The organism is Mycolicibacterium thermoresistibile (genome assembly GCF_900187065.1).
In the GTDB taxonomy this organism is placed as follows: Bacteria; Actinomycetota; Actinomycetes; order Mycobacteriales; family Mycobacteriaceae; genus Mycobacterium; species Mycobacterium thermoresistibile.
Genome location: NZ_LT906483.1, coordinates 403,309 through 518,651 on the forward strand (window position 1 = coordinate 403,309; position 115,343 = coordinate 518,651).

Annotated in this window: 106 protein-coding genes and 2 pseudogenes (2 of these 108 only partly in view); 80 read left to right on the forward strand and 28 right to left on the reverse strand. The window is 68.0% G+C overall.

The window, feature by feature from the left end; all coding sequences use genetic code 11:
* A protein-coding gene (locus CKW28_RS01765; RefSeq protein WP_040548352.1) for a hypothetical protein crosses the window boundary here: on the reverse strand, positions 1–102 show its beginning. The gene continues 147 nt to the left of window position 1, outside the view; 102 of the gene's 249 nt are visible here — the first part of the coding sequence; its start codon is at positions 100–102; its stop codon lies off the left edge, out of view.
* A gap of 176 nt (positions 103–278) precedes the next feature.
* Here CKW28_RS01765 and dnaK point away from each other — a divergent pair, with 176 nt between their 5' ends.
* The 4 genes from dnaK to CKW28_RS01785 all read left to right on the forward strand — a co-directional run bounded on the left by dnaK (position 279) and on the right by CKW28_RS01785 (position 4,421).
* Positions 279–2,138, forward strand: coding sequence for a molecular chaperone DnaK (gene dnaK / locus CKW28_RS01770; RefSeq protein WP_003927645.1), 1,860 nt, complete (start codon positions 279–281; stop codon positions 2,136–2,138).
* Positions 2,135–2,803, forward strand: coding sequence for a nucleotide exchange factor GrpE (grpE, locus tag CKW28_RS01775; protein ID WP_003927644.1), 669 nt, complete (start codon positions 2,135–2,137; stop codon positions 2,801–2,803). The genes dnaK and grpE overlap by 4 nt, the downstream gene beginning before the upstream one ends.
* Before the next feature lie 27 nt (positions 2,804–2,830).
* Positions 2,831–4,000 carry a molecular chaperone DnaJ gene (gene dnaJ, locus CKW28_RS01780; RefSeq protein WP_003927643.1) on the forward strand — a complete coding sequence of 390 codons (1,170 nt, stop codon included), beginning with the start codon at positions 2,831–2,833 and terminating at the stop codon, positions 3,998–4,000.
* Positions 4,001–4,064: 64 nt separating this feature from the next.
* Positions 4,065–4,421 carry a heat shock protein transcriptional repressor HspR gene (locus tag CKW28_RS01785; protein WP_050812095.1) on the forward strand — a complete coding sequence of 119 codons (357 nt, stop codon included), beginning with the start codon at positions 4,065–4,067 and terminating at the stop codon, positions 4,419–4,421.
* 49 nt (positions 4,422–4,470) lie between these two features.
* Here CKW28_RS01785 and CKW28_RS01790 read toward each other — a convergent pair whose 3' ends face one another.
* Positions 4,471–5,637, reverse strand: coding sequence for an FAD-binding oxidoreductase (locus CKW28_RS01790; protein ID WP_003927641.1), 1,167 nt, complete (start codon positions 5,635–5,637; stop codon positions 4,471–4,473).
* Between the two features lie 27 nt (positions 5,638–5,664).
* Positions 5,665–6,693 carry an ABC transporter permease gene (locus CKW28_RS01795; protein WP_003927640.1) on the reverse strand — a complete coding sequence of 343 codons (1,029 nt, stop codon included), beginning with the start codon at positions 6,691–6,693 and terminating at the stop codon, positions 5,665–5,667.
* A 98-nt stretch (positions 6,694–6,791) separates the two neighbouring features.
* Here CKW28_RS01795 and CKW28_RS01800 point away from each other — a divergent pair, with 98 nt between their 5' ends.
* A complete protein-coding gene (locus CKW28_RS01800; RefSeq protein WP_040548349.1) occupies positions 6,792–7,448 on the forward strand; it encodes a TetR/AcrR family transcriptional regulator in 657 nt (218 codons plus the stop codon).
* 6 nt (positions 7,449–7,454) lie between these two features.
* On the opposite strand, the gene CKW28_RS01805 is transcribed toward CKW28_RS01800, so the two are convergent.
* A complete protein-coding gene (locus tag CKW28_RS01805) occupies positions 7,455–8,123 on the reverse strand; it encodes a GAP family protein (protein WP_003927638.1) in 669 nt (222 codons plus the stop codon).
* Between the two features lie 841 nt (positions 8,124–8,964).
* Positions 8,965–9,606 carry a CYTH domain-containing protein gene (locus CKW28_RS01815; RefSeq protein ID WP_003927636.1) on the reverse strand — a complete coding sequence of 214 codons (642 nt, stop codon included), beginning with the start codon at positions 9,604–9,606 and terminating at the stop codon, positions 8,965–8,967.
* Positions 9,607–10,211: 605 nt separating this feature from the next.
* Here CKW28_RS01815 and clpB point away from each other — a divergent pair.
* Positions 10,212–12,758, forward strand: a complete 2,547-nt coding sequence (clpB, locus tag CKW28_RS01825) for an ATP-dependent chaperone ClpB (protein ID WP_003927634.1) — start codon at positions 10,212–10,214, stop codon at positions 12,756–12,758.
* A gap of 80 nt (positions 12,759–12,838) precedes the next feature.
* On the opposite strand, the gene CKW28_RS01830 is transcribed toward clpB, so the two are convergent.
* A complete protein-coding gene (locus CKW28_RS01830; protein WP_003927633.1) occupies positions 12,839–13,918 on the reverse strand; it encodes an NAD(P)H-dependent amine dehydrogenase family protein in 1,080 nt (359 codons plus the stop codon).
* On the reverse strand, positions 13,915–14,949 hold the full coding sequence (locus tag CKW28_RS01835) for a Rieske 2Fe-2S domain-containing protein (RefSeq protein WP_003927632.1): 1,035 nt from the start codon (positions 14,947–14,949) through the stop codon (positions 13,915–13,917). The genes CKW28_RS01830 and CKW28_RS01835 overlap by 4 nt, the downstream gene beginning before the upstream one ends.
* 105 nt (positions 14,950–15,054) lie before the next feature.
* Here CKW28_RS01835 and CKW28_RS01840 point away from each other — a divergent pair, with 105 nt between their 5' ends.
* The 5 genes from CKW28_RS01840 to CKW28_RS01860 all read left to right on the forward strand — a co-directional run bounded on the left by CKW28_RS01840 (position 15,055) and on the right by CKW28_RS01860 (position 19,091).
* Positions 15,055–15,741 carry a TetR/AcrR family transcriptional regulator gene (locus tag CKW28_RS01840; protein ID WP_003927631.1) on the forward strand — a complete coding sequence of 229 codons (687 nt, stop codon included), beginning with the start codon at positions 15,055–15,057 and terminating at the stop codon, positions 15,739–15,741.
* 59 nt (positions 15,742–15,800) lie between these two features.
* A complete protein-coding gene (gene ttfA / locus CKW28_RS01845; RefSeq protein WP_061252294.1) occupies positions 15,801–16,655 on the forward strand; it encodes a trehalose monomycolate transport factor TtfA in 855 nt (284 codons plus the stop codon).
* Positions 16,656–16,722: 67 nt separating this feature from the next.
* Complete coding sequence (locus CKW28_RS01850; RefSeq protein ID WP_003923944.1) at positions 16,723–17,499, forward strand: SDR family NAD(P)-dependent oxidoreductase; 777 nt, start codon at positions 16,723–16,725, stop codon at positions 17,497–17,499.
* 19 nt (positions 17,500–17,518) lie between these two features.
* Positions 17,519–18,409, forward strand: coding sequence for a hypothetical protein (locus CKW28_RS01855; RefSeq protein WP_003923943.1), 891 nt, complete (start codon positions 17,519–17,521; stop codon positions 18,407–18,409).
* Positions 18,402–19,091, forward strand: a complete 690-nt coding sequence (locus tag CKW28_RS01860) for a TrmH family RNA methyltransferase (protein WP_050811877.1) — start codon at positions 18,402–18,404, stop codon at positions 19,089–19,091. Before CKW28_RS01855 ends, CKW28_RS01860 begins: the two co-directional genes overlap by 8 nt.
* Before the next feature lie 10 nt (positions 19,092–19,101).
* Here CKW28_RS01860 and CKW28_RS01865 read toward each other — a convergent pair whose 3' ends face one another.
* Complete coding sequence (locus CKW28_RS01865; protein WP_003923941.1) at positions 19,102–20,283, reverse strand: LuxR C-terminal-related transcriptional regulator; 1,182 nt, start codon at positions 20,281–20,283, stop codon at positions 19,102–19,104.
* Positions 20,284–20,408: 125 nt separating this feature from the next.
* Between CKW28_RS01865 and CKW28_RS01870 the strand changes: the two genes are divergently transcribed.
* The 14 genes from CKW28_RS01870 (at position 20,409) to CKW28_RS01935 (ending at position 35,694) form a co-directional block, all read left to right on the forward strand.
* Entirely contained in the window at positions 20,409–21,644 is a 1,236-nt protein-coding gene (locus tag CKW28_RS01870) for a cytochrome P450 (RefSeq protein ID WP_040546060.1), read from the forward strand.
* Positions 21,641–22,096, forward strand: a complete 456-nt coding sequence (locus CKW28_RS01875; protein WP_003923939.1) for a nuclear transport factor 2 family protein — start codon at positions 21,641–21,643, stop codon at positions 22,094–22,096. The genes CKW28_RS01870 and CKW28_RS01875 overlap by 4 nt, the downstream gene beginning before the upstream one ends.
* Positions 22,093–22,281 (forward strand): ferredoxin, encoded by a 189-nt coding sequence (locus tag CKW28_RS01880; RefSeq protein ID WP_003923938.1) that lies wholly within the window; start codon positions 22,093–22,095, stop codon positions 22,279–22,281. The genes CKW28_RS01875 and CKW28_RS01880 overlap by 4 nt, the downstream gene beginning before the upstream one ends.
* Positions 22,282–22,393: 112 nt before the next feature.
* Positions 22,394–23,164 carry an MlaE family ABC transporter permease gene (locus CKW28_RS01885; protein WP_003923937.1) on the forward strand — a complete coding sequence of 257 codons (771 nt, stop codon included), beginning with the start codon at positions 22,394–22,396 and terminating at the stop codon, positions 23,162–23,164.
* Positions 23,164–24,030, forward strand: coding sequence for an ABC transporter permease (locus CKW28_RS01890; protein WP_003923936.1), 867 nt, complete (start codon positions 23,164–23,166; stop codon positions 24,028–24,030). Before CKW28_RS01885 ends, CKW28_RS01890 begins: the two co-directional genes overlap by 1 nt.
* Positions 24,031–24,046: 16 nt before the next feature.
* Entirely contained in the window at positions 24,047–25,426 is a 1,380-nt protein-coding gene (locus CKW28_RS01895; protein WP_110844373.1) for an MCE family protein, read from the forward strand.
* Positions 25,427–25,455: 29 nt separating this feature from the next.
* On the forward strand, positions 25,456–26,481 hold the full coding sequence (locus tag CKW28_RS01900) for an MCE family protein (RefSeq protein ID WP_050811878.1): 1,026 nt from the start codon (positions 25,456–25,458) through the stop codon (positions 26,479–26,481).
* The gene (locus tag CKW28_RS01905; RefSeq protein WP_003923933.1) at positions 26,478–27,728 is read left to right on the forward strand and encodes an MCE family protein; all 1,251 of its coding nucleotides are present in this window, start codon (positions 26,478–26,480) and stop codon (positions 27,726–27,728) included. Before CKW28_RS01900 ends, CKW28_RS01905 begins: the two co-directional genes overlap by 4 nt.
* 5 nt (positions 27,729–27,733) lie before the next feature.
* Positions 27,734–29,023: an MCE family protein gene (locus CKW28_RS01910; RefSeq protein WP_435405818.1), complete on the forward strand. Its 1,290-nt coding sequence runs from the start codon at positions 27,734–27,736 to the stop codon at positions 29,021–29,023.
* Positions 29,020–30,168, forward strand: coding sequence for a virulence factor Mce family protein (locus CKW28_RS01915; protein WP_003923931.1), 1,149 nt, complete (start codon positions 29,020–29,022; stop codon positions 30,166–30,168). The genes CKW28_RS01910 and CKW28_RS01915 overlap by 4 nt, the downstream gene beginning before the upstream one ends.
* Positions 30,169–31,530, forward strand: a complete 1,362-nt coding sequence (locus CKW28_RS01920; protein ID WP_003923930.1) for an MCE family protein — start codon at positions 30,169–30,171, stop codon at positions 31,528–31,530.
* Positions 31,531–31,660: 130 nt separating this feature from the next.
* Positions 31,661–32,836: a glycoside hydrolase family 76 protein gene (locus CKW28_RS01925; protein WP_003923929.1), complete on the forward strand. Its 1,176-nt coding sequence runs from the start codon at positions 31,661–31,663 to the stop codon at positions 32,834–32,836.
* Positions 32,833–34,788: an acetoacetate--CoA ligase gene (locus CKW28_RS01930; RefSeq protein WP_003923928.1), complete on the forward strand. Its 1,956-nt coding sequence runs from the start codon at positions 32,833–32,835 to the stop codon at positions 34,786–34,788. Before CKW28_RS01925 ends, CKW28_RS01930 begins: the two co-directional genes overlap by 4 nt.
* Positions 34,789–35,196: 408 nt before the next feature.
* Complete coding sequence (locus tag CKW28_RS01935; RefSeq protein ID WP_003923927.1) at positions 35,197–35,694, forward strand: CAP domain-containing protein; 498 nt, start codon at positions 35,197–35,199, stop codon at positions 35,692–35,694.
* A 32-nt stretch (positions 35,695–35,726) separates the two neighbouring features.
* On the opposite strand, the gene CKW28_RS01940 is transcribed toward CKW28_RS01935, so the two are convergent.
* Positions 35,727–36,524 (reverse strand): SDR family NAD(P)-dependent oxidoreductase, encoded by a 798-nt coding sequence (locus CKW28_RS01940; RefSeq protein ID WP_040546054.1) that lies wholly within the window; start codon positions 36,522–36,524, stop codon positions 35,727–35,729.
* Positions 36,525–36,706: 182 nt separating this feature from the next.
* Between CKW28_RS01940 and fabG the strand changes: the two genes are divergently transcribed.
* The 13 genes from fabG to CKW28_RS02005 all read left to right on the forward strand — a co-directional run bounded on the left by fabG (position 36,707) and on the right by CKW28_RS02005 (position 49,853).
* Positions 36,707–37,441 (forward strand): 3-oxoacyl-ACP reductase FabG, encoded by a 735-nt coding sequence (gene fabG, locus CKW28_RS01945; protein ID WP_003923925.1) that lies wholly within the window; start codon positions 36,707–36,709, stop codon positions 37,439–37,441.
* Positions 37,438–38,214: an enoyl-CoA hydratase/isomerase family protein gene (locus tag CKW28_RS01950; protein ID WP_003923924.1), complete on the forward strand. Its 777-nt coding sequence runs from the start codon at positions 37,438–37,440 to the stop codon at positions 38,212–38,214. Before fabG ends, CKW28_RS01950 begins: the two co-directional genes overlap by 4 nt.
* On the forward strand, positions 38,211–39,014 hold the full coding sequence (locus CKW28_RS01955; protein ID WP_003923923.1) for an enoyl-CoA hydratase/isomerase family protein: 804 nt from the start codon (positions 38,211–38,213) through the stop codon (positions 39,012–39,014). Before CKW28_RS01950 ends, CKW28_RS01955 begins: the two co-directional genes overlap by 4 nt.
* Positions 39,011–39,814, forward strand: a complete 804-nt coding sequence (locus CKW28_RS01960; protein ID WP_003923922.1) for an enoyl-CoA hydratase/isomerase family protein — start codon at positions 39,011–39,013, stop codon at positions 39,812–39,814. Before CKW28_RS01955 ends, CKW28_RS01960 begins: the two co-directional genes overlap by 4 nt.
* Entirely contained in the window at positions 39,811–41,061 is a 1,251-nt protein-coding gene (locus CKW28_RS01965; RefSeq protein WP_040546052.1) for an aromatic ring-hydroxylating oxygenase subunit alpha, read from the forward strand. The genes CKW28_RS01960 and CKW28_RS01965 overlap by 4 nt, the downstream gene beginning before the upstream one ends.
* A complete protein-coding gene (locus tag CKW28_RS01970) occupies positions 41,058–41,594 on the forward strand; it encodes an aromatic-ring-hydroxylating dioxygenase subunit beta (RefSeq protein WP_040546051.1) in 537 nt (178 codons plus the stop codon). Before CKW28_RS01965 ends, CKW28_RS01970 begins: the two co-directional genes overlap by 4 nt.
* A gap of 24 nt (positions 41,595–41,618) precedes the next feature.
* Complete coding sequence (locus tag CKW28_RS01975) at positions 41,619–41,873, forward strand: hypothetical protein (protein WP_040546050.1); 255 nt, start codon at positions 41,619–41,621, stop codon at positions 41,871–41,873.
* A complete protein-coding gene (locus tag CKW28_RS01980) occupies positions 41,870–43,078 on the forward strand; it encodes an acetyl-CoA C-acetyltransferase (protein WP_003923918.1) in 1,209 nt (402 codons plus the stop codon). Before CKW28_RS01975 ends, CKW28_RS01980 begins: the two co-directional genes overlap by 4 nt.
* Positions 43,075–44,403 carry an OB-fold domain-containing protein gene (locus CKW28_RS01985; RefSeq protein WP_003923917.1) on the forward strand — a complete coding sequence of 443 codons (1,329 nt, stop codon included), beginning with the start codon at positions 43,075–43,077 and terminating at the stop codon, positions 44,401–44,403. The genes CKW28_RS01980 and CKW28_RS01985 overlap by 4 nt, the downstream gene beginning before the upstream one ends.
* Positions 44,393–45,580, forward strand: coding sequence for an acetyl-CoA acetyltransferase (locus tag CKW28_RS01990; protein WP_003923916.1), 1,188 nt, complete (start codon positions 44,393–44,395; stop codon positions 45,578–45,580). Before CKW28_RS01985 ends, CKW28_RS01990 begins: the two co-directional genes overlap by 11 nt.
* A gap of 66 nt (positions 45,581–45,646) precedes the next feature.
* Positions 45,647–46,507: an SDR family oxidoreductase gene (locus tag CKW28_RS01995; RefSeq protein ID WP_040546049.1), complete on the forward strand. Its 861-nt coding sequence runs from the start codon at positions 45,647–45,649 to the stop codon at positions 46,505–46,507.
* A 20-nt stretch (positions 46,508–46,527) separates the two neighbouring features.
* On the forward strand, positions 46,528–48,135 hold the full coding sequence (locus tag CKW28_RS02000; RefSeq protein WP_003923914.1) for a class I adenylate-forming enzyme family protein: 1,608 nt from the start codon (positions 46,528–46,530) through the stop codon (positions 48,133–48,135).
* On the forward strand, positions 48,132–49,853 hold the full coding sequence (locus tag CKW28_RS02005) for a class I adenylate-forming enzyme family protein (RefSeq protein ID WP_003923913.1): 1,722 nt from the start codon (positions 48,132–48,134) through the stop codon (positions 49,851–49,853). The genes CKW28_RS02000 and CKW28_RS02005 overlap by 4 nt, the downstream gene beginning before the upstream one ends.
* A 33-nt stretch (positions 49,854–49,886) precedes the next feature.
* Here CKW28_RS02005 and CKW28_RS02010 read toward each other — a convergent pair whose 3' ends face one another.
* Positions 49,887–50,924, reverse strand: coding sequence for an MBL fold metallo-hydrolase (locus tag CKW28_RS02010; RefSeq protein WP_040546063.1), 1,038 nt, complete (start codon positions 50,922–50,924; stop codon positions 49,887–49,889).
* A 137-nt stretch (positions 50,925–51,061) separates the two neighbouring features.
* On the opposite strand from CKW28_RS02010, the gene CKW28_RS02015 reads away from it, so the two are divergent.
* Genes CKW28_RS02015 through CKW28_RS02035 form a run of 5 tightly spaced genes read left to right on the forward strand, consistent with a single transcriptional unit; the run spans position 51,062 to position 56,229 of the window.
* The gene (locus CKW28_RS02015) at positions 51,062–52,051 is read left to right on the forward strand and encodes a DUF7064 domain-containing protein (RefSeq protein WP_003923911.1); all 990 of its coding nucleotides are present in this window, start codon (positions 51,062–51,064) and stop codon (positions 52,049–52,051) included.
* A gap of 16 nt (positions 52,052–52,067) precedes the next feature.
* Positions 52,068–52,523 (forward strand): MaoC family dehydratase, encoded by a 456-nt coding sequence (locus CKW28_RS02020; RefSeq protein WP_040546048.1) that lies wholly within the window; start codon positions 52,068–52,070, stop codon positions 52,521–52,523.
* Positions 52,513–53,724: an enoyl-CoA hydratase-related protein gene (locus tag CKW28_RS02025; protein ID WP_003923909.1), complete on the forward strand. Its 1,212-nt coding sequence runs from the start codon at positions 52,513–52,515 to the stop codon at positions 53,722–53,724. The genes CKW28_RS02020 and CKW28_RS02025 overlap by 11 nt, the downstream gene beginning before the upstream one ends.
* Positions 53,725–53,728: 4 nt before the next feature.
* On the forward strand, positions 53,729–54,889 hold the full coding sequence (locus tag CKW28_RS02030; RefSeq protein WP_003923908.1) for an acyl-CoA dehydrogenase family protein: 1,161 nt from the start codon (positions 53,729–53,731) through the stop codon (positions 54,887–54,889).
* 23 nt (positions 54,890–54,912) lie between these two features.
* On the forward strand, positions 54,913–56,229 hold the full coding sequence (locus CKW28_RS02035; RefSeq protein ID WP_003923907.1) for a phytoene desaturase family protein: 1,317 nt from the start codon (positions 54,913–54,915) through the stop codon (positions 56,227–56,229).
* A 91-nt stretch (positions 56,230–56,320) separates the two neighbouring features.
* Here the strand turns inward: CKW28_RS02035 and CKW28_RS02040 are convergent, their stop codons facing one another.
* The 4 genes and pseudogenes from CKW28_RS02040 to CKW28_RS02055 form a co-directional block, all read right to left on the reverse strand.
* A complete protein-coding gene (locus tag CKW28_RS02040) occupies positions 56,321–57,400 on the reverse strand; it encodes a phosphotransferase (protein ID WP_003923906.1) in 1,080 nt (359 codons plus the stop codon).
* A pseudogene (locus CKW28_RS02045) lies at positions 57,400–58,474 on the reverse strand (TIGR03857 family LLM class F420-dependent oxidoreductase). Before CKW28_RS02045 ends, CKW28_RS02040 begins: the two are co-directional and overlap by 1 nt.
* Positions 58,471–59,391, reverse strand: coding sequence for an alpha/beta hydrolase (locus CKW28_RS02050; protein ID WP_003923904.1), 921 nt, complete (start codon positions 59,389–59,391; stop codon positions 58,471–58,473). Before CKW28_RS02050 ends, CKW28_RS02045 begins: the two are co-directional and overlap by 4 nt.
* Positions 59,392–59,453: 62 nt before the next feature.
* A complete protein-coding gene (locus CKW28_RS02055) occupies positions 59,454–60,827 on the reverse strand; it encodes a flavin-containing monooxygenase (RefSeq protein ID WP_003923903.1) in 1,374 nt (457 codons plus the stop codon).
* Between the two features lie 236 nt (positions 60,828–61,063).
* Between CKW28_RS02055 and CKW28_RS02060 the strand changes: the two genes are divergently transcribed.
* The 7 genes from CKW28_RS02060 to CKW28_RS02090 all read left to right on the forward strand — a co-directional run bounded on the left by CKW28_RS02060 (position 61,064) and on the right by CKW28_RS02090 (position 69,474).
* Positions 61,064–62,185 (forward strand): NDMA-dependent alcohol dehydrogenase, encoded by a 1,122-nt coding sequence (locus tag CKW28_RS02060; RefSeq protein ID WP_003923902.1) that lies wholly within the window; start codon positions 61,064–61,066, stop codon positions 62,183–62,185.
* Positions 62,186–62,650: 465 nt separating this feature from the next.
* Entirely contained in the window at positions 62,651–64,195 is a 1,545-nt protein-coding gene (locus CKW28_RS02065; RefSeq protein ID WP_050811876.1) for an acyl-CoA synthetase, read from the forward strand.
* Positions 64,192–65,460: a cytochrome P450 gene (locus CKW28_RS02070; protein ID WP_003923900.1), complete on the forward strand. Its 1,269-nt coding sequence runs from the start codon at positions 64,192–64,194 to the stop codon at positions 65,458–65,460. Before CKW28_RS02065 ends, CKW28_RS02070 begins: the two co-directional genes overlap by 4 nt.
* A gap of 10 nt (positions 65,461–65,470) precedes the next feature.
* The gene (locus CKW28_RS02075; RefSeq protein WP_003923899.1) at positions 65,471–66,262 is read left to right on the forward strand and encodes a coniferyl-alcohol dehydrogenase; all 792 of its coding nucleotides are present in this window, start codon (positions 65,471–65,473) and stop codon (positions 66,260–66,262) included.
* A gap of 9 nt (positions 66,263–66,271) precedes the next feature.
* Entirely contained in the window at positions 66,272–67,660 is a 1,389-nt protein-coding gene (locus CKW28_RS02080) for an aldehyde dehydrogenase family protein (RefSeq protein WP_040546047.1), read from the forward strand.
* On the forward strand, positions 67,660–67,854 hold the full coding sequence (locus CKW28_RS02085) for a ferredoxin (RefSeq protein WP_040546046.1): 195 nt from the start codon (positions 67,660–67,662) through the stop codon (positions 67,852–67,854). The genes CKW28_RS02080 and CKW28_RS02085 overlap by 1 nt, the downstream gene beginning before the upstream one ends.
* A 15-nt stretch (positions 67,855–67,869) precedes the next feature.
* Entirely contained in the window at positions 67,870–69,474 is a 1,605-nt protein-coding gene (locus tag CKW28_RS02090) for an FAD-dependent oxidoreductase (protein ID WP_003923896.1), read from the forward strand.
* Positions 69,475–69,565: 91 nt separating this feature from the next.
* Here the strand turns inward: CKW28_RS02090 and CKW28_RS02095 are convergent, their stop codons facing one another.
* Positions 69,566–70,015 carry a nuclear transport factor 2 family protein gene (locus tag CKW28_RS02095; RefSeq protein ID WP_003923895.1) on the reverse strand — a complete coding sequence of 150 codons (450 nt, stop codon included), beginning with the start codon at positions 70,013–70,015 and terminating at the stop codon, positions 69,566–69,568.
* Between the two features lie 120 nt (positions 70,016–70,135).
* Here CKW28_RS02095 and CKW28_RS02100 point away from each other — a divergent pair, with 120 nt between their 5' ends.
* The 5 genes from CKW28_RS02100 (at position 70,136) to CKW28_RS02120 (ending at position 75,526) form a co-directional block, all read left to right on the forward strand.
* Entirely contained in the window at positions 70,136–71,302 is a 1,167-nt protein-coding gene (locus CKW28_RS02100) for a phosphotransferase family protein (RefSeq protein ID WP_157997565.1), read from the forward strand.
* Complete coding sequence (locus CKW28_RS02105; RefSeq protein WP_003923893.1) at positions 71,299–72,447, forward strand: Rv3169 family protein; 1,149 nt, start codon at positions 71,299–71,301, stop codon at positions 72,445–72,447. The genes CKW28_RS02100 and CKW28_RS02105 overlap by 4 nt, the downstream gene beginning before the upstream one ends.
* An 84-nt stretch (positions 72,448–72,531) precedes the next feature.
* Positions 72,532–73,605, forward strand: coding sequence for a phosphotransferase family protein (locus CKW28_RS02110; protein ID WP_003923892.1), 1,074 nt, complete (start codon positions 72,532–72,534; stop codon positions 73,603–73,605).
* A gap of 41 nt (positions 73,606–73,646) precedes the next feature.
* The gene (locus CKW28_RS02115; protein ID WP_095176486.1) at positions 73,647–74,654 is read left to right on the forward strand and encodes an NAD(P)H-dependent flavin oxidoreductase; all 1,008 of its coding nucleotides are present in this window, start codon (positions 73,647–73,649) and stop codon (positions 74,652–74,654) included.
* The gene (locus CKW28_RS02120) at positions 74,651–75,526 is read left to right on the forward strand and encodes a PaaI family thioesterase (RefSeq protein ID WP_003924771.1); all 876 of its coding nucleotides are present in this window, start codon (positions 74,651–74,653) and stop codon (positions 75,524–75,526) included. Before CKW28_RS02115 ends, CKW28_RS02120 begins: the two co-directional genes overlap by 4 nt.
* Positions 75,527–75,600: 74 nt before the next feature.
* On the opposite strand, the gene CKW28_RS02125 is transcribed toward CKW28_RS02120, so the two are convergent.
* From CKW28_RS02125 to CKW28_RS02145, 5 genes are all read right to left on the reverse strand, one after another.
* Entirely contained in the window at positions 75,601–76,740 is a 1,140-nt protein-coding gene (locus CKW28_RS02125) for an acyl-CoA dehydrogenase family protein (RefSeq protein WP_003924770.1), read from the reverse strand.
* 2 nt (positions 76,741–76,742) lie between these two features.
* On the reverse strand, positions 76,743–77,894 hold the full coding sequence (locus CKW28_RS02130) for an acetyl-CoA C-acetyltransferase (RefSeq protein ID WP_003924768.1): 1,152 nt from the start codon (positions 77,892–77,894) through the stop codon (positions 76,743–76,745).
* A 63-nt stretch (positions 77,895–77,957) separates the two neighbouring features.
* Positions 77,958–78,659, reverse strand: coding sequence for a TetR/AcrR family transcriptional regulator (locus CKW28_RS02135; protein WP_264015254.1), 702 nt, complete (start codon positions 78,657–78,659; stop codon positions 77,958–77,960).
* A 62-nt stretch (positions 78,660–78,721) separates the two neighbouring features.
* Positions 78,722–80,140 (reverse strand): phosphotransferase, encoded by a 1,419-nt coding sequence (locus CKW28_RS02140; RefSeq protein WP_003924765.1) that lies wholly within the window; start codon positions 80,138–80,140, stop codon positions 78,722–78,724.
* A 17-nt stretch (positions 80,141–80,157) separates the two neighbouring features.
* Positions 80,158–81,318 carry an acyl-CoA dehydrogenase family protein gene (locus CKW28_RS02145; protein ID WP_095176412.1) on the reverse strand — a complete coding sequence of 387 codons (1,161 nt, stop codon included), beginning with the start codon at positions 81,316–81,318 and terminating at the stop codon, positions 80,158–80,160.
* A gap of 353 nt (positions 81,319–81,671) precedes the next feature.
* Here CKW28_RS02145 and CKW28_RS02150 point away from each other — a divergent pair, with 353 nt between their 5' ends.
* The 8 genes from CKW28_RS02150 (at position 81,672) to CKW28_RS02185 (ending at position 90,911) form a co-directional block, all read left to right on the forward strand.
* Positions 81,672–82,382, forward strand: a complete 711-nt coding sequence (locus CKW28_RS02150) for an MlaE family ABC transporter permease (protein ID WP_040547770.1) — start codon at positions 81,672–81,674, stop codon at positions 82,380–82,382.
* A 26-nt stretch (positions 82,383–82,408) separates the two neighbouring features.
* Complete coding sequence (locus tag CKW28_RS02155) at positions 82,409–83,236, forward strand: ABC transporter permease (RefSeq protein WP_003926708.1); 828 nt, start codon at positions 82,409–82,411, stop codon at positions 83,234–83,236.
* A 4-nt stretch (positions 83,237–83,240) separates the two neighbouring features.
* On the forward strand, positions 83,241–84,563 hold the full coding sequence (locus CKW28_RS02160; RefSeq protein ID WP_040547768.1) for an MCE family protein: 1,323 nt from the start codon (positions 83,241–83,243) through the stop codon (positions 84,561–84,563).
* A 90-nt stretch (positions 84,564–84,653) separates the two neighbouring features.
* Positions 84,654–85,682, forward strand: coding sequence for an MCE family protein (locus CKW28_RS02165; protein ID WP_003926706.1), 1,029 nt, complete (start codon positions 84,654–84,656; stop codon positions 85,680–85,682).
* Positions 85,679–87,007, forward strand: a complete 1,329-nt coding sequence (locus CKW28_RS02170) for an MCE family protein (RefSeq protein WP_040547283.1) — start codon at positions 85,679–85,681, stop codon at positions 87,005–87,007. Before CKW28_RS02165 ends, CKW28_RS02170 begins: the two co-directional genes overlap by 4 nt.
* Positions 87,004–88,308, forward strand: coding sequence for an MCE family protein (locus tag CKW28_RS02175; RefSeq protein ID WP_003926704.1), 1,305 nt, complete (start codon positions 87,004–87,006; stop codon positions 88,306–88,308). Before CKW28_RS02170 ends, CKW28_RS02175 begins: the two co-directional genes overlap by 4 nt.
* Positions 88,305–89,444, forward strand: coding sequence for an MCE family protein (locus tag CKW28_RS02180; RefSeq protein ID WP_003926703.1), 1,140 nt, complete (start codon positions 88,305–88,307; stop codon positions 89,442–89,444). The genes CKW28_RS02175 and CKW28_RS02180 overlap by 4 nt, the downstream gene beginning before the upstream one ends.
* 3 nt (positions 89,445–89,447) lie before the next feature.
* The gene (locus tag CKW28_RS02185; protein WP_003926702.1) at positions 89,448–90,911 is read left to right on the forward strand and encodes an MCE family protein; all 1,464 of its coding nucleotides are present in this window, start codon (positions 89,448–89,450) and stop codon (positions 90,909–90,911) included.
* A gap of 49 nt (positions 90,912–90,960) precedes the next feature.
* Here CKW28_RS02185 and CKW28_RS02190 read toward each other — a convergent pair whose 3' ends face one another.
* Positions 90,961–91,611 (reverse strand): TetR/AcrR family transcriptional regulator, encoded by a 651-nt coding sequence (locus CKW28_RS02190; RefSeq protein WP_040547281.1) that lies wholly within the window; start codon positions 91,609–91,611, stop codon positions 90,961–90,963.
* A gap of 275 nt (positions 91,612–91,886) precedes the next feature.
* On the opposite strand from CKW28_RS02190, the gene CKW28_RS02195 reads away from it, so the two are divergent.
* Genes CKW28_RS02195 through CKW28_RS02205 form a run of 3 tightly spaced genes read left to right on the forward strand, consistent with a single transcriptional unit; the run spans position 91,887 to position 93,378 of the window.
* Positions 91,887–92,513 (forward strand): Rv1363c family protein, encoded by a 627-nt coding sequence (locus CKW28_RS02195; RefSeq protein WP_131588057.1) that lies wholly within the window; start codon positions 91,887–91,889, stop codon positions 92,511–92,513.
* Positions 92,510–93,037, forward strand: coding sequence for an Rv1363c family protein (locus CKW28_RS02200; protein WP_131588056.1), 528 nt, complete (start codon positions 92,510–92,512; stop codon positions 93,035–93,037). The genes CKW28_RS02195 and CKW28_RS02200 overlap by 4 nt, the downstream gene beginning before the upstream one ends.
* Positions 93,007–93,378, forward strand: a complete 372-nt coding sequence (locus tag CKW28_RS02205) for a DUF732 domain-containing protein (protein ID WP_040547279.1) — start codon at positions 93,007–93,009, stop codon at positions 93,376–93,378. Before CKW28_RS02200 ends, CKW28_RS02205 begins: the two co-directional genes overlap by 31 nt.
* Positions 93,379–93,548: 170 nt before the next feature.
* Here the strand turns inward: CKW28_RS02205 and CKW28_RS02210 are convergent, their stop codons facing one another.
* Positions 93,549–94,499 carry a LysR family transcriptional regulator gene (locus CKW28_RS02210; RefSeq protein WP_003926697.1) on the reverse strand — a complete coding sequence of 317 codons (951 nt, stop codon included), beginning with the start codon at positions 94,497–94,499 and terminating at the stop codon, positions 93,549–93,551.
* Between the two features lie 17 nt (positions 94,500–94,516).
* Here CKW28_RS02210 and CKW28_RS02215 point away from each other — a divergent pair, with 17 nt between their 5' ends.
* The 8 genes and pseudogenes from CKW28_RS02215 to CKW28_RS02250 all read left to right on the forward strand — a co-directional run bounded on the left by CKW28_RS02215 (position 94,517) and on the right by CKW28_RS02250 (position 103,190).
* Positions 94,517–95,701: an XdhC family protein gene (locus CKW28_RS02215; RefSeq protein WP_040547277.1), complete on the forward strand. Its 1,185-nt coding sequence runs from the start codon at positions 94,517–94,519 to the stop codon at positions 95,699–95,701.
* Between the two features lie 58 nt (positions 95,702–95,759).
* Positions 95,760–96,656 (forward strand): FAD binding domain-containing protein, encoded by an 897-nt coding sequence (locus CKW28_RS02220; protein ID WP_040547276.1) that lies wholly within the window; start codon positions 95,760–95,762, stop codon positions 96,654–96,656.
* Positions 96,647–97,114 (forward strand): annotated as a pseudogene (locus tag CKW28_RS02225) ((2Fe-2S)-binding protein); the annotation flags it as partial. The gene CKW28_RS02220 and the pseudogene CKW28_RS02225, both read left to right, overlap by 10 nt.
* Before the next feature lie 80 nt (positions 97,115–97,194).
* On the forward strand, positions 97,195–99,597 hold the full coding sequence (locus CKW28_RS02230; RefSeq protein ID WP_003926693.1) for an aerobic carbon-monoxide dehydrogenase large subunit: 2,403 nt from the start codon (positions 97,195–97,197) through the stop codon (positions 99,595–99,597).
* Positions 99,598–99,628: 31 nt separating this feature from the next.
* Positions 99,629–100,423 carry an XdhC family protein gene (locus tag CKW28_RS02235; protein WP_050812007.1) on the forward strand — a complete coding sequence of 265 codons (795 nt, stop codon included), beginning with the start codon at positions 99,629–99,631 and terminating at the stop codon, positions 100,421–100,423.
* Positions 100,413–101,315 (forward strand): AAA family ATPase, encoded by a 903-nt coding sequence (locus tag CKW28_RS02240; protein WP_003926691.1) that lies wholly within the window; start codon positions 100,413–100,415, stop codon positions 101,313–101,315. Before CKW28_RS02235 ends, CKW28_RS02240 begins: the two co-directional genes overlap by 11 nt.
* Before the next feature lie 16 nt (positions 101,316–101,331).
* Complete coding sequence (locus CKW28_RS02245; protein ID WP_003926690.1) at positions 101,332–101,985, forward strand: SRPBCC family protein; 654 nt, start codon at positions 101,332–101,334, stop codon at positions 101,983–101,985.
* A gap of 2 nt (positions 101,986–101,987) precedes the next feature.
* Positions 101,988–103,190, forward strand: a complete 1,203-nt coding sequence (locus CKW28_RS02250; protein ID WP_003926689.1) for a vWA domain-containing protein — start codon at positions 101,988–101,990, stop codon at positions 103,188–103,190.
* Positions 103,191–103,241: 51 nt separating this feature from the next.
* On the opposite strand, the gene CKW28_RS02255 is transcribed toward CKW28_RS02250, so the two are convergent.
* A complete protein-coding gene (locus tag CKW28_RS02255; RefSeq protein WP_003926688.1) occupies positions 103,242–103,931 on the reverse strand; it encodes a DedA family protein in 690 nt (229 codons plus the stop codon).
* 78 nt (positions 103,932–104,009) lie between these two features.
* Positions 104,010–104,843, reverse strand: a complete 834-nt coding sequence (locus CKW28_RS02260; protein ID WP_040547275.1) for an Rv0361 family membrane protein — start codon at positions 104,841–104,843, stop codon at positions 104,010–104,012.
* 91 nt (positions 104,844–104,934) lie between these two features.
* Between CKW28_RS02260 and CKW28_RS02265 the strand changes: the two genes are divergently transcribed.
* On the forward strand, positions 104,935–105,375 hold the full coding sequence (locus CKW28_RS02265; RefSeq protein ID WP_040547273.1) for a DUF3151 domain-containing protein: 441 nt from the start codon (positions 104,935–104,937) through the stop codon (positions 105,373–105,375).
* A 16-nt stretch (positions 105,376–105,391) separates the two neighbouring features.
* Here CKW28_RS02265 and CKW28_RS02270 read toward each other — a convergent pair whose 3' ends face one another.
* A complete protein-coding gene (locus CKW28_RS02270; RefSeq protein ID WP_040547271.1) occupies positions 105,392–106,303 on the reverse strand; it encodes a cation diffusion facilitator family transporter in 912 nt (303 codons plus the stop codon).
* 79 nt (positions 106,304–106,382) lie between these two features.
* Between CKW28_RS02270 and CKW28_RS02275 the strand changes: the two genes are divergently transcribed.
* On the forward strand, positions 106,383–107,543 hold the full coding sequence (locus tag CKW28_RS02275; protein WP_003926684.1) for a polysaccharide pyruvyl transferase family protein: 1,161 nt from the start codon (positions 106,383–106,385) through the stop codon (positions 107,541–107,543).
* A gap of 34 nt (positions 107,544–107,577) precedes the next feature.
* On the opposite strand, the gene CKW28_RS02280 is transcribed toward CKW28_RS02275, so the two are convergent.
* Positions 107,578–108,357 (reverse strand): site-2 protease family protein, encoded by a 780-nt coding sequence (locus tag CKW28_RS02280; protein WP_003926683.1) that lies wholly within the window; start codon positions 108,355–108,357, stop codon positions 107,578–107,580.
* Positions 108,358–108,475: 118 nt separating this feature from the next.
* Here CKW28_RS02280 and CKW28_RS02285 point away from each other — a divergent pair, with 118 nt between their 5' ends.
* On the forward strand, positions 108,476–109,849 hold the full coding sequence (locus tag CKW28_RS02285) for a cytochrome P450 (protein WP_003926682.1): 1,374 nt from the start codon (positions 108,476–108,478) through the stop codon (positions 109,847–109,849).
* On the opposite strand, the gene CKW28_RS02290 is transcribed toward CKW28_RS02285, so the two are convergent.
* Complete coding sequence (locus tag CKW28_RS02290) at positions 109,797–110,414, reverse strand: hypothetical protein (RefSeq protein ID WP_003926681.1); 618 nt, start codon at positions 110,412–110,414, stop codon at positions 109,797–109,799. The two genes, CKW28_RS02285 and CKW28_RS02290, sit on opposite strands and share 53 nt — an antisense overlap.
* Positions 110,415–110,506: 92 nt before the next feature.
* Between CKW28_RS02290 and CKW28_RS02295 the strand changes: the two genes are divergently transcribed.
* Positions 110,507–111,808, forward strand: coding sequence for an adenylosuccinate synthase (locus tag CKW28_RS02295; RefSeq protein WP_003926680.1), 1,302 nt, complete (start codon positions 110,507–110,509; stop codon positions 111,806–111,808).
* Complete coding sequence (locus CKW28_RS02300) at positions 111,805–112,428, forward strand: PaaI family thioesterase (RefSeq protein ID WP_003926679.1); 624 nt, start codon at positions 111,805–111,807, stop codon at positions 112,426–112,428. Before CKW28_RS02295 ends, CKW28_RS02300 begins: the two co-directional genes overlap by 4 nt.
* A gap of 11 nt (positions 112,429–112,439) precedes the next feature.
* Here the strand turns inward: CKW28_RS02300 and CKW28_RS02305 are convergent, their stop codons facing one another.
* Positions 112,440–114,461: an MMPL family transporter gene (locus CKW28_RS02305; RefSeq protein ID WP_003926678.1), complete on the reverse strand. Its 2,022-nt coding sequence runs from the start codon at positions 114,459–114,461 to the stop codon at positions 112,440–112,442.
* A gap of 142 nt (positions 114,462–114,603) precedes the next feature.
* Here CKW28_RS02305 and purT point away from each other — a divergent pair, with 142 nt between their 5' ends.
* Positions 114,604–115,343: the 5' portion of a formate-dependent phosphoribosylglycinamide formyltransferase gene (purT, locus tag CKW28_RS02310; protein WP_040547269.1), read on the forward strand. It continues 625 nt past the right edge of the window; the window shows 740 of its 1,365 coding nt (coding positions 1–740); the start codon lies at positions 114,604–114,606; its stop codon lies off the right edge, out of view.

The following is a 115,343-nucleotide window of genomic DNA, read 5'->3' on the forward strand; positions in this document are numbered from 1 at the left end:
GTCGACGGTGCGCACGGCATCGCGGCCGGGGTGCTGGGTCAACGCGTTCGGGCGGTGTGGTCCCGCGGCAGCGGGGTCGCGGCAGCCGCGGTACCGGCACATGGCGCCGACGCTGCCGCCGGGCGCGCGAGGGCGGGAACAAACGATCCCGGAGCCCCGTTACAGGTAGCAAGTTGAGTTGATCACACTCAAGTCTGGCTTGACACCTGGACGGCCACGGGAGGAAGCTTGAGTGAGGTGCACTCAGATCTAGCAATGTTCATCGGGAGGTAGCAACTATGGCTCGTGCGGTCGGAATCGACCTCGGGACCACCAACTCCGTGGTCGCGGTACTCGAGGGCGGCGACCCGGTCGTCGTCGCCAACTCGGAGGGGGCGCGCACCACCCCGTCGGTGGTCGCGTTCGCGCGCAACGGCGAGGTGTTGGTCGGTCAGCCCGCCAAGAACCAGGCGGTGACCAACGTCGATCGGACGGTCCGTTCGGTCAAGCGCCACATGGGCAGCGACTGGACCATCGACATCGACGGAAAGAAGTACACCCCGCAGGAGATCAGTGCGCGGGTGTTGATGAAGCTCAAGCGGGACGCCGAGGCCTATCTCGGTGAGGACATCACCGACGCGGTCATCACCGTGCCGGCGTACTTCAACGACGCCCAGCGCCAGGCCACCAAGGAGGCCGGGCAGATCGCGGGCATGAACGTGCTGCGCATCGTCAACGAGCCCACCGCGGCGGCCCTGGCCTACGGGCTGGACAAGGGTGAGAAGGAACAGACCATCCTGGTCTTCGACCTCGGTGGCGGCACCTTCGACGTCTCGCTGCTGGAGATCGGTGACGGCGTCGTCGAGGTCCGTGCCACCAGCGGTGACAACCACCTCGGTGGTGACGACTGGGACGACCGGATCGTCGAATGGCTGGTCGACAAGTTCAAGCAGAGCACCGGCATCGACCTGACCAAGGACAAGATGGCGATGCAGCGGCTGCGTGAGGCGGCCGAGAAGGCCAAGATCGAGCTGAGCGCCAGCCAGCAGACGTCGATCAACCTGCCCTACATCACCGTCGACGCGGACAAGAACCCGCTGTTCCTCGACGAGCAGCTGACCCGGGCCGAGTTCCAGCGCATCACCCAGGATCTGCTGGACCGCACCCGCAAGCCGTTCCAGCAGGTCATCAAGGACGCCGGCATCTCGGTGTCCGATATCGACCACGTGGTGCTGGTCGGCGGTTCGACCCGGATGCCCGCGGTCTCCGACCTGGTCAAGGAGCTGACCGGCGGCAAGGAACCGAACAAGGGCGTCAACCCGGACGAGGTGGTCGCCGTCGGTGCGGCGCTGCAGGCCGGTGTGCTCAAGGGCGAGGTCAAGGACGTCCTGCTGCTCGACGTCACCCCGCTGTCGCTGGGTATCGAGACCAAGGGCGGCGTGATGACCAAGCTGATCGAGCGCAACACCACGATCCCGACCAAGCGGTCGGAGGTCTTCACCACGGCCGAGGACAACCAGCCGTCGGTGCAGATCCAGGTCTACCAGGGTGAGCGTGAGATCGCGGCGCACAACAAGCTGCTCGGCAGCTTCGAGCTGACCGGTATCCCGCCGGCTCCGCGCGGGGTGCCCCAGATCGAGGTGACGTTCGACATCGACGCCAACGGCATCGTGCACGTCACCGCGAAGGACAAGGGCACCGGCAAGGAGAACACCATCCGCATCCAGGAGGGCTCCGGCCTGTCCCAGGAGGAGATCGAGCGGATGATCAAGGATGCCGAGGCGCACGCCGAGGAGGACCGCCGGCGCCGCGAGGAGGCCGAGGTCCGCAACCAGGCCGAGACGCTGGTCTACCAGACGGAGAAGTTCGTCAAGGAGCAGCGTGAGGCCGAGGGCGGCTCGAAGGTCCCCGAGGAGACGCTCAACAAGGTCGAGGCGGCCATCAACGACGCCAAGACCGCGCTGAACGGCACCGACATCGGCGCCATCAAGTCGGCCATGGAGAAGTTGGGCCAGGAGTCGCAGGCTCTCGGCCAGGCCATCTACGAGGCCACCCAGGCCGCCCAGGCGGCCGGTGACGGTGAGGCCGGTCCGGCCGGCGGCGGCGCCGACGACGTGGTGGACGCCGAAGTGGTTGACGAGGAGCGGGAGAACAAGTGACGGGAAACGATTCGCACGAGCCGGTGACTGTCACCGACAAGCGGCGTATCGATCCGGTGACCGGTCAGAAGCGGGATGTCGACTCCGGCGCGGCCCCTAGCGGGCCGGCGCCGGGGTCGGCCCCCGCCGACCCGTCCGCCGCCAAGGCCGAGCAGGCCGAGAAGTCGGGCGAGGCCGAGAGGGCCGCCGAACTCCTCGCCGACCTGCAGCGGGTGCAGGCCGATTTCGCCAATTACCGCAAGCGCACGCTGCGTGACCAGCAGGCCGTGGCCGAACGCACCAAGGCGTCGGTGATCGGCGAGCTGTTGCCGATCCTCGACGACCTCGACCACGCCCGCCGTCATGGCGACCTGGAAGCCGGGCCGCTCAAGGCATTCGCCGACAAGCTGGTGAACACCCTTGAGTCGCTGGGGCTTTCGAGTTTCGGTGCCGAGGGCGAGGATTTCGATCCGGAGTTGCACGAGGCCGTGCAGCATGAGGGCAACGGTGGTCACCCGATCATCGGCACCGTGCTGCGGCGCGGCTACAAGGTCGGCGACATGGTGATCCGGCACGCGATGGTCGCGGTGGTGGACACCGAGCCTGGCGGCGACACACCCGATAACGACGGTGCCGCGGATGGACAGGCAGCAGAATCAGACACAACAGAGTCCAACAACGACTGAGAGTGGAAGGTGAGGAGGTGACGCGACATGGCTCAACGTGAATGGGTCGAGAAGGACTTCTACAAGGAGCTCGGCGTCTCCTCCGATGCCAGCCAGGATGAGATCAAGCGGGCGGCCCGTCGGCTGCTCGCCGAGTTGCACCCTGACCGCAACCCGAACAATCCGCAGGCCGAGGAGCGCTACAAGGCGGTCTCCGAGGCCAAGGAGGTGCTGACCGACCCGGTCAAACGCAAGGAGTACGACGAGACCCGCCGCCTGTTCGCGGGCGGCGGGTTCGGTCGCCGGTTCGCCAACGGGTACGGCGCCGGCCGGTTCGGTGACGGTGTCGAGTTCAACCTGAACGACCTGTTCGACGCGGCCGGCCAGACCGGCGGGGCGAACATCGGCGACCTGTTCGGCGGTCTGTTCGGGCGGGCCGGCTCGCCTCGGGCGAGCCGGCCGCGGCGCGGCAACGACCTGGAAACCGAGATCGAACTCTCGTTCCGGGAAGCCGCCCAGGGTGTGGCGATGCCATTGCGGTTGACCAGTCCGGCGCCGTGCACCAACTGCCACGGCAGTGGCGCCCGCCCGGGCACCAGCCCGAAGGTGTGCCCGAACTGCAACGGCGCCGGGGTGATCAGCCGCAACCAGGGTGCCTTCGGGTTCTCCGAACCATGCACCGCCTGCCGGGGCAGCGGCTCGATCATCGAGCACCCGTGTCAGGAGTGCAAAGGCACCGGCGTGACCACCCGGTCGCGGACCATCAACGTGCGGATCCCGCCGGGGGTGGAGGACGGTCAGCGGATCCGGCTGCCCGGGCAGGGCGAGGCCGGTCTGCGCGGTGCGCCGTCGGGTGACCTGTACGTCACCGTGCACGTGAGGCCGGACAAGGTGTTCGGCCGGGACGGCGACGACCTGACCGTCACCGTGCCGGTCAGCTTTGCCGAACTGGCCCTGGGTGCGACGATCTCGGTGCCGACGCTGGACGGCCGGGTGCGGGTGAAGATCCCCAAGGGCACCGCCGACGGCCGCATCCTGCGGGTGCGTGGCCGGGGTGTGCCCCGGCGCGACGGCACCGCGGGTGATCTCCTGGTGACGGTGAAGGTGGCGGTGCCGCCCAACCTGGAGGGCGAAGCCCTGGAGGCGTTGAAGGCCTACGCCGAGGCCGAGCGGGCCAGTGGCTTCGATCCCCGGGCGGGATGGGCGGGCGCGCAGTGACCATGAAGCGAGGTGAAGGTGGGTGAGCCGGTCCAAACGGTCCAACGACGACACCCGCACCTTCATGATCTCGGTCGCCGCCGAACTCGCCGGGATGCATGCGCAGACCCTGCGCACTTATGACCGGTTGGGACTGGTCCGCCCGAAGCGCAGTCCCGGCGGTGGGCGACGGTACTCGTGGCGCGACGTCGAGCTGCTCCGCGAGGTGCAGCGGCTGTCGCAGGACGAGGGGGTCAACCTGGCCGGGATCAAGCGCATCATCGAGCTGACCAATCAGGTCGAGCAGTTGCAGGCGCGGGTGAAGGAGTTGACGCAGGAACTCGAGCAGATGCGGTCGGTGCCGCGCCGCGAACTCGCGGTGGTGCCGAAGAGCACCGCGGTGGTGCTCTGGAAGCCGCGCAGGTCGGGGGAGAAGACGTGAGTCTTCTCCCCCGCACCGTCTCTGCGGGCCGTCCCGGCCGCCGCCGGCGTCAGTAGCTCAGCGGGTCGTGTTGAATCCGTTCGGGCGGAGCGCCTTTGGCGATGAGCGCGGCCTTGGTCGCCTGCACCATCTCGGGGCTGCCGCAGATCAGGATCTGCCGGTCGCTCCACGCGCCGTAGCGGGTCACCACCTCGGGCAGCAGCCCGGTCTGGCGGACGTGTAATCCGCGGGGCGGCTGCACATCCGGATACTCCGACGCCCAGGGCGGATCCACGGAGTACTCCGACACCGGGGTCACCGACAGCCAGGGGTTGGTCGAGGCGATCTGCCACAGCGTCTTGAGGTCGTACAGATCGCACGGATAGCGGGCGCCGAAGAACAGGTGCACCCGCGGGTTCACGCCGAACCGGGTGAGGTCCATGATCAGGGTGCGCAGCGGCGCCAGTCCGGTGCTGCCGGCCACCATGAGCACGTCCCCGCCGTCGCGGTCGATGTGCAGACTGCCGTGGGGATGGGAGATCCGCCACCGGTCCCCGGGACGCGTCTCGTTCACGATCGCGGTGCTGACCATGCCGCCGATCACCGAACGGATGTGGAATTCGATGGCGCCGCTGCGGTCGGCGGGAATGGCCGGGCTCAGATACCGCCACCGGCGCGGCCACTGCGGCACCTGCACCGTCACATACTGGCCGGGGTGGTAGAACAGCGGCCGGTCCAACTGCAGCCGCACCACCGACACGTCGCGGCCGACCCGCAGATGCTCCACCACGGTGCCGTCGCAGTACGGCGGGCCCTGCTCGGCCTCGGCCGCTCCGCGCATCACCCCGGTGAACAACGTGACCGCGTCGTGGGCCGCCTCGGCCAGCCGGTCGGTCCACCGATCGTTGAGATGGTCGCGCAGGGTGGTGTACAGGGCCTCGTGCATGGTGTCGTAATGCGCTTGGGTGACACCGTATTTGCGGTGATCGCGACCGAGCTGGGCGAGGAAGGCCACCGGCTCGTGGGCGCGCTGGGCGATGAGTTCGCCCAGCAGCCAGGTCAGCACTTCGGCGAACGCCGCGCGTTGAGCCGCCATGTCGGGCGGGAACAGGTCACGTGCGGACAGGTCGGCCGCGAACCATCGGGTGTAGAAGGTGCGGATCAGCTCATCGGATCCGTTCGCGGGGTCGACGGCAGCGCGCAGGGTGCGCAGTGACTCACCATCGTCCAGTCCCACGCCGTTCGAGTGTATGTGAAGTGCGGATCAATGCATTTCCGCTGGGTGCGGCTCCGCGGTGCGGCGCTGCCGCAGTGCGGCGACGGCGATCAGGGCGGTGCCGACCAAGACCCAGCAGACCAGCACCCAGATCGCGGTGGTCGCGCCGGCGCCGTCGAAGTAGGCCGTCGACCTCAGCAGGGTGGCGTTGGCGCCCTGCGGCAGCAGCTGCCCGAGTTGGCCCCAGCCTCGGGGCAGGAGTTCCGGTGCGGCGTTCAGACCGGACAGCGGGTTGCCGAGCAGGATCGCCAGCAGCGCGCCGATGGCCAGCCCCGCCCTGCCGAACACCGAGCCCAGGCCCAGGACGGTCAGCCCGGCGGCGAGGATGCCCAGGGTGAGACCGGCGGTGACGCCCCAGAAGTTGTCCGTGATGGATCCGAACACGAAGCGCAGCAGCAGTGCGATGGTCCATGCCGCCAGCGCGGCGAACACCACTGTCGCGGCGAACCGGGTCCAGACCTCCCGCCGCAGCGCGAGCACCAGCGCGATCGCCGGCAGCAGACCCGCCAGGGTGATGGGCAGCGCCGAGGCGGCCAGTCCCACCCCGCGCGGATCGTCGGGCGGCGGTGCCGCCAGATCCTCGGTGCGCAGCGGCATCCCGGACTGTTCGGCGATGCCACCGGCCATCTGGGTCAGCAGTTGGGCGACCGCGGGGCTGCCGCCGGTGGCGATCAGCAGGGTGGGCGGCCCGGCGCCGATGGACAGCCCGCCGTACACCTCGCGGTCGCGGATCGCCGCACGCAGGGCCGCATCGTCGTCGAAGGCGCGCACGTCGAACGCGTCGGGGGCCTGCTCGGCGAGCCGGGCGGTGATCTGGGCGGTGACCGGGGGCGGTGCGGCCACCCCGATCGGCAGGTCACCGGGCGCGGATCGCGAGGCCGGCCACGCGAACGCGATCGCGATGATCGCGATCGCCACGGTGAGGACGACGACGATCCCGGTGGCGCGGACCGCGGCGGGCTGTTCGTGGCGGCGGATGGTGGATCGGTCGTTCGGCGGGGCGGACTGGGTGGTCATGGCCGGACTCTTTTCATCACGCGTTGAATTCCGATGGTTGCAGCGTAGTCCTGCCGGTCCGGGATTTCAACAGGCATTGAAAAGTGTTACCGTCGGGTATGCCTTCACCTGCGTCTTCGTCCCGGAACGGGGGCCGGAAACGGGGCCGCCGCCAGGGCGAACCCGTCTCCCGGGAGACGGTGCTGGCGGCCGCCAAACGGCGGTTCGCGCAGGACGGCTACGAGAAGACGACCCTGCGCGCGATCGCCCGGGATGCGCACGTCGACGCGTCGATGGTGTTGTACCTGTTCGGCTCCAAGGCCGAGCTGTTCCGGGAGTCGCTGGAGCTGATCCTGGATCCGGAGATGCTGGTCGCCGCGATGACCGGGGACGACGGGGACGTCGGCACCCGGATGGTGCGGGTGTACCTGCAGATCTGGGAGTCACCCGACACCGGCCCGACGATCCGGGCGATGCTGCAGTCCGCGACCTCCAACACGGATGCGCGGGAGGCCTTCCGCTCGTTCCTGCGCGAGTACCTGCTGACCGCGGTGTCCGGGGTGCTCGGCGGTGGGGAGCAGGCGAGGCTGCGTGCCGAGCTGGCGGCCACCGGCCTGGTGGGCACCGCCATGTTGCGCTACATCATGCGGGTGCCGCCGCTGGCGGAGCTGTCCACCGAGGAGGTGGTGCGGATGCTCGCCCCCACGGTGAACCGCTATCTCACCGCCGACGCCGACGAGCTGGGCCTTCCGTCGTCCCTGACGGCGGGCTCGTGATGCCCGCTACAGCGCGTGAATTCCCTTGAACAGCACCATCAGACCGATGACCACCAGGATGGCCGCCACCAGCGCACCGTGCTGGCGCTCCATCCACTCGCGGAGCCGTTCCAACGGCTGCCCGAGCCGGTCCGGCGCCAGCGCATAGGCCAGGATCGGCAGCGCGACGGTGCTGCCGGCGACCAGCACGTAGTAGAGGACGGCCGGCCACGCGCCGACACCTACCCCGGCGGTGCCGATCGCCAGACCCGCTGCGGCGCAGATGAACAGCACCTTGGGATTGGCGACGGTGAGAACCGCCGCGGTGATCGCCGCGCGGGGCGGGCTGGCCGTCGTCAGGGAACGCATCCACCGCGGCATCTCGGTGGACCGGTGCCGCGTCGCCCACCGGTAGCCGCCGAACACGATGAGCAGGGCGCCGATCACCACCCGCAGCCACGACGCCCAACCCGGCGGATGCTCCAGGCCACCGCCGAGCAGGCCGGACAGCGCCACGAACGCCGCGGCCAGCACCGCCAGCCCGATCAGCCAGCCCAGGAGGAACGCCAGCCCGGTCGGCCGGGGCCGCGGGGTGTGCAGGACCAGCACCCCGGGAATGATGGACAGCGGTGACAGCGCGATGACCAGGGCCAGTGGGATGAGTTCGGTGAGTAGCGAAGCCCAGCTTCCGGTCATCGGCCCTTACCCGCCGGGTCGGCCGGCCCGGCGGCATGGGTGGCCGGACAGATCCCGACACCGTCGCAGAGGTTCATGTTCTCCCATCCGCCTTGATTTGCTGACGGTAACACGGTCCGCTGGTGTCGCGTCCGGAACTCTGCTCGGCTCACCCTGCCGCTGACGACCCTGCCGCTGAAGACGGATGCGTCGGCGGGCGAACGCTCGACACGTGCGGGGTGTGCCCCGGCGGACGGCGCGGTTCGCCGGACAGTTCAGCGGGGTGACTCATCGACAGCTCGGGAACCCGTGGCGCCGGGCGGTTCCCGGACCCTTGGCAGACCGGCCACCTCCGGTACGTCGATGGTCGGCAGTGGACTCCTGAACCGAGACCGGCGACCGAACCGGGTGATGCGGTGCCGGAGTCCGGATTTCCGCTCGGCGGACGGGTGTTGCTGCTGCGCCCGGTTCCGTGTCCGAAGGATGTCGATGTGGCGTGCGCGGTGCGGAACCGCGAGGGGCGTGAACTCGCGACCGGTGGTCGCGTCGGTCAGCTGCGCAGACCAATTCGGGGTGGCGGCGTCTGGTGGGGCGCCCATGGCGATGACGCTGTCGGGGGGCGCCGCGAACTCGCCCACACCAACGTCGGCATCTACCCGCGTCGCCGATACGCCGGGATTCACGAACCGGTCCGGGGCGTCACAGGCGCACCCGTGGCGGCGGTGCGTCGCAGCTGGCGCTCCGACGAGAACAGACCGGCTCGTGGTGGGCGGCCCGTTCGCGGGGTACCACCGGTTCGGACGCGGCGGGACGTGGCACGACGTGCATCGCTGTGCCCGGTATGGACACCGCGGGGGCGTGCTCAGTCCTCGAAGCGGTTCTCCCCGAGGTCACCCACGAACACCGGGCCCTGCCGGTCGAGCTCGTCGCGATAGGTGTCGGCCCAGGTGCTGAACGGGTGATGGGCCAGGTATTCGTTGCGGAACCGGTCGTCCTCGGAGACTTCTGACACGCAGAACGCGGGGATCGCGAGGTCGACCACCGGGCCGCCCCGTTCGACCTCCGCGAGCACCAGGGGTGCGTTCCCACCGAGGAAGCGGTCGATGATCCAGCCGTCCTCGCCCAGCCAGACGGAGTACCGCACCTTGGCGACCACATGGTCGGCGCGCCGGACGATCTCCGCGGCCACCAGCGGATCGAGGTCGCGTTCGGCCTCGTACCGGGTGCCGCCGACCGCGGGCCCCTTGACCGTCATGGTGCCGATCGACTCGTCGTGCGACTGCCCCAGCAGGGCGTCCCGTTGGGTGCCGAGATTCTCGAGGCCCCCGGCACCCGGGCCGGGCGCGGGCTGCTGCACCCGGATACGCACCGCGTAGCCGTCGGCCGCGAACAGATACGCCTGCACGATCAGGTTCGGCGCTGGATCCGACGCGGCGACGGCGGGTAGTTCGCGCACGAAGAACTTCCGCTCGAACTCGAAATCACCGATGTCGCATTCCGACATGACTAGACCGTAGCCCGTCGGCACTGCGCAACCGCGGCGGCCGATTCGAGTTTCCCGATGTCAGCGCAGGTGATTCTGAGGTGTCTCGGGGAGATCCCACATGACATCCCACATGACATCCCACATGACATTGTGGTGCTCTCGGACCGTATCCACCTCGGAGAGAGGGGTTTCGAGGGCCTCGGCGAAAGATCGAAGAGTCCCGAGTACCGGCTCCTGCCCATTCGTGCTCTGCTGACCCTGACACTCCCCGGAGGGTGTCATCGGCACCATTTCCTGTTTGCCGCTTCGGGCGGGCGGGCAGCGCACGCGACTATTCTGGACTTGCTCTCGTGCCCGCCTGGGCAGGAAGGGGCCCTCATCATCGGCAACGCAACTTCATCGAACACGCCGGCCGGATGGTTCGCTGACCCGTGGCCGGCGGGGCAGCTCCGCTACCGCGGAGTCCTGGGGCGAGTGTTGGCCGAACCGCAGTGGCTCCCGCGGACGGAACCCTGATCAGGCGCGGAGAAAATCGGCAAAAATTTATAACTTGAGCGGAACAGACTCAACCTTGACGACGTTGAACTCCGCGAGAAGCATGTGATTTGACGATCGGAGGTGTCGTGGACTCTTTCAACCCGACGACCAAAACCCAGGCGGCGCTGACGGCGGCGCTTCAGGCGGCGACGGCTGCCGGACACCCGCAGATTCAGCCCGCCCACCTGTTGATGGCATTGCTGACCCAACACGATGGTATTGCCGCGCCGCTGCTGGAGGCCGTCGGTGTCGAGCCCGCGACCATCCGCGCCGAAGTGCAGCGCGTACTCGATCAGCAGCCCAAGATCAGCGGTGGCGCATCACAACCGCAGCTGTCGCGGGATTCGCTCAACGCGATCACCACCGCTCAGCAGCTCGCCACCGAGATGGCCGATGAGTACGTCTCGACCGAGCATCTGCTGGTCGGGCTCGCCAGCGGCGACTCGGACGTCGCCAAGATCCTCAACGGCCACGGCGCCACGCCGCAGGCGCTGCGCGAGGCGTTCGCCAAGGTGCGCGGCAGCGCGCGCGTCACCACCCCGGATCCGGAGGGCACCTATCAGGCGCTGGAGAAATACTCCACCGACCTGACCGCCCGCGCCCGGGAGGGCAAGCTCGACCCGGTCATCGGACGGGACAACGAGATCCGCCGGGTGATCCAGGTGCTGAGCCGCCGCACCAAGAACAACCCGGTGCTGATCGGTGAACCCGGTGTCGGTAAGACCGCGATCGTGGAGGGGCTGGCCCAGCGTATCGTCGCCGGCGACGTGCCGGAGAGCCTGCGCGACAAGACCGTCATCGCCCTGGACCTGGGTTCGATGGTGGCCGGCTCGAAGTACCGCGGCGAGTTCGAGGAACGGCTCAAGGCCGTGCTCGACGAGATCAAGAACTCGGCCGGGCAGATCATCACGTTCATCGACGAGCTGCACACCATCGTCGGCGCCGGCGCGACCGGCGACGGTTCGATGGACGCCGGCAACATGATCAAGCCGATGCTGGCCCGCGGTGAGCTGCGCCTGGTCGGTGCGACCACGCTCGACGAGTACCGCAAGTACATCGAGAAGGACGCCGCGTTGGAGCGGCGCTTCCAGCAGGTCTATGTGGGCGAGCCGTCGGTGGAGGACACCATCGGCATCCTGCGTGGCCTCAAGGAGCGCTACGAGGTGCACCACGGTGTGCGCATCACCGACTCGGCACTGGTGGCCGCGGCGACGTTGTCGAACCGCTACATCACCGCCCGGTTCCTGCCGGACAAGGCCATCGACCTGGTCGACGAGGCCGCCTCCCGGCTGCGGATGGAGATCGACTCGCGTCCGGTCGAGATCGACGAGGTCGAACGCCTGGTGCGCCGGCTGGAGATCGAGGAGATGGCGCTGTCGAAGGAGGAGGACGAGGCCTCCAAGGAGCGGCTGGAGAAGCTGCGCGCCGAACTGGCCGACCACAAGGAGAAGTTGGCGGAGCTGACCGCCCGCTGGCAGAACGAGAAGAAGGCCATCGAGACCGTCCGCGAGCTCAAGGAACAGCTCGAGGCGTTGAAGATCGAGGCCGAACGGGCTGAGCGGGACGGCAATTACGAACGGGTCGCCGAGCTGCGCTACGGCCGGATCCCGGAGGTGGAGAAGAAGCTCGAGGCCGCCACTCCGCACGCCGAGGCCCGGGAGAACGTCATGCTCAAGGAGGAGGTCGGCCCCGACGACATCGCCGAGGTGGTGTCGGCGTGGACCGGGATCCCCGCCGGGCGGATGCTCGAGGGCGAGCAGGCCAAGCTGCTGCGGATGGAGGACGAGCTGGCCAAACGGGTCGTCGGCCAGAAGCGTGCGGTGCAGGCCGTCTCGGATGCGGTCCGGCGCAGCCGCGCCGGCGTGGCCGACCCGAACCGGCCCACCGGCTCGTTCATGTTCCTCGGCCCGACCGGCGTCGGTAAGACCGAGCTGGCCAAGGCGCTGGCGGAGTTCCTGTTCGACGACGAGCGGGCGATGGTCCGCATCGACATGAGCGAGTACAGCGAGAAGCACTCGGTGGCTCGGCTGGTCGGTGCGCCTCCCGGCTACGTCGGCTACGACCAGGGCGGTCAGCTGACCGAGGCGGTGCGCCGGCGTCCGTACACGGTGATCCTGTTCGACGAGATCGAGAAGGCCCACCAGGACGTCTTCGACATCCTGCTGCAGGTGCTCGACGACGGCCGGCTGACCGACGGGCAGGGCCGCACGGTCGACTTCCGCAACACCATCCTCATCCTGACGTCGAACCTGGGTGCGGGTGGCAGCGAGGAGCAGGTGATGGCCGCGGTGCGGGCGCACTTCAAGCCGGAGTTCATCAACCGGCTCGACGACATCATCATCTTCGACGGGCTCAACCCCGAGGAGCTGGTGTCGATCGTCGACATCCAGCTGGCCCAGCTGGCCAAGCGGCTGGAGCAGCGCCGCCTGACCCTGCAGGTGTCGGAACCGGCCAAGCAGTGGTTGGCCCAGCGCGGCTTCGACCCGCAGTACGGCGCCCGGCCGTTGCGTCGGCTGATCCAGAAGGTGATCGGCGACCAGCTGGCCAAGCTGTTGCTGGCCGGCGAGGTGCACGACGGCGACGTGGTGCCGGTCAACGTGGCTCCGGACGGCAACTCGCTCGTCCTGGGCTGATTTCCCTGGCCGAGCAGACGCGGAATCGCGTGAAACCCGTGAGGGTGGAGCGATTCCGCGTCTGCTCGTTCAGGTGGGGCCTACAGCGTGAACCGGCCGGCGAATCCGCGCAGCGGCACGTCGGCGCTGGTGAGCAGCCCCGGGGGCGCCGCGACGACGGACCGGATGGCGTTCAGCGCAGGCAGCCCGGTGACGGTCATGCCGATCGAGGCGAACGAGTCCGGATCCGACAGGTCCACCCCGGGTTTCGGGAAGATCATGTGCTTGTTGTAGACGCACGGATCGCCCTTGATCTGAGTGATGTAGCAGCCCTTGATGTCCCAGTGCGGATCGGTGTGCGGGGTCATCTGCCATTCCAGGTGGGTCTCGATGCGCGGCACCCCGTCGACCATGCCCTGGTATTTGATGTAGCTGCCGCCCAGCGATCCCTTGGGCAGCTGATACCAGCCGAGGTCGACGTCGCGGGTGCAGGCGCCCAGCTCGGCGCTGAAGGTGACCTCGTCGAGCGTCAACCCGAAGCAGTCGGCCATCATCAGCACGCTGTCGGAGAAGACGCGGGTGTACTTCTCGAGCTTCGCCGGGATCTCCGGATCGTCGACCGGCAGCCCGTAGCCCACCTCCACCCAGGTGTCCTTCGAATGGTGGCAGGACACGTCGACCGACTCGATCGTGGTGACGTTCTCGATCTCGGAGACGTCCGCCGAACACACCACGCCCAGAATCTGATTCAGCCCGGGGTTCATGCCGGTGCCGTAGAACGTCGACCCGCCCTTCTCGCACGCCTCGGCCAGCAGCTCGGTGACCGGTTTACCGGACGGATGCGGATGGTTGGTGTCGCGGTGCCAGCCGGTGATCCAGTCGGCGGTGGTGACGATGTCGATGCCGGCTTCGAGCACCTTGACGTAGAGGTCCTCGTCCGGGAACACACCGTGGAAGGTCAGCACATCCGGTTCGGCGGCGATGATCTCGTCGATCGTGCCGGTGGCCTTCACCCCGATCGGACCGATCCCGGCGATCTCCCCGACGTCGCGACCGACCTTCTCCGGTGTGTAGCAGTGCACGCCGATGAGTTCGAGGTCGGGCCGGTGCTGCAACCGTCTGATCATCTCGGTGCCGACGTTGCCGGTGGCCACCTGGAAGATGCGGATCGGTGCGCTCATACGTGGGTGCCTTTCTGATCGACGGATGCGAGTTCGGCTGCGCTTCCACCTTTTCCGTCCGGGTAGAACTGCAGCGCCCAGTTGCGAATCGCGGTGAAGCCCTCGTATTCGGCGGTCGCCAGCGCCGGCGGGTCGGAGTAGCGCTGATGCGACCAGATGTGGATGTCCTGGGTGAACTGCCGGATGACCTCCCGGCCGAACTCGGCGGCCTTGGCGGCGGCCCGTTCGTCGTCGCGGCCGGGCACCCTGCCGATGTACACCATGAACCGCACATCGCAGGTCGACTCGTCGACCGGGGTGACGGCCGAGATGGTGCGGTTGTCGACCATGCCCCAGCTCTTGGTGACGGCGATGCCCAGCCCGCCGTTGATCGCCTCGACCCCGCTGTCGACGTCGTCGATGGTCTGGTTCTCGTCCCCCTCGAACGTGATGGTGAAGTCCACGTAGGACACCGGTTCGGTGAAATCGTGCCGGGTGAACACCGGCACGATCGGGGTCCTGTGCACGAACTTGAAATGGGCGAAGTCGACGCCGTTCTCCAGCACGTACTGGGGATGCAGTTCCAGGGCTTGGCGATACAGCCGCTGTTGAGGGTGGTAGTCGGTGGCGGTCTTGCCGTCGCCGAAGGAGGCGAACACGTCGGGCGGGTCGAAGAACGGTTCCCGGCCCAGCAGGTCGTGCCAGATGTAGATGGACTCGTTGCGCTCCACCACCGGATAGGTCTTCATCCGGCGGCCGCGGTTGGGCCGATCCTGATAGGGGATGCACACGTTGCGGCCCTCGGCGTTCCACTGCCAGCCGTGGAACGGGCACTGGATCACCTCGCCGAGCACTTCTCCGCCGAACCCGAGGTGCGCGCCGAGGTGCTCACAGTAGGCGTTCATCACGGTCACCCTGCCGCTCTCCGAGCGCCAGGCCACCATCTCCTCGCCGAAGTACTTCATCGCGCGGACCTCGCCGATTCCGACCTCGTCGGACCAGGCGACCTGGAACCATCCCGTGGGTTTCATCGACAACGGGGGTTTGGCCATCGCCGCAGTGCCCTCCCAACCTCTGCGATCTCCTGTGCGAGAATCGTAGAGGTATCTGTGAAACCGTGAGAGGGTTTCTGCGAAGTGCGGCGTCCCGCCGCTACGATGCCGGGGGTGTCCGTGCTGAAGTCGCCTGGCGGGCCGCCCGGGGCCAGACCTGCGGAGGTTCCGCGCCGGGCGAACCGGCGCGGCCAGGCCACCCGGGAGAACATGCTGGAGGCCGCGCTCGCGGCGCTGGCCACCGGGGACCCGGGCGCGGTGTCGGCCAACCGGATCGCCAAACAGATCGGCGTCACCTGGGGCGCGGTGAAATACCAGTTCGGCGACATCGACGGACTGTGGGCGGCGGTGCTGCGCCGCACCGCCGAGCGGCGGGCCGGCGTCATCGGCCGGCACGACGCCGGCGCCCCGTTGCGGGAGCGGGTGGCCGGCATCATCGACATGCTCTACGACGGCCTGACCGCCAGCGACTCCCGCGCCATCGAGAATCTGCGGGCGGCGCTGCCCCGCGACCGCGCCGAGCTGGAACGGCTGTACCCGCGCACCGCGGCGGAACTGTCCTCGTGGGGTGAGGGCTGGCTGCAGACCTGTCAGCAGGCGTTCGCCGATCTCGACGTGGATCCCGAGCGGGTGGCCGAGGTCGCCTCGTTCATCCCCGGGGCGATGCGGGGTATCACCTCCGAGCGGCAACTCGGCACCTACATCGACCTCGAGTTGGCCCGTCGCGGCCTGACCAACGCCATCGTGAGCTACCTTGAAGACCGCGGCCCGGGCGAGAAAAGCAACCAGTAATCGGGTTGTGACCTCCCAGAGTGGAGGCATTCGCGGTACCAGCAAGTAGGCTATGGCCAATGGTCCCGCTTTGGTTCACGCTGTCCGCACTCTGCTTCGTGAGTGCGGCGGTGCTGCTGTACGTGGACATCGACCGGCGACGCGGTCTGAGCCGACGCCGAAAGTCCTGGGCGAAGTCGCACGGATTCGACTACGAGCCGGAATCCACCGAGATCGTCAAACGCTGGAAACGCGGCGTGATGTCCAGCGTCGGCGACGTCGCCGCGAAGAACGTCGTCCTCGGCCAGATCCGGGGCGAGGCGGTGTTCATCTTCGATCTCGACGACGTCGCGACCGTGATCGCCCTGCACCGCAAGATCGGCACCAACGTGGTGATGGACCTGCGGTTGAAGGGCATCAAGGAGCCGCGGGAGAACGACATCTGGCTGCTCGGCGCGATCGGCCCGCGGATGGTGTACTCCACCAACCTCGACGCCGCCCGCCGGGCCTGTGACCGCCGCATGGTGACGTTCGCGCACACCGCCCCCGACTGCGCCGAGATCATGTGGAACGAGCAGAACTGGACGCTGGTGGCGATGCCGGTGACCAGCACCCGCGCCCAATGGGACGAGGGGTTGCGCACCGTGCGCCAGTTCAACGATCTGCTCCGGGTGCTGCCGCCCCTCCCACAGCCGGGTCAGTCCGGGCAGCCCGCCCGGCGCAACGCGGCCCCCGGCCGTCCGCTGCGCCCGGCGCCCGGCCGTCCGGACGGACCGCCGGCGCCCAACCGCCCGGAGATGCCGGTGCCGGCCCGGGGCGACATGCCCCCTCCCGGCCGGCCCGACCCGGGCCGCTACGGTGGCCCGCGTCCGGACCCGGGCCGGCGGCCGCCGCCCGCACGTAACGGTCGTCCCTCCGCGCACTATCAGCGCTAGCAGCGGCCCGCCGCAGATCCGGCGGCGGAGTCCGAACCGCCGGGCGGGCACACGTTAACCTGTCGGCATGCCACGTCCTGTCGCACTCATCACCGGACCCACGTCCGGCCTCGGCGAGGGTTTCGCCCGCCGGTACGCCGCCGACGGACACGATCTGGTGCTGGTGGCGCGCGATGTGCAGCGCCTGGAGCAGCTCGCCGCCGAACTTCGCCAGAGCGCCGGCATCGACGTCGAGGTGCTGCCCGCCGACCTGGCGGTGGCCGCGGACCGGGCCAAGGTCGCCGACCGGTTGGCGGACGGGGTGCAGGTGCTGGTGAACAACGCCGGGTTCGGCACGTCCGGGGAGTTCTGGACCGCGGATCCGACACTGCTGCAGGCGCAACTGGACGTCAACGTCACCGCGGTGATGCACCTGACCCACGCGGCGCTGCCCCCGATGCTCGACGCGCACCGGGGCACCATCATCAACGTCGCCAGTGTGGCCGGTCTGCTGCCCGGCCGGGGGTCGACGTACTCGGCGTCGAAGGCGTGGGTGATCGCGTTCAGCGAGGGCCTCGCCAACGGGCTGACCGGCACCGGGGTCGGCATCCACGTGGTGTGCCCGGGCTTCGTCCGCACCGAGTTCCACCAGCGCGCCGGAATCGACATGAGCGGCACCCCGTCGATCCTCTACCTCGACGTCGACGATGTCGTGCGCACCACGGTGGCCCGGGTGCGGAAGGGCGATGTCGTCATCGTCCCCGGCCTGCAGTACAAGGTGCTCACCACCGTCGGCCGGCTGGTTCCGCGAAAGCTGGTGCGCGCGTTGACGAAAGTTGTCGGCAAGGGCCGTGGCAGGACTTAGCCGACCGGCCCCGTCGCGGATGCTGCCGGCGTTGCTGACGGCTGTCCTGGTGCTGGCCGGCTGCTCCCCGGGCGATCCCGCGGCCGACCACGTCTACGGGGCGCCGATGACGGAACTCGGTGCCTCCCAGGCGGTGCTGGGCTGGAACATGTCGGTGTCGAACCTGCGTTGGGACGGCGATCACGTGCTCGTCGACATCGACGCCGCCCCATCGGAAGAGGATGCGCCTCACGCCAGACCGGAGGACATCCGGCTCGGCCTGTACGGGGCGCTGGCCCATCCGATCGAGGCGAACGCGCTGGGCAGCTGCCGCACCTTCGCCGGCCTGCACGTGAACCCGGCGACGGCGCCGACCCCCGACCGGATCACCGGCACCGTGTGTCTGGGGCCGTTGCGGGATCAGTCCCAGGTCCGCGGGGTGTACGTGTACTCGCCGCAGGACCGGATCCCCGAGACCGCGGTCGCCTACGGGGCGGGATTCCCGGTGGGGGTGCTGCCGACCAACGAGAACGACACCGGCCTGATCCTCAGAACCACCAGCGTCGAGGGGTTCCGGGCGGACGGCACCATCCTCACCCCCGAGGCGTTGGGGGATCCGGACGCGTTCACCGGCAACGGTTACATGCTGCTCGGTCTGCAGCTCGACGGGCTGGCGCAGCGGTACCGCGACGATTCGGCCGAACGCGGTGGCCCGCTGATGGTGCTGGCCGGGCCGACGTTGCCGCCACCCGGGCTCAGTCCGGCATGCGATGTGTACGGATCATCGGTGCTGGTGCTGCCCGATGCCAGCCGGGACGCGGTGCAGGTCAAGGCGTCGCTGTGCACCCAGGGTGAGATCAACGACGCCTTGTTGTACGCCTCGGTGTCGCTGGTCGGCACCCACGCCGCGCTGTGGACCGCCGATGCTTGACCACCCGGAGCCTGACCACCCGGACCCGGCGACGGCGCCCGGCCCCACCGAGTGGGGGCAGTCCCCCGGGGTGGGGCCGTGGGACGAGTCCCGGCTCGGCCCGGTCCCCGACGATCCCCGCTACGACCCGGAACTGTTGCGCGACGGCGATACCCGCAACGTCGTCGACGCCTACCGGTACTGGACCCGGGAGGCGATCATCGCCGACATCGACACGCGCCGGCACCCGCTGCACATCGCGATCGAGAACTTCGGCAACGACGCCAACATCGGCTCGGTGGTGCGCACCGCCAACGCGTTCGCGGTGCACACCGTGCACATCGTCGGCCGCCGGCGCTGGAACCGGCGCGGCGCCATGGTGACCGACCGCTACCAGCGGCTGCGCCACCACGACACCACCGCCGCGTTGCTGAGCTTCGCCGCCGAACACGACCTCACCGTCGTCGCCGTGGACAACATCCCGGGCGCGGTGCGGCTGGAACACACCGAACTGCCCCGGCACTGCCTGATGATCTTCGGGCAGGAGGGACCGGGTATCACCGAGGACGCGAAGGCCGGGGCGGCGATGACGGTGTCGATCGCCCAGTTCGGGTCCACCCGCAGCATCAACGCCGCGGTGGCCGCCGGAATCGCCATGCACACCTGGGTCCGCCAGCACGCCGACCTGGACCGGGCCTGGTGACCCGGGTGGATCAGCCGACCTCGGGCACGCTGGCCAGGCGCACGTAGGCGGACGCGGCTTCGGCCCGGTTGGTCGCGTGGAGTTTGCGCAGCACCCTCTTGACGTGTGACTTGACCGTCCCGGCTGAGATCACCAGTTCATCGGCGATCTGCTGGTTCGTGCGTCCGGCCGCCATCAACCGCAGCACCTCGATCTCGCGGCGGGTGAGCATCGCCATCACCCTGGTGTGCACCTCCGCCAACGACCGCGCGGCGGGGCTGCGCTCCTGCGGTTCGATCTTGCGCAGGTCCAGGTCGGCGTCCTGTAACGCCCGGGCCGCCTCGTCCGCGGAGGCCAGCGCGTTGCGCACCTCCGCCTGGAGTCGGCGCATCCGTTCCAGCAGCACGGTGCGTTCGTAGGCATACCCGAAGCCCTCCGCGAACGCCCACACCGTGTCGCGGTCGATCTCGTCGACGATCCGGCCCGAGTACAGACGGTCGGCGTGCAGGAAGCCGATCACCTTGCCCGTCGGCATCACCGGAGCCGCCACATAGGAGCGGGTCATCGAGAATTCGACGATCGGCCGGTTGACCCGGGGGTCGTTGCGGGCATCGCGCACGATCGCCGGGGCGTGGCGGCGGATCATCTGCGTCTCCAACAGCATGTGGTCCAGCGGCGGCGCCACCGATTGGGCGAAAGCGACCATCTTCTCGGCGCCCGCGCGGTCCTCGCCGAAGTACGCGGACTCCATGAACATCCGGCCCTCATGCACGCGGAACAGCACGGCGCGGTCAAACCCGCACGACTCCACCAACTCTCGTGGCGCCCGGTCGACGATCGTCGCGACGTCGTCGACCGCCCGCAACTTGCTCAGGCCCTCCTGAACCTGCAGGAGCGCGAAGGTGCGTCGTTGCGCGCCGTCCTCGATCAACTCCCGTTCGAGCGAACACAGATCGAGCACCGACTCCAGCGCCGCGATCGCCTCTTCGTCACCGCACGTCTCCAACGCGTTGCGAACCTCGTTGGCTCGGGTGTCGATGGCCTCGGAAACCACGGACATCGGATCGTCGGTGGGGTCGACACCCCAATCCGCGAACGTCTCCCGGTAGCGGCGGGCGGCATCGCTTTCCGCAGCTGGACGTGAAGCCCAGCCGGGGTGGCCCGCCAACGTCTCGTCCGATCCGGAGTCGGGAACGTCGCCGGCGATGGTCATGCTGTCTACTGTCTCCCGACCGCGGCCTCGTTGCGGGCGGAACGCGAAATTGCCCTCGTACGGGGGCAGGAGTGCTCCCCAACGGGGGATCGATTTGCCGCGGTCGCCGGGCCAGGCTGATGTGCATGTCATCCACCACTGTTTCCGCGCTCGAAATGCTCACCACACCACAGGGCATCGCGAACCCGTATCCGCTGTACGACCAGTTGCGCGAATCCTCCCCGGTTGCGGGCTACCGGGACTGGCCGCCGGGAACCGTGCCGGGAGCCGATGAACCCGTGACGGCGTGGGCGATGTTCCGCTACGACCAGGTCTTGGAGGCCGCCCGCGACAGCGCCACCTTCTCGTCGCGTGATCCGCTGCAGGAAGCCTCCTCGGCGCCCAGCCTGATGCTGGTCAACACTGATCCACCCAAACACGAGGTGGAGCGAAAGTTGGTCTCGCAGGCCTTCTCTCCCCGCCGGGTGAGGCAGCTGGAACCCTGGCTCGACGACTTGATCCCGCAGCTGCTCGACGACCTCGGTGAGGGCGAGGTCGACGTGATGGATTTCGCCGCCGAGATTCCCACCAGGGCCATGGTGCGGCTGTTGGGCCTGCCCGAAGGCGACCACGTCCGATTCAAGAAGTGGGCCAACGCATTCATGCTGAGCTCATCGCTGACGCCGCAGGAGCGCATCGCGAGCAACGAGGAGATGGTTGCGACGTTCGCCACCCGGCTCGCCGAGCACAGCTCCCGGATCGCGGAGCAGACACCCACCGATGACATCGAGGACGCCGAAGACCTCATCTCGGCGTTGCTGCGCGCCGAGGTCGACGGCCAGCGGCTGACGCCCGAGGAGATCGTCCGGTTCTGTGTCACGCTGGTGGTCGCAGGTAGTGAGACCACGACGTTTCTGATCGGAAACCTGTTACACGCCCTGGCCCGTGAACCCGAGATCGCCGCCCGGGTCCGTGCGGACCGGTCGCTGCTGACGGTCTTCATCGAGGAGACGATGCGGCTCGACGGACCCCCGCAACGGCTGTTCCGGATCGCCACCCGCGATGTGGAAGTCGGGGGCAAGCTGATCCGGGAGGGAGAGTGGGTGGCGCTGTTCTTCGGCTCGGCCAACCGCGATCCCGCGGTGTTCCCCGACCCGAACCGGCTCGACATCGATCGGCCGAACCTGCGCAAACAGCTCTCCTTCGGCACCGGATTGCACTTCTGTCTGGGTTCCTCGCTGGCCCGCCTGGAGGTCACCGCGATGTTGAACGCGGTGCTGGACCGCTACCAGCACATCGGCCTGTGCGACGACCCCGGCACCAAACAGACCGCCAGTCTGCTCACCCACGCGTATGTCCGCCTACCCCTGGAGCTGTCATGACCGTCATCAAGAACACTGCCGGCCCCGGAGCGCACGACACCGGAGCCCGCAACACCGAAGCCCGCAACATCGAAGCCACGAAAGCCATCTACGCCGCGGTGCCCGCGGGTGACCTCGACACCGCGCTGCAATACATGGATCCCGACGTGCGGATCACCTACTACGGCACCGAGACGATCCCGTACGCCGGGGACTACCACGGCATCACCGAGGCGATCTCCTTCTTCGCCACTGTCGGTCAGCACATCCAGATCGTCGAGATGGAGCCGTGGAGATACATCGCGCAGGGAGACGACCTCGCGGTGTGGGGACGACAGCGATTCCGCAGGCTCGCAACCGGATACGAGTGGCAATCGGAGTTCGCGCACATCATCACGCTGCGTGACGGGCGCTGGCTGTACTTCCGCGACTTCATGAACTCCGCACTGACCCAAGAGGCGTTCAGCCGATGAAGATCTCCGCCGATCGCGACATCTGTATGTCCGCCGGCATGTGCGTGATGACCGCCGAGTGCTTCTTCGACCAGGACGAGCACGGCGTCGTCGTCATCACATCCGAGGAGGTGCCCAGGGAGCAGCAGGACCGCGTCCGGCTCGCCGTCAGGCTGTGTCCTTCGGGTGCGCTGCAGGAGTTGTGAGGATGCCCGTCCAAGCAGGCGTTGCTGTGTACGGCCGCGACGCACCCACCCGGGCTTTCTCCCCGGCAAGTCGGTCGTCTCCTTCCACCGCTGCCGAAAGGCGTGAAGCGCCATGGTGTTAGCCCCGCAGCCGGTGACCGAACCGGTCCGGGCGGTCGGCGGGTTCTTCGCGATGTCGTTGGACACGTTTGTGCAGATGTTCCGGCCGCCGTTCGCCTGGCGGGAGTACGTGCACCAGAGCTGGTTCGTGGCGCGGGTGTCGGTGGTGCCGGCGCTGCTGTTGACGATGCCGTACTCGGTGTTGTTGGTGTTCACGTTCAATGTGCTGCTGGCCGAATTCGGCGCCGCCGACTATTCGGGCACCGGTGCTGCGATCGGGACGGTCAACCAGATCGGCCCCATCGTCACGGTGTTGGTGGTGTCGGGGGCGGGTGCGACCGCGATGTGCGCGGACCTCGGCGCCCGGACCATCCGCGAGGAATTGGACGCATTGCGTGTGATGGGCATCAATCCGATTCAGGCACTGGTGGTTCCGCGCGTACTGGCGGCGACCACCGTCTCCCTGGCGCTGGCGTCAACGGTGATTCTGGTGGGTCTGGTCGGGGCGTTCTTCTTCGTGGTGTACGTACAGCATGTCTCGGCGGGTGCGTTCGTCACCGGGTTGACGCTGATGACCGGGGCGGCCGATGTGATCGTGTCGCTGGTCAAGGCGACGCTGTTCGGCATGGCGGCCGGGCTGATCGCCTGCTACAAGGGGATCTCCGTCGGGGGTGGTCCGGCGGGGGTCGGTAACGCGGTGAATGAGACCGTGGTGTTCTCGTTCATGGTGCTGTTCGCGATCAACATCGTCGTGACAGCCGTCGGCATCCAGTTCACAGTCTGATGGCCGGCGTCGTCACGGTCGGTGGGCCGAGCAGACCCCTCCCACGGCTGCGGAACGTGTGGGGCGGTCTCGTCCGTGCGTGGAACCGGATCGGCAGGCAGACGGAGTTCTACTGGCGGACCGTCGTCGCGGTTCCGGATGCGCTCATGCACTACCGCGCTGAGCTGATCCGCCTGATCGCCGGAATGGGGTTGGGTACCGGTGCGCTGGCGATCGTCGGCGGCACCGTGGCGATCGTCGGGTTCCTGACGATCACCACCGGTGGGTTGGTGGCGGTCCAGGGCTACAACCAGCTGGCGTCGGTGGGTTTCGAGGCGTTGACCGGTTTCGCGTCGGCGTTCTTCAACGTCCGGCTGATCGTGCCGGGAACCACGGCGGTCGCCCTGTCGGCGACCATCGGCGCCGGCGCGACCGCCCAGATCGGTGCGATGCGGATCAACGAGGAGATCGACGCCTTGGAGGTCATCGGTATCCGCAGCGTCACCTACCTGGCCTCCACACGGGTGCTGGCCGGGGTGATCGTGGTGGTTCCGCTGTACTGCGTCGCGATGATCATGGCGTTCCTGTCCGCCCGCACCGGCACGACGGTGATCTACGGACAGGGTTCCGGGGTGTACGACCACTACTTCAACACCTTCCTGAACCCGACCGATCTGATCTGGTCGTTCTTCCAGGTGGTGGCGCTCGCGGTGGTGATCATGCTGGTGCACACCTTCTACGGCTACACCGCGTCCGGGGGGCCGGCGGGGGTGGGTGAGGCGGTCGGCCGGGCGGTGCGGACCTCGATGATCGTTGCGGCCGTGGTGATCATCTTCATCTCCCTGGCCGCGTACGGGCAGACCGGCAACTTCGTTCTGGCGGGATAGAGACCGAGAAGGCGATATGGAACCGAGGCCTGGCGAACGGCGCCTCCACCCGGCGTGGTGGACAGTGATCCTGGTGGCCGCCGTGACGGTGTTCATCGTGGTGACGTCGGCGTTCTTCCGCGGTGCGTTCACCGCGACGGTGCCGGTGACCCTGAGCGCGGAGCGGTCGGGCATCATCCTGGAACCCAACGCGAAGGTGAAGATGCGTGGGGTCGAGGTCGGCAAGGTCGCCCATGTCGAGGCGACCGGCGGCGCCGCGCAGGTGAGGTTGGAACTGTTCCCCGAGCAGCTGGCGCGGATTCCGGCGAACGTCATGGCCGAGATCGACTCCACCACAGCGTTCGGGGCGAAGTTCGTCAATCTCGTCTACCCCGACAACCCGTCGGAGGAGCGCTTGACCGCCGGCGCGGTGCTGCATGCCGACAGGGTGGCCACGGAGGTCAACACGGTCTTCGAGAACGTCGTCGAGCTGATCGGGATGATCGACCCGGCCAAGCTCAACGCGGTGTTGTCGGCCACCGCGGAAGCCGTTCGGGGGCAGGGGGAACGGATCGGGGAGGCCACCACGGCGCTGTCGGAGGTGTTGCAGGCCGTCAACGATCGCAGCGGTCTGATCCGGGAGGACTGGCGTGCGTTCAAGGCGTTCAACGACACCTATGCCGCCGTGGCAGAGGACCTTCTCACCGTCCTGGACGCGGCGAGCGTCACCAGTGAGACCCTCGTCGATCATTCGGCGGCGTTGGACGCTTTGTTGCTCAGCGTCACCGGCTTCGGCCGGGCGGGTTCGGGGTTGCTGGAGGAGAGCAGGGACGACCTGGTCACCGCCGCGCGTGTGTTGGAGCCGACGACTGCGCTGCTGCACCGGTACAGCCCGTCGTACACCTGTCTGTTGCAGGGGGCGCAGCTGTTGTTGGAGAACGGGGCCTACGACGTCTACGGCGGCGCCGATGGGCGGTCTCTGATCTTCGATGTCGGGTTGCTGCCCGGCAACGATCTCTATGAGTATCCGCGTCATCTGCCGGTGGTGGCGGCCAAGGGCGGGCCGGGTGGCCGGCCGGGGTGCGGTTCGTTGCCGGATGTGGCGGAGAACTTCCCGGTTCGCAAGCTGATCACCGACACCGGTTGGGGGACGGGTCTGGACATCCGGCCGAATCCGGGTATCGGTTCGCCGTGTTTCGCCAACTGGTTCCCGGTGACCCGCGCGGTGCCCGAGCCGCCGAGCATCAGGACGTGTCTGCCGGGGCCGGCGATCGGGCCGGTGCCGTATCCGGGCGCCCCGCCGTACGGAGCGCCCATGTATGGACCGGGTGGGGTGCCGCTGTGGCCCGGTGTGCCGCCGGCGGGGCCGGAACCCGGTCCGGCGCAGCCGGACAGCAACGGCCAGACACCACCGTGAAACGTGACGACATACATAGGGGTGAGTTCGTGGGAAGCCTGAGAGCTGCCGTCTGGCGGCTGGCCGTGTTCCTCGTGGTGTGCCTGTTCGGTGCGTTCACGTTGCTGGCGGTGTTCGCCGAGTTGCGGTTCGACCGGGGTGTGAACTATTTCGCCGAGTTCGCCAACGTGTCCGGGCTCAAGGAGGGGGACATGGTCCGGATCGCGGGGGTCGAGGTCGGAAAGGTGCAGAACATCGCCGTCAACCGGGACGGCACCGTCCGGGTGGGGTTCTCCGCGGAGGAGTCGGTGGTGCTCACCGAAGGCTCGCGGGCGCAGATCCGATACGACGATCCGATCGGGAACCGGTTCCTGGCGCTGCTGGAAGGTGCCGGAGGGGTCGCGCGGCTCGCACCCGGGGACACGATCCCGGTGGACCGGACCGATCCGGCGCTCGACCTGGACGCGGTGATCGGCGGTTTCCGGCCGTTGTTTCGGGCGCTGGACGCCGATCAGGTCAACGCGCTCACCGGTCAGCTGATCAAGGCGTTCTCCGGCCAGGGGCCCACCATTGCCTCGTTCCTGGATCAGGCGGCGGCGGTGACCAACACCCTGGCCGACCGTGATGTGTTGATCGGGGAGGTCATCGACAACCTCGCCACGGTGCTGGGCACCCTGGGCGGGCACAGTGAGCGATTCGATCAGGCGGTGGACTCATTGTCGGAGCTGGTGTCGGGACTGTCGGTCCGCCGCTCGGAGTTGTCGCAGGCGATCGCCGGCATCGACAGCGGCGCAGGGTCGTTCGCCGACCTGCTGGCGGACGCCCGCGAACCGTTCCGCAGAGTCGTTCACGAGTTGGATCGGGTGGCGGCGATCGCGGTGGCCGATCACGAGTATCTCGACGAGTTGCTCAACCGGCTGCCCGACAAGTACCGGGCGCTGAATCGCCAGGCGCTGCACGGTGATTTCTTCAACTTCTACCTGTGTGAAGCGGTGCTGAAACTCAACGGCAAGGGCGGTCAGCCGGTCTTCGTCAAGATCGCCGGCCAGCCCACGGGACGGTGCACTCCCAAGTGAAATCGTTCTCTGAGCGGAATCTGTTGGTCGTCGGGCTGGTCGGGATGGCAACCGTGACCGCGCTGGCGCTGGTGGCGCTGAACTTCCAGAAGATCCCGGTGTTCAACCAGGGCCGCAGTCATGTGGCGGAGTTCGCCGACGCCGGCGGACTGTACATCGGTGCGACGGTGGAGGTTTCCGGGTATCCGGCCGGGCGGGTCGCCCGCATCGACCTGGACGGTTCCCGGGTGGTGGTGGCGTTCACCGTCGACCGCGACATCCACCTGGGCGAGAAGTCCGAGGCGCGGATCCGGGCCAAGAGCCTGCTGGGCACCAAGGTGTTGGAGGTGCTCCCGCGCGGCGAGGAGCCGCTGGACGCGCCGATCCCCTTGAGTCGCACGACCTCGCCGTACCAATTACCCGATGCTCTGGGCGATCTCGCGAGCACGATCAGCGATCTGGAGACCGATCAGTTGTCCGAATCGCTGGCCACGTTGTCGGAGACGTTCGCCCACACCCCCGAGCAGCTGAAACGCGCGGTCGCGGGTGTCGGGCGGATCGCGCAGACGCTGGGCGAACGCGACACCAACCTGCGCAACCTGCTCGACAACGCCGCCGCCGCCACCGGGGTGCTCGCCAGGCGCACCGACCAGGTGGTCGCCCTGGTACGCGAGTCCAACAATCTGCTGGCCGAACTGCGCATGCAGAGCGCCGCCCTGGACCAGATCTGGCACAGCCTGTCGGCCGCGGCGCGTCAACTCGAGGGATTCATCGACGAGAACCGCACCGAGTTGCGCCCGGCGCTGGAGAAGCTCAACGGGGTGCTGACGATCATCGACAATCGCAAGGAGCGGGTGCAACTCGCGCTGGAAGGCCTGCACACGTATGCGCTGGCCCTCGGTGAATCGCTGGGGTCGGGTCCGTTCTTCAAGGCCTATCTGAGCAACCTGCTGCCCGGACAGTTCGTGCAACCGTTCGTCGAGGCGGCGTTCTCGGATCTGGGTCTGGACCCGGCGGTGTTGGCGCCCTCGGAGTTGTCGGATCCGCAGACCGGCCGGCCCGGCACTCCGGCACTGCCGGTGCCCTATCCGCGGACCGGTCAGGGCGGCGAACCGCGGACCACCGTGCCGGACGCGATCACCGGCAAACCGGGCGATCCGCACTACCCGTACCGCCAGCCACCGCCGGCGCCGGAACCGGGCGGACCGCCCCCGGGCCCACCCGCACCCGCTGCACCGGCGTCTGAGGAGTCAGGAGGCCGGCAGTGAGGATGGTGTTCAGTTCATGCAGAAACCCGCGTGCTGTTGTGGCGGTCGCACTCATCGTCGTGCTGTTCGCCGGGATCGTCGGCACGGTGCGGCTGGCCCAGCAGGGCTCCCGGATGACGGTGGTGGCGTATTTCGAGAACACCACCGGGGTCTTTCCGGGCGACGACGTGCGGATCCTGGGGGTGCGGGTCGGGCAGATCAGCGCGATAGAGCCGCAACCAGACCGGGTGAAGGTCACGTTCTGGGTCGATGAGCGCTACCCGGTGCCCGCCGAGGTGAATGCGGTGATCCTGTCACCGCAGCTGGTCACCGGGCGGGCGATCCAGTTGACCCCGGCCTACACCTCGGGTCCGATGCTGGCGGACGGGGCGGAGATCCCGCTGGCGCGGACGGCGGTTCCGGTGGAGTGGGACGACGTGCGCGAGCAGCTGGCCCGGGTGACGCAGTTGCTGCAGCCCACCGCACCCGGTGAGCCCAGCACCCTGGGACGGGCGATCGACACCGCCGCGGACAACCTGCGCGGTCAGGGACCCACCATCCGCGACACCATCGTGAGGCTGTCGCGGGCGATGTCGGCGCTGGGCGATCACAGCCAGGACGTGTTCGGTTCGCTGCGCAATCTGTCCACCCTGGTGTCGGCGCTGCACGACAGCACCGGCCTGCTCGAGCAGCTGAACCACAACATGGCCGCGGTGAGCGCGTTGCTGGCCGAGGATCCCGACAAGGTCGGCCGGGTGGTGGCGGACCTGCACGCCCTGGTGGGCGACCTGCAGCAGTTCGTCGCCGACAACCGCGAACCGTTGGAGATCGCCTCGACCAGGCTGGACTCGGTCGGTACGGCGCTGGTGGACAGCATCGACGACATCAAACAGGCGCTGCACGTCGCCCCGACGGTGCTGCAGAACTTCAGCAACATCTACGAGGCGGCCAACGGTTCGTTCACCGGTGCGCTGGCGGCGAACAACTTCGCCAACCCCATCCAGTTCTTGTGCGGCGCCGTCCAGGCGGCCTCCCGGTTGGGCGCCGAACAGGCCGCCAAACTGTGTGTGCAGTACCTGGCGCCGATCGTCAAGAACCGTCAGTACAACTTCCCGCCACTGGGACTGAACCTGTTCGTCGGAGCCCAGGCCCGGCCCAACGAGGTGACCTACAGCGAGCCGTGGATGCGTCCCGACTACGTCCCACCGCTGCCGGCCGAAGCGGCGCCGGCGGCGAGCCCACACGGCACGACGGTAGCGGCCGATCCGGCCGCCGGCCTGCCCGGGCTGCTGCTGCCGCACGGGGGTGACCGATGACCTACCGGTGGCGTATCGCGCTGGTCCTGGTGGTCGCGCTGGCCGGTGTGACGGGGTGTGCGGACTGGCGGGGGGTGAACACGTTGTCGTTGCCGGGCACCGAGGGTGGTGGCCCGGGATCGTTCGTGGTGCGCGCGCAGATGCCCGATGTGAACAATCTGGAGCCCAACGCAAGGGTGCGGGTCGACGACGTGACGGTGGGGGCGGTCACCAGGATCGAGCGGCAGGGTTGGCACGCGCTGGTGACGATGCGGTTGGACGGCAGTGTGCGGTTGCCGGCGAACGCCACCGCCAAGCTCGGTCAGACCAGCATCCTGGGGTCCCAGCACATCGAGTTGGCACCACCCGAGCACACCGCGCCCGAGGGGGTGCTGCGGGACGGGTCGGTGATCGCTCTGGAGAACGCGGGCATGTATCCGACCACCGAGCAGACGCTGGCGTCGCTGTCGGCGGTGCTCAACGGTGGGGGGATCGGCCAGATCTACGACATCACCGAGGCGTTGAGTCTGGCGTTCGCCGGCCGCGAGGATGATCTGCGCAACCTGGTCGATCAACTGGACCTGTTCGCCACCCAACTCAACGACCAGAGCGGTGACATCATCGCCGCGGCGGAGAGTCTCAACGACCTCATCGGCCGGTTCGCCGCGCAGGAACCGGTGCTGGACCGGGCGCTGACGACCATCCCGGACGCGCTGGCGGTGCTGACCGAGCAGCGCGATTCCCTGGTCGATTCGGTGGACCGGCTGGGCCGGTTGGGCACCCTGGTCACCGAGACGGTCACCGAGACCAGACACGACCTGGTGCGCATCCTGGAGCACAGCGGCCCGGTGCTGGCCCGGTTGGCCGATGCCGGGCCGGCCATGACGCGGGGGTTGAGCGGGATCGTGACCTATCCGTTCCCGTTCGAGACGATCGAGCTCTGGCAGCGCGGCGATTACGCCAACCTCACCGCGGTCTTCGACCTCACGCTCAGCCGACTGGACGCGGGCTTTTTCACCGGAACCCGGTGGGAATGCCATCTGACCTGGCTGGAGATGCAATGGGGCCGCACCATCGGGCAGTTCCCCAGCCCGTGTACCGCCGGTGGGCCCGGCACCCCCGGCAATCCGCTGACCATTCCGTACCGCTGGGACCAGGGGCCGTAGATGTTGCACCGGAGAATCAAGATCCAGCTGGTGATCTTCGCGGTGATCGCGATGACCGCCATGGCGTTGATGTCGACGCAGTACATGCGGTTGCCGGCGAAGCTGTTCGGCATCGGCCGCTACAGCGTGATCGTGCAGTTGCCCGAGGCCGCCGGGCTGTATCCCCGCGGCAACGTCACCTACCGCGGGGTCGAGGTCGGCATCGTCGATTCCCTGCACCTGACCGACACCGGGGTCGACGCGGTGTTGTCGCTGAAATCGGGCATCGACATCCCCTCCGACGTCACCGCCGAGGTGCACAGCCAGTCCGCGATCGGCGAGCAGTACGTGATGTTGTTGCCGCGGGACGGGACCTCACCACCGCTGAAGGACGGCGATGTCATCCCACCCGAGCAGACCCGGGTACCCGCCGACATCAACGCCATCCTCGCCGACGCGGTCACCGGGCTGCAGGCCGTGCCCAAAGACGGTCTGCAGACCCTCATCGACGAGTCCTACACCGCGGTAGGCGGTCTCGGACCCGAACTACGCCGCATCGTCAGCGCCTCGATCGACCTGTCGCTCGACGCGCGCGACAACCTCGACCCGCTGGTCGAATTGATCGAGAAGTCCCAACCGGTGCTGGACTCACAGACCGACACCTCCCAGGCGATCCGGGCGTGGGCCTCGCAGGTGGCCACCGTCACCGACTCGCTGCGCAACCACGACGCGCAACTGGCCGGCGTTCTGCACCAGGGCGGACCCGCGTTCGCCGACACCCGCGACCTGATCGACCGACTCCACCCCACGCTGCCGTCCACCGTGGCGCACCTGGCCACCCTCGGCGACGTGGCACACCAATACCACCCGGCCGTCGAACAACTGCTGGTGCTGTTCCCCCAGGCCATCGCCGAGGCCCAGGCCACCCACCTGGCCAACCGCAACACCGAACAGGACTACCGCGGCCAATACCTCAGCTTCAACCTCAACCTCAACCTGCCACCGCCGTGCACCACCGGATTCCTGCCCGCACAACAACAACGCTCGCCCGTCCACGAAGACCATCCACCACGCGAACCCGGCCTGCTGTACTGCCGCACACCGCAGGACTCGATGTGGAACGTGCGGGGCGCCAAGAACTATCCGTGCATCACCAGGCCCGGCAAACGCGCACCCACGGCGCAGATGTGCGAGAGCGACGAACACTACATACCCCTCAACGACGGCAACAACTGGAAGGGCGACCCCAACGCCACCCTGTCCGGACAAGACATCCCCCAACTGCCGCCCGGCACCTCCCAGACGCCGCCCGCCGAGCCGGGCGACCCGACCACCGACCCACGGGAGCAGACATGGCAGTCGATGCTGCTGCCGCCGCGGTAGGGAACCCCGACGATGCACCGGAGCAGGTGTCACGTCTGTACAGACCACACCCGTCTCACCTGCAACACCGGATCAGGCCTGGCAGTGACCGGTGCACAGCCCGCGGCCCGGTAAGGCAGGATCTAAGGCCATGGAGCAGCTCTGGGCCAACCGCGCCGCCAGCGCCGAGGCGGCGATCACCCAGCGGCATCTCCGAAGGTTGTGGGGGCTGCCCGGCACCCAGCTCGGCGTGGTGGCCTGGCCCGCCACCGGGCGGGAGCGCCGGTTCGCGATCTGGCACTACTGGTGGCAGGCGCATCTGCTGGACTGCCTGGTCGACGCCCAGCTCCGCGACCCGCAGCCGGACCGGCTGAAGCGGATCAACCGGCAGATCCGCGGCCACCGGCTGCGCAACATGGGCCGGTGGACCAACGACTACTACGACGACATGGCCTGGCTGGCGCTGGCGTTGGAACGGTCCGGGCGGCTCACCGGGGTCGGCCGGCCCAAGGCCCTGGACACCCTCGCCGGCCAGCTGTTCTCGGCATGGGTGCCCGAAGACGGCGGCGGCATCCCGTGGCGTAGGCAGGACCAGTTCTTCAACGCCCCGGCAAACGGTCCGGCGGCGATCTTCCTGGCCCGATACGACCGGCTGCGGCGGGCCGAGCAGATGGCCGACTGGCTGCACGCGACGCTCATCGACCCCGAAACCCATCTGGTGTTCGACGGCATCAAGGCGGGCTCCCTGGTGCGGGCGCAGTACACCTACTGCCAGGGGGTGGTGCTCGGCCTGGAGGCCGAACTGGCGGTGCGCACCGGCAACCCGGTGCACGCCCGCCGGGTGTACCGGCTGGTCGCGGCGGTGCGTGATCACATGGCCCCCGACGGGGTGATCAAGGGCGCCGGCGGGGGTGACGGCGGGCTGTTCAACGCCATCCTGGCCCGGTATCTGGCGCTGGTGGCGCAGATCCTGCCGGATGGTCCGGGCGCCGACGCCGAAGCATCTCGCACAACCCGTGAGACCGCCCGCACGCTGGTGCTCGACTCCGCCCGTTCGGCGTGGGACCACCGGCAGGTCGTCGACGGGCTGCCGCTGTTCGGGCCGTTCTGGGACCGTGCCGCCGAACTGCCGCGCGCCGGCGGGCGCGAGGCCCAGTTCGTCGAGGGCGCGGTCAACGCCTCCGAGATCCCCGAACGCGATCTGTCCGTGCAGCTGTCGGGCTGGATGCTGATGGAGGCCGCGCACGCGCTCACCGACGAGACTTCCGCTGAGACTTCCACCGACGAGACCGCCGATGAGGCTGATGAGGAGGAAAACCCGGCATGACCGAGTTGGCCGGCAACTGGAACCCTGACCCGGACACCGTCGCGAATGCGAATGCGACCCGGTTTCTGCGTTGGCTGGCCGAGACGGGTCGCGGTGAGTTCGCCGACTACCGGCAGCTGTGGGAGCAGTCGGTGGGCGACATCGAGTGGTTCTGGGATGCGGTCTGGCACTTCTTCGGTGTGCGGGCGGCCGCCGAGCCGACGAAGGTGCTCGAGGGTGCCGAGATGCCCGGGGTGCGGTGGTTTCCGGGTGCGAGGCTGAACTACGTGACCGAGATCTTCCGGCATTCGAGCGATGAGCGGCCGGCGTTGGTGGCGGCGGGGGAGGACGGCGCCACCGAATGGTCGTGGGCGCGGCTGCGGGCCGAGGCGGCGGCGTTCGCGCACTGGTTGCGTCGGCAGGGGGTCAAACCCGGCGACCGGGTGGTCGGTTACATCCCCAACATCGGGGAGGCGGTGGTGGCGTTCCTCGGCGCCGCCGCGGTGGGGGCGACCTGGGCGGTGTGCAATCAGGACCTGGCGGTCGCCGGGGTGGTGGCCCGGCTCGGGCAGCTCGAGCCGACCGTGTTGGTGGCCGCCGACGGTTCGGTGTACGGCGGCAAGCGGCACGACCGCCGCGAGCAGCTGGCCGAGATCCGCTCGCAGCTGCCCACCCTGAAGGCGACCGTGCTGGTGCCCCGGCTGGGGCTGGACGTCGGCACGGATGTGACGCCGTGGAGCGAGATCATCGCCGACGGTGCCGGATTGGGCCCCGAACTAAAGATCACCGACGTCGAGTTCGACCACCCGCTGTGGGTGTTGTTCTCCTCGGGCACCACCGGCACTCCCAAGGGCATCGTGCACGGCCACGGCGGGGTGCTGCTGGAACACCTCAAGTACCTCAGCCTGCAGCTCGACCTCAAACCCACCGACCGGTTCATGTGGCAGTCGTCGACCAGCTGGATGATGTGGAATCTGCTGGTGAGCGGCCTGCTGATGGGCTCGACCGTCGTGCTGTACGACGGCAGCCCCAGCTATCCGGACATCGACGCCATGTGGCGGGTCGTCGCCGAGCAGCGGGTCAGTGTGTTCGGGGCCGGGGCCGGCTACTTCCTGGAGTGCGCCAAGAGGGAACTGCGCCCGGGTGAGGTCCATGCGCTGGAGGGGCTGCGGGCGGTCGGGTCGACCGGATCACCGTTGCCCGCATCTGGTTTCCGGTGGATCCAGCAGGGTCTCGGCCGCGCCGTGCCGGTGTTCTCGATGAGCGGCGGCACCGATGTGGTGACCGCGTTCATCGGCGGCAGCCCGCTGGTGCCGGTCACCGCCGGGGAGCTCAACGTGATCTGCCTCGGCGCGGCGGTCGAGGCGTGGGTGGACCGCGACCAGCCGGTCGTCGGGTCGGCCGGGGAGTTGGTGGTCACCAAGCCGATGCCGAGCATGCCGGTGTTCTTCTGGAACGATCCGGACGGGTCGAAATACCGTGACGCGTACTTCGACAAGTATCCGGGGGTGTGGTGCCACGGCGACTGGATCACCATCACCGAACGGGGATCCGTTGTGGTGCACGGCCGCTCGGATGCGACGCTGAACCGGGGCGGAATCCGGATGGGCAGCGCGGAGATCTACAACGCGGTGGAGAGTCTGCCGCAGATCCGCGACTGCCTGGTGGTGGGCGTCGAACAGCCCGACGGCGGGTACTGGATGCCGTTGTTCGTCGCGCTCGACGAGGGTGTGGTGCTCGACGACGAGCTGCGTGACCGGATCGTCACCGCGATCCGCACCACCGCCTCACCGCGGCACGTGCCCGACGACATCATCGAGGTGCCGGCCATTCCGCGGACCATGACCGGTAAACGCCTGGAGATCCCGATCAAGCGGATCCTGTTGGGCGGCAAACCCAGTGAAGTGGTGTCCACCAGCTCGGTGGACCGGCCGGAGGTGCTGGAGGCGTTCGCCCGGCACGCCCGGACATGACCGCTGCCGTGAGCGTCTTGAGCGTGCGCTGGCCGTTTCGGGTGTGCGCCGGTTGCGTCGAGTGTGCGACACCTGCGGCGACACGCCGACATCCCCCGCAGTGGCGGCACTTTCGAATCAGTGAGCGCACACTGCGCGATCTCACCAGCCGTGCCCAATCCATCGTTCGGTAAAGGTCGCGGAAGGTGACAACTCGGCGGGAAGACTGCATATCGAGTGTCGAATATATGTTAGAAAGATATGGCCATAAGCGATGGATACTGGTGTTCGACCGGTCGAAGGATGGCTGTTCGGCAGCACTGGCGCCGGGAGCGCCCCAGGGTCACGGCATGCGGTCCTCCTGGGTTGAGAACTGCGGAATCGACAGAAACAACGATGGCGCGGACGGCCGTCAGCAGAGGAGGCGAGATGACGACGATCCTGTGGCGGACCACCGCGACGGTGGCCGTGCTTGTTGTTTGTCAAACCCTCATCGGCCCTCCGGCCGCCGCCGACAACAAGCGGTTGAACGATGGTGTGGTGGCCAACGTCTACACGGTGAAGAAACAGAACGGCTGCGACACCGATATTCAGATCAACCCACAGCTGCAGCTCGCCGCGCAGTGGCACGCCAACGACGTCCTGCATAACCGCACTCTGGACGGTGACCTCGGCTCGGACGGATCAACCGTGCAGGACCGGGCCGACCGGGCCGGCTATCGGGGCGTCGCATCGCAGACGGTGGCGATCAACCCGGCACTCGCGATGAGCAATCTGGAGGTCATCCGGCAGTGGTACTTCCGGCCGGATTTCCACGCGATAATGGCCGACTGTGAGAACACCGAGATCGGCGTCTGGTCGGAGCACGCGCTGGATCGCACAGTTGTGGTGGCCGTCTACGGGAAGCCGGGCTGGAGCGATCGATAGCAGTCCGGCCGGGTGGCGACTCGTGACCCGAGTCACGGCATGGTATAGCCGCCGCTGACCGAGATCAGTTGTCCGGTGACCTGTCGGGCGGCCCGGGCCGAGGACAGCCACAGCACTGCCCGACCGATGTCCTCGGCGGTGGTCAGCTGCCGGGTCGGGGTGTCCTTGAGCAGGTACTCGATCTGGTTCGGGTTGAACACGTTGTCCTGACCGACGGCCCACAGGCTGGTCTCGCCTACCGCATCGTTCCCGTCGGGGATGACCAGACCGGGGCAGACGATGTTCGACCGGATTCCGTGCCGACCGTGTTCGCGGGCGGTGGTGCGGGCCAGCGCGACCATCGCTGCCTTCGACGCCCCGTACACACCCTGGCGGATCTGGCCGAATGCGGCGTCGCTGGCGATGAACACGATCGAACCGCCGCCGGCCTCCTTCATCGGGCCGATCGCGGCCTGCGTGGCGGCGATGGCGGTGAACAGGTTGACCTCGATGGTGCGTTGCCACTTGGCTCGGTCGGTATCGCTGGCGATGAAGCCCGGCACGCTCCAGCCGGCGTTGTTCACCAGCACGTCGATCCCGCCCCACCGGTCCACGGCGACGCCGATGGCGGCGTCGGCCGCCCCCGGTTCGGTCAGATCGCCGATCGCGAGTTCCACCGCCGCGGCGCCCCGGTCGAGGGCCTCCTCGCGAACCTTCACCGACTGCGTGCGATCGATGTCGCTGATCACGATGCGGGCACCCTCGGTCGCGAACTCATGAACGATCCCGCGGCCGATGTTGGATGCACCCCCGGTGACCACCACCCGGGCATCCCCCAGTCCTAGATCCATTGTGAGTCCCGCCGATCCACTGTGAACTTCCGCCGATCCATGGTGCCCTTCCGCCGATCCATCGGGATTTCCGTCGTCCGATTCGAGCCGCCGCGGCCCGGCGTTGATCCGGCCCGCACCAGCGGCTTAACCTAGATTAGAAATTTGTGTTAGATTTGTCCACAACCAGCTTGAGGAGATGCATGCCCAGCGCGCTACTCGCCGAGAAGGTCGCGGTCGTGACAGGAGCCGGACGGGGGATCGGCCGTGAGATCGCCCGCGTGCTGCATGCCCACGGCGCCGAGGTGGTGCTGGCCGACCTCGACGCCGACGCCGCCGCGCAGGCCGCCGCGGAAGTCGACGGGACCGGTGTCGGCTGCGATGTCACCGCCGAGGATCAGATGAAGCGGCTGGTGGCCGACACGGTCGCGAAGCACGGTCGGTTGGATCTGTTCGTCAACAACGCGGGCATCACCCGGGACGCTTCGCTGAAACGGATGACCGTCGCCGATTTCGACGCCGTGGTCACCGTGCACCTGCGCGGCACCTGGCTGGGCGTGCGGGAGGCCACCGCGGTGATGCGCGAACAGAAATCGGGCAGCATCGTCAACATCTCCTCGCTGTCGGGCAAGTCGGGCAACCCGGGGCAGACCAACTACAGCGCCGCCAAGGCCGGGATCATCGGTCTCACCAAGGCCGCGGCGAAAGAGGTCGCCCACCACAACGTCCGGGTCAACGCGATTCAGCCCGGCCTGATCCGGACCCCGATGACGGAGACGATGCCGGCCGAGGTGTTCGCCGAACGGGAGGCTGCGGTGCCGATGAAGCGGGCGGGCGAACCGGCCGAGGTGGCCGGCGCCGTGGTATTCCTGGGCTCCGACCTGTCGAGCTACATCACCGGTTCGGTGATCGAGGTCGGCGGTGGGAGGTACATGTGAACGTGCTCCGTGCGGTCGACTCCGGGGTCGGCCGGATCACCCTCAACCGTCCTGACCGGATGAATGCCATCACCGTCGGGCTCGCGACAGAGTTGGAGAACGCGATCACCGAACTCAGCGCTGATCCCGCCGTCAACGTCATCGTCATCCGTGGAGCAGGCGGGAATTTCAGCGCCGGAGGTGATTTCGACGAGGTAGAGAGGCTCCGTGCCGAGGGCGGGTCGGCGCTGGCCGCACTGTTCACCAAATTCCGCGCCGCCTGCGGCGCGATCGCAGCGGTCGACGTCCCCGTGATCGCCGCGGTGCAGGGGGTCGCCGCGGCCGGCGGATTCGAGTTGATGCAGGCATGTGACATCGTGCTGGTCAGTACCGACGCCCGGATCGCCGACAGTCACGTCAAGTTCGGCATGGTGCCCGGCGGCGGCAGCAGCGCGCGGCTACCCCGCCTCGTCGGCCGACAACAGGCCATGGGTCTGCTGTTGTCCGGTGACCGGATCACGGGTGCTGAGGCGGTCGCTCTGGGGTTGGCGTACCGCGCATTCTCCGAATCTGAATTCGACTATGCGGTAACAGATTTTGCCAACCAAATGGCACAGCGGAACCGGCAGTCGGTGACAACGATCAAACGACTCGTCAACACCGGGATGAACCATCCGCTCGATGAGGCGTTGGACGCCGAGATCGAGACCGTCGTGCGCCACATCCTCGGCGATGCGGGCGCCGGAAGCGTCGAACAGTTCGCGACCCGAAAAGATCGTGAGGTGCGTGGATGACCACATCGATCGAGTCCCCGGTGATCCTGTCGACCGGCGAGGACGGAATCGCCAGGCTGCGGCTGAACCGGCCGGAGGCCTCGAACGGTCTCACCGTGGAACTGCTCAAGGCGCTGCACGAGGCCGTCCTCGCCTGCCATGCCGACCCTGCGGTGAAGATCGTGCTGCTCAGCGGTGAAGGTCGAAACTTTTGCGCTGGCGGTGACGTGAAAACCTTTGAGTCCAAAGGTGAGTCACTGCCAGAGTACCTGCGTGAAGCCACCGCGTGGTTGCAGCTGGCGACCGCGGCCCTGATTCAGCTGCGGGTGCCGGTGGTGACCGCGGTGCAGGGCTACGTCGCCGGTGGTGGTGGCCTGGGTCTGGTGTGCGCCTCGGACTTCGTGATCGCTGCCCGGTCGGCGAAGTTCTTCTCCGGTGCGGTGCGGGTTGGGATGGCGCCGGACGGCGGCGCCTCGGTGACGCTGACACAACTGGTCGGTCTGCGTCAGGCGCTGCGCATCCTGCTCGCCAACCCAACCCTGTCCGCTGAGGAGGCCGCCGGCATCGGTCTGATCACCGAGGTGGTCGACGACGTCGAGCTCACCGCCCGCGCGGAGGCGTTGGCAGCCGAGCTGACCGCTCTGCCGCCGCTGGCGCTGTCGGCGACCAAACGGCTGGTTTGGAGCGGGGTCGGGCAGTCCGTCGCCGAACGGCTGGCGGAGGAGGCCCGCACCGTCTCCGAGCTCTCCGGCACCGCCGATTCACTGGAGGGCCTGCGGGCCGTGATCGAGCGGCGACCTCCGAGGTTCACCGGGCGATGACGGGCCACGACGACGCCCCGGTCCTCATCGCCGACGACGGTGCGGTGCGGATCGTCACGCTGAACCGTCCGCAGGTGCGCAACGCGATCGACATTCCACTGCGGATCGCCCTCGCCGAGGCGCTGGAGAACGCCGACTCCGACCCGAAGGTGCGCGCCATCGTGTTGACCGGTGCGGGGACGGCGTTCTGCTCCGGCGGCGACATCTCGACCATGAAGCGCACCCCGGAAGCGGAGGCGACTGAGCGGATCCAGTTGGCGCAGCGGGTGATCCGGGCGATCTGGCAGACATCCAAACCGGTCCTCGCCGCGGTCGAGGGGTCCGCGTTCGGAGCTGGCGTCGCCCTGGCCGCGGCCTGTGACCGCGTCGTGGCCGCCCACGACGCCCGGTTCGCCGCCACCTTCCTCAACGTCGGCCTCATCGGCGACATGGGGGTGTACGCGTCGCTGCCCACCCGGATCGGACTCGCCCGGACCCGCCAGATGTTGATGATGGCCCAGCCGATCTCCGGAACAACGGCGCTGGACTGGGGGCTGGTCGACGCCCTGGCCGACCCGGGCGCGGCACTCGGGGACGCGACCGCCGACGCGCACACGCTGGCCGCGCGGCCGGCCGAGGCGCTGGGGGTGATGAAGATGATGCTCGCGCGAAGCCGTCAACTGCCCGCTTTCGAGGTGCTCGACCTCGAGGCGACGCAGCAGGCCCGACTGTTCGACAGCGACGACTTCGCCGAAGGGGTCGCCGCATTCCGGGAGAAACGTGCTCCGCACTTCGGTCCTAGACAAGGAGTCCAACCATGACGTCAGCGATTGCCGGTCGTCTCGAGGCATTGATCCGCCCCGACCGGGTGCACGGTTCGCTGTACACCGACCCTGCGATCTTCGCCGAGGAACTGCGCAAGATCTGGTACCGCACCTGGGTCTTCGTCGGGCACGAGAGTGAGGTCTCGCAGCCCAACGACTACGTGCGCAAGAAACTCGGGTTGCAGGACGTGATCATGACCCGCGACCGGGACGGCGAGATCCACCTCCTGCTCAACCGCTGCTCGCACCGCGGCAACCAGGTGTGCGCCGACGCCAAGGGCAACTCCAGCACCTTCCGCTGCCCGTATCACGGCTGGACCTTCCGCAACACCGGTGAACTGGTCGGCTTTCCGTTCTTCAAGGGTTACGGCACCCGCAAGCTCGACCTGCCGCTGGGCCGGGTTCCCCGGGTCGACTCGTACGGCGGATTCGTGTTCGGCAGCTTCGCCACCGAAGGCCCCACCCTGCGGGAGCACCTGGGTGCGGCGGCCGGCGAGATCGACCGGTTGCTCCGGCTCTCCCCGGAAGGCAAGGTCGCCCTGGACGCCGGCTGGTTGCGGCACCGGACCAGGGCGAACTGGAAACTACTGGTGGAGAACGAAACCGACGGCTATCACCCGCAGTTCGTCCATGGCGGCATCTTCGGTGTCACCGGGAGCACCATCGGGCCGCTGTACAGTGATTCGTCGACCGCGGTGACCCGCGATCTGGGCGGTGGGCACAGTGAGAACGATCTGCGTCCCGAGTTCCGCAAGTTCGCGGAGCCGCTGCGCTGGTTCGGCACCACCGAGTCCCGCGTCCCGGATTACGTCGCGGCCATGCGCGCCAGGTACGGCGCGGAGGCCGACCAGATCCTCATCGAGGGCTCGCCGCACGTGATGATCTTCCCGAATCTGTTCATCGCCGAGATCCAGGTGTTCAACATCCAGCCGGTGGCGGTGAACGAATGTGTGCAGTACTCCACCGCCGTGCAACTGGTCGGCGCGCCCGAACTGAACCGGCGGATGGTGTCCCAGTGCATCGGTTCGGTGGGCCCGGCCGGGATGCTGCTGGCCGATGACACCGAGATGTACGAACGCAACCAGCAGGGACTGGAAGCACTGACACCGGAGTGGCTCGACATCCGGCGCGGTCTGAACCGGGAACATGTCGACGATCACGGGTTCACTGTCGGCGGCCCCACCGACGAGACCGGTATGCGTGCGTTCTGGTCCGAGTACCGCCGACTGATGGAGGCCGAATGACTGCCGCGGTGAGGAATTCGACGGCTGATGTGGCGCCCGTCCCGGACTGGGTGGACCGCTTCGAGGTGGAACAGTTCCTGTTCCGGGAGGCGCGGTACGCCGACGAGAGCGAGTACGACGCCTGGGAGGCGCTGTGGACCGACGACGCCCTGTACTGGGTTCCCGTCGACGGCGCCGACAGCGATCCGCGACGGCAGATGTCGGTGATCTACGACAACCGTAGCAGGATCTCCACCCGGCTCAACCACGCCCGCACCGGCCGCCGGTACGCGGCCTCCCCGCCCTCCAACCTCCGGCGGCTGATCAGCAACATCGAGTACGTCTGCGGCAGGGCCAACCCGGACGGCGGGCTCGACGTCGAAGTGGAGGCGAACGTCCTCATCTTCGAGTCCCGCATCCGGGAGAACCGGCTGTGGGGCGGACGGGTCACCTATCGCATCCGGAAGACCCCGGACGGGCTGCGGCTGGCCTACAAGAAGGTGGTTCTGGTCGACAACGACAAGCCGCTTCCGACGCTCAGTTTCCTGATCTGAGCCTGCCTGAACCGAAGGTGAGTTGTGGGAATTTCGTTTGGCGATCCCGGTCCGGTGTCGGTACCCGGTGTTGGTCCCGTCATCGGCAGTGAATTCGCGGAGGTGTCGGTGACTTTCGACACCACCGGCAATTCGCCGCGACTGCGGCTGGAGGATCTGCGCACCGGGCGGGTGCGCTTCCTCGACGCACTGGAGCTCGAGACGCTGGTGTGGCTGCCGGAGGACAAGATGACCGAGCTGCTCGACCCCTCCCGCGACCGGTGGCGGGGTGAACGGTGAGACGCGCGGCGATCGTCACACCGTTGCGCACCGCGGTGGGAACCTTCGGTGGCAGTCTGCGACCGCTGCGCGCGGAGGACCTGGCGGCGGACGTCGTCAAGGCCGTCGTCGAGCGCAGTGGAGTGGATCCGGAGCGCATCGAGGACGTGGTGTTCGCGCAGTCCTACGCCAACTCCGAAGCACCCTGCATCGGCCGCTGGGTGGCCCTGCATGCCGGGCTGCCGATCGGCGTTCCCGGGCTGCAGATCGACCGCCGGTGCGGTGGCGGGCTGCAGGCGGTGATCACCGCGGCGATGACGGTGCAGACGGGTGCCGCCGATGTGGTGCTGGCCGGCGGGGCGGAGTCGATGAGCAACATCGAGCACTACACCACCACCGCCCGGTGGGGGGCGCGCTCGGGCAACCAGATGCTTTATGACCGGCTCGACCGTGGTCGCGAGATGTCCCAGCCGGTATGGCGATTCGGCAAGATCAGCGGGATGATCGAGACGGCGGAGAACCTGGCCACCGACTACCGTATCGGCCGGGAGGCCGCCGACGAGTTCGCGGTCCGCAGCCATCGGCGCGCCGCGGCGGCGCAGCAGGCGGGCAAATTCGCCGACGAGATCGTCCCGGTCGAGGTGCCGCAGCGGCGCAGCGAACCGGTGGTCTTCGAGCGCGATGAGGGGGTGCGGCCGGATTCGACCGTGGAGAGTCTGGCCCGGCTGCGGACGATCATGCCCGGCGGCACCGTCACGGCGGGGAACTCCAGCCAGCAGAACGATGCGGCCGCCGCCTGCCTGGTGGTGGCCGAGGACAAGCTGGACGAACTCGGTCTCGAGCCGATCGGATATCTGGAGGGCTGGGCCGCCGTCGGGTGCGAACCCGCTCGGATGGGCATAGGGCCGGTCGGCGCTGTCGAGAAACTCTTCGCCAGAACCGGTTTGACGTTCGACGACCTGGACCTCATTGAGATCAACGAGGCCTTCGCCGTCCAGGTGCTGGCAGTGGTGGCCGGCTGGGGGCTCACCCTCGGCGATGTCGACGACCGGCTCAACGTCAACGGATCCGGCATCTCGCTCGGGCATCCGATCGGGGCGACCGGGGTCCGGATCCTCACCACGATGCTGCACGAGCTGCGCCGGCGTCGCGGCGGGCTCGCGCTGGAGACGATGTGCATCGGCGGCGGACAGGGCATCGCCGCGGTCTTCCGAGGTGCGGCGTGACCGGGCTGCTCGGCTACGCGACGTATGTCCCGGCGTACCGGTTGGGCAAGCGGGTCGTCGCCGCCTACGACGAGGACTCCACCACCATGGCGGTGGCCGCGGCCGCCGAACTGCTCCGCGGACCGGGGGCACCGCCCGAGTCGGTGTATTTCGCCACCAGCAGCCCGGCCTACGCCGACAAGACCAACGCCACCGCGGTCCACGCCGCGCTCGGGCTGGACGCCGGAGTGTTCGCCGCCGACATGTGCGGTACGGGCCGCAGCGCGTTCGCCGCCATCCGATCGGCGGCGCGGTCCGGTGGTCTGGCGGTGTTCGCAGACGTCCGGATCGGCCGGCCCGGGTCGGCCGATGAGCGGCTCGGCGGGGATGCCGCGGCCGCGCTGCTGTTCGGGACCGGCGAGCCGATCGCGGAGGTGCTGGCCACCGCATCGCGCACCGCGGAGTTCCTCGACCGCTGGCGGATCCCGACGCACCCGACCGGCCACCAGTGGGAGGAGCGGTTCGGTTACGAACGCTACGCCCCGCTCATCCGGGCCACCGTCGAACAGGCACTGGACGCCGTCGGACTGGCCGACGTTGATCACGTCGCGCTGGCCTGTCCGAACACCGCGGTCCTGAAACGGGCGGCGGCTCTGGTCAAGGGGCAGAAGTCGGTGGTCACCTCGCCGGTGGGCTTCGGCGGGTCCGCAGATGCCGGCCTGGCATTGTGCGCGGTGCTCGACACGGCGGACCCGGGCGACACCGTGCTGATGGTGTCGGCGGCCGACGGCTGCGACGCGATGGTGTTCCGCACCACCGCCGCGCTCGCCGACCGCCGCCAGCGACGTCCGCTCGCCGAGCAGAGAAGCGGTGGCCGCCAGGTTCCGCAGCTGACATACCTGTCCTGGCGTGGTCTGGTGGAGCCGGAACCGCCGCGCCGTCCGGACCCGGACCGTCCCGCGGCGCCGCCGGCCGCCCGCGCCGCGGGCTGGAAGTTCGGATTCACCGGATCCCGCTGTAGCGCATGTGGCTTCACCCATCTGCCGCCGGCAAGGGTATGTCGGTCCTGCGGCGCCCGGGATGCCGCCGTCGCGGTGCCGGCGGGGGGTCTGACCGGCACGATCGCGACCTACACCGTCGACCATCTGGCGTACTCGCCCTCGCCGCCGATGATCCAAGCGGCGGTCGACGTCGACGGCGGCGGGCGGTGCACGCTCGAGGTGGCCGACGCCGACCCCGATCAACTGGCCGTCGGCGCCCGGGTGGGGTTCGCCTTCCGGCGCCTGTTCACGGCGGGCGACGTGCACGACTACTTCTGGAAGGCGGTGCTCATCGATGGCCAGTAACGGAATCGCCGGTAAGGTCGCCGTCGTCGGGATGGGCTGCACCAGATTCGGCGAGCGCTGGGACGCCTCCGCCGACGATCTGATCCTCGAGGCCTACGCCGAGGCGCTGGATTCGGCCGGGATCAGCCGGGACGACATCGACGCGTACTGGCTGGGCACGCTGAGTTCCGGGCTGGGCGGACTCACGTTGAGCCGGGCCATCGGCAGCGACGACAAGCCGGTCACCCGGGTGGAGAACTTCTGTGCCACCGGGTCGGAGGCCTTCCGCAACGCCTGCTATGCGGTGGCCTCGGGGGCGTACGACATCGCGATGGCCGTCGGCGTGGAGAAGCTGAAGGACTCCGGATACTCGGGTCTGCTGCGCCAGGATCCGCCCGGAGACGGCACGGCGCCCGAGATCTCGATGACCGCCCCGGCTGCGTTCTCCATGCTGGATCCGGCCTACTGCGCGCGGTACGGCGTCCACCCGGACGAGATGCGGGCGGCGATGACCCACGTGGCCTGGAAGAACCACGACAACGGGAGCCGGAATCCGAAGGCACAGTTCCGGTCCGGGGTCAGCAAGGAAACCATCGACAAGGCGGTCAAGGTGGCCGGCCGGCTCGGGGTCTTCGACTGCTCCGGGGTGTCCGACGGGGCGGCCTGCGCCGTGATCGTGCCCGCCGACCGGGCGCACGAGTACACCGACACCCCGATGTACGTCCGGGCGTTGTCGTTGGTCTCCGGTTCGGCCCGCGGTGCGGTGGACGCCGGCTACGACTACACCACCTTCCCCGAAGTGGTGCGCTCGGCCAGGGACGCCTACGCGCAGGCCGGCATCGACGACCCCGCCACCCAACTCTCGTTCGCCGAGGTGCACGACTGCTTCACGCCGACCGAGATCGTCCTGATGGAGGATCTCGGCTTCACCGAACCCGGTCGGGCGTACAAGGACGTGCTCAGCGGGGAGTTCGACGCCGACGGCCGGCTCCCGGTGAACATCGACGGGGGCCTCAAGAGTTTCGGACACCCGGTGGGGGCGAGCGGCCTGCGGATGCTCTACGAGGCGTGGCTGCAGTTCCGCGGGGCTGCGGGCGAGCGTCAGTTGGCCGAACCGCACACCGCGCTGACCCACAACCTCGGTGGTCGGCCCGGCGGCTGCGTGTCCTTCGTGTCGGTGGTCGGCCGCGACCGCTGACACATCCGAAACAGCCGGTCACCGAACAACTTCAGTTACCCAACAACAACTTTGAAAGGAACAACTGTGTCCGGAGTGCAGGACAAGGTCATCGTCGTCACCGGCGCCGGCGGCGGTCTGGGCCGCGCGTACGCCCGCTTCCTGGCGGCCAACGGGGCGCTGGTCGTGGTCAACGACCTCGGCGGGGCCCGGGACGGCTCGGGAGCGGGCACGTCGATGGCCGACACCGTGGTCGAGGAGATCCGTGCCGCGGGTGGCCGCGCGGTGGCGAACTATTCGTCGGTGGCCTCCGCCGAAGGCGCCGCCGAGATCGTGCAGACCGCGCTGGACGAGTTCGGTGCGGTGCACGGGGTGGTGAGCAACGCGGGAATCCTGCGTGACGGCGCATTCCACAAGATGTCCGACGACGACTGGGACGCCGTGCAGAAGGTACACCTCTACGGCGGCTTCTACGTGCTGCGCGCTGCCTGGCCGCACTTCCGCGAGCAGAGCTTCGGCCGGGTCGTCGTCGCGACCTCGACCAGCGGGATCTACGGCAACTTCGGCCAGGCCAACTACGGCGCGGCCAAGGCCGGCCTGATCGGTCTGATCAACACCCTGGCCATCGAGGGGGCGAAGTACAACACCACCGCCAATGCGATCGCGCCGCTGGCCGCCACCCGGATGACCGCCGACATCGCACCGCAGGAGCTGCTGGACAGACTCGACCCGGATCTGGTGGCGCCGGCCGTCGGCTATCTGATGTCCGAGCAGAACCAGGACAGCGGATCGGTCTTCGTGGTCGGCGGCGGCCTGGTCCAGCGGGTGGCGCAGTTCCAGAACGACGGTGTGACGTTCTCGGCCCCGCCCACGCTGGACGAGATCACTGCGCGCTGGGGCGAGATCAGCGACATGTCCCATGCGAAGCCCGGCACCAACCCGGTGTGATCCGGCGCTGAGGTGACTCGATGACACACCTTGAGCAGGCGTACTGGCCGGCCGACCGCAGCGTCCCGCTCCTGGAGACCACCGTGTCGGAGCTGCTGCGGGACCGTGCCGACGAATTCGGCGAGCGGGTCGCGCTCATCGGGACCCGGCATGGTACCGGCGAGACCGAACGGCTGAGCTATGCCGAGGTGTACGCGGAGGCCGCCCGCGTGGCTGCCGGGCTGTCAGCGCTCGCGCGGCCCGGCAGCCTCGTGGCGCTCTGGGCGCCGAATGTCATCGAATGGCCGATCATCCAGTACGGGGCCGCCTTGGCGGGAGTGGTGCTGGTCGCCCTCAATCCGGTGCTGCGCGACGACGAGTTGGAGTACGCCCTGCGTCACTCGCGCGCCGAGGTGCTGTTGCACGCCGATGTCAGCCGCGACTACCCGATGGCCGAGGTGGCCGAGCGGGTGTGCGCCCGCATTCCCGGGCTGCGGCGGGTCTCGCTGAGCGAGACGACGGTCTGGCGCGCGGCGGAACCCGTCGATGCCGCCCCGGTGCCGCACGACCCGGATACGGTCGCGATGTTGCAGTACACGTCGGGCACCACCGGTAAGCCCAAGGGGGTGGTGCTCAACCACCGCGCGATCGTCAACGTCGCCCGCCTGACCATGGAGACACTCCGGGTGCCGCCCGGTGCGGTGTCGTTCAACCCGCTGCCGATGTTCCACACCGCCGGGTGCGTCATCGCCACGCTGGGGCCGTTGTGGGTCGGCGGCACCGCGATTCTGGCTGAGCGGTTCACGCCGCAGTCGGCGCTGGAGGTGATGCGCGCCGAAGGTGTGCAGGTGCTCTTCTACGTGCCGACGGTGCTGGCCGCGTTGCTCGACCAGCAGCGGAGCAGCACCCAACCGGCTCCCCGCCTCGGCATCATCATGGGCGGCGCCTCCAACGTCGACCCCGCGTTGATCACCGGCGCGGCCGACATTTTCGGTGCGCCGGTGTTCAACCTGTACGGGCAGACCGAGCTGGCTCCGGTGCTGACGCTGACCCGGCCCGACGACGGCCCACAGGACCGCCTCAGCACCGTCGGCCGGCCGTTGCCGCAGGTGGAATGCAAGATCATCGACCCCCACACCCAGCAGACCGTGCCGGTCGGTGTGGAGGGCGAGATCTGTGCGCGCGGCTATCAGCAGTTCCTGGAGTATCTGCACGATCCGCACGCCACCGCGCAGGCGCTGGACCGCGAGGGCTTCGTGCGCACCGGCGATCTGGGACGGATGGACGAACGGGGCTATGTGACCGTCACCGGCCGGCTCAAGGAGCTGATCATCCGGGGCGGGGAGAACATCGCCCCGGCCGAGGTCGAGGCGGTGCTGAACGCGCTGGACAGCCGGGTCCAGGCGGTGGTACTCGGCGTGCCCGATGATCGGTACGGCGAGGTGGTGGCGGCGGTTCTGCGGTCGGACGACAAGGTCGACGCGGCGATGAAGTGCCGCCTCGTGCAGCAGGCCCGGGACCGGCTCGCCGGCTACAAGATCCCGGTGAGATGGTTCACCGTCCGGGAGTTTCCGGTCACGCCCACCGGCAAAGTGCAGCGCTTCGCGCTCCGCGATGCCATTCTGCGACAAGAGATCTCCGAACTATGAGAACCCACGACGATATTCACCGGCGGCGCGCGACGCTCGCCGCGCGCTTCCCGGTGTGGCGGCCCACCACGCTGGGAGGCTGGCTCGACGACTGCGCCCGCCGGTACGCCGAGCGGCCCTTCGTGATCACCGACGACATCACGTTGAGTTACCGTGACGTCGCCGAGCGGTCCCGCGGACTCGCGGCAGGACTGTCCGCTCTGGGCGTCCGGCGGGGTGACCGGGTCGGCCTGTTGATGGCCAACTATCCGGAGTTCGTCACGCTGAAGTTCGCGATCGCGCGGCTCGGCGCGATCGCGGTCCCGTTCAACTATTTGTACCGCAGCGACGAACTGCGCTTCGTCCTCGCCGATTCCGGATGTCGGGTACTGATCACCATGACCCGTTTCGGGCAGCAGGACTATCAGCGCATGCTGGACGAGATCGTGCCGGGCTGGGACCGGGACCCGTTCCCGTCGCGGCCGGGGAGCGCCGCCGGCACGGTCGGTGAACTGCGCCACGTGGTGCTGCGGGGGACCGACGGGGAGCCGCCGCGGCCCGGCCGGATGACGGTCACCGAATTGGAGGCGACCGGCGACCCGGCCGCGCTCGCCGCTGCGGCAGGCGACATCGATCCGCAGGCCGCTGCCGATCTGCTCTACACCTCCGGCACCACAGGATTCCCCAAGGGTGTGGTGACGTCCCACGACGCGGTGCTGCGGACGGCCTACGCGTCGGCGCTGACCCGGGCGTTCGAGGACGGCCGCCGGATCCTGTTCTCCCTGCCGTGTTACCACATGTTCGGCTACATCGAGGGGCTGCTCTCGGTGATGTTCGCCGGCGGTGCGATCATCCCGCAACCGACGTTCAGCCCCGAGGGATACTTCGCCGGAATCGCCCGGCACCGGGCCACCGATGTGCTGTGCGTGCCGACGATGGCGGTGGCGATGGCCGAGAGCGCGCACCGGGAAGACCACGACCTGGACTCCCTGCGGGCGATGCTGTGCGGTTCGGCGCCCGCACCGGCGTGGTTGTGGCGGCAGATCGAGCGGGACTTCGGGGTCAGCGAGATCGTGACCGGATACGGCATGACCGAGTGCGGCGGGGCGATGACGCTCACGCTGCCGGAGGATCCGCTGGAGTTGACCTCCGAGACGGTCGGCCGGCCCAAGTTGGCCGGCGCCGCGGGTGTCGACGAGACCGGCGCGCTGACCGTCTACCGCACGGTCGATCCCGGGTCCGGCCGGGAGTTGGACGCCGGCGCCACCGGCGAGCTGGTCTCGCGGGGGCCTACGACCATGCTCGGGTACTGGAACCGGCCGGCGGAGACCGCTGAGGCGCTGCGCGGCGGATGGCTGCATTCCGGCGACCTGGGCCGGATCCGGGACGACGGTTATCTGGAGATCACCGGCCGTAGCAAGGAGCTGTACAAGAGCGGCGGCGAACTGGTCATGCCCAAGGAGATCGAGGATCTGCTGGCCGGATACGACGATATCAGTCAGGTGTTCGCGGTGGGTCTGACCGACGAACGCTGGGGCGAGATCGGTTGCGTCGTCGTCGTGCCCGCGCACGGGGCCCGGATCACCGAGCAGGAGGTCCTGGACCGGTGCCGGGCCAGGCTCGCGCGGTTCAAGGTGCCCAAGCGGGTCGAGTTCCTGCAAGCCGCCGAGCTGCCGACCACCCCGACCGGCAAGGTGCAGAAGTTCCGGCTGGTCGAGCGGTTCACCCGGCGCGGGTGAGCAGCCGGCAGGTGATCAGCGCGACATGGCCGGTCACGCCGGCTGGAAGACCGACGCCGGATGCGATGTGTCCTCGGCCAGCGTGCCCTGATGCACCAGCAGATCGAGGTGCGACATCACCTCGATCACCGCGACCATCCGGTGGATCGGGTCCAGGTCGGTGATCGGACGGTCGTGACGGGTCCACCGCATCCGGGTGGCGATCTCGTACGCCGTGGCCTGTCCCCGGGCCGCGACCAGGTCTGCCACCAGTGCCAACCGGTCTCGGTGGTGCTCGATGAGCTCGGCCGCGCGCACCGTGGTGGTGCGATCGGCGCCACCGTGCGCCGGCAGCATCCGGTGCTCGGGCAGGTCGAGGACCAGACGCAGCGAGGACAGGAACGACCGCAACGGCAGCGGTTCGGGGGAGTCCTCGAAGCCGATCGACGGCGTGATCCGCGGCAGCAGATGATCACCGGTGAACATCAGCCGGTTTGCTTCGTCGGCGAACACGACGTGCCCCCGGGTGTGTCCGGGTGTCGAGCGGACGGTCAGGGTGATGCCGCCGCAGTCGATGCGGTCCCCGTCCTCGAGCCAGCGGTCCGGCGGCGTGAACGCGACATCGCGTTCGTAGGGTTGCCACTTCAGCCGGCGCACCTGGCGGGCCAATTCGGGCGCGCCGGCCCGGGTGAGCATGCCGACCTGGGCCGGATGCAGCCCGCGGTCCGGATCGAACGACGAGATCGAATGTCGTTCCCCGCTGCCGAGCGCCAGTTCGACACCGAGTTCGTGGCGCCATTTGACGGCGAGCGAGTAGTGGTCCCAGTGTGCGTGGGTCGCCAGGATCCGTCGGACGTCCGAGCGGGTGTATCCCAGTGTGTCCAGGGCGGCGAGCAGCTTCTCCTCCGATTCCGCACACGCCCAGCCGGGATCGATCAGCGTGACCCCGTCGTCACCCGCCACGAGGTAGGCGTTGATCACCTTCAGGTCGGGCAGTGGCAGGGGGATCGCGGCGCGCACCACGCGCGGTGCGATGCGTTGCAGATCGGCGGTGTCCGAGCCGGTCGCCGCGCCGAGGTCAGGGGAATCAATGCTCACCGACAGCTCCGTGGTCAAGTGCAAAAACGCAGTTTAACAGACAATAAAAACCTGTGTTAGATTGTAGACACACAGGCGAGGGCGGTCTGTCGGCCATGGGCTTAATCAAGATTAAACAGATTGGATCTGATGTGAGCGCGACGCCACCGGCCATCACCGACCGGGACGACTACACCCATCCGGTCGGGCCCGAGCCGACGTTCAACGAGTCGATGTACTTCCAGTTCAGTGATCCGGATGCGGGCATCGGCGGGTTTCTCCGGATGGCCAACCGGCCCAACGAGGGGCGCGGTGAACGCACCGTCTGCTTGTATCTGCCGGACGATGCGCTGGCGTTCGGGTTCGCCCGGCCCACCGTGACCACCAACGACGAGATGAACGCCGGCGGACTCGGCATCGACATCGTGGTCCCGATGAGGCAGCAGCGGGTGCGCTTCGACGGTGAGGTGTCCCTGCTCGCCGACCCGCGCGACCTGATCGACCCCAAGCGCGCGCTGAGCGGGAGTCCGACCGCCCCGTGCCGGGTCGAACTGGAGTACACCGCGATCGCGCCGCCGTACGCCGGTACGTTCGACGGAGAGGGCGACGGCGCCTCGTTCGCGCCCAATCACTACGAGCAACTGGCCGCCGTCTCCGGGACCGTGCAGATCGGCGACATCCGCACCGCCGTCGCCGGATACGGGCTGCGCGACCACTCCTGGGGCCCACGGTCCTGGCAGGCGCCGTGGTTCTACCGGTGGCTGCACGGTTCGGCTGCCGACCAGGGGTTCATGGTCGCCTACTTCGGTGAGCCGGACGGCAGCTTCCGCAGTGGCGGATTCGTCTGGGACGGCACGACGCTGCACAGCTGTCATGCGGCAACGGTGACCACGGTGCGGGACAGCGAGCACTATCAGCAGGAGGTCCGCGTCGAGGCCGTCGGCGCCGATCACACCTGGCGGTTCGCGGGTCAGGTTCTGGCGTCGGCGCCGTTGCGCCACCGCTCCCGCGACGGAGCCGCCACCACCCGCATCATCGAATCCACCGTGCGCTGGACCGACGCCGACGGCCGCACGCTGAACGGCATGGCCGAGTACCTCGATCAGTTGCGTGACGACGTGCCCGTCGGGCTACACGTCTGAGGAAAGGAGTAGCCAAGTGACAAAGGTGTTCTCGGGGCTGGACGAGTTCGCCGCCGCTGCCGGGAGCGAGCTCGGGCCCACCGACTGGCTGGTCATCGACCAGAACCGGATCGACCAGTTCGCCGAGGCGACCGACGACCATCAGTGGATCCACATCGACCCGCAACGCGCCGCCGACGGCCCGTTCGGCGGGACCATAGCCCACGGGCTGCTGACCCTGTCCCTGCTGCCGCGGTTCATGCATGAGCTCTATCGCGTCGACGGGGTCAAGATGGCGATCAACTACGGGCTGAACAAGGTCCGGTTCATCACACCGGTGCCGGCGGGCGGGAAGGTCCGTGCCCGCTCGGTGATCGACAAGGTCGAACGCCTCGACGGCGCGGTTCAAGCCACCATGGTGACCACCGTCGAGATCGATGGTGCGCAGAAGCCGGCCGCCGTGATCGAGTCGATCGTCCGGTATGTCGGCTGACACCATGTCCGACACCAGAGTCGGCACCGCGCAGCGGCTCTACGAGGCACTGGCACGCGGAGACCGGGACGCACTGGATGAACTGCTGCATCCGGACTTCGTCGGCCGCGCGGCCGAGGGGCTGCCGCTGCAGATGGGCGGCGAGCACGTCGGCGCGGAGGCGATGCGCACCAACCTGTGGTGGCGCATCGGCGAGCACTTCAAGGTCCGCGCACTGGCCGAGGACTTCCAGATCCTGCCGGACGGCCGGCTGATGGTCGGGGGGCGGTACCGGGGTTCGGCCAGGCGCAGCGGAAAACCGTTGGACGCCGCCTTCATCCACCTCATCGCCTTCGGTGACGACGGTCGCGTCGTTGCCCTGGAGCAGTTGACCGACACCGCGGCCTGGCACGAGGCTCTCGACGCGCCGGCGGAGCTGGAGACCATTGACTACCGCGTCGTCAACGGCGTTGCGACGGTGTGCCTGAACCGGCCAGAGATGCGCAACGCCATCGACATGCGCATGGGCCGGGAGACGCTCGAGGTGGCCCGGCGCATCGAGGGCGACCATACCGTGCGGTGCGTGCTCATCTGCGGCAACGGGCCGGCGCTCACCGTGGGCGGCGACATCAGCTACTTCCTGGACGGCCGCTCCGAACGGTTCGGTGATCTGTTCGCCGAGATGACCACCCCGTTCCACCAGGCCTTCGACATCCTCAGCCGGGTTCCGGTCCCGATCGTCACCGCCGCGCACGGTGCGGTGGCCGGCGGCGGGCTCGGCTACGTCTACGCGGCCGACATCGTGGTCGCCGCGGAGGGCACGAGATTCGTCACGGCCTTCGCGGGCATCGGGTTGTCCGGCGACGGCGGCGGCACCTGGCATCTACCCCGGCTGATCGGTCCGCGCCGCGCCGCGGAGGCGTATCTGCGGAACCAGCCGATCGAGGCGGAGCAGGCGCTGGAATGGGGTCTGATCAACGAGATCGTGCCGCCCGACCGGCTGCGGGAACACGCCGAACAGCTGGCCGCCGAACTGGCCGCGGGACCGACCCTGGCCTTCGGCACCATGCGGGTACTGCTGCGCGACTCTTGGCGCAACGATCTTTCGGCGCAACTCGCCGCGGAGACGCGCGGTATCAAACTCACCGGCGACAGCGAAGACGCCGCCGCCGCGATCAACGCGTTCGCCGCCAAGCGGACGCCCATGTTCATCGGAAGGTAGAGACATGTCGGGGTTGTTGCACGAGACTGACGAGCACCGAGCGATCCGGGAGACCGTCGCCGGGATCGCACAGCGTTACGGTGTTCACTACTACCTCGAACGCGGCCGTGCCGGCGGGAACATCGACGAGCTCTGGAAGGATCTCGGCGCGGCCGGGCTACTCGGCGTGCACCTCCCGGAGGAGTACGGCGGTGGCGGCGGTGGCATGGCCGAAGCGGTCATCGTGGTGGAAGAGCTTGCCGCCCACGGGATGCCGCTGCTGATCTGGGTGATCTCACCGGCCATCTGCGGTAGCATCCTGGCCCACCACGGGTCGGACGCCATGCGGAAGGACTGGCTTCCGACCATCGCCGACGGCTCGCGCAGGATGGCCTTCGGTCTGACCGAACCGGACGCCGGATCCAACAGCCACAACGTCAAGACGACCGCCCGGCGTACCGATTCGGGATGGGTGATCTCGGGCTCGAAGTACTACATCTCGGCGGTCGACGAGTCCGACGCGATCCTGCTCGTCACGCGCGACGCCGACCTGTCGACACCGGAGAAGTCGAGACTGTCGCTGTTCGTGGTGCCGACCGATGCGCCGGGGCTGACCTATCAGCAGATTCCGACGTCGATCGTGTCGCCCGACAAGCAGTTCACGGTGTTCCTCGACAACGTCGAGGTCGGTGAGGAGGCCCTGATCGGCGAGGCGGGCAACGGCCTGCGCCAGGTGTTCGACGGCCTGAACCCGGAACGGATCATGGTGGGCGCACTGTGCGGCGGCATCGGTCGATACGCCATCGGGAAGGCCGCCGAGTACGCCAAGGAGCGTACCGTGTGGTCGACGCCGATCGGCGCCCACCAGGGGGTGGCCCACCCGCTGGCCGAATGCCACATCGCGGTGGAGCTGAGCCGGTTGGTGACGGCACGCAGCGCCGAACTGTTCGACGCCGGGGAACCCGCCGGCGAGGCGGCCAACATCGCCAAGTTCGCCGCCTCGGAAGCCGCGCTGAAAGCGCTCGACCAGGCAATCCAGACCCACGGCGGCAACGGACTGTCCTACGAGTACGGCCTGTCGGAACTGTGGTTCGTCACCCGCCTCATGCGCACCGCGCCGGTCAGCCGGGAGATGGTGCTGAACTTCGTGGCGCAGACCTCGCTGGGTCTGCCCCGGTCCTACTGAGAATCGAGCTGAGGAGACAACAGATGACGACCGAGCAGGAGTTCGACGCCATCGTGATCGGCGCGGGGGCAGGCGGGTTGTTCACCGCGGCCCGGCTGGCACACCAGGGATTCCGCACCGTGGTGGTGGAGCGACTCGACAAGGTCGGGGGCCGCGCGTCCACCGACGACATCGACGGGTTCAAGGTCAACAACGGGGCCATCGTCATCGAGACGGGTGGTATCACCCAGCAGACCTGCGAGGAGGTCGGCGCCCCGTTCGACATCCGGGAACCGAAACCGCCGATCCTGTACCGGATCGGCGGCAAGAACGTCGACGTGACCGGCGGTGGCTGGGGTTTCCTGTTGGGCAAGCTGACCCGCCAGGGCGCCAAGCTGGTGAAGGGGATCGGGGCGGCGCGCAACGACTCCGGTCTGCCCGAGGACGAGATCTCCACCGCCGAATGGGTGGCGAAGTACACCAAGAACGAAGGCGTGCACGGCATTTTCCGCAACATGTGCGCCTCGGTGTTCGCGGTCGGATCCGAGGACCTGCCCGCACGGGTCTTCCTGACCTACTTCACCCGCAAGAGCGCGTTCAAGAGGTTCGGATTCCATCCCGAGGGCACCATCGGATTGTGGAGGGGGTTGGCCGGGGCCGTCGAGCGGCACGGCGGACAGGTGTGGCTGTCCACGCCGGCGACGAAGATCCTCACCGACGGGACTGCCGTGCAGGGTGTCGTGGTCGAGCGTGACGGCCGGCAACTGACCCTCACCGCGCCGGTGGTGGTCAGCGATGTCGGGCCGGCGGCCACCGTGACCCTGCTGGGCGAGGAGAACGTGCCCGCGGACTATCGGAAGATGGTCAAGAAGGGCGATCGGCCGACGTCGATGATCTCGGTCAACTTCGCCAGCCGGGAACGGTTGGTCGACGTGCCCGGGATGCTGAGCTTCGCGAAGTCCCGCCGCCTGGCCTACATCGCGAACTTCACCGACACCTGTCCGGAGATGGCGCCGGAGGGTTGGAACCTGTACGTCGGCACCGCGGTCCCCAAGCCCTCCATCGGCGACTTCGACCAAGCCGCCGAGACCGAGTTGCTGCTGCAGGATCTGCGGGACAACATCGACGATTTCGACAACCGGGCGCGCATCCTCAACATCGCGATCACCCGGGACGACTGGCCGCCGCAACGCGCGGTCGCGGGTTTCGATCTGCCGCACGACACCCCGTTCGCGAATCTGTGGAATGTCGGGGACGGCGTGAAGGAATACGCCAACGGCGGCACCACCGCCTGCGCGGAGACCGCGAAACTGGTGGTCGACAAGATCCTGGCGAGTCATCGGCCGGCGGCTTCACGCTGATCTGTCGGATACGAAAGCGGCGGGTCCACCGGGCCCGCCGCTTGTCGTCTCACTCGATCACCGGCACTCCGGGACCATCACAGGGGGACCATCACAGGCACTTGAGCGCGGTGTAGCTCTCGTTCTCCAGGATCTGCGCCGCGGCGCGGGTCGCCATCGCCGCGAACATCTTGTCACCGCGCTCGGTGGCCTGCACACCCAGCGACACGGGGACGGTCAGCATGAGCCCGAAGACCGCATGCGCCCGGTACTCCAGCCAGCAGCGGTCGGCGCTGTAGCCCTGCACGCCATGGGACAGCAGCCGGCGATGGTATTCGCCGACCAGCTCACGTTCGTGTTCGGCCCGGTGGTCCTCGGTCATCGAGTTGCCGAGGAAGTAGGACACGTCGATGACACCGGGCCCCGAGGCCACGCTCTGCCAGTCCACGACGGCGATCGGGGTCGCCCCGGCCTGCGCCCCGAACAATAGGTTGTCGAGCCGGAAGTCACCGTGCCACAGACTGCGGTGTTCGGTCAGCGTCTCCAGCCATGCCGACACGTGATCGCCGAGCTGCTCGACGACCGGAATGTGCTCGGGCCGGAGGTGTGCACCGAAACGGTCCAACCACATCGGGGTGATGTGGGGTATCGCATCGGCGAGCTTGGCCCAGGCGCCCTGGGCGGGCAGCCAGTCGTTGTCCCGCAACGCGGCGTGCGCCCACGAGGACCCGTGCAGCGCCGCCGCTTGTCCGAGCGCGAGATCGGCCTGGTCGGCGGTGCATCCGCTGATCTGGTCGATCGTATCGGCCGGACCCATGTCCTCCAGCAGGAGCGCGAACCCACACCGGTCGTCGGCGATTTCGGCGAAATAGCACTCCGGCGTGCGGGTCGCGGCGAGGCCGGACAGGTGCTGGTAGTACCGCACCTCCCGTTCATAGGCCCCGGTCGCGACGGCCATCTGCCAGCTGGTCTCGTCCGTGCTCGAGATCTTGGCGATGAGGGTGTCCGGTGCCGAGCCGGAATCCCCGGCGTAGCCGAGGGTCAACCGGTAGCTGCTGGCCATCTGACCGGTTCCCACCGGTTGCGACTCGACGGTCGTGACTGTCAGCGCCTCCCATCCGGGGCGCCGGCGCAGCACGGCCGCCAGCGCCTCCGGGGTCAGCTCGGCGATGGTGTAGTCGGTGAATGCCATCAATCGGCGGCCTTTCCTGAGCGGATCGCGCGGTACGCGGGAACGATCGGCTCCAACTCGCGGGGCGAGGCGCCGTGCAGGATGACCCCGTCCGCGCCGAGTTCCAGCTGAGCCCTGATCTTCTCGGCGCACTGCTCCGGGCTGCCGGTGGCCGCCGGCGCGAGCCATTCATCGGGCAACAGCGTCGCGATGTGCTCGAGCTGCTCCACGGTGGTGAACGGGCTGTCGATCACCTTCACCGGGCCGCCGGGCGGCTGGAAGGTCTGCACCACAGGATCCCCGCGGAACCGTTCCAGCACCGCGGGATCCCAGTCGTTGGTGCGCACCATCAGATCGCCGTACGCCTGCAGATAGGTCGCGAGCCTGCCGACCGTCTTCCGTAGCCGCAGTTCCTCGGGCAGATGATCGCCGATGGTGGCGAAGCAAGACCACACCTGAACCTGCTCCGGGTCGCGGCCGGCCGCCTCCGCGGCGTCTTTGACGGTCTTCACACAGCGCTCGAGCGTTTCGTCGGTGAAGAAGGTGTGCAGGATGACCTTGTCGAAGGCCCTGCCGGCCAACGCCAGCGAATTCGGCCCGAACGCCACCATGCCCAGTTTGACGTCCTCGTCGAAGTTGGGATCCAGGCGCAGCGCGGGATAGCTGCCGATCGGACCGTCGTGGCCGACGACCGTCTCGCCCCGGAACAGCCGGCGCATGACCGCGGCGAAGTCCCCCATCTGCGCGGTGGTGATCTCCGGCATGCCGAAAACCCGCTGGACGGGCACCACCCCGCAGCCGATGCCGAGGGTGAACCGGCTCCCGGTGAGCCGGTGCATGGTGGTCGCGAACGCGGCGGTGACGATCGGATGGCGGATGTTGTGATTCGTCGCCGCCGTGGTGATCTCGAGGGTCTCGGTCAGCGCCCACCGCCCCGCTGATCGTCGCGGCCTCCTTGGTGGAGAACCGCTCGGAGATGAAGCACTCGCCGAACCCGAGCCGTTCCGCGTCGCGGACCTCGGCGATCAGGTCGCGCGGATGGTTCGCCTGTCCGGCGAGGGTGTAGAACCCGATCTCGGGCATCCGGCTTGTCATGAGGCGACCTCCGCGGGCGCCAGCACACGCCGCAGGAACGCCACCTGATGGGCGACGGCCCGGTCGTGGCAGGACGTTCCCGGATAGACGTCGAAATGGTCACAGGGGTAGCGGTGCACCGTCGCGCCCAGCCGGGTCGCCGCCCGGGTGGCCGCCGCCGGTGGCGCGGACTGATCATGATCGGCGATCTGCATCAGCACCGGGCACTGCACCCGGGAGACATCCGCAATCGGACGGTAGGTACCCATCTGCAGGAACAGCCGCGCCGCGATCGCGTTGCGCCAGGACGGTCCGGCGGTGGTGAGCATGCCCTCCACCGCGCCCGGAGCGGTGAGCGCCGCGAGCTCACCGGGATGTCCGACGATCGGCGCCGGCACCGGTGGCCGCCCCAGCGCGGCGGCCAGGACGTCGGACAGTCCGCGGCCGACCAGTTTGGCCAGATGCACCGGTCCGTTCGCGCGGGCCAGGGTGGCCACTGCGGCCAGTCCGTCGACCGCGGGGGTCACGCTGATCACCGCGGCCACCGCCGGATCCTCGGCGGCCACCTTGAGCACATGCCCGCCCGACAGCGACACCCCCCACACCGCCACGCGGCGGGCGTCGACGTCGGGCATCGACCGGAGGTAACGCAGTGCCGCGTGATAGTCCCGGATCTGGCCCCGCAACGACACCAACTGCCTCGGGGTGCCGTCGGATTCCGCGAAGTTGCGGTAGTCGAACGTGATCACGTCGGCTCCGGCATCCGCCAACGCCGCCGCGAAACCCGCCAAGCCGCTGTCCCGGGTGGCACCCAGACCGTGCGCCATGACCACACCCGGACGGCCGTTGGGACCGCGCAACGCGTCGGAGGTGGCGGGGAAGTGCGATGCGGCCAACATCGCACCGCCCTCGGCCGGGATACGTAGCGGATTGGACATCTCGAATGCTCCTTACCGAAACAGAATGGGCCGAAACGAGATCGAACCGAAACCCACCGATGTCACACCGCGTCGGCGGCTGCCGCCTCGGCCCGGCCGGCGAGCCGGACCGGTCCGTACCTGGCCACGCGGCACCGCCCGGCGGGGAGTTCCCGCTTGCGGATGTCGCGTTCGTAGTCGAAGTAGTCGACCTGCTGGGTGTGCCGCGGCCGGTTCTTGAAGTGCCCGATGTACTTGCGTTCGTCGGCCGCGATGACCCGGTGCATTTCGGCCTCCGTCGGCAGCCGGTACGACCCGCCCAGATAGGCGGCGGCCAGTCGGGCCTGGCACTCCACGAACGGGAACAACGTCGGGAGCGCCTGCGCGAAGCCGACGAAGACCAGATCGTCGATTCCGGGCTTGAACATCCGCTTGTACAGCGGCAACCGGTTGTCGGGTGCGCAGAGGAATTCCGGGTCGAAGAACGGGAACGTGATGTTGTATCCGGTGGCGTAGATGATCACGTCCGCTGCCACCCGGGAACCGTCGGTGAACACCACATGGTCGCCGTCGAGTCGTTCGATGTCGGGCTTGGCTATCGCGTCGCCGGAGCCCAGCCGCATCAGCAGTTCGGCCGACTGGGTCGGATGGGCCTCGAGGAACTTGTGATCCGGGGTGGGCAGACCGTAGTGCTCCGGGTTGCCGAACAGCAGTCGGGGCAGGATCTGCTTGGCCCGCCGCTGCCAGGACAACGGGATCACCGGCAGGGTGTACGCCAGTTTGTCCGCGGTCAGGCCGAGGATGTACTTGGGCACCACCCAGGCGCCGGACCGGGTGGACAGGTAGACGTTGTTCTGCCAGGCCTTCTGCGACAGTTCGGACACCAGATCGGCGGCCGAGTTGCCGATGCCGACCACGACGATGCGCTTGCCCCGGAGGTCGAGCGGTTCGGTGGGGTCGATGTAGGAGTGCGAGTGGATCGTCTCACCGGTGAAGTGGCCCGGGAAGTTCGGTAAGCGCGGATCCCAGTGGTGTCCGTTGGCCACCACGAGCGCATCGAACCGGCGCCGGCTGCCGTCGCTGATCTGAAGTTCCCAGCCGCCCCCGTCGAGTCTGTGCGCGTGTTCCACGGCGGTCTCGAACTCGATGTGTTCCCGCAGTCCGAAGGCGTCGGTGTAGTCGTCGAGATATTCCTTGATCTCGCTGTGGTGCGGATAGTCCGGCAGATTCCTATCCATCGGGAAGTCCTTGAAGGACAGTAGGTCCCGCGATGTGTCGATGTGGAGTGATCGGTAGGCGCTGGAGTGGCCGTTGGGGTTGCGGAACGCCCAGTTGCCACCGACCCGGTCCGACGACTCGAAGCACACGTATTCGACACCGGCGTCGCCGAGGTTCTTTGCTGTGGTGAGACCGCTGATCCCGGCGCCGATGATCGCGGTACGCGGGGGCCTGTACATCTTGTCTCCTGGGTGCTGTGCCTGATCGTCCGACGCCACCGTAAGCCCGAGTCGCCCGGAGGGACCGGTGTTTCCCAAAAAAATCGAATATTGATTCATCATCTCGTCCTCAACGAGCGAGATCCCCTGTAGAAATGAGAGAGAACCACCAGTATCTCGGGCATCAAAGCCCGCTTAAACTATGTTTGAAAGTGGCGCTGTCGTATCGCGGCAGTGCGCCTACGCAGGAGGCGAGAGTGAAAACCAAAGCAGCGGTTCTCTTCGAGTTCGGGGCCCCGTGGAGTATCGAAGAGGTCGATCTCGATCCGCCGGCAGAGGGTGAGGTGCTGGTGGCGTGGGAGGCCAGCGGGCTGTGCCACTCGGACGAGCACCTCCGCCTCGGCGATTTCGGCGGCCCCATTCCGGAGGTGGCGATGATCGGCGGGCACGAGGGTGCCGGCCGCATCGTCGAGGTCGGCCCCGGCGTGCGTGGTCTCAAGGAAGGTGACCACGTGGTCGCCTCATTCATCCCCGCCTGCGGCCGGTGCCGATTCTGCGCCACCGGACAGTCGAACCTGTGTGATCTCGGCGCGCTGCTCATGACCGGTACGCAGCCGGACGGCACCTTCCGCCGCCGCGTGAACAGCAAGAACGTCGGTGCCATGTCCTTCGTCGGAAGTTTCTCGCAGTACGGATCGATTCCGGAGGCGTCCGTCGTCAAGATCGACGACGACATCCCGCTGGCGCGCGCATGCCTGCTCGGATGTGGTATCACGACCGGCTGGGGCTCGGCCGTGAACACCGCCGCGGTGGAACCGGGCGACACCGTCGTGGTGTGGGGATGTGGCGGTATCGGCAGCGGGGCGATCCAGGGTGCGCGGGTGGCCGGTGCTGAGCACATCGTGGCGATCGACCTCGTGGAGTCCAAGCGCGAGAAGGCGATGCAGTTCGGCGCAACACATTTCGTCACCTCCGTCGAGGAGGCGACGGCCTTGGTCGCCGAGCTCACCCGCGGTGTGATGGCCGACTCGGTGATCCTGACCGTCGGTGTGTTGCGCGGAACGATGATCGAAGAGGGACTCAACATGACCCGCAAGGGCGGTGCGGTGGTGATGACCGCGATCGCTCCGATCACCGACCAGGCCGTCACCATGTCGATGGGGGCGGCCACCCTGTTCCAGAAGCGGGTGCTCGGCAGCCTCTACGGCGAGGCGAATCCGCGGGCCGACATCCCCCGGCTGCTGCGCCTGTATCGCAACGGTCAGCTGCTGCTGGACGAAGTCGTCACCGCCGAATACAAGCTCGAGGACATCACGGCGGGGTATGACGACATGCTTTCCGGCCGCAACATTCGCGGCGTGATGGTTCACCAGCACTGATTTCGCGCTGACCCGGCGGTTTGCCGTGGGCGCGGTAGCTCAACCCGGCCGCGCCCACGACGCCGGGATCTCCGCCGATGCACCCGGGTGAGACCGCATCGTTCTCGCCGGTATCGGACTGAGCGGATCGCGTTGGGGTCTCGACCTGGGCAAGCTGCGCCCGCGGTGCCCGAGATACGACAGTTTTGAAACACAATTTCGCGGATGAGCGGGACCACCACCATTCTGCGGATATCCGGATCAGGCGTGGCACCCAGAGCCGATGCAACGTTTCTGACCTGGTGTTTCGCTGCTCCAGCATGTGCGGTGTAGGGAGAGTTTTGGCGTCAGTGTGACATCGGTCATGTGATTGGCTACTATGACAGCCGTCAAGTGGCACCCTTCTGGCGGCTGAATTTAATCAGTTTTAGAGAGCGGGTCAGCGATGGATCTGTGTAGTGCAACCACCGACGGCAGGGAGGTTTGATGTCGTATCCGGGAGCGCATGCGGCGACCGCGCCGGATCGCCCTGCGGTCGTCATGGCCGGCACCGGCGCTGTCTTGACGTACGGACAGCTGGAGGACCGTTCGGCCCGACTGGCCGCCGCGTTGCACATCACCGGGCTGCGTTCGGGTGACGTGATCGCCCTGCTGACTGACAACACGGCGACCGCGTTCGAGGTGTACTGGGCGGCGCTTCGTTCGGGTCTCTACATCACGGCGATCAACTGGCATCTGGCGCCTGAGGAGGCGGCCTACATCGTGTCGGACAGCGGCGCGAAGGTCGTTTTCTGCTCGGCCGGGGTGCGCGATCTGGGCGAACAGGTCGCGAAGCTCGTCACTGACGTCGAGCAGTGGTATGCGTTCGGGGGCCCGGTCGACGGCTATGCCAGCTACGACGGGCTTTTGGCATCCGCCGGTGACACCCGCCTGACCGACCAGCCCCGCGGTTCGGAGATGTTGTACTCCTCGGGAACCACTGGGCGGCCCAAAGGCATCAAGCCGCACCGGATTCCGGTTCAGATCGATGAACCTGCGGATCCGATCGTCGGGTTGCTACAGCACGCGTTCGGGGTGAGTGACGATGACGTCTACCTGTCGCCCGCGCCGATCTATCACACCGCACCGCTGAAGTGGTGCGGTGCGGTGCATGCACTGGGCGGAACAGTCGTCCTGATGGAACGGTTCGACGCCGAACAGACATTGGACGCCATCGAGAAGTACCGGGTGACGGCCACTCAGATGGTGCCGACGATGTTCGTCCGGATGCTGCAACTGCCGGAAGAGGTTCGGTCTCGGTACGACGTGTCGTCCCTGCGGTTGGCGGTGCACGCGGCCGCGCCGTGCCCGCCGGATGTCAAGGACGCGATGATCCATTGGTGGGGACCGATTCTCGTCGAGTACTACGGTGCCACCGAACAGCACGGCACGACGATCATCACCACCGAGGAATGGCGCACCAAGCGGGGTTCGGTGGGCAGGGCGGCGATGGGCATTCTGCACATCTGCGATGACGCCGGTGCCGAACTGCCCCCCGGTGAGATCGGCACCATCTACTTCGAGCGCGAGGTAGCCCCGTTCGTCTACCACAATGATCCGGAGAAGACTGCGCAGTCCCGTCATCCACAGCATGAGAACTGGTGCACGGTGGGCGATGTGGGTTATGTCGATGAGGACGGTTATCTGTTCCTGACCGACCGCAAGGGGTTCACGATCATCTCTGGCGGGGTGAACATCTACCCCCAGGAGATCGAGAACGTCCTGACCCTGCATCCGAAGATCTTCGATGTGGCGGTGATCGGTGTGCCGGACCCCGAGATGGGCGAACAGGTGAAGGCCGTGGTTCAGTTGCGCGAGGGCGTTGAGGCGTCGGATGAATTGGCCGCGGAGATCATCGCCTATGTGCGCGAACGCATTGCCCATTACAAGGCACCCCGGTCGGTCGACTTCGTCGATGAACTTCCCCGGCTGGCCACCGGAAAACTAGCCAAACGAGTTCTGATCAATCGCTACCAGGAGGCAGCACGATGACCACCGAGACCACCGAACCCCGCGTCGACCGGCCGCCGTTCGATCCGATCTGCATCTCGACCCTGGAGTTCTGGTCCAAGACCGCCGAGGAGAGGGAGCCGTACTTCAAGATCCTCCGCGATGAGCGGCCCGTCAGCTGGCACCCGCCGATCGAGGGCACCATGATGCCCCCGCCGGTGGACGGGGTGTGGGCGATCACCCGCCATGAGGACATCGAGTACGTCAGCAAGAACCCGCAACTGTTCTGCTCGGGTCAGGGCACACAGGTCGAGGCGATCCCGCCGGAGATGCTGGTGCTGGCGGAGTCGTTCCTGTCGATGGACGGAGAGGAGCATTCCAGCCTGCGGCGCCTGATCAGTTCGGTGTTCACCCCGCGGCGGCTGTCCATCATCCGCGATCAGGTGAACAATCAGGCCAAGCAGATCGTCGACGACTTCGTCAAGACCAAAGAGGGCGACTTCGTCGAGCAGGTCGCCAAGAAGCTGCCGATGTGGACGATCTACGAGATGGTGGGCCTGCCGCCGGAGAAGCGCGATGAGACCACCCGCCACGCCGACGGCATGGTGTCGTGGGCCGACCCGGAGGTCGCCGCGGGCCGCGAACCCATGCAGGTGATCCTGGAATCGCTTACGGCGCTGCGGGAAACCGCCATGGAGCTGGCCGATCAGCGTCGCGCGGAACCCACCGACGATCTGATGTCGCAGCTGGTGCAGGCGGAGGTGGACGGGCGGCGGCTCACCAATGACGAGCTCGGCGCGTTCTTCGTGCTGTTGTCGGTGGCGGGCAATGACACCACGCGGAACAGCACCTCGATCGCCACGATGGCGCTGCAGGAGTTCCCGGATCAGAAGGAGTTGCTGCTCAACGACTTCGACGGGCATATCCACACGGCCATCGAGGAGTTCGTGCGCTGGGCGACCCCGGTGATGACCTTCCGGCGCACCGTCACCGAAGACACGGTGCTACGCGGTCAGGAGCTCAAGCAGGGCGACTGGGTGCTGCTGATGTACTCGTCGGGCAACCGTGACGAGCGGGCCTTCACCGATCCGCACAAGTTTGACATCCGGCGCAAGCCGAACCCGCACGTGGCGTTCGGCGGTGGCGGACCGCACTACTGCATGGGCGCTTTCCTGGCCAAGATGCAACTCGAGGCGATGTTCCGCGAACTGCTCTTCCGCGCCCCGACCCTGCGGGTCGGCGAACCGTCGTATCTGCGCAGCAACTTCATGCGGGCCGTGAAATCGCTGCCCTACACCCTCGATTAGGAGTTCATCGATGTCTGAATTCACCAATAGGCGCTATGTCGTCACCGGGGCGGCGTCGGGAATCGGTGACGCGACCGCTCGCAAGCTGCTTGCCGCGGGTGCGGAGGTCACTTCCATGGACCGCAATCCGCCGAGCGCCCCGGTCAGCAGGCATATCGAGGTGGACCTGGCGAACCCGCGCAGCATCGACGCGGCCGTGGAACAGCTCGAGGGCAGCTACGACGGGCTGATGAACATCGCCGGAATTCCCGGCACCGCACCGGGTGAGACGGTGCTGGCGGTCAACAGCCTCGCGGTACGCCACCTGACCGAGGCGTTTCTCGACCGGCTCAACAGCGGGGGCACGGTGACCACGGTGTCCTCGACCGCGGGCTTCGGCTGGCCCGAGCGACTCGAAGCGATCCGTGACCTGCTGGCCACCGAGTCGTTCGAAGACGGTGCCCGCTGGTTCAAGGAGCATCCGCAGCAGGGCAACGCCTACAACTTCTCCAAAGAGGTCACCACCGTCTACACCATGACGATGGGCCTGACCGCGGCACAGCGGGGAATCCGCATCAACGCGGTGCTGCCCGGTCCGGTCGAGACGCCGATCCTCGCCGATTTCGAGGAGTCGATGGGCAAGGACACCCTCGACGGGGTCAAGGCGCTGCTGGGGCGGCACGCCAGCCCCGACGACATCGCCGATGTGGTGGTGTTCCTGGCATCCGATGCCGCCCGGTGGATCAACGGACAAGCGGTCGCGGTCGACGGCGGAATCACCGGAGCGGTCGCTTCCGGTGTCGTGCCTAAACCCGAATTCTAGAGGGATGCGATGACTATCAGTATTGAAAGCCGCAACTCCCCGACAACCGGGGTGCGGGATCAGCTGCACGAGGTGTTCGCCACCGGCCGCACCAAGCCGTTGCGGTGGCGACTGGCCCAGCTGGCCGGGATCGAACGGCTGTGCCGGGAGCAGGAAGCCGCCATCGCCGAGGCGCTGGAACACGATCTGGGCCGGTCGGCGGTCGAAGCCTGGCTCGGTGATATCGCCTCCACCGTCGCCGAGGCCGGCTACGCGCGCAGGCACCTCAAGAAGTGGATGCGCCGCAAGCGGGTGAGCCTGCCGCTGGCCCAACGGCCCGGTCGCGGCTGGGTGCAATACGATCCCCTCGGGGTCGTCCTGATCATCGGGCCGTGGAACTATCCGCTCTACCTGTCGCTGGGACCCTTGGTCGCGGCCGTCGCAGCGGGCAACTGCGCGGTGATCAAACCGTCCGAACTGGCGCCGGCCACCTCGGCGCTGTTGGCCCGCCTGGTGCCGCGCTACCTGGACGGGGACGCGATCAAGGTGGTCGAGGGTGACGCACAGACCACCCAGGACCTGTTGGCGCAGGGATTCGATCACGCGTTGTTCACCGGTGGTACCGAGGTCGGACGCAAGATCATGGCCGCCGCGGCGCCCACCCTGACACCGGTCACCCTTGAACTCGGCGGGAAGAGCCCGGTGATCGTCACCGCCGACGCCGATCTCGATGTGGCGGCCCGACGCATCGCCTGGGTCAAGTTGATGAACTCGGGGCAGACCTGCATCGCCCCCGACTATGTCCTCGTCGACCGCTCGGTCCGAGATGCGCTGGTCACCAAGATCGTCGATACCGTAAAGGCCTTCCGCGCCGGGGAATCACCGTCGCTGCGCATTGTCAACGAGCGTCAGTTCGACCGGCTGGCCTCGCTGATCGCCACCACGAGCGGCCGGATCGTCTCCGGCGGCGGCACAGACCGGGCGCGGTTGCGTATCGAGCCGACGGTGATCGTCGATCCGGTGCCGACCGACCCGGTCATGGCCGAGGAGATCTTCGGACCGATCCTCCCGGTGCTGACCATCGAATCCGCCGATGCCGCGGTGAAATTCGTCAACGACCGGCCGAAACCACTGGCGATGTACGTGTTCACCAAGTCGACCCAAACCGGTCGCCGGCTGATCGACGCGATCCCGTCGGGTGGTGCGGTGATCAACCATCTCGCGATGCACTGTCTGGTGCCGCAACTGCCCTTCGGCGGCGTCGGAGACAGCGGAATGGGCGCCTACCACGGTCGGTGGGGCTTCGAAGCGCTCAGCCACCGCCGCGCGGTGCTCGCCAAGCCGAGCCGGCCCGACCCGTCGCTGGTGTACCCGCCCTACACCGAGCGGGCGCTCAAACTCATGCGGAGGATGTTCTGATGGCAGTGCGGGTGGATCTCAGCAAATGCACCGGGATCGGGTTGTGCGAGGTCACCGCCCCGACGGTGTTCCAGATCGGTGACGACGGCCAATCCCGGGTCATCAAAGACAACCTGGACGCCGAGGAACGAGCGGCCGTCGAAGAGGCGATCTCCAACTGCCCGACCCGCGCCCTCTCGATGGACGCGTCCTGACGAAAACGAGGATCAGTGGCCTTCGTCATCACCCAGAACTGCTGCAACGACGGCAGTTGCGTACCGGTCTGCCCGGTCGACTGTATCCGGCCTGTGCCGTCAGCCGAGGGCAACGAGTCGACCATGCTCTACATCGATCCCGCGTCATGCGTGGATTGTGGTGCGTGCGAGGCTGAATGCCCAGTGGGGGCCATCTATCACGAAGATGACCTCCCGACCGGGCAATCGGTCTTCCGGGACATCAATGCGGAGTACTTCGTCAGCCGGCCGTTGGCCGTGCGGGCGATGAGTTCGGAGGAGCCCCGCGACCGGGTGGCGGCGGGAGCTCTGCGGGTCGCCATCGTGGGCAGCGGCCCCGCGGCCTGCTATGCGGCGGCCGAGCTCATACGGACTCCCGGCGTCGAGGTGAACATGTTCGAACGGTTGCCGACGCCGTTCGGGCTGATCCGGTCCGGTGTGGCGCCCGATCACCAGCGCACCAAGGGGGTCGTGTCGGTGTTCGAACCGGCGCTGACCCATCCGGATCTACGGCTCTACCTCAATGTGACGGTGGGTGAGGATATCTCGCATACCGAACTACTCGACCGCCACCATGCGGTGATCTATGCTGTCGGGGCGTCGTCGAGCCGTGAACTCGGCATCCCGGGGGAGGACCTGCCCGGCAGTCACGCGGCCGCGGAGGTCGTGGGCTGGTACAACGGTCACCCCGACCACGTCGACGACGCCATCGATCTGTCGTCGCGGCGTGCGGTGATCATCGGCAACGGTAATGTCGCGCTGGACGTCGCCCGGGTACTGCTCAGTGATCCCGGGCAGTTGGCCGGCACCGACATCGCCGATCACGCACTCCGTCGACTCGCCGACAGCGGGATCGAGGAAGTCGTCGTGATCGGTCGCCGCGGAGTGGGCGACGCCGCGTTCACCCTCGGGGAATTCCTTGCGGTGGGCGAACTGGACGGTGTGGACATCGTGATCGACGGCGATGTCGGTGATCGGCGGGACGGCGACTTCGAGAGTGCGCTCAAATACGATGTCGCCGAACGTTATCGGCAGCGTGCACGGAGCATTGGCAACAAGCGACTGGTGTTCCTGTTCGGGGTGACGCCGGTCGAGATCGTCGGATCCGAACGCGTGGAAGGGGTACGTGTCGACCCCACCCGGTCCGGAAACGGTTCGTTCGGGCGGATCATCGACACCGGTCTGGTCCTCCGGTCGATCGGATACCGCGGCACACCGGTTCCGGGTCTGCCGTTCGACACCGAGCGAGAAGTGGTGCCCAACGAGGGCGGCCGGGTGGTCGAGGCGGGTCGCACGGTGCCCGGGGTGTACGTCACCGGTTGGATCAAGCGTGGTCCGCGCGGTTTCATCGGATCCAACCGAACCTGCGCGCAGGAGACGGTCGGCCTGCTCCTGGCGGATCACCGCAGTGGATTACTGTCCGACCCGACCGCTGCCGGTACCGACATCGAGGCATTGTTGCGCCGGCGCGGCACCGTACCCGTCGACTGGTCCGGCTGGCGGCGGATAGACGAGGCCGAGCGCCGGCGGGGCCGGGAATCCGGCCGGCCCCGGGTGAAGTACGTCGCCCGGTCCGAATTGATCGGAGCGGCACAGCGGTAGCCGAACCGATACAGCGAAAGTGGCGGCCGTTCTTGTCGAACGGCCGCCACTTTCGATTTCCGCTGTCGGATCGGTGATCCCGTTCGACGGATCAGCCGATCGGCACCTTGGCCTGATCGAGTACGGTGGCCAGATCCCAGTAGTCCTCATGGGAGGTCAGCTTGCCCGCCGGGTCGTACCTGCACACCGCGACACCGGGAACGCTGAAGTGGGTTCCGGTCGCATCGATGAGTTTCCCTGACCGGAGACGCAATGGTCCGTCGAAGCTTCCACTCCACACCCAGTGGGCAACCAGGCGACCGTCGCAGGCATGGGTCTCGCCGAACTCGATCACCGTGTCCGAGGTGAACTTGAGCATGTACCTGTGGAACCGGGCGATGCCCTCGGGTCCCTGATAAGTCCCGCCCATGGCGACATCGGTGTAGACCCCGTTCGGCGCGAAGAACTGCACCAGGACTTGCGGATCCGACGTCCAGGCGGCTGAGTATGCCGCGGCGAAGCCCGATTCGGTGGGATGCGGTGTCGGGTTGGGTGTGGTCATCGCTCTCCTTCCTGGATACGCGGATTCGAGCCCGCGACGTAACTTACAGACCATTAAAAAGATGAGTCCTGTTCCACTCAGGGGGCATGACTCCTGCAGAAAATGCGTCAGCTTGTTAGTATGCAAGGAATTTACTCTAGATTAGAGAACGTGCGAGGCGGTTTGATGGAAAAGCGGCGCGCTCTCGGCCCGACGACCGCGGACGAGGTGACCGCGGAATGGCTGACCGGATGTCTGCGGGCAGCCGGCCACGACGTGGACGTGTTGAATTTCCGCGGTGAGCCGATCGGCAACGGCATGATGGCCGCGGCGCAGCGGTTGACGCTGACCCTTTCCGGAGACGACGAGTCCGCACCGAAGACCTTGGTGCTCAAGTATGCAACGGAAGGTGCGGCAAGCCGGCACACCGGGCGGCGCGGGTTCGGCTTCCCGAACCGTCCAGGCTTCTACGAGCAGGAAGTCCGCTTCTACCGGGATTTCGCGGCAAGGTTGGACGTCAGGGTGCCGAAGAGCTATGCGGAGTGGATCGCGCCCGAGGGTGATCGGTTCGTCCTACTGCTCGAAGACATCGTCCCCGCGAGCCCCGGCGACGAGTTCGCGACCCCGCAACCGGCTGAACTCCACGGTGCGATGGTCAATCTCGCCGGACTGCATGCCCCGCTCTGGAACGGGCCGTTCCCGCCCGGCGACAACCTGCTCAAGCCGCCGTCTGCGGTGGAGGGTGCCCGTTATCAGCGGATTACGCAACGAAATATCGACCACTTCCGCAACGTGATGGCCGTGGAACCCGGCAGCGCGACAGATCGCGTTCTCGGCAGGTTCGTCGAGCGCGCCGATCGCTGGTGGGTGGCGGCCGGGCGTCCGCACGGCCTCGTGCACGGTGACTACCGGCCGGACAACATGCTGTTCCCGGTGCACGATGGTGCCCGTCCGGTCGTGGTGGACTGGCAGACGGTGTCAGTGGCCCACACCGGCCGGGATCTCGGCGGGTTCCTCGGCGCCTCGACTCCCACCGAGGTGCGCCGGGAACACGAACATGAACTGCTGCGCACCTACCACCGTCGGTTGATCCAGTTGGGTGTGCAGGGCTACTCGGAGGAGGATTGCCGCTCGGATCTGCGGTTGGGGGTCTTCCACGGATTGCAGAACACCGTGGCGATCGCGCGCGCAGTGGACATGAACGACCGCGGCTGGCAGCTGGTCAGGACCTGGCTGGACCGGCTGCTGGCGGCTTTCGACGATCTCGACTCACTCGATGCCCTCGACGAATTGGAGGCACTGTCATGAATCGGCGGCCACCGCAACTCACCGATGCCGATGAACTGATGATTCATCAACATGTCGGGACCTTCGCCGAGGTGGCGACCACCGATCCTGCATGGACCGAACGCGTTTTTGGAAGCGCGGGCGATACCAGTGGAGAACTGCACGTGGGGTTCGGGATGGGCCGCTACCTGAACCGCAACGTGTTCGACGGATTCGGCATGGTCACGATCGGAAAAACCCAGTACACCGTGCGGGGCAGTCGGCGCCTCTATCCGGACCCGACGGTCACGGCGGTGGGGCCGTTGCGCTACGAGGTCGTCGAACCGCTCTCGGCGGTGCGCTGCATCCTCGAACCCAACGATGTGCAGCCGATCGCATTCGACCTGACATTGTACGGACACACCCAGCCGTTGACCGAGCGCAACACGGTGGTCCGTGGTTACCGAACCACCGACGACGTCACCCGGTTCATCCAGACCGGCTCAGCCGAGGGCCGCATCGAGGTGGCCGGCGAGGTTTATGAGTTGAGCCGGTCGTCGTCCTTCCAGGTGCGGGACCACTCCTGGGGTATTCGCCCGCACGTCGGTCCGCCGCCGGCCGACGCCAAACAGCACGAGATCGGTGCGGAGACGAACTTCCGGATGGTCTGGGCGCCGGGACTGCTCCACGGCGCCGACGGCGAATACGCCGTACACCTCTCGCACTGGATCAGCGAAGGCCCGAACGGCACCGTGGTCGAGGACAACACCCGGATCGTTCGACAGGAAGGCACTCAGGTGGCGGCGGTGAACACCGTGATGCAGCACAGATTCGATCCGTCGTCGGAGCGCCTGCTCGAAGTCACATTCGACTGCGAGATGGCCGACGGCACCGAGCGGCGGTTCGTCGTCGAACCGATCGGGGTCGCGGCAGCGTGCCTGGGACCGGGCCTCTACTATGGCTGGAAGGGCCACTACCACGGCGAAGACCGCGGCAGGCTGGTCGTTGACGGTGAGTGCATCGACGACATCGAGGAACCGGATCTGCAACCGGAGTTGCATCAGCTGCGCCAGACTTTGGCACGGGTCACCGATGAGGTAACCGGCGAATCCGGTTGGTGCGGTCTGCAGTCGGAGGCGGTGGGGCGCTTCCCGGAACTGGGGCTGGCCATTCGCACGTATCGCTGAGCCATCCGAGCGCTCGCACACCGCGGACGGCACGTAACCACCCAATTCCCTAATGGAAACGAGAAAACAGCTGTTAGGAGTGCCATGACCGACACCAGCACGCGGGCGGCCGAACCAGCGCGGTCGATGTGCGACCGACCCGCCGCGGTGGCGCAGTGGTTGATGCGCAACGGCCAGTCCGTCCAGGAGCCGGTGACGGTGACCAGGGTGGGTTTCGGCCAATCCAACATCACCTCGTGCGTCTCCGACGGTGCCGGACGCGAGTGGATCCTGCGCGAACCGCCGCCCGGTGCCGCGGTCGGCAGCGCCCACGACGTGCACCGGGAGGCCCGGATCATCGCCGCGTTGGAGTCGAGCGGTATTCCGGTGCCCCGTGTCGTGGGAATGGGCCGTTCTCCTGACGGGTCCCCGTTCTTCGTCATGGAACGGGTGAACGGCCGGGCTTTGGAGTCGGAGCAGGACGCCGGGCCGCTCACCCCGGCACAGCGTCAGCAGATCGGCCGTCAGGTGGCCACCATCCTGGGCCGGCTGCACACCCTCGACACCGGAAGGCTGGGACTTCCCGAGCCGCGGTCTCCGTACCTGGAACGGCAGATCAGGCGGGTGACCCAGGCCTGGGACGTCTACGGCCGCGACACCCGGCACGACGCCGGGTGGCAACGTCTGCGGGACGGGTTGGCGCAGTCGATGCCTGCGCGGTCCGCACCTCCGGTGATCATGCACGGCGACCTGCGACTGTCGAACATGCTGGTCGACGGCGGCGAGGTGACCGCGGTTCTGGACTGGGAGCTCGCCGCTATCGGCGATCCGCTCGCGGACCTGGCCTGGCTGCTCGACGACTGGCGGGCGCCGGAAGAACCAGGCATCGTCATGCCGAGCCCGACGCGGGCCGGGGGCTTCCCGGACCGCGACGAGATGATCGAGATCTACCATGCGGTCTCCGGTGTCCCGGTGGACGGGATCGACTATTACCGCGCGTTCTCGCAATGGCGGGCCGCCGGCCTGCTGCAAGGTGTGTTGGTCCGGCGGCGCAAGGGGCAGATGGGTGATCACGGGGCTGTCGACCTTGAGCAGCTCGACAGCTCGATCGCGACCCTGTTGTCCTCGGCAGCCGAACATCTCGCCCGGTGCACGGGCGCTGGACCGCGCACCGGCTGAAAGACCCCGGCTGCCGCCGGGGCATGAGGAAGGTATCGCAGATGGCGTTGAAGACGAAGTTCACCGAGGCGTTCGGGGTTGAGCATCCGATCGTGCAGGGTGGCATGCAGTGGGTCGGTCGCGCGGAGTTGGTCGCCGCGGTGGCCAATGCCGGTGCGTTGGGTTTCCTGACGGCGCTGACCCAGCCCACCCCGGAGGCGCTGGCCAAGGAGATCGCCCGGACGCGGGAGATGACCGACAAGCCGTTCGGGGTGAACCTGACGATCCTGCCGACGATCAACCCGCCGCCGTATGACGAGTACCGTCAGGTCATTGTCGAGTCCGGCATCAAGATCGTCGAGACGGCCGGTTCCAACCCGGCGCCGCATCTGCCGATGTTCCACGAGAACGGCGTCAAGGTGCTGCACAAGTGCACCTCGGTGCGGCATGCGGTCAAGGCGCAGAGCCTGGGTGTGGACGGCATCAGCATCGACGGGTTCGAATGCGCCGGGCATCCCGGTGAGGACGACATCCCCGGTCTGGTGCTGATCCCGGCGGCCGCGGACAAGATCACCATCCCGATGATCGCGTCCGGCGGGTTCGCCGACGCCCGTGGTCTGGTCGCCGCGCTGGCGCTGGGCGCCGACGGTATCAACATGGGTTCGCGGTTCATGTGCACCGTGGAATCGCCGATCCACCAGAAGGTCAAGGAAGCGATCGTGGCCGGCACCGAGCTGGACACCGAGCTGATCTTCCGGCCGCTGCGCAACACCGCGCGGGTGGCCAGCAACGCGGTGTCGCGTGAGGTGGTGGAGATCCTCAACCGCGGCGGCAAGTTCGAGGACGTCAAGGATCTGGTGGCCGGGACCCGCGGCGCCAAGGTCTACGAGACGGGTGACCTCGACGCCGGTATCTGGTGGGTCGGCACGTCGATGGGCCTGATCAACGACATCCCCACCGTCGGCGAGTTGGTGTCGCGGATGGTGTCCGAGGCCGAGGATCTGATCGCCGGCCGGCTGGCCGAATGCGTCGAGCCCTCGGTCGACGAGACGGTCACCGCGGATCGATGACAGCCTCCTCGGAAACCCGCGTCGACCTCCCCGCCGACACCGACTCGGCATGCCTGGTCGGCAGGCCGACGTCGGTGGAGGCGCGGTTCGGCCTGCACTCGTGCAACCCCCGCGGGTCGGAAAGCCACACCGACATGCAACTCGGCGACTGGGCGACCGACGGACGCGGCCAGGTCCAGGCCGGGGTGCTGGGCCTGCTGGCCGATCACACCCTCGGTGAGGTGCCGTACCTACGCCGTCCGGCCGGTACCTGGTCGGTGACCACCGAACTCGCGATCGACTTCGTGCGGCCGGTCCAGCCCGGTGAAGCGTTACACGCCTGGGCGACCCCCACCCGGATGGAGCAGGGCAACATGCTGGTGCGCGGCGCCGTCACCGATGCGTCGGACTCGACGGTGGCGTTGGCGACCACCCGCTGTGTGTACGTCAGGGCCCAGCAGACGAGCCCGCAGGCGACGGCGGCCGTGCGGCCGGGCACCGACCGGTCCGCGGATTCGATCGTCGAACACCTGGGGCTGATGGAGACCGAACCCGGCGTCCATGACATCGAATTCCGCCTCGACGATGTGACCGGTTGGGTGAACGACTTCGACATCCTGCACGGCGGAATCTGGGCGTGCATGTCGGAGATCGCCGGATCGCGCGCCATCGCGGAACGGAATCCGGCATTGCGCACCGCGGCGTTGCGCACCGTGTATCTCCGCTCCGGAATGCCCGGTGCGGGAGTGACGGTGAGCGCGCGGGTGATCCACGTCGGCGGCCGGTTCGCGGTGGCCGAGGTGAACGGCCGGACCGACGATGGACAACTCTGCACGCTCTCGACGGTGACCGCTCGACGGGTGGAGGAACTCGGCCCCGGTGGCGGCCGGTAGCCGGCGGGTCGGCGGATGAGACGGACCGGGCCCCGATCTCAGCCTGGAGATCAGGGCCCGGCCCTTTCGGTCGGTTATCGCCCGGCGGCGAGTTCACGGCCGATGATCTCCTTCATGATCTCAGTCGTGCCGCCGTAGATCGTCTGCACCCGGGTGTCGAGATACGCCCGGGCGACGGGGTATTCGGTCATGTAGCCGTAGCCGCCGTGCAACTGCAGACAACGGTCGATCACCCGTTTCTGCAACTCGCTGACGAACCACTTGCCCTTGGCTGCGTCGACAGGCGTCAGTTCTCCGGCGTTGTAGGCCAGCACCGATTGATCGGTGTACGCCTGTGCGACGTCGATCTCGGTGGCCATGTCGGCGAGTTCGAATCGAACGTGCTGCTTGTCGATCAGCGGAGCGCCGAACGCCTTCCGCTGTCGGCAGTACTCGACCGTCATGTCGAAGATGGCCCGGGTCGTGGCCATCGCCTTCGCGGTGACACCGAGTCGCTCACGGGGCAGGTGACTCATCAGGTACGCCAGCCCGCGGCCCTCCTCACCGAGCAGGTTCTCGGCCGGCACGACCGCATCGCGGAAGAACAACTCGGCGGTGTCCTGTGCCGGCAGGCCGATCTTGTCGAGCTTGCGTCCCCGTTCGAACCCCGGGGTGTCGCGTTCCACCACGAACAGACTGTGCCGTTCACCGGTCCGTGCCGCCACGACCACCACATCGGCCATGATGCCGCTCGAGATGAACGTCTTCTGGCCGTTGAGGATCCAGCGGTCACCGTCCCGGTGTGCGGTGGTGCGGATCCCGCGCAGATCGCTGCCTGCGTCAGGTTCGGTCATCGCGAGCGCACCGATGAGTTCGCCGGATGCGAAACCGGGCAGCCACCGCTGCTTCTGTTCCTCTGTGGTCAGATCGAGCAGGTAATGCAGGACCAGATCGTCCTGCAGACTCACCGTGAGACCGAACGACAACGCGGTGATCCGGGCGATCTCCTCACACACCACCATGCGGTAGCGGTAGTCAGGCTCGCCGGCGCCGCCGTACTTCTCATCGATCTGCAGTGCGTAGATGCCCGCCTTGGCGGCCCGTGCGAAGACGTCACGATCGATCCACCGGTTACGGTCCCACTCTTCCTGGAACGGAACCACTTCCCGGGCGAGGAATTCACGGACCGTCTCGCGGTAGGCATCGTGGTCGGCGGTGTAGAGCGAGCGGCGCATCCCTACAATCTCTCGATTATGGTGACGTTGGCCTGACCACCGCCCTCACACATGGTCTGCAGACCGTACCGGCCGCCGGTGCGCTCGAGATGGTGCAGCAGTGAGGTCATCAGCCGGGCTCCGGTGCAGCCGATCGGATGACCCAGCGCGATGGCGCCTCCGTTCGGATTGACCCGGGCCGGGTCGGCGCCGAGTTCGGCCAGCCAGGCCAGCACCACCGGTGCGAACGCCTCGTTGATCTCGACCGCATCGATGTCGTCGATCGACATACCGGCGCGCTTGAGGGCGTGCTGGGTGGCCGGAATCGGTGCGGTGAGCATCATCACCGGGTCGGCGCCGCGGACCGACATGTGATGGATACGGGCCCGCGGGGTGAGATTGAACCGGTCGACCGCATCCTTCGACGCCACCAGCAGGGCGGCGGCGCCGTCCGAGATCTGGCTGGCCACCGCGGCGGTGAGCACACCGCCCTCGATCAGCGTGGGCAGGCTCGCCATCTTCTCCAGGGAGGTGTCCGGGCGCGGTCCCTCGTCGACGGTCGCGTCGGCGTACGGCGTGATCTCCTTGTCGAAGTAGCCGGCTTCGATGGCCGCCACGGCGCGCCGGTGGCTCTCCAGCGCGAACTTCTCGTTGTCCTCGCGGGACAGCTTCCAGTGCTCGGCGATCATCTCGGCGCCGCGGAACTGGGAGATCTCCTGGTCGCCGTAACGCGCCTGCCAGCCCTCGCATCCGGTCCATGGATCGGTGGCGCCGTAGGGTTCGCCGGCCGCGAACGCGCTCAGGATGGGGAACTGGCTCATCTTCTGGACGCCGCCGGCGACAATCAGGTCGACCGTGCCGCTCATCACACCCTGCGCGGCGAAGTGGACGGCCTGCTGCGCAGAGCCGCACTGCCGGTCGATGGTCACGCCGGGCACGGATTCCGGCAACCCGGCCGCCAGTGCTGCGGTGCGGGCGATGTCGCCGGCCTGGGAGCCGATGTTGTCCAGACACCCGAAGATGACGTCGTCGATCGCGGCGGGATCGAAGTCGTGGCGGCCCACCAGGGTCTTGATCACGTGGGCGGCCATGTCGGCCGGGTGGGCACCGGAGAGTCCGCCGTTGCGTTTCCCGACGGGGGTTCGGACAGCATCAACGATATAGGCTTCGGTCATGGCCATTAATTTAACATAAAATCAAAAGCGCGCCGTCCGGCTGGCGGTGACCGAATCCGCCGTCTAGCGGGAAGCAGAACCCGGCGTGCGGCGCGTGGCCTTGCCGCGCGACCTGGGGGAGTTCGACCCGGAGCGGGGAGACAGGCCGTTACGGACGACCACCTGCGCATTGGCCACGATGGCATCCAGGGATATCCGACGCGGATCCCACCACTCAGCCGCCCAGTTCAGGGCGCCGAGTACGAGCGCCTGGGCGATCTGGTCGTCGAGATCATCCCGCAACTGCCCCTCTGCCCGGGCATCTGCCAGCAGCTTTCGCCAGATTCGGTTATAAGCGGTGGACTCCTTCTTCTGCCGGCTACGCAGATGATCGGGGATCTGTCCGGAGTTGCGGATCGACGCGGTCGCGTAATCGGAGAGTTCCAGTTCGTGGCGGAGGTGTATCTCGACCGCTGCGATGATGCGGTCCATGGGTGACATGCCGTCGGGAAGGCGATCCAGTTCCTCCTGGAGATGTCGTCGCATCTCGCTGATACCGGAGAACATCACTTCTTCGATGAGTTCGTCGCGAGATGCGAAGTAGTAGTAGATCGCCGGAGCCTGTAGTTCCGCGTACTCAGCGACATCCGTGAGTCTTGTTCCGGCGTAGCCTTTCTCGCTCAGAACCCGGGCCGTTGCATCCAGGATGCGGGCCCGGGTACGTTGCGATTTCGTCGGGTCCCCAGTAGCTGTTCCAGCCACTGATCTTGCCGGTCGCCTGGCCACCATTCGATCCTATGTTAGAGCCTTTAACCATGTAGCTTGTACGCGTCGTGTTCCCGGTTGCGTCATTGATCGCCGTCCCCTCCGGGAATCCGTGACCAGTCGATCGGTTGCACCCGGAAACCACGGACATCGCGCATCCCGGGTGCGGTGATGTCGATCTGCCGGCACAGCCGCCGGGCCAGCAGTCGGACGATCTCGGCCTCGTCGTGGTGTTCGCCGGTGACGTACCGCTCCAACCGGTCCTCGGCCTCCTGCCACGATGCCGCCTGCTCGCCGAGCAGTCGAGCCTCCTCCGCACGGTCGAGTTCCTCGGCGTGGTCGCCCGCTCGGGCCGCCCGGTGCAGCCCCGGCAGCAGATCGCGCACGATCCGGAGCCGGAAGGCCAGATAGTCGTCGGGGTCCAGTTCGGTGAGCACCGAATCGAGCACCCGCGCCGCGCTGCGGAATCCGGGATCGTGGCGGATCGCCGGGTAGCTCAACGGGGGTGGGACGTCCAGCTGGTAACCGCTCTCCTCGCTGATGATGGTCAGGCAGATCATCAGCGACATCAGCGACCAGGCCTGCCACTGGGCCAGATCGAATTCGGCTGGCGGATCGGCCCGGGTCCCCGCGGACAGCATCGCGGTCAGCAGCGCGAAGCGGACGGCGTGGAAGTTCACCACCCGGCGGTCGACGGGTGTTCCGGTGATCTTCGCGTAATGGGCGTAAGCGGTGGTCAGATCTCCGATGGGTTGTGCGGTGTCGCGCATGCGCATCGCGCCGAGATCCGCCAGCGGATCGCCCAGACATGAGAACTCGACATCCATCAGCGCCGTGACCCGTCTGTCGTGGTGCAGGAACTGCCCGGCGTCGAAGTGGATCCAGGAAACGGTGTCGCGATGGGTGGGCACGTTGCGGTGCAGCCATCCGATGATGAACTCGATCGTCGGATCGGGTCCGGGTTTGATGCTGCGGTACCACTTCTCGGAGAGTTCGAATCCCATGTAACCGATCTCGCGGGCCGTCGTCGGCCGGTGCAGTCCGATGGCTTCGAACGCGGCTGGGTCGATGCGGTGGGCATGTGCCAGCGCGTCCATGTAGCCGGTGATGACGATGTCGCGGGTGGCGGCGTCGTCGGTGTCGTCGAAACGGTCGCGACCCCGCACCGACTCCATCAGAATCGCTTCGGGATGCTCGCAGAAACCCAGCGGTTTCGGCACCACCGCACCGTGTTCATGCAGCACCCGCATGATCTCGTACTCTCGGCGCAGCGACAGCGTTCGAGTCCACGGCATGGATTCCTCGCGCTGGCACCGGACGTACAACTCGGGCTGGTTCGGATCATCGACGGTGAGATACCAGGCGGGCCGCCAGCGGGCCTGGCGGCGCCAGCCCACCAGACGCGCACCGGCGGTGCGTTCCACCCACTCGAACAGGCTCGGCCACGGCTCGGGGAGTGTCCCCCAGTCTTGGTCGACGGTGATCTCTGCTGACACGGGCATCTCGATTCCAGTTCTCTCTAAACAGTATTGCGGGCCACGAGTTGGCTGACGATGACGTTGCGCTGGATCTCGTTGGTGCCTTCGCCGACGATCATCAGCGGGGCGTCGCGGAAGTAGCGTTCCACGTCGAATTCGGTGGAGTAGCCGTAGCCGCCGTGGATGCGCACGGCGTTGAGCGCGATCTCCATGGCGACCTCGGAGGCGAACAGTTTGGCCATGCCGGCCTCCATGTCGCAGCGCTGGCCGCTGTCGTAGCGTTCGGCGGCGTAGCGGGTGAGCTGGCGGGCGGCGGTGAGTTTGGTGGCCATGTCGGCCAGGTAGTGGCCGATGGCCTGATGCTTCCAGATCGGTTGGCCGAAGCTCTCCCGCTGCTGGGCGTAGGCCAGGGCGTCCTCCAGGGCGGCGGTGGCCACTCCCAGCGCGCGGGCGGCGACCTGGATGCGCCCGGTCTCCAGGCCCTTCATCATCTGCGTGAAGCCCTTGCCGGGCTCACCGCCGAGGATCGCCGAGGCCGGCACCCGGCAGTCGTCGAAGACCAGCTCGCAGGACTCCACCCCCTTGTAGCCGAGTTTGGGCAGATCGCGTGACACCGACAGCCCGGTGGTGCCCTGTTCCACCAGCACCACCGAGATGCCCCGGTGCCGCGGGGTGGCGTCGGGATCGGTCTTGCACAACAACGCGATCAGCCCGGAGCGCCGGGCGTTGCTGATCCAGGTCTTGGCGCCGTTGATCACCAGGCCGCCGCCGGGGCCGGGCAGCGCGGTGGTGGTCATGTTCTGCAGATCCGATCCGCCGCCGGGCTCGGTGAGCGCCATGGTCGCGCGGATCTCGCCGGTGGCCATCGCCGGCAGGTAGCGCTGTTTCTGTTCCTCGGTGCCGAACAGCGTCAACAGTTTGGCCACCACGGTGTGCCCGCCCATCGCCCCGGCCAGGCTCATCCAGCCGCGCGACAGCTCCTGGGTCACCTCGACGTAACACGGCATCGACACCGGTGAGCCGCCGTAGGACTCCGGGATCGCCAGCCCGTAGATGCCGATGCGTTTCATCTGCTCGATCCACGCCTGCGGATATTCGTTGGCGTGTTCGACCTCGCGCACGGTGGGCTTGACGTCGCGGTCGATGAACGCCCGCACCGTCTCGACCAGCATGGTCTCTTCATCGTTGAGGACGACATTCACGAACTGAGCCTAACCAAAATATTAGTTTAGATTAAAATGTGCGCTACATTGAGGGTGTGCGTGTAGGGATCGATACTTCTCTGCGCCCGCCGCCCGTCGGGGCCGCCTCAGGTCGAACCGGCTCACGCCGTCCGCCGTTCATGGCGTCGCCCGACTGCCCAGGTCGATTGAAGCCGCTTGCCGCCAGACATTTTCTAGTCTAATTTCGATCCGAATCACAGCGCGGGTGGTGACGTTGAACGCGTCACAGACAGCGGAGGTTCAAAGGCCATGAAGACCATGCAGGGGGATGGACCTTGACGTTGCGTAGTACTCTCGCCAAGCCGGTGGGGGCCGTGGGCGATTTCGTGGCCATGGCGGTCGACATCCTGATCGCAATGCCTCGCCGTCCGTTCGCGTGGCGAGAGTTGATCCAGCAGGCGTGGTTCGTCGCCCGGGTCTCGATCATGCCGACATTGATGCTGTCCATCCCGTTCACCGTGCTGCTGGTGTTCACCTTCAACATCCTGCTGGTGGAATTCGGCGCCGCGGACTTCTCCGGAACCGGTGCCGCGTTCGGTACGGTGACCCAGATCGGCCCGGTCGTCACGGTGCTGGTTGTGGCTGGCGCGGGTGCCACCGCGATGTGTGCCGATCTGGGAGCCCGGACGATTCGTGATGAGCTCGACGCGCTGAAGGTGATGGGGATCGATCCCATCCAGGCGCTCGTGGTGCCCCGCGTGCTGGCCGCGACGATTGTCGCCACCGCCTTGTCCTCGTTGGTTGTATTGGTCGGTTTGGCAGGTGGATTCGCATTCTCGGTGTTTGTCCAGAACGTGACTCCGGGTGCGTTCGTCGCCGGTTTGACTTTGATCACCGGATTCGCGGACGTGGCCATCTGTCTGGTCAAGGCGGCCCTGTTCGGATTCGCGGCAGGGCTGATCGCCTGCTTCAAGGGTACGACCGTGAAGGGCGGGCCCGCGGGGGTCGGGAACGCGGTCAACGAGACCGTCGTGTACTCGTTCCTCGCGCTGTTCCTGATCAATATCGTGGCAACTGCGGTTGGGGTGAAGGCGACGTTATGACGAGCAGCAGAGTCTCCCGCTGGCCCATGCCGCGTATCCGGCGCACCGCCGACAAGGTACTGGATTCGCTTGCCCGGCTGGGAGATCAGGCGCAGTTCTACGGCCGCACGTTCGGTTCGATCGGCGAGGCTTTCGTTCACTACAAGGTTGAGGTGGTCCGCCTCATCGCCCAGATGAGTCTGGGCGTGGGCGCGTTGGCGGTTATCGGCGGCACGATCGTGATCGTGGCCTTCCTCACGCTGTCCACGGGCGCGCTGGTGGCCGTCCAGGGCTACAACCAGTTCGCCGATATCGGAGTGGAGGCGCTCACCGGTTTCGCCTCCGCGTACTTCAACGTCCGTTTGATCGCACCGATCACCGCGGGGATCGCGCTGGCAGCGACGATCGGGGCAGGAGCCACTGCGCAACTCGGCGCAATGCGGATCAACGAGGAGATCGACGCGCTGGAGGTGATGGGTATCAGGTCACTGACGTATCTGGCGTCGACGCGGCTCATCGCCGGCGTGATCGTGGTGATCCCGTTGTATTGTGTCGCCATCCTGATGTCGTTCCTGGCAGCGCGATTCGGGACGACCTTCGTCTATGGACAGTCCACGGGCGTATACGACCACTACTTCAACACATTCCTGCGGCCGACGGACGTCATCTGGTCGTTCTTCCAGGCGGTCGTGATGGCGATCGTGATCATGATCGTGCACACCTACTACGGGTACAACGCTTCGGGCGGACCGGCTGGGGTCGGCGAGTCGGTCGGTCGTGCGGTACGGACGTCGCTGATCGCGACGGTGTTCGTGACCGTATTCGTGTCATTGGCCATCTACGGCCAGTCGGGCAACTTCAACCTCTCCGGGTGAGTCGATGAGTTCAGCAGCGGGAAGTAGCCGGCGGCGGTCGATCGGGTATGCGTTGTTGCTGATCGCCTCGATTGTCTGCCTGGTGGTGGTGTGCTCGGTCCTGTTCGTGGGGGCCCACAAGTCCTACGCCCCGGTGCTCTTGACATCGGAACGCTCCGGGCTGGTGATGGAACGCGGCGCGAAGGTCAAGCTTCGCGGCGTGGAGGTCGGCCGTGTCGCCCAGATCACCGGCGGCAGTGAACCGGTCAAGCTCCAGCTCGACATCGAGCCGGCGAAACTGCGGTTCATCCCGGCCAACGTCGAGGCCGAGATCGAGGCGACGACCGCGTTCGGTGCCAAGTTCGTCAACCTGATCGTCCCGGATGATCCGTCGCCGCAGCGCCTCTCGCCCGGCGATGTCCTCACCTCCCGCAACGTCAGCACCGAGGTGAACACCGTCTTCCAGAATCTGGTCGGGGTGCTCGACCAGATCGACGTGTCCAAACTCAATGCGACGCTGTCGGCGCTGGCCGACGGACTACAGGGGCAGGGCGCCCGGATCGGGGAGGCCACCACCAGCGCCAAGGAGGTGCTGGTGGCGATGAACCCGCGAATGGACACGGTGCGGGAGAACTTCCGGTCCCTCGAGGGATTCGGCGACGCGTACGCCGCGGCCGCCGACGACATCCTGGATGTTCTGGATGCGGCGGCGACCACCGGTACCACGATCACCGAACGGACGGGTGACTTGGAGGACGTGCTGCTCAGTGCGGTCGGGTTCGGCCAGAGCGGCGTTGACCTGCTCGCACCCAACTCCGACAACATAGTGCGGGCGATCCGCGCCCTTCAGCCGACGACGGATGTGCTGGAGAAATACCATCCGACCTACACGTGCCTGCTCCAGGGCTCGGTGTTCTTGCTCAACAACATGGCGTACGACTCGATGGGCGGGGCCAACGGCAAGTCGCTGATCGTCGACGCCGGATTGCTGCTCGGTGACGATCCGTACCGCTATCCGCAACATCTGCCCCGCATCGCGGCCAAGGGCGGCCCCGGTGGGAAACCGAGCTGTGGATCGCTGCCGGATGCAACGAAGAAGTTCCCGGTCCGCTACCTGGTCACCGACACCGGCTTCGGGACCGGGCTGGACATCCGGCCGAACCCCGGTATCGGCTTCCCGGGCCTGGCCAACTACTTCCCGGTCACCAAGGCGATGCCGGAACCGCCGCGGATCTACCATCCCGGGGGACCCGCGCCGGGGCCTGAGCCGCCTTATCCAGGTGGACCGCCTCACGGCGCACCGCTTTACGGTCCCGATGGTACCCCGCTGTGGCCGCCGGCTCCGTGACCCAGCGCCCGGGCGGGCCATGAGCAGGCCGAATGAAGGCCGATGCGTCGGTTACCGCCACCAGGCTGATCTGGAAGCAAAGGAAATGCGTTGAAAGACAACCTACGAGGAGCCGTCCTGCGGCTGACCGCGTTCCTCGCGGTGTGCGTCATGGGGACCTTCGGGCTGCTGATGATCTTCGCCGAGTTGCGGTTCTACGGCGAGGAGGTCTATCGCGCCGAGTTCGGCGACGTCAGCGGCTTGGAGACCGGCGATTTCGTCCGGATCGCCGGTGTGGAAGTCGGCAAGGTCAAGGCGATCGACCTCGACGACAACGGAATCGTGCATGTGGAATTCTCGGCGAATTCCGCGGCGGTGCTCACCGACAAGACGCGGGCGGCGATCCGGTGGGCGGACATGATCGGTGGCCGCTATTTGAGCCTGGAGGAGCCCGAACGCGGCAGCCGGCCGTTGCAGCCCGGTGAGACGATCCCGCGGGACCGGACCGCCCCGGCACTCGATCTGGACGCGTTGATCGGCGGCTTCCGGCCGTTGTTCCGGGCGCTGGACCCCGATCAGGTGAATGCGTTGTCGCACCAGCTCATCGAGGCCTTCCAGGGGCAGGGCTCCACGATCAGTTTCCTGTTGCGCAACACCGCCGAGGTGACCCGCACACTGGCCGACCGCGATCAACTGATCGGCGAGGTCATCACCAACCTCAACACCGTGCTGGGAACGTTCGCCGAGGAGCACGAGAAGTTCGATCAGTCGGTGGATTCGCTGTCACAACTCATCGAGGGGCTGCACGACCGCCGAACCGACATCAGCAACGCAGTGGCACACATCGACGGTGCGGCCGGCACCATCGGCGAACTGCTGGTGCAGGCGCGTCCGCCGCTGAAGAAGGTCGTCCACGAGACAGACCGGGCGGCCGGTATCGCGGTGGGCGACCACGAATACCTGGACAACTTCCTCAACACACTCCCGGACACCTACCGAATCATCGCTCGCCAGGGAATTCACGGAGACTTCTTCAGCTTCTACCTCTGCGATCTCGTGTTGAAACTGAACGGAAAGGGTGGCAACCCGGTGTATGTGAAACTGGCCGGCCAGGATTCCGGGCGGTGTGCGCCACAGTGAAGCCCTTCGCAGAACGAAACCGCGTGACCGTCGGCGCCGTCGGCGTGCTGATCGTAGCCATGCTGGTCGTCGGCGCATTGCAGTACGACAAGTTGATGTTCTGGACCGACAAGTCGTACACGGCGTACTTCACGCAGGCCGGTGGTCTACGGGCCGGCGCCATGGTCCAGGTCTCCGGACTACGGTCGGGCCGGGTCACCAGTGTGGCACTCGAAGGCAGCCAGGTCCGGGTGAAATTCGATGTGAACCGCAAGGTGCGGCTCGGCGATCGCAGTGAGGCGGCGATCAAGACCAAGAGCCTGCTCGGTGCGAAGTACCTGGAGATCACCACCCGCGGCGACGGTGTCCTCGGCGGGCCCATTCCCGCCGACCGGACCACGCCGCCGTATGAACTGCCCGACGCGCTGGGCGATCTGGCGACCACCATCAGCGGGCTGGACACCATCGGGGTGTCGGACTCCCTGGCCACGCTCGCCGAGACGTTCTCCGGTACCGCACCGGATGTGCAGCAGGCGGTGCAGGGGTTGTCGGCGTTCTCCGAGACCATCGACCGGCGCAATCGGCATCTGCGGGAACTGCTGGCTGACGCCCGGAAGGTCTCCGATGTGCTCGGCGAGCGCAGCGAACAGATCGTCAAATTGGTTCGGCACAGCAACGCGCTGTTGATCGCCTTGCAGCAGCAGAGTGTTGCGCTGGATCAGATTTCGCACCACATCTCGCTGTTCGCCCGCCAGACCTCCGAGCTGGTCGCCGAGAACCGCGCCGAGCTGCGGCCGGCGCTGGACAAGTTGAACGGCGTCCTGACCATCGTCGACAACCGTCGCGATCGGCTGCAGGAGACCTTGCCGCTGTTGAACAAGTACGTGATGCAACTCGGCGAGTCGGTGGCGTCCGGACCGTTCTTCAAGGCATACATCGTCAACCTGCTGCCCGGTCAGTTCCTGCAGCCGTTCATCGATGCCGCCTTCTCCGACCTCGGCCTGGATCCGAACGTGTTGTCGCCGAGCGAACGGACCGATCCGCTGACGGGTCAGGCGGCCACGCCTGCGCTGCCTGTTCCCTATCCGCGCACCGGCCAGGGCGGTGAACCGCACCTGACCCTGCCGGATGCCATCACCGGCAAGCCGGGTGATCCGCGTTATCCGTATCGGGAACCGTTGCCGGCACCGCCACCCGGGGGCCCGCCACCGGGTCCGCCGGCAGAAGCTCCGCCGAACGAGGCGAGCGATCAGCCGAGTCCACAACCGACGCTCGTGCTGGCCCCCGGTGAACCCGGTGCGCCTGCGCCGTCGGTGCCGCCACCACCTCCGGAGGCCGTGCCGTGACGCAGCTGAACCGTCATCGAAACATCGCGCTCGCCGCCGTGCTGGTGCTCACGCTGGTGGCCGGGATGATCATCCTGGTGCGGATGTACGCCGCCAGTGACCGAGTGCAGTACACCGCCTACTTCGAGAACAGCAACGGCGTCTACCCGGGCGACGAGGTCCGCATCCTCGGAGTTCCCGTCGGGCAGATCGACACTGTGGAGCCGGAGCCGGACCGGGCCAAGATCACGTTCTGGGTGAGCGAAAAGTACCGTGTCCCCGCCGACGTTCGCGCGGTCATCCTGTCCCCGCAGCTGGTGACGGCCCGCTCCATCGAGCTGACACCCGCCTACACCGGCGGACCCACCCTGCAACCGGGCGAGGTCATTCCCGAGGACCGCACCGCCGTGCCGGTGGAGTGGGACGATCTGCGCGAGCAGCTGGAGAAGCTCACCGATGCGCTGCAACCCACCGAACCGGGTGGGGTGAGCACCCTCGGCGAGTTCATCAACACCTCGGCGGAGAACCTGCGTGGGCAGGGCACCGACATCCGGGAGACTGTGATCAAGTTGAGCCAGGCGATATCGATCCTGGGTGACCACAGCGACGATCTGTTCACCTCGATCAAGAACGTGTCGCTGTTGGTCTCGGCGCTGCACGACAGCACCGATCTACTGCGTCAGCTGAACGCGAACCTGGCGCAGGCGACCGGTTTGCTCACCAACGGTCCCAACGAGGTCGGTCAGGCGCTTGCGGATCTCGACGCCGCGGTGCGGGACGTCACGGACTTCGTCGCCGACAACCGCGAGGCCGTCGGCACGACCACCAACAGGCTCGCCTCGATCACCTCGGCGCTCGACGAGAGCGTCGAGGAGGTCAAGCAGGCACTGCACATCGCCCCGAATACGCTGGCGAACTTCTACAACATCTATCAACCCGCGCAGGCCGCTCTGACCGGTGCGCTGGCGGTCAACAACTTCGCGGACCCGGTGTCGTTCCTGTGCGGAGCCATCCAGGCGGCGTCGCGGCTCGGGGCGGAGGAGTCCTCGAAGCTGTGTGTGCAGTATCTGGCGCCGATCGTGAAGAACCGGCAGTACAACTTCCTGCCGTTCGGGCTCAACCCGTTCGTGGGGGCGGCGGCCCGGCCGAACGAGATCACCTACAGCGAGGATTGGATGCGACCCGATTACCGCCCTATGTCGCTGCCGGCACCCGCAGACCAGTCGCTGCCGGCCGAGGAGCCCGTCGTCCCCGCGGTCCGGGCAGCGGATCCGAGCCAGGGTTTGCCGGGGCTGATGATTCCCCACGGAGGCGGCCGATGAGACAGTCGACGTTGGGGCGGCGGATCGGAGTGCTCGTCGGCGCCGTCGCGGTGTTGAGCCTGGTGACCGGCTGCAGCTCCTGGCGCGGGCTGAACTCGGTTCCGATGCCGGGCACGGCCGGAGGCGGGCCGGGTTCGTTCACGATCCAGGCCCATGTGCCGGATGTGTCCACGGTGCAGCAGAACTCGCGGGTACGGGTCGGCGACGTCAATGTGGGCACCGTCACCGGGATCGATCTGCAGGACTGGCATGCTGTCCTGACCATCCGGCTCGATGGAGAGGTCTATCTGCCCGCCAATGCCACGGTGCAGGTCGGCCAGACCAGCCTGCTCGGTTCGACACACATCGAGCTCGGCGTTCCGGACAAGCCGGAGGGCCGATTGCGAGAGGGGTCGGTGATCCCGTTGGAATCGGGTTCCGCGTACCCGAGTATCGAGCAGACGCTGGCAGCCCTGTCGTTGTTGCTCAACGGCGGCGGCATCGGTCGGGTTCAGGACATCACCACCGCGTTGAGCACCGCCTTCACCGGCCGGGAGGGCGATCTGCGGGAGTTGATCGGTGAGCTCGATACGTTCATGGGCAATCTCGATTCTCAGACCGACGAGATTGTCGCGGCGACGGAGAGCTTGAACACCCTTGCCGGGAAGGTGGCCGCTCAGACCCCGGTGGTGGAGAAAGCACTGCAGGTGATTCCGGACGCGTTGACCGTGTTGAGCGGTCAACGCGACAATGTGGTCGAAGCGGTGGACACATTGGGCAAATTCGGGGCCGTCGCAAACCAGATCGTCACGGCGAGCAAGGAGTCCGTCGTCGCCGAACTCGGAGATCTCGGGCCGGTGTTGGAGGCCGCCGCGAACGCCGGGCCGGACATGACTCGGGCGCTGAGCCACATCGCGGTGTTCCCGTGGGCCAAGGAGACGGTGGACAAGTGGTTCCGCGGTGACTACGCGAATCTCACCGCCGTCATCGACCTCACCCTGAGCCGACTCGACAGCAGCTTCTTCACCGGAACTCGGTGGGAGGGCGACCTCACCCTGCTGGAACTGCAGTGGGGCCGGACCATCGGTCAGACGCCGAGTCCGTACACCGCCGGAAATCCGCTTGTCGTCCCCTATCAGGCCGATCAAGGACCGTAACCGATGAACCTCACTCGTCGAATTCTGCTGCAGCTGGCTGTCTTTGTCGGCGTCGCCGTCATCGCAGGCTCGGTGATGATCGTCGGGGTGATCAAGTTGCCCGCGCTGGCGCTGGGGGTCGGACGTTACACCGTCACGGTCGAACTGCCGGAGGCCGCCGGACTGTACGAGGGTGGCAACGTCACTTATCGGGGTACCACCGTCGGGAGAATCAGAGACGTCCGGCTGACCGACACCGGGGTGGAGGCGGTGTTGTCGCTCGACTCCGGAATCGACATCCCGTCGAATCTGCGGGCCGAGGTGCACAGTCAGTCCGCTGTCGGCGAGCAGTATGTGGCGCTACTACCTCGCGACGGGGAGTCACCGCCGCTGCGGGATGGGGACGTGGTCTCGCGGGAGAACGTGAAGGTGCCGCCCAATATCAATGCCTTGGTCGCCGCGACCAATCGTGGGCTGCAGGCGATTCCACGAGAAAACCTTGAGACCGTGGTCGATGAGTCGTACAACGCGGTGGGTGGGTTGGGCCCCGAGTTGGCCCGGCTGGTGAGCGGCTCCGCGTCGTTGGCGATCGAGGCGCGCAAGAACCTCGACTCGCTGACGGCGCTGATCGACCAATCCCAGCCGGTGCTGGATTCCCAGGTGGACACCTCGGATTCGATCGCTCGCTGGGCACGGAACCTGGCCGCGCTCACCGCTCAGCTCAAGATCCACGATCCCGCCGTGCGTGGCCTTCTCGACAACGGAGCGGGGGCCGGTGAACAGGGCCGCCTGCTCTTCGAGCGGCTCAAACCGACGCTGCCGGTGCTCATGGCCAACCTGGTCAGCGTCGGTGAGGTGGCCGTCACGTACAACGCCGGAATCGAACAATTGTTGGTTCTGTTGCCGCCCAGCGTCGCCGCCCTGCAAGCGGCCGGTGTGGCGAACTTCAACACCAAGCAGGACTACAAGGGCGCCTACCTGAACTTCAATTTGAATGTCAACCTGCCACCGCCCTGTGTGACGGGTTATTTCCCCACCCAGCAACGGCGTTCGCCGGCGTTGGTGGACTCGCCCGATCTGCCCCCGGGGGATGTCTACTGTCGGGTGCCCCAGGACTCGACGGTGCTCGCAGTCCGTGGCGCACGAAATATCCCATGTCTCAACAAACCCGGAAAGCGGGCGCCGACCGCGCAGTTGTGCGAGAGCGACGAGGAGTACACCCCGCTCAACGACGGGATGAATTGGAAGGGCGATCCTAACGCCACTCTGTCCGGTCAGGACATCCCGGAGGTGCGTCGCGGACCCGGAGCGGCTCAGGTGTCCACTTCGGGTCCGGTGGCGCCGCCATCGATCGCGGTGACCGAGTACGACCCTGCAACCGGGACATACGTCGGTCCGGACGGACGGCTCTACACGCAGTCGAACCTGGTGCGGTCCGCTTTCGAGGTCAAGACGTGGGAGTCTCTGATGCTTCCCCCAGGGGGATGACGCGACGTCCCGGTGTCACTTCGGGGCGACATCACGTCCACGAAGTGGACTATTCGACCGTCGTGATGCCGTGCTTGATGATGGTCTGTGCGTTGGCGATAACCGTTTCGACGGAACTGCGGCGGGGATCCCACCACTCCGCTGCCCAGTTCAACGCACCGAGGATCAGCATTTGTGCGATGTAGAGGTCCAGTTCGGGGCGAAGCTGCCCCTCCCGAGCGAGATCGTTGATCAGCCTCCGCCAGACCTCGCCGTAGCGTTCCTCCTCGCGGATCTGCCGCTTACGGATCGCCAGGGGCACCTGGCCCGCATTGCGGATGGCGGCCGTGGCGTAGTCTGAGATCTCCAGGGCGTGCTGCAGATGGGTCGCCACCGCCGTGAGCAACCGGTCCAGGGCCGGTGTCCCGTCGGGAAGCGCGTCGAGGGCGGCGACGACCTGATCGCGTGTGTCGGCGATACCGACCCACATCACCTCTTCGATCAGCGCCTCGCGGGATGGGTAGTAGTAGTAGATGGCCGGTGCCTGGATGTCGGCTCTGGCGGCGACGTCGGTGAGTCGCAACCCTGCGTAACCGCGGACGCTCAGAACGTGCGCCGCCGCATCCAAGATGCGTGCCCGGGTGGCCGCTGACTTTGATTCCTGCTCGTCGTTCACCGATTGTGTGGAGTCGAGTGAGCCCCTACCCTTACGCCTAGCCATTTTTCTATTCTAAGTTGCATGGCGTCGTCCGTAATTGACGCCCCAGAAAATGGTGCACCGCTGAGAGTTGACCACGTCCGTGCAACTCTGCTTCCAGGGCAATGCTCGCCGGTCCAGAGGTTCCGTCTCCAGCGGGTCCCTTGCGGTCAGGAAGACCAGGCATTACCTTAATGCTGGTTCAAAAACGGGCGGTGTTGGCGCGCGAGCGGTGCACTTCGAGATTCCCGACGTCGCTTTTCAGCGATACCGATCCCGAATCGAGGCGAGGAGGGCTGATGGCTGACGTGGCTGTCGCTTCGACGCCGTGTGCCGACGATACCGTGCCTGAGAACGATGCGTGCGTCGACAGCGGGGTGTCCGGCGGCGATCAGATCCGTGCTCTGTCCGATGGCAGTGGTGGCAGTGGTGGTGGCGGTGTTCGGCGGGGACCGTGGGTGCTACTGATTGCCGGCCTGACCGCGGTCGTGGCGTTGGGCGGGGTGATCGGAGTGTTCGGTTTCCGAGTCGTCGAGGAGCGCGCGGAGCAGCAACAGCGGGAGATGTTCGTGAACGCGGCTCGGCGAACCGCGACCGACCTGACCACGATCGATCACACTCGGGTCGAGGCCGATATCCAGAGAATCATCGACGGTGCGACGGGCGGCTTTCGGGAGGACTTCGAAAGCCGGTCGGGTCCGTTCGCAGAAGTGGTCAGGCAGGCGAAGTCGACATCGAAGGGCACGGTCACCGAGGCCGGCATCGAGAGATTGGCCGACGACCAGGGGCAGGTACTGGTCGCCGTCACCGTCGAGACCTCGCTACCGGATCTGCCCGAGCAGGAACCCCGATCATGGCGGATGCGACTGACTGTGGAACAGGACGGCGATGAGGCCAGGGTTTCTCAAGTGGAGTTCGTGCCGTGACAACTGCTTCTGATGTCACAACTGCACCCGCACCCGCATCCGGCCGCTGGGTGGCGGTGTGTCTGTACGGTGTCCTACCGGCATCGATTCTGCTGTTGGGCCTGGCTGCCGGAGTACTGAAGTGGCTGGACGGCAAGTACGGCACTGTCGAGACCGCGCGGACAGCGGCTGTTCAGGCGGCGACGGACAGTACCGTCACCATGCTGTCGTATGAGCCGGAGACCGTCGAAGGAGATCTGGCCTCCGCTCGCGACCGGCTGACCGGTGACTTCAAGGAGTCCTACATCTCGCTGACCGAAGAGGTCGTGATCCCCGGCGCGAAGGAGCAGCGCATCTCCTCGGCGGCCTCGGTACCGGCGGCGGCGGTGGTGTCCGCCACTGCAGATAAGGCGGTCGTGCTGGTCTACATCAATCAAACGACCGCGGTCGGTGACGACCCGCCGACGAATCTGACCTCGACGGCGCGCGTCACCTTGGACAAGGTGGAGGGGCAATGGCTCATCTCGGAATTCGAACCCGTCTAGCCGCGGGGCTGGCTGTGGCGGCAACCATCGGCGGCGGCGCGATCCCCCTCGCCGCGCCGGCCGCCGCCGACGAGGTGGCCTACCTGGTCAACGTGACGATGCGGCCGGGCTACAACTTCGCCGACGCCGATCATGCGCTGGCTTATGGTCGGGGTATCTGCGACAAGGTCGTTTCCGGGCGCGGATACGCAGACATCATGGCCGATGTCAAAGTCGACTTCGCCAATCCTGATGAGTTTCAGGCCTCGTATCTGATCTCACAGGCTGCGAACGAACTGTGTCCAGCGCAGATCTGGCAATTGCGCAACTCGGCAGCGGGATATAGGCCGTCCGCGTCTTGAGCGTGCGCTGGCCGTTTCGGGTGTGCGCCGGTTGCGTCGAGTGTGCGACACCTGCGGCGACACGCCGACATCCCCCGCAGTGGCGGCACTTTCGAATCAGTGAGCGCACATTCACCGCAGAGATTGCACACCCACCGCAGCCGCAGCTCACCAGATACCGCAGCTTAGGATCAACTCCACAGTGTCACATGCACTTTGGGGCGGAATCGGGTGACCCCTTCGGACGTGCCGCGGATCATCGCCTGGGTGCAGCGCGGCGTGGTGATGAACCGCACCAACTCTGACGCCGCGGGCTGGCGCGCCGCCGACGACAGCGTCGACACACACCATTCGGCGGTCGCCTGCACACCCTTGATGCGTGCCAGCCGGCCGGCGGCGAGATCCTTGGCCACCGCGAACCCGATCGACAGTGTCACCCCGCCGATCCGTTGCACCTCTTCCTGTGCGGCCGAATCGCTTTGGAAGATGCGCTGCGCCGCTTCGGGAATCTCCAGCCGGCGCAGCATCGCCGCGACGTCGCCGTCGATCCCGCCGGCCGACGGGCCCAGCATCCACGACTGGGCCCGCAACTGCGCGATCGTCGGGGTGGCGGCCGCCAGCGGATTGCTCGGCGACGTCACCGCGATGATCTGGTAATTGAGGAACGGCCGCACCACGATCGCCGGGCCCGGCTCGCGCACCGCCGGTCCGAGCGTGACGTCGACGGCGCGGGACTCCAGCAGATCACGGAACCGGCTCACCGGCTCGACGGTGAGCTCGACGGACAGATCGTCGGCCCGTGACGAGAACAGATCGATCAATCCGGGCGCGGCGTGTTCGGCGAACGCATGCGAGGCCGCGATCCGCAGCAGCCGCCGGCCGTGCGCCGCCTCGGTCACCTCGATCGCGGTCTGCCGTTGCAGGCCGAGGATGTCGACCGCGCGGCTGGCCAACCGCAACCCGCCCGGGGTGAACGACAGCCCGTTCTTGGTGCGGTGGAACAGCGGATCGTCGAGTTCCTTGCGCAGCTGCGCGATGTGCATGGAGATGCCGGCGTCGGACATCCCCAGCTCCTGGGCGGCGGCCCGCACCGAGCCCAGCCGTACCACGGCGGAGAACGCGCGCAACTGAGCGGGGGTCATGGCCTACCTTGGGTGGTGTGAGGGATGTGCTGGACGGTCTGCTGCCGGTGTGGCGCAGCGGTGACACCGCCGGCCTGGCGACGGTGGTGCGCACGTTCCGGTCCGCGCCCCGGCTGCCCGGCGCCGCGATGGTCGTCGCGCCCGACGGCACCGTGAGCGGTTCGGTGTCGGGGGGTTGTGTGGAGGGCGCGGTCTACGAGTTGGCCACCGAGGTGATCCAGACCGGCCGGCCCCGGCTGCAGCGCTACGGCGTCAGCGACGACGACGCCTTCTCGGTGGGCCTGACCTGCGGCGGCACCCTGGACGTCTTCGTCGAGGCGGTCTCGCAGAACAGCTTTCCGGAACTGGCGGATCTGGTCGGCGACATCGAGGCGCACCGGCCCGTCGCGACCGCCACTGTCATCGCCCATTCCGATCCCGGGTGGGTGGGACGGCGTCTGGTGCTGCGTCCGGACCACGAGGACGCCCCGGTCAGCGGGTCGCTCGGCTCGCCGCGCGCCGACGCCGCGGTCACCGACGACGCCCGCGGCCTGTTGGCGGCCGGCCGCACCGAGGTGCTCACCTACGGGCCGGACGGTCAGCGCCGCGGCGAGGGCATGGAGGTGTTCGTCGCCAGCTACGCCCCGCGGCCCCGGATGCTGGTGTTCGGCGCGATCGACTTCGCCGCCGCGGTGGCCCAGCAGGCGTCGTTCCTCGGCTACCGGGTGACGGTGTGCGACGCCCGCGCGGTGTTCGCCACCCCGGCGCGGTTCCCGACCGCCGACGAGGTGGTGGTGGAGTGGCCGCACCGCTATCTGGCCGCCCAGGCCGAGGCCGGCGCCGTGGACAGCCGCACCGCGATCTGCGTGCTGACCCACGATCCGAAGTTCGACGTGCCGCTGCTCGAGGTGGCGTTGCGGTTGCCCGAGGTCGGCTACATCGGCGCGATGGGGTCGCGGCGCACCCACGAGGACCGGTTGGAGCGGTTGCGGCAGGCCGGCCTCACCGACGTTGAGCTGAGTCGGCTGTCCAGCCCGATCGGGCTGGACCTGGGCGGGCGCACCCCGGAGGAGACGGCGGTGTCGATCGCCGCGGAGATCATCGCCCGGCAGTGGGGCGGTACTGGCCGCCCGCTCAGCGAGACGGGCGGACGCATCCATCACGGGGGCGACCCCATGAAAGACCACACTAGCGAGTTAAGCGATCCCTTAAGTCGGTATTGACGGACTCGTCGGCACGGCACAGACTGGCCTTCCCATCACCGGATGTGAGGTTGGTCACATGCAAGTGCCCGGTCCATTCGAATACGAACGCGCCACCAGCGTCGACCATGCGATCGGATTGCTGGATCGGCTGGGTGACGGCGCGATGATCGTCGCCGGCGGGCACAGCCTGCTGCCGATGATGAAACTGCGGATCGCGAACCCGGAGTATCTGGTCGACATCAACGACCTGGCCGGCGAACTGGGCTACATCGTGGTGAACGCCGATGCGGTCCGTATCGGGGCGATGACCAGGCACCGGGAGGCGCTCGAATCCGCCGAACTGGCCCAGTGCTGCCCGATCTTCGCCGACGCCGAACGGGTTATCGCCGATCCGGTGGTGCGCAACCGCGGCACCGTCGGCGGCTCGCTGTGCCAGGCCGACCCCGCCGAGGATCTGAGCACAGTGTGCACCGTGCTCGACGCGGTGTGCGTGGTCCGCGGACCCGCCGGTCGGCGCGAGATCGGCATCGACGACTTCCTGGTCGGCCCGTATGAGACCGCCTTGGCGCACAACGAGATCCTGCTGGAGGTCAAGATCCCCCTCCGGCCGAACTCGTCCAACGCCTACGCCAAGGTGGAACGGCGGGTCGGCGACTGGGCGGTGACCGCGGCGGGTGCCGCGGTCACGCTCGACGGCCAGACCGTCACCGCCGCCCGCATCGGGCTCACCGCCGTCAACCCCGACGCCGCCGCCCTGGCCGAGATCTCGCGCCGACTCACCGGACGCCCCGCCACCGAGGAGACCTTCGCCGAAGCCGGCCGGCTGGCCGCGCAGGCCTGCGAACCGGTGACCGACGTGCGCGGCACCGCCGACTACAAGCGGCACCTGGCCGCCGAACTGACCACCCGCACATTGCGCACCGCGGTGCAGCGCATTCAGCAACGACACGGAGGGGCCCAGCCATGCAGGTGAGCATGACCGTCAACGGCGAACCGGTCAGCGCCGAGGTCGAACCACGGCTGCTGCTGGTGCATTTTCTGCGTGACCACCTCGGCCTCACCGGAACCCATTGGGGCTGCGACACATCCAACTGCGGCACCTGCGTGGTCGAGGTGGACGGCTACCCGGTCAAGTCCTGCACCATGCTCGCCGCGATGGCGTCCGGGCGCTCGGTGCGCACCGTCGAGGGCCTGGCCGTCGACGGTGCGCTCGACCCGGTGCAGGAGGGGTTCATGCAGTGCCACGGCCTGCAGTGCGGGTTCTGCACCCCCGGCATGATGATCACCGCCCGATGTCTGCTCGACCGCGACCCGGACCCGGACGAGGACACCATCCGCGAAGCGATCTCCGGACAGATCTGCCGCTGCACCGGCTACACCACGATCGTGCGGTCCGTCCAGTGGGCGGCCCGCAGACAACGCGGCGAAGCAACACCGGCACCCGGGGTGCGAACCGAGGCGACTCTCGGCGGGGACGCCGCCGAGCCCCTGCTCGAAGCCGGGAGCCAATCATGACCACCCTGGAATCGAACCCGGCAGCGCGCCCCGACGATTTCGAGAACAACGATCAGAAGCCGTGCGGCCACGGCCGGATGCTGCGCAAGGAGGACCCCCGCTTCATCCGGGGCCGCGGGCGCTACGTCGACGACGTGCAACTGCCGGGCATGCTGCACCTGGCCATCCTGCGCTCCCCGTACGCGCACGCCCGGATCGCGGGCATCGACACCTCCGCGGCGCAGGCCCACCCGAAGGTCAAGGCCGTGGTCACCGGCGCCGACCTGGCCGAGAAGGGGCTGGCGTGGATGCCGACCCTGTCCAACGACGTGCAGGCGGTGCTGGCCACCGACAAGGTCCGGTTCCAGGGCCAGGAGGTGGCGTTCGTCGTCGCCGAGGACCACTACTCGGCGCGGGACGCGCTCGAGTTGATCGACGTCGACTACGACCCGCTGGACCCGGTCGTCGACGTCCGCCGGGCGCTGGAGCCCGACGCCCCGGTGATCCGCACCGACCTGGACGGTAAGACCGACAACCACTGCTTCGACTGGGAGACCGGTGACCCCGCGGCCACCGAGGCGGCCTTCGCGAAGGCCGACGTCGTGGTCGAACAGGAGATCGTCTATCCGCGGGTGCATCCGGCGCCGATGGAGACCTGCGGTGCGGTCGCCGATCTGGACCCGGTCACCGGCAAGCTGACGCTGTGGTCGACCAGCCAGGCCCCGCATGCCCACCGCACCCTGTACGCGCTGGTGGCCGGCCTGCCCGAACACAAGATCCGGGTGATCGCCCCCGACATCGGCGGCGGATTCGGCAACAAGGTGCCGATCTACCCGGGCTACGTGTGCGCGATCGTCGGCTCGCTGCTGCTCGGCAAACCCGTCAAATGGGTGGAGGACCGCAGCGAGAACCTGACCTCCACCGGCTTCGCCCGCGACTACATCATGGTCGGCGAGATCGCCGCCACCCGTGACGGCAGGATCCTGGCCATCCGCTCGCACGTGCTGGCCGACCACGGCGCGTTCAACGGCACCGCCGCGCCGGTGAAGTACCCGGCCGGGTTCTTCGGGGTGTTCACCGGCAGCTACGACCTGGAGGCCGCCTACTGCCACATGACCGCCGTCTACACCAACAAGGCGCCCGGCGGGGTGGCCTACGCCTGTTCGTTCCGGATCACCGAGGCGGTGTACCTGGTGGAACGGCTGGTGGACTGCCTGGCGCACGAACTCGAGATGGATCCGGCCGAGTTGCGGCTGCGGAACCTGTTGAAACCCGACCAGTTTCCGTACACCTCGAAGACCGGCTGGGTGTACGACTCCGGCGACTACGAGACCACCATGCGCAAGGCCATGGCGATGGTCGGCTACGACGAACTGCGCGCCGAGCAGGCCGAACGGCGCAGACGCGGCGAGTTGATGGGCATCGGCATGTCGTTCTTCACCGAGGCCGTCGGCGCCGGGCCGCGCAAGGACATGGACATCCTGGGCCTCGGCATGGCCGACGGCTGTGAACTCCGGGTGCACCCCACAGGCAAGGCCGTGGTGCGGCTGAGCGTGCAGACCCAGGGACAGGGCCACGAGACCACGTTCGCCCAGATCGTCGCGGAGGAACTCGGCATCCCACCCGACGACATCGAGGTCGTGCACGGCGACACCGACCAGACCCCGTTCGGGCTGGGCACCTACGGCAGCCGGTCCACCCCGGTGTCCGGGGCGGCGGCCGCGCTGGTGGCCCGCAAGGTGCGCGACAAGGCCAAGATCATCGCGTCCGGCATGCTCGAGGCGTCGATCGCCGACCTGGAGTGGGAGAAGGGCTCGTTCCGGGTCAAGGGCGACCCGTCGGCGTCGGTGACGATTCAGGACATCGCGATGCGGGCGCACGGCGCCGGTGACCTCCCGGACGGGATCGAAGGCGGGCTGGACGCCCAGATCTGTTACAACCCCAGCAATCTCACCTATCCGTACGGTGCCTACTTCTGTGTCGTCGACGTCGACCCGGGCACCGCGGTGGTCAAGGTGCGCCGCTTCCTGGCCGTCGACGACTGCGGCACCCGGATCAACCCGATGATCATCGAGGGTCAGGTGCACGGCGGCATCGTCGACGGCATCGGCATGGCTTTGATGCAGATGATCGGGTTCGACGAGGACGGCAACTGCCTCGGCGGATCGCTGATGGACTATCTGATCCCGACCGCGATGGAGGTGCCGACGCTGGAGACCGGTTTCACCGTCACACCGTCACCGCACCATCCGATCGGAGCCAAGGGCATCGGCGAATCGGCCACGGTGGGGTCGCCACCGGCGGTGGTCAACGCGGTCGTGGATGCGTTGGCGCCGTTCGGGGTCCGGCACGTCGACATGCCGCTCACCCCGTCCCGGGTGTGGGAGGCCATGCAGGGCCGGGCCCAGCCCTCGATCTAGTCGCCGAGTCCGACGATCTCCAGGAGGCAGCATGGCGGTGGCCGAACGAGTCGCCCAACTACGAAGGGCCCGGAAACCCTTCGTGCACGCCACGGTGGTGCGTGCCCAGCAGCCGACCTCGGCGCATCCGGGGGATGAGGCGATCCTGCTGCCGGACGGCACCATCGAGGGTTTCGTCGGCGGGCACTGCGCGCAGAACTCGGTGCGCAAGGCCGCGCTGGGGGTGCTGCAGACCCGGCAGAGCGTGCTGCTGCGGGTGCTTCCGGGCGGGGATGTGCACTTCCCGGAGGCGCCCGGGGCGTGTGTGGTGGTCAACCCGTGCCTGTCCGGTGGGGCGCTGGAGATCTTCCTGACCCCCGAGCTGCCGGCGCCGTTGATCCGGCTGTACGGCGACACCCCGATCGCCGACGCCCTGGCCCAGGTGTGCGGGGTGCTCGGTTACGACGTGCAGTGCGCCGAACCGCCACCGGACGGGGCGTCGGACGCCGATCTGGCGGCCGCCGGCGCGGTGGTGATCGCCAGCCACGGCGGGCCGGAGGCCCGGCTCATCCGCGCCGCGCTGGACGCCGGGGTGGGCTACGTCGGCCTGGTGGCCAGCCGCACCCGGGGCGCTGCGGTGCTGGCGGAGGTCCAGCCCACCGACTGTGAACGGGCCCGGGTCCACACCCCGGTCGGGTTGCCGATCGGCGCCCGCACCCCGGCCGAGATCGCGGTGTCGATCGCCGCGGAACTGATCGCCGACCTGCGGGCCCGCGAACACCCCGCGCCGCCGGAACCGGATCGGCCATCCGCGTCGGCGGCAGAGCCGGGGTGCCATGCCCACTGACGTCGCCCGGGGCGCCGAGTTCGCCGACGTCGACGACGTCATCCGCAGGTTCGACACCGCCGACTATCTGCTCGACACCGGAACCGCCGCCGCGATCTACCTGTCCACCACGTTGGGACGGCCGCTGCTGCTGGAGGGTGAGCCCGGAGTCGGAAAGACCACGGCCGCGAAAACCCTTGCCGTGGTGTGTGACACCCCGTTGATCCGGTTGCAGTGCTACGAGGGATTGACCGCCGCGGAAGCCCTCTACGACTGGAACCATCAGCGTCAACTGCTCAGCATCCGGCTGGCCGAGGCGCGGCACACCGGGATCGACGAGGCCGAACTGTACACCGAGACCTATCTGGTGAACCGCCCGATCCTGGCCGCCGTCCGGCACACCGGGCCGCGACCACCGGTGCTGCTGATCGACGAGATCGACCGTGCCGACGACGAATTCGAGGCACTGCTGCTGGAATTCCTCGGCGAATCCGCGGTCACCGTCCCCGAACTCGGCACCTTCACCGCCGAACGGCCACCGGTGGTGGTGCTGACCTCCAACCGCAGCCGCGACCTGCACGACGCGCTGCGGCGCCGCTGCGTCTACCACTGGATCGATTATCCGGAACCGGCCCGCGCCGTCGCGATCGTCCGCCGCACCGTCCCCGGCGCGAGTTCGGCGCTCATCGAACAGGCCGCCGGCTTCGTGGGCGTGGCAAGGACATTGGACCTCGACAAACCACCCGGGGTGGCCGAGACCATCGACTGGGTGGCCGCGCTGGCCGCACTCGGTGTGGCCGACCTGGTGGACACCGACACCGAACGCGCGCTGCAGAGCATCGGCGCGCTGGCCAAGACCCCCGATGACCGCGACCTGATCGGCACCGCGCTGACCGGGTACAGCCCGACCTGATCCGAGAGGACCTTCGATGAAGATCGCCAACGAGTTCACCGTCAACGCCCCGGTCGAGCAGGCCTGGGAGGTGCTCACCGACCTGGAACGGATCATCCCGCTGATGCCGGGGGCCGCGATGACCGGACGCGACGGCGAGGACGTGCTGGGCAAGGTGAAGGTCAAGGTCGGCCCGGTCACCAGCGAATTCCACGGCAAGGTGCACTTCGTCGAACAGGACGGCGTCGAATACCGCGCGATCATCGACGCCCGCGGCAAGGAGGCGCGCGGCACCGGCAACGCCGCCGCCACCGTCTCCGCGCAACTGCATGCCGACGGTGACCGCAGCCGGGTCACCGTCGACACCGACCTGAAGATCGTCGGCAAGCTCGCGCAGTTCGGAAGTTCGATGCTGCAACAGGTTTCGGAGAAACTGCTCGGCGAGTTCGTCGAGGCGCTGGAAGCCGAGCTGGCCCCGAAACCGACACCGACACCGGCGGACGCGGGCGCGTCCGACGAGCCGGTGGCACCCCAGCGTGACGGGCAGGTCGACGCACCCGCCGAACCGGAGCCGATCGACCTGCTCGACCTGGCCGGCGGTGGCGTGTTGCGCAAGTACGGCGGGCTGGCGCTCGGCGTCCTGGCCGTGGCGGTCCTCGTCGTGGTGCTGTCCCGGATCCGCCGGCGCTGAGGATGCTGCTGCGCGGAGTGGACCGGGCGGCCTTCGCGGTCGCCCTGGTGGCACGGCTGCGCGCCGGCGGAGTGGCGGTGTCGGCCGACGGACCGGCGGTGCTGCTGCAGGCGATGCGCCGGCTGCCGCCCACCGACCGCGACCGGCTGTACTGGGCGGCCCGGCTGAGCCTGGTGAACCGGGCCGAGGATCTCGGCGCGTTCGACGCGGTGTTCGCGGCGGTGTTCGACGGTGCGACGCTGGGGGTCGACCCGCCGTCGCTGCACCGGTCGCCCGCGGGTGCGCCGGTGGCGCCGGCGCCCGCCGGGACGGCGGGCAGTTCGACGGTGGACGCCGAGGGGCTGCCGTGGGCCACCCGGCCGGCGACGGTCACCGCGTCCGCCGACACCGGCGCCGACACCCCGACCCGGCTGCCGGACCTGCTGCCCAGTCACATCACGGCCCGCGCCGACGAACCGTTCGAACGGTTCGATCCCGACGATCTGCGGCTGCTGGGCGGCTGGCTGGAACAGGCCGTCGCACACTGGCCGCGGCGGCGCAGCCTGCGGCGTGAGAACCATCCGCACGGCAAGCGCATCGACCTGCGCGAAACTTTGCGGGCGTCGCGCCGGACCGGCTTCGAGACGTTGCGGTTGGCCCGCACCCGGCCTCGCCGCCGGGACCGTCCGGTGGTGCTGATCTGCGACGTCAGCCGGTCGATGCAGCCGTACACCACGGTCTACCTGCATCTGATGCGGGCGGCGGCGCTGCACCGCAACTCCCGGCGGCGAAGCGGTATCCGGCCGGAGGTGTTCGCGTTCTCCACCAGGCTCACCCGGTTGACCGCGGTGCTGGCGCACCGTTCCCCGGAGGTGGCGCGGGACCGGGCCGACGCCAAGGTGGTGGACCGGTACGGCGGCACCCATCTGGGTCGCAGCCTCGCCGAACTGCTGGCCTCCCCGCACGGCAACGCGCTGCGCGGGGCGGTGGTGATCATCGCCTCGGACGGATGGGACAGCGACCCGCCCGAACTGCTCGGCCACACCATGGCCCGGTTGCGGCGCCGGGCGCAGCGGGTGGTGTGGCTCAACCCGCGCGCCGGCCGGCCGGGTTTCGCACCGCTGACCGGGGCCATGGCGGCGGCGCTGCCGTACTGCGACGCGATGCTGCCCGCGCACTCGCTGACCGCGCTGCACGAGGTGTTCGTGACGCTGGCCAACCAGTGATTTCGGCGTGCGCACGGTCGCTGAGCGACCGGCAGCACGCCGAAATCGCGATCAGCCCGACTGTTTGGGAAGCGGTTCGGCGGCCAGCGCCGGTCCGCTCCTCGCGCGGCGCCGTTCGAGCATCCCCTTGGTCACCGAGAAGATCATCGGCAGCACCGACAGGAACACGATCAGCAGGATCATGTACTCGAGGTTTTCCTTGACGAACGTGATGTTGCCGAGGAAGTAGCCGAGCAGGGTGACCCCGGTGCCCCAGGCGATGCCGCCGACGGCGTTGAAGGTCAGAAAGACCGAGTAACGCATATAGGACACCCCGGCCAGCACCGGTGCGTAGGTGCGCACGATCGGCACGAAGCGGGCCAGGATGATCGTGTAGGGACCGTACTTCTCGAAGAACTCGTGTGACTGTTCGACGTAGGACTTCTTGAAGAAGCGGGAGTCCTCCTTGTTGAACAGCGCCGGCCCGATACGGCGGCCGATGTAGTAGGCGCACTGATCACCGAGGATCGCCACGATCGTGACGGTGATGCACAGCAGCCAGATGTTCATCGTGCCGCCGGCGGCCAGCAGCCCACCGGTGAACAGCAGCGAGTCGCCCGGCAACAGCGGGAACAGCAGCCCGGTCTCGATGAAGACGATGATCAGGATCGCGGGCAGGACCGCCGCCGCGAACAGCCCGTCCGGGCCGATCCAAAACATTGGGTCGAGGATGCCCGGCATGGCCATCACGGTGGTGCTCATGGGTCACCAAGATACCGGCGCAGGTGGCCTGCCCGATTCACCGCGCCCGCACGGGCGCGGTCGACCCGGAGATCCAGGTCACCCCGGGGCCTGGCAGATCTTCCACTGATCATCGCGGAACTGCAGGTCGAAGCTGCGGGTGGAGCGGACCTGCGGGTCGTAGGCCATGAAACTGGTCACATTGGCCTCGGCGTGGTCGCCGTTGATGACGATCTCGTCGATGCTGGCCACCACCGGATACTGTTTGGCCGCCGCCACCCGCCGGTGGGTGTCGGCCCACGCCTGTTCGTCGTAGTTGACGTAGCTGTCGCGCTTGCTGCCGCAGGTGATGCTGCGCAGGATGGCCAGATCGCCGTTCTGGATCGCGGTGTCGAATGTCTGGATGGTCTGGCGCACCAGATCCTCCTGCGACGCCCGGCCGACGGAGTCGCGGGTCAGCAGGACGGTGCCGAGGATGGCCACGGCGGCCAGCGCCGCGATGACCAGCGCCACCGCGATCACCCAGCCCCAGCTGCGCCGTTCCCGCTCCGGTGGGTCCGGCTGATTGCGGGGTGGAATCACCTGCGGCCCAACGGGTTTCTGTGAACGGATCGGTTCGGTGGGCGCGGCCGCGGCGGCCGCGCCGGCGGGCCCGATCACCTCGGTGGCCGGATCCGCCGGCGGATCGATCTGCTGGGTGGAACCGGCGTCGAAGCTCGACGGCGCGGTGAACCGCCGCTCGGGCTGCTGGGGCCGCGACGACGCGTCGGACTGGTCGGACGGGTTGGCCAGCACCTCGGTCGCCGGTTCGTGGTCCCCCTCCTGCGGTGGGGTGGCAGGCGCATCGGGCCCGGCGCCGGACTGGTCGGGTCCGGCGGTGTCGGATTCACGGTCAGATCCCGGTTCCCGATCAGACCCTGGTGGGTGTGCCATCGTTGCTGCAGTCCTCCCGCTCAAGCGCTCAGTGGGAGCTTAACTACCGTCCGGGCCGGACCGCTTCCGCCCGCACGGCAGAATAGGCGGCATGACGCGGATGGGTGATCTGTTGGGACCGGATCCGGTATTGCTGCCGGGCGATTCTGCGGCCGAGGCGGAACTGGCGGCCGGGGAGAATCCGGCGATCGTCGCGGCGGCGCACCCGGCGGCCTCCATCGCCTGGGCCGCCCTGGCCGAGCAGGCGCTGGCCGACGAGCAGGCCATCACGGCCTACGCCTACGCCCGGACCGGTTACCACCGTGGTCTCGACCAGTTGCGTCGCAACGGGTGGAAGGGTTTCGGGCCGGTGCCCTACAGCCACGAGCCCAACCGCGGTTTCCTGCGCTGCGTGGCGGCGCTGGCCCGGGCCGCCGAGGCGATCGGGGAGACCTCCGAATATCAGCGCTGCCTCGATCTGCTCGACGACTGCGATCCCGGCGCGCGTGCGGCGCTGGGTCTGGCCGGGGATCGGGAGTCGTCCGGCGACTGATCGCCGGCGGCGGTCCTCAGTCCTCGGCGGCACAGCGGCAGCCGGCCGCCCCGTCCGGTGACTCCACCTGCACCGTCGAGTGGTGCAGCCCGCGGGCGCTGAACACCTCGCGGGCGTCGGCGAGCACCTGCGCCGGATCCGCGGTGGCGGTCAGGTGCGCGGTGGCCATGTCCTTGCCCGGCACCAGCGTCCACACGTGCAGATCGTGCACGTCGGTCACGCCGTCGACGGTCTCCAGCGCCCGCTGCAGTTCGTCGACGTCGATGTGGCGGGGGGAGCTCTCGGACAGGATGCGCAGCGCGTTGCCCGCGAGTGCGAAGGCGCGGGGGAGCACCCACAACGCGACCAGGACCGCGACCACCACGTCGGCGTAGGGCCAACCGGTGGTGACGGTGACGATGCCGGCGATCAGCACCCCGACGCTGCTGACGGTGTCGGCGAGCACCTCCAGATAGGCGCCCTTGACCGCCAGGCTGTGCTCCGAATGCGACCGCAGCAGCACCACCACGACGAGGTTGGCGACCAGACCGGCCAGCGCCACCACGATCATCGGTGTGCCGGGCACCTCCGGCGCGTCACCGAGCCGCCTGATCGCCTCGTAGAAGATGAATCCGGCCACCCCGAGCAGCAGCAGCGCGTTGGCCACCGCGGCGAACACCTCGGCGCGATGCCAGCCGTAGGTGCGTGCCGACGAGGGCCGCCCGTGCCGGGACAGCAGCACCGCGGTCAGACCCATCGACAGCGCGACGAGGTCGGTGAGCATGTGCCCGGCGTCGGCCAGCAGCGCGATCGAGTCGATGAGCAACGCCGTCACCAGTTCGACGGCGAAGAACACGGTGAGGATCACCGCCGCGATGACCAGCCGGCTCACCCGAGCGTCCGGGTGGTTGTGCTGGTGATCGAGGTGGTGTTGGTGAGTCGCGGACACCCCAGCAATATATGCGCATTAATGCATGGGTTTCAAGTGTTCGGCCCGACAGCAAAAACCGGCCCGATAGAGTCGAGAAGTGGCCACCCCTGAAGCACCGGTCTACTACCTGGTGTCGACCGCCGGATTCCCCAACTTCGGTGATGAGCTGATCCTGCGGGGTTGGCTGCGGTATCTGGCGGCTGTCGCGCCGCACGCCGAGGTGTGGGTCGACACCCATTCGCCGGGCCCCACCGCGCTGCTGGTCGGCGACGCCCATCCGCGGGTGCGGTTCGCCGACACGTTGTGGCGGCTGTGCTGGGAGGCGCCGTCCGAGGATCCGTGGGAGGTGGCCGCCTGGGTGCAGCACGCGCTGCGCAACCCGGGGATGGCCCCGCGCTGGCATCAGGGCATCGTGCTGCTGGGCCGGGTCGACGTGGTGCACGTGATCGGCGGCGGCTACGTCAACGCGATCTGGCCCCGGCACATCGGGCTGCTGGCGGCCGCGGCCGCCGCCGCCGAACATGCCGGCGGGCGGGCGGCGATGACCGGTCAGGGCCTGAGCCCCGCATCGGCCGGCAGCGCACCGCTGCTGGTCGCGCTGGCCGAGCGGTTCGAGGTGGTCGAGGTGCGCGACGCGCCGTCGGCGCGGCTGCTCGATGTCCCGCTCGGCGTCGACGACGCGTTCCTGACCCTCGGGCATGGGGTCATCACCCCCGAACAGGCGTGGCCGGATCAGCCGCCGCCCGAGGTGATGCTGTGCCTGCAGTCCGATCTCAACGAGCTCGGCACCTCGAACGTGGCCGGCGCGGTGTTGACCATGCTGCGGCGGTGGCGGGTGCCGCCGGAGCGGGTGTGCGTCGTGGAGGGCATCCCGCGGGTGGACCGCGAGGTGTTCGCCCTGATCGAACACGAACTGCCCGGCGCCCGGTTCTACCCGTTCGCCGACGTGTGGAACCGGGGGCTGCCGCTGTCGGCGGCGCAGACCTGGATCTCCACCCGGTTCCACCTGCACATGGCCGCGGCCGCGGCGGGCGCGTCCGGGGTGGCGATCGCGATCAGCCGCGACTACTACCGGACCAAACACCAGTCGCTGCTGGACCTCGGCTCGGGCTGGACCCTGGTCGACGACTGCGCCGACACCGCCGCCCTGCCCGCGAGGCCCCGCGCCGGAGGGTTCGACCGGCACACCGTCGAGCGGCTGCGCAAGGACAAACTGCAGCTCGCCAAGGCCATCTACGCGCCGATCTCCCGCCGCTAGGGCCGACCCTCTCGACCGGACGCCGGCCGGCCGGTCACATCCAGGACGACCAGAACCGGGTCAGCCGGCTGCCCGCCGCCGACAGCGCGCCGGGCGCCCCGGAGAGCTCGTAGAGCCAGTGGACCGCCGAGAAGAACCACTGGTTCAGCGTCGGGGTCAGCAGCAGCACGATCAGGATGAGGAAACCCCACTGCTTGGCCGGTTGCACCGCCCGCCGGGTGGGCGGGCTCAGATGCGGTTCCAGCGCCCCGAACCCGTCCAGGCCCGGGATCGGCAGCAGGTTCAACACCAGCGCGGTGATCTGTAGGAACCCGAGGAACGCCACCCCGGCCCAGAACACCCCGTGGGCGGGGTCGTAGCACAGCCGGGTCAGCGTCAGCAGCAGCGCCGCGAACACCAGGTTGACGCTCGGACCGGCCAGGCTGACCACTGACTGCCGCCAGGGTGTCATCCGGTGCGTGCGCACATCCACCGCGCCGCCCGGAAAACCGATGCCGCCCAGCGCGACGAACAGCACCGGCAGCCCGATGGACAACAGCGGATGGGTGTACCGGAGCGGGTTGAGGGTCAGATAGCCGCGGGCGGCCACCTCCCGGTCGCCGAACCGCCACGCCGACCAGGCGTGGGCGAACTCGTGCAGGCACAGCGTCACCAGCCAGCCCGCGATGACGAACAGGAACACCCCGGCGTACGCCGCCGGACCGGTGACCGTGGCGGACGCCCACGCCAGCCCGCCGCCGGCCGCGGTGAGCGCGACGATCGCCAGGAACACCGGGCTGGGCCGGACCGAGCCGGAAACCGAACGGATGCTCACCTCCGCGAAGTTACCCGCAGCCCCCGAACCGGTCCGGCCCCGTCCCCGTCCGCGCCGGTGCGGACGAGAACCGCCGAATGTGCCCGACCCGGGCCGCCGGACGTGTCATCGTCGAGGTGTGCGCCCGCCGAGCCTGCCGGCGCCCGCACCGCTGTCCGCGGTGTTCGGCGCGGGCTACGCCGCCGCCTACGCCGTCGGCGGCAACCGGATGGTGGCCCGGATGCTGAAGCGGTACGGGCCGGTGGTGGCGCTGCCGGTGCTGGGTTACGGCACCGTGGTCGCGGTGGCCGATCCGGCGCTGGCCCGCCAGGTGTTCGCCGAGAAACCCGATGTGCTGCTCGGCGGGGACGGGGTCGGCCCGGCCGCGGCGATCTACGGCCCCCGGTCGATGTTCGTGCAGGAGGAGCCCGAGCATCTGCGGCGGCGCCGGCTGCTGATCCCGCCGCTGCACGGTGCGGCGCTGGCCGGGCACGTCCCGGTCATCGAGGCCGCCACCCGGTCGGCGATGGCGTCCTGGCCGGTGGGCCGGCCGATGCGGATGCTGGACGCGGCCCGTGATCTCACCCTGGACGTGATCATCCGGGTGATCTTCGGGGTGCACGATCCGGCCGAGGTCGCCCGGCTCGCCGCGCCGTTCGAGACGCTGCTGGCCCTGGCGGTGTCGGTGCAGACGCCCGTGCGCTACGCGCTGCGCCGGGCCGGCGCGCTGCGCTTCTGGCACGCCTACCGCGACGCCAACCGGCGCATCGACGAGCTGGTGCGGCCGCTGATCGCCGCACGCCGCGTTCCCGACGCCGGTCCGCGTGACGACATCCTGAGCATGCTGGTCGCGGCGCGCACCGAGGACGGCGACCGGCTGACCGACGACGAGATCCGCGACGATCTGATCACCCTGGTGCTCGCCGGCCACGAGACCACCGCGACCACCCTGGCCTGGTTGATCGACTACCTGGTGCATCACCCGGCGGCGCTGGACCGGGTGCGGGCCGAAGCGGCGCCCGGCGGCGCGCAGCGCGGTGCGGGCCCCTACACCGAGGCGGTCATCAACGAGACACTGCGGCTGCGGCCCCCCGGACCGGTCACCGGGCGCACCACCGCCGGGCACTACCGGCTCGGCGACTACACACTGGCGCCGCGCACCCGGATCGTGCTGCTGCTCGGCGTGATCAACCGCGACCCGAACAGCTACCCGGATCCGCACGACTTCCGGCCGGACCGGTTCCTGCACACCCGTCCCGACCCGTACGCGTGGGTGCCGTTCGGCGGCGGCGTCAAACGCTGCCTCGGGGCGGCGTTCGCGATGCGTGAACTGACGACGATCCTGCGGATCCTGCTGACCGAGGCCGACCTGCGGCCGGTCAACGCCCGCCCGGAGTCCGCGGCCGGCCGGGCCGCGGCGGTGGTGGTGCCGCGGCACGGCACCCCGGTCTACTTCCGGCCTACCGCACCTGCAGCCAGCCCTCGGTGTGCCGGTAGAACGTCGACCGTCTGACCGTCCGGGGGCCGACGACACCGTCGCGCACCACCCGGGCGCCGGTGGTGCCCAGCTGCGCGGCCCGGCCGATCACCCACCGGACCGGGCGTCCCCGATCCGACAGCACCGCGGCCCGCAGACCCGGCATCAGCGGAATCGGCTCGATCCGGACCCGCGACACATCCCCGTCGAACAGCACGGTGTCGTCCACGATGCCCTCACCGTGCAGCGGCTTGCCGGACGACTCCGGATGCCACTCAGCCGACCCGACGATCGCCACCCCGGTCTCGTCGCGGACGAGCGGGATCCGCCGGGCCGGTCGGGTGCGGGCCCGGCGGGCCCGTAGCCGGCTGGTCAGCGGGCCGCCGTGAACGTGGGCGAGCTCGACGTGCAACCGCTCGGTGCGCATCAGCCGGGTCAGCACCGCGGCCAGGTCCGCCTGCGTCCCGACCACGATCAACCGGTCCGCCCGCGCGGCGGCCGCATCGATGTCGTCGCGGTCGGGATCGGCGCAGACGGGCAGATCGGCGAGCGGACGGGGCAACTCCCGGCCGCCGAACAACAGCACCTCGTGCGCGGTCAAAAAACCTCCTTCACGCTCGGCGATTGCGCTCAGCGTGGGCACGCTGGGATAGGGTGTGTCACCGGCTGCTCACAATAAGCGGGAGAACTGCGATGCCGGCAATTGTGCTCATCGGCGCTCAATGGGGCGACGAGGGCAAAGGAAAAGCCACCGATCTGCTCGGTGGCCGGGTGCGGTGGGTCGTGCGTTACCAGGGTGGTAACAACGCCGGACACACCGTGGTGTTGCCGACCGGGGAGAACTTCGCACTGCATCTCATCCCGTCGGGGATCCTCACCCCCGGTGTGACCAACGTGATCGGCAACGGGGTGGTCGTCGACCCCGGGGTGCTGCTCACCGAGCTGCACGGGCTGGAGGAACGCGGCGTCGACACCGAGCGGCTGCTGATCTCCGCCGACGCGCACCTGCTGATGCCCTACCACGTCGCCATCGACAAGGTCGTGGAACGGTGGGCGGGCAAGAAGAAGATCGGCACCACCGGGCGCGGGATCGGCCCGTGCTACCAGGACAAGATCGCGCGCATCGGCATCCGGGTGGCCGATGTGCTGGACGAGCAGGTGCTCGCCGAGAAGATCGAGGCCGCACTGGAATTCAAGAACCAGGTGCTGGTCAAAATCTACAACCGCAAGGCGCTGGACCCCACCGAGGTGTTCGAGAACCTGCTGGAACAGGCCGCCGGATTCAAGCACCGCATCGCCGACACCCGGCTGCTGCTCAACAACGCCCTGGACAACGGGGAGACCGTGCTGTTGGAGGGTTCGCAGGGCACCCTGCTCGACGTCGACCACGGCACCTATCCGTATGTCACATCGTCGAATCCGACCGCGGGCGGGGCGGCCGTGGGGTCCGGGATCGGGCCCACCCGCATCACCACGGTGCTGGGGATCCTCAAGGCCTACACCACCCGGGTCGGTTCCGGTCCGTTCCCGACCGAGCTGTTCGACGACAACGGCGCCTACCTGGCCAAGGCCGGCGGCGAGGTCGGGGTGACCACCGGCCGGGCGCGGCGCTGCGGCTGGTTCGACGCGGTGATCGCCCGCTACGCCACCCGGGTGAACGGCATCACCGACTACTTCCTGACCAAGCTCGATGTGCTGTCCAGCCTGGAGACCGTCCCGGTCTGCGTGGGCTATCGCATCGACGGGAAACGCGTCGACGAGATGCCGATGACCCAGAGCGACGTCGCCCGCGCCGAGCCCATCTACGAGGAGATGCCCGGCTGGTGGGAGGACATCTCCGGGGCCCGTGAGTTCGAGGACCTGCCGGCCAAGGCGCGCGACTACGTGCTGCGGGTCGAAGAGCTTGCCGGAGCACGGGTCTCGTGCATCGGGGTGGGGCCCGGCCGGGACCAGACCATCGTCCGCCACGATGTGCTGGCGGCGTCGGCCCGATGACCGAACCCAGCCCCGACCCCGATCAGCACGGCGGTTTCCCGGTCTTCGAACCGGCCGATCCCGGGCCGGATTTCGGCCGGTTCCTGACCGCGATGCGCCGCGCACAGGATCTGGCGGTGTCGGCCGACCCGGATGCCGACACCTGGGCCAAGGCGGCTGACCTGGCCGAGGATCTGGTCGAGCTGCTGGCGCCGTTCGAGGCCCCCGAAGGGGTCGGCCCGGCCCACCGGGTGCCCGATCTGCCCGGTGCCGGCAGCCTGCTGATGCCGCCGTACCGGATCACCAGGTTCGACGCCGACGGGGTCGAGTTGCAGGTCGCGTTCAGCCGCTACCACGTCGGCGGCAACTACGCCGTCCACGGCGGTGTGCTGCCGTTGCTGTTCGACTCGCTGTTCGGCATGGTGATCCACGCCACCGGCCGGCCGATCAGCCGCACCGCGTACCTGCATGTCGACTACCGCAAGGTGACGCCGATCGACGTCGACCTCACCGCGCGGGGCCGGCTCGCCCGCGAGGAGGGGCGCAAGGCCTACGTCAACGCCGAACTGCTGGATCCGGACGGCAATCTGCTGGCCGAATCCCACGGGCTGATGATCCGGCTGCGCCCGGGCCAGCCGTGATCACCGCGGGTCTATTCCGCGGCGCGCAGCGCCGGCCACCACATCCGCGGGCCGATCAGGGTGAACAGCGCCGGCACCACGACGGTGCGCACCACGAAGGTGTCCAGCAGGATGCCGAGCCCGACGATGATGCCCAGCTGGGTCAACACGATCAGCGGGAGCACTCCGAGCACGCAGAACACCGCGGCCAGCACGATGCCGGCGCTGGTGATCACCGCCCCGGTGGCCGAGACGGCGCGCACGATCCCGCCGCGCGTGCCGTGCCCGACGGTTTCCTCGCGCGCCCGGGTGACCAGGAAGATGGTGTAGTCGACGCCGAGCGCGACCAGGAACAGCAGCGCGAACAGTGGTGTGGCGAAATCCAGTGCGGGAAAACCGAACACGTGCACGCTGATCCAGCCGCCCAGGCCCAGCGCGGCCAGCGAGCTCAACAGGGACACCGCGACCAGCACCAGCGGCGCGAGCGCGGCGCGCAGCAGCACGTACAGCACCGCGAGCACGACGACGAGGATGGCCGGGATCAGCACCAGCCGGTCGCGGGTGGATGCGGCGCTCGCGTCACGGGCCTGTGCGTCCGAACCGCCGACCAGTGCGGACTGATCCGCTTTCCGTACTGAATCCCGCAGCGCGTCGACGGTTTCGAAGGCCTCCGCGGATGCGGGTTCGGCGTCCAGCACCACCGACCACTGGGTCAGGCCGGTGCCCGAACGGCCCGATTCGGCCGCCGACACCACGCCGGGGGTCTCGGTGATCGCCAGCTCGACCTCATTGGCCCGCTCGGTCGAGGCGAGCACCTGGGTCGGATCGGTGATTCCCCGCGGGAAATGGGCCGCCAGGGTCTCGTAACCGGTCACCGATTCGGCCTGCACCCGGAACTGTTCGGTCTGCGACAGCCCGATCGGTGTCCCGAGCAGCCCGGTGCACATCACGGCCAGCACGGCCAGGGTCGCGGCGGCCACCGGACCGGGGCGGTCGGCCACCCAGTCGGCGATCCGCCGCCAGAGTCCGCTGTCGGTCAGCGGTTCGGCGCCGGGTTGCGGGACGAACGGCCAGAACAGCCGCCGGCCGAACAGGGCCAACAGCGGTGGCAGCACCAGCAGCACGAACACCGCGGCCACCACCAGCCCGGACGCCGCCTGCAGACCGAGGCTGCGGGTGCTGGGCACCACGCCGAACAGCAGGGTCAGCAGGGCCAGCACCACGGTGGCGTTGCTGGCCAGGATCGCCGGGCCGGCGTTGCGCACCGCGACCCGGAGCGCGGCATGGTGATCGGGGTGGGCCTGTTCGCCGCCCCGGCCGAGTTCCTCGCGGTAGCGCGAGATCAGCAGCAGGGAGTAGTTGGTGCCGGCGCCGAACACCAGCACGCTGGTGATGCCCGAGGTCGACCCGTCCGGCATCAGCCCGAAGGCGTCGGCGATGTGGCTGCCCACCACCGCGGCCACCCGATCGGCGATCGCGATCACCGTCAGCGGCACCAGCCACAGCACCGGGGAGCGGTAGGTGAGGATCAACAGCACCGCCACCACCAGCGCGGTGACCACCAGCAGCGTGATGTTGGCACCGGAGAACGAGTCGGCGATGTCGGCCCCGAACGCCGGCCCGCCGGTCACCTGGGCCTGCAGATCGGCCGGCAGGCCGTCGGCCGCCGCGGTGCGCAGATCGGCGACCGCGTCGGTGAGGTCGAAGCCGGACAGTTCGCCGTCCAGCGGCACCGTCGCCACCGCGGCCATGTTGTCGTCGGAGAGCAGCACCGGCGGAGCCGGGGCGGGAGCGCCACCCGCGGCGGTGAGCAGCCGGTTCCGGGCCTCTTCGGCGGCGGCGAAGTCGTCGGGGGTCAGCATGGTGCCGTCGCCGCGGGTGACGACCAGGATGGCCGGGGCCTGGTCACCGCCGGGGAACTCGGCGCGCAACTCGTCGACCCGTGCCGAATCCGCGGTGTCCGGGACCATCGCCGGGGACTGGCTCGCACTCTCGTCGGCGCCCGCCAGGCCGATCAGGGCCCCGCAGGCCAGGATGATCGTCAACGCCGGCACCCAGGCGCGTCGAGCACTGACGAATCGGGCCAGTCGATCCCATCCGGAGATGCGCGTCACGGTCGTCCAATATGGCAGACCGCGCGGCGTGTCGGGGCGGCGACATCGCATTGCCGCCCGCGTCTGGCAGGCTTGACGAGCGATGAGTGAAACCACTGAGGGCAGGGACCCGGTGACCGACCCGGCGACCGACCCGACGGCCGAGCAGGCGACCGACCCGGTGGCCGAGGCGGCCGGGCCGGGTGGTGAGCCGAAACTCCAGGCCGGTGCGCCGGTGGACGATGAACCCGCGGCACAGGCCGAACCGGCGCGGCCGGCCCGTCCGACCGTGATGCTGCTCGGCGCCGGCGAACTGAGCCGGGAGTTGGTGCTGGCCTTCCAGCGGCTCGGTGCCGAGGTGGTCGCCGTGGACCGGTACGCCGACGCGCCGGCCTATCCGGTGGCGGATCGTTCGGTGGTGGCGACCATGAGCGACGCCGATGCCCTCACCGCGGTGATCGAACGGGAAGCCCCGCAGTACGTGGTGGCCGAATCCACCGCGGTGGCCGTGGACGCCCTGATCGCCGTCGCCGAACGCGGCTCGGTCGAGGTGTTCCCGACGCCGCGGGCCATCCGGCTCAGCTACGACCGGGAGGGATTGCGCCGGCTGGCCGCCGACGAGCTGGGCCTGCCCACCGCGCCGTTCTGGTTCGCCGGTTCCGTCGAGGAACTGACCGCGGTGGCCCAACACGCCGGGTTCCCGCTGGTCGTCCGGCCGGTCACGGGTCCGGCCGGCAGCGGGCAGTCGGTGCTGCTGCGTGAAGACGACGTCGAACCGGCGTGGCACCGGGCCATCGCCGCCGGTCACTTCGCCCAGAACCGGGTGATGGCGGAGACCGTCGT

Coding starts and splice junctions, on each gene's coding strand:
- CKW28_RS01860 (WP_050811877.1), top strand. CDS start 18,402: ATGCTTGACCACCCGGAGCCTGACCACCCGGACCCGGCGACGGCGCCC.
- CKW28_RS01805 (WP_003927638.1), bottom strand. CDS start 8,123: ATGACCGGAAGCTGGGCTTCGCTACTCACCGAACTCATCCCACTGGCC.
- CKW28_RS02095 (WP_003923895.1), bottom strand. CDS start 70,015: ATGACCACACCCAACCCGACACCGCATCCCACCGAATCGGGCTTCGCC.
- CKW28_RS02110 (WP_003923892.1), top strand. CDS start 72,532: ATGACCGACACCAGCACGCGGGCGGCCGAACCAGCGCGGTCGATGTGC.
- CKW28_RS02190 (WP_040547281.1), bottom strand. CDS start 91,611: ATGGCTAGGCGTAAGGGTAGGGGCTCACTCGACTCCACACAATCGGTG.
- CKW28_RS02235 (WP_050812007.1), top strand. CDS start 99,629: ATGGCGGTGGCCGAACGAGTCGCCCAACTACGAAGGGCCCGGAAACCC.
- CKW28_RS02220 (WP_040547276.1), top strand. CDS start 95,760: ATGCAAGTGCCCGGTCCATTCGAATACGAACGCGCCACCAGCGTCGAC.
- CKW28_RS02180 (WP_003926703.1), top strand. CDS start 88,305: ATGAGACAGTCGACGTTGGGGCGGCGGATCGGAGTGCTCGTCGGCGCC.
- CKW28_RS02260 (WP_040547275.1), bottom strand. CDS start 104,843: ATGGCACACCCACCAGGGTCTGATCGGGAACCGGGATCTGACCGTGAA.
- CKW28_RS01880 (WP_003923938.1), top strand. CDS start 22,093: ATGAAGATCTCCGCCGATCGCGACATCTGTATGTCCGCCGGCATGTGC.
- CKW28_RS02255 (WP_003926688.1), bottom strand. CDS start 103,931: ATGAGCACCACCGTGATGGCCATGCCGGGCATCCTCGACCCAATGTTT.
- CKW28_RS02050 (WP_003923904.1), bottom strand. CDS start 59,391: ATGTCCAATCCGCTACGTATCCCGGCCGAGGGCGGTGCGATGTTGGCC.
- CKW28_RS02005 (WP_003923913.1), top strand. CDS start 48,132: ATGAGAACCCACGACGATATTCACCGGCGGCGCGCGACGCTCGCCGCG.
- CKW28_RS01990 (WP_003923916.1), top strand. CDS start 44,393: ATGGCCAGTAACGGAATCGCCGGTAAGGTCGCCGTCGTCGGGATGGGC.
- CKW28_RS01925 (WP_003923929.1), top strand. CDS start 31,661: ATGGAGCAGCTCTGGGCCAACCGCGCCGCCAGCGCCGAGGCGGCGATC.
- CKW28_RS02080 (WP_040546047.1), top strand. CDS start 66,272: ATGACTATCAGTATTGAAAGCCGCAACTCCCCGACAACCGGGGTGCGG.
- CKW28_RS02160 (WP_040547768.1), top strand. CDS start 83,241: ATGAGTTCAGCAGCGGGAAGTAGCCGGCGGCGGTCGATCGGGTATGCG.
- CKW28_RS01830 (WP_003927633.1), bottom strand. CDS start 13,918: ATGAGCGCACCGATCCGCATCTTCCAGGTGGCCACCGGCAACGTCGGC.
- CKW28_RS02245 (WP_003926690.1), top strand. CDS start 101,332: ATGAAGATCGCCAACGAGTTCACCGTCAACGCCCCGGTCGAGCAGGCC.
- CKW28_RS02150 (WP_040547770.1), top strand. CDS start 81,672: ATGGCGGTCGACATCCTGATCGCAATGCCTCGCCGTCCGTTCGCGTGG.
- CKW28_RS02300 (WP_003926679.1), top strand. CDS start 111,805: ATGACCGAACCCAGCCCCGACCCCGATCAGCACGGCGGTTTCCCGGTC.
- CKW28_RS02120 (WP_003924771.1), top strand. CDS start 74,651: ATGACAGCCTCCTCGGAAACCCGCGTCGACCTCCCCGCCGACACCGAC.
- CKW28_RS01855 (WP_003923943.1), top strand. CDS start 17,519: ATGCTGCCGGCGTTGCTGACGGCTGTCCTGGTGCTGGCCGGCTGCTCC.
- CKW28_RS01930 (WP_003923928.1), top strand. CDS start 32,833: ATGACCGAGTTGGCCGGCAACTGGAACCCTGACCCGGACACCGTCGCG.
- CKW28_RS02035 (WP_003923907.1), top strand. CDS start 54,913: ATGACGACCGAGCAGGAGTTCGACGCCATCGTGATCGGCGCGGGGGCA.
- CKW28_RS01795 (WP_003927640.1), bottom strand. CDS start 6,693: ATGACCACCCAGTCCGCCCCGCCGAACGACCGATCCACCATCCGCCGC.
- CKW28_RS02000 (WP_003923914.1), top strand. CDS start 46,528: ATGACACACCTTGAGCAGGCGTACTGGCCGGCCGACCGCAGCGTCCCG.
- CKW28_RS01895 (WP_110844373.1), top strand. CDS start 24,047: ATGGAACCGAGGCCTGGCGAACGGCGCCTCCACCCGGCGTGGTGGACA.
- CKW28_RS01960 (WP_003923922.1), top strand. CDS start 39,011: ATGACGGGCCACGACGACGCCCCGGTCCTCATCGCCGACGACGGTGCG.
- CKW28_RS01920 (WP_003923930.1), top strand. CDS start 30,169: ATGTTGCACCGGAGAATCAAGATCCAGCTGGTGATCTTCGCGGTGATC.
- CKW28_RS01800 (WP_040548349.1), top strand. CDS start 6,792: ATGCCTTCACCTGCGTCTTCGTCCCGGAACGGGGGCCGGAAACGGGGC.
- CKW28_RS01835 (WP_003927632.1), bottom strand. CDS start 14,949: ATGGCCAAACCCCCGTTGTCGATGAAACCCACGGGATGGTTCCAGGTC.
- CKW28_RS02295 (WP_003926680.1), top strand. CDS start 110,507: ATGCCGGCAATTGTGCTCATCGGCGCTCAATGGGGCGACGAGGGCAAA.
- CKW28_RS01815 (WP_003927636.1), bottom strand. CDS start 9,606: ATGTCGGAATGCGACATCGGTGATTTCGAGTTCGAGCGGAAGTTCTTC.
- ttfA (WP_061252294.1), top strand. CDS start 15,801: ATGGTCCCGCTTTGGTTCACGCTGTCCGCACTCTGCTTCGTGAGTGCG.
- CKW28_RS02185 (WP_003926702.1), top strand. CDS start 89,448: ATGAACCTCACTCGTCGAATTCTGCTGCAGCTGGCTGTCTTTGTCGGC.
- CKW28_RS02130 (WP_003924768.1), bottom strand. CDS start 77,894: ATGACCGAAGCCTATATCGTTGATGCTGTCCGAACCCCCGTCGGGAAA.
- CKW28_RS01885 (WP_003923937.1), top strand. CDS start 22,394: ATGGTGTTAGCCCCGCAGCCGGTGACCGAACCGGTCCGGGCGGTCGGC.
- CKW28_RS02250 (WP_003926689.1), top strand. CDS start 101,988: ATGCTGCTGCGCGGAGTGGACCGGGCGGCCTTCGCGGTCGCCCTGGTG.
- CKW28_RS01955 (WP_003923923.1), top strand. CDS start 38,211: ATGACCACATCGATCGAGTCCCCGGTGATCCTGTCGACCGGCGAGGAC.
- CKW28_RS02155 (WP_003926708.1), top strand. CDS start 82,409: ATGCCGCGTATCCGGCGCACCGCCGACAAGGTACTGGATTCGCTTGCC.
- dnaJ (WP_003927643.1), top strand. CDS start 2,831: ATGGCTCAACGTGAATGGGTCGAGAAGGACTTCTACAAGGAGCTCGGC.
- CKW28_RS02100 (WP_157997565.1), top strand. CDS start 70,136: ATGCAAGGAATTTACTCTAGATTAGAGAACGTGCGAGGCGGTTTGATG.
- CKW28_RS01935 (WP_003923927.1), top strand. CDS start 35,197: ATGACGACGATCCTGTGGCGGACCACCGCGACGGTGGCCGTGCTTGTT.
- CKW28_RS02085 (WP_040546046.1), top strand. CDS start 67,660: ATGGCAGTGCGGGTGGATCTCAGCAAATGCACCGGGATCGGGTTGTGC.
- CKW28_RS02230 (WP_003926693.1), top strand. CDS start 97,195: ATGACCACCCTGGAATCGAACCCGGCAGCGCGCCCCGACGATTTCGAG.
- CKW28_RS01785 (WP_050812095.1), top strand. CDS start 4,065: ATGATCTCGGTCGCCGCCGAACTCGCCGGGATGCATGCGCAGACCCTG.
- CKW28_RS02205 (WP_040547279.1), top strand. CDS start 93,007: ATGGCTCATCTCGGAATTCGAACCCGTCTAGCCGCGGGGCTGGCTGTG.
- CKW28_RS02210 (WP_003926697.1), bottom strand. CDS start 94,499: ATGACCCCCGCTCAGTTGCGCGCGTTCTCCGCCGTGGTACGGCTGGGC.
- CKW28_RS02055 (WP_003923903.1), bottom strand. CDS start 60,827: ATGTACAGGCCCCCGCGTACCGCGATCATCGGCGCCGGGATCAGCGGT.
- CKW28_RS02070 (WP_003923900.1), top strand. CDS start 64,192: ATGACCACCGAGACCACCGAACCCCGCGTCGACCGGCCGCCGTTCGAT.
- fabG (WP_003923925.1), top strand. CDS start 36,707: ATGCCCAGCGCGCTACTCGCCGAGAAGGTCGCGGTCGTGACAGGAGCC.
- CKW28_RS02115 (WP_095176486.1), top strand. CDS start 73,647: ATGGCGTTGAAGACGAAGTTCACCGAGGCGTTCGGGGTTGAGCATCCG.
- CKW28_RS01965 (WP_040546052.1), top strand. CDS start 39,811: ATGACGTCAGCGATTGCCGGTCGTCTCGAGGCATTGATCCGCCCCGAC.
- CKW28_RS02065 (WP_050811876.1), top strand. CDS start 62,651: ATGTCGTATCCGGGAGCGCATGCGGCGACCGCGCCGGATCGCCCTGCG.
- CKW28_RS02075 (WP_003923899.1), top strand. CDS start 65,471: ATGTCTGAATTCACCAATAGGCGCTATGTCGTCACCGGGGCGGCGTCG.
- CKW28_RS01870 (WP_040546060.1), top strand. CDS start 20,409: ATGTCATCCACCACTGTTTCCGCGCTCGAAATGCTCACCACACCACAG.
- CKW28_RS01875 (WP_003923939.1), top strand. CDS start 21,641: ATGACCGTCATCAAGAACACTGCCGGCCCCGGAGCGCACGACACCGGA.
- CKW28_RS01840 (WP_003927631.1), top strand. CDS start 15,055: ATGCCGGGGGTGTCCGTGCTGAAGTCGCCTGGCGGGCCGCCCGGGGCC.
- CKW28_RS01890 (WP_003923936.1), top strand. CDS start 23,164: ATGGCCGGCGTCGTCACGGTCGGTGGGCCGAGCAGACCCCTCCCACGG.
- CKW28_RS01915 (WP_003923931.1), top strand. CDS start 29,020: ATGACCTACCGGTGGCGTATCGCGCTGGTCCTGGTGGTCGCGCTGGCC.
- CKW28_RS01970 (WP_040546051.1), top strand. CDS start 41,058: ATGACTGCCGCGGTGAGGAATTCGACGGCTGATGTGGCGCCCGTCCCG.
- CKW28_RS02140 (WP_003924765.1), bottom strand. CDS start 80,140: ATGCCCGTGTCAGCAGAGATCACCGTCGACCAAGACTGGGGGACACTC.
- CKW28_RS02195 (WP_131588057.1), top strand. CDS start 91,887: ATGGCTGACGTGGCTGTCGCTTCGACGCCGTGTGCCGACGATACCGTG.
- CKW28_RS01940 (WP_040546054.1), bottom strand. CDS start 36,524: ATGGATCTAGGACTGGGGGATGCCCGGGTGGTGGTCACCGGGGGTGCA.
- CKW28_RS01850 (WP_003923944.1), top strand. CDS start 16,723: ATGCCACGTCCTGTCGCACTCATCACCGGACCCACGTCCGGCCTCGGC.
- CKW28_RS02040 (WP_003923906.1), bottom strand. CDS start 57,400: ATGGCATTCACCGACTACACCATCGCCGAGCTGACCCCGGAGGCGCTG.
- dnaK (WP_003927645.1), top strand. CDS start 279: ATGGCTCGTGCGGTCGGAATCGACCTCGGGACCACCAACTCCGTGGTC.
- CKW28_RS02105 (WP_003923893.1), top strand. CDS start 71,299: ATGAATCGGCGGCCACCGCAACTCACCGATGCCGATGAACTGATGATT.
- CKW28_RS02265 (WP_040547273.1), top strand. CDS start 104,935: ATGACGCGGATGGGTGATCTGTTGGGACCGGATCCGGTATTGCTGCCG.
- CKW28_RS02030 (WP_003923908.1), top strand. CDS start 53,729: ATGTCGGGGTTGTTGCACGAGACTGACGAGCACCGAGCGATCCGGGAG.
- CKW28_RS01865 (WP_003923941.1), bottom strand. CDS start 20,283: ATGACCATCGCCGGCGACGTTCCCGACTCCGGATCGGACGAGACGTTG.
- CKW28_RS02025 (WP_003923909.1), top strand. CDS start 52,513: ATGTCGGCTGACACCATGTCCGACACCAGAGTCGGCACCGCGCAGCGG.
- CKW28_RS02125 (WP_003924770.1), bottom strand. CDS start 76,740: ATGCGCCGCTCGCTCTACACCGCCGACCACGATGCCTACCGCGAGACG.
- CKW28_RS02240 (WP_003926691.1), top strand. CDS start 100,413: ATGCCCACTGACGTCGCCCGGGGCGCCGAGTTCGCCGACGTCGACGAC.